The organism is Cytobacillus sp. FSL W8-0315 (genome assembly GCF_038002905.1).
Taxonomy (GTDB): Bacteria; Bacillota; Bacilli; order Bacillales; family Cytobacillaceae; genus Cytobacillus; species Cytobacillus pseudoceanisediminis.
The window spans coordinates 3,226,218-3,341,560 of the sequence record NZ_JBBOOC010000001.1; the positions used below are offsets into that span (position 1 = coordinate 3,226,218).

At 42.7% G+C, this 115,343-nt stretch carries 110 protein-coding genes and 2 other RNA genes (2 of these 112 cut by a window edge); 93 read left to right on the forward strand and 19 right to left on the reverse strand.

The genetic code is table 11. From position 1 onward, the window contains the following. From MKY20_RS16480 to MKY20_RS16500, 5 genes are all read left to right on the forward strand, one after another. On the forward strand, positions 1-152 hold the final stretch of the coding sequence (locus tag MKY20_RS16480) for a glycerophosphodiester phosphodiesterase (RefSeq protein ID WP_372675461.1). The gene continues 688 nt to the left of window position 1, outside the view; the window shows 152 of its 840 coding nt (coding positions 689-840); its start codon lies beyond the left edge, outside the window; its stop codon occupies positions 150-152. 366 nt (positions 153-518) lie between these two features. Next, positions 519-1,781, forward strand: a complete 1,263-nt coding sequence (locus MKY20_RS16485; protein WP_009334312.1) for an L-lactate MFS transporter — start codon at positions 519-521, stop codon at positions 1,779-1,781. A gap of 260 nt (positions 1,782-2,041) precedes the next feature. After that, positions 2,042-4,402: an FdhF/YdeP family oxidoreductase gene (locus tag MKY20_RS16490; protein ID WP_251267184.1), complete on the forward strand. Its 2,361-nt coding sequence runs from the start codon at positions 2,042-2,044 to the stop codon at positions 4,400-4,402. 1,167 nt (positions 4,403-5,569) lie between these two features. Continuing rightward, on the forward strand, positions 5,570-6,451 hold the full coding sequence (locus tag MKY20_RS16495; RefSeq protein WP_251267186.1) for a LysM peptidoglycan-binding domain-containing protein: 882 nt from the start codon (positions 5,570-5,572) through the stop codon (positions 6,449-6,451). 162 nt (positions 6,452-6,613) lie between these two features. Next, entirely contained in the window at positions 6,614-7,048 is a 435-nt protein-coding gene (locus MKY20_RS16500) for a hypothetical protein (protein WP_251267187.1), read from the forward strand. A 45-nt stretch (positions 7,049-7,093) separates the two neighbouring features. Here MKY20_RS16500 and MKY20_RS16505 read toward each other — a convergent pair whose 3' ends face one another. Beyond that, positions 7,094-7,570 carry a CBO0543 family protein gene (locus MKY20_RS16505; RefSeq protein ID WP_009334316.1) on the reverse strand — a complete coding sequence of 159 codons (477 nt, stop codon included), beginning with the start codon at positions 7,568-7,570 and terminating at the stop codon, positions 7,094-7,096. A 191-nt stretch (positions 7,571-7,761) separates the two neighbouring features. Here MKY20_RS16505 and ssrS (MKY20_RS16510) point away from each other — a divergent pair. Further along, positions 7,762-7,957: non-coding RNA, 6S RNA (ssrS, locus tag MKY20_RS16510), on the forward strand. 93 nt (positions 7,958-8,050) lie between these two features. Beyond that, positions 8,051-8,761 carry a polysaccharide deacetylase family protein gene (locus MKY20_RS16515; RefSeq protein WP_071160136.1) on the forward strand — a complete coding sequence of 237 codons (711 nt, stop codon included), beginning with the start codon at positions 8,051-8,053 and terminating at the stop codon, positions 8,759-8,761. Positions 8,762-8,791: 30 nt separating this feature from the next. Here MKY20_RS16515 and MKY20_RS16520 read toward each other — a convergent pair whose 3' ends face one another. Next, positions 8,792-9,067: a YqhV family protein gene (locus MKY20_RS16520; protein ID WP_009334318.1), complete on the reverse strand. Its 276-nt coding sequence runs from the start codon at positions 9,065-9,067 to the stop codon at positions 8,792-8,794. Between the two features lie 344 nt (positions 9,068-9,411). Here MKY20_RS16520 and MKY20_RS16525 point away from each other — a divergent pair, with 344 nt between their 5' ends. Together MKY20_RS16525 and MKY20_RS16530 are read left to right on the forward strand one after the other, a co-directional pair. Further along, a complete protein-coding gene (locus MKY20_RS16525) occupies positions 9,412-10,110 on the forward strand; it encodes a class I SAM-dependent methyltransferase (protein WP_251267189.1) in 699 nt (232 codons plus the stop codon). A gap of 24 nt (positions 10,111-10,134) precedes the next feature. Continuing rightward, the gene (locus tag MKY20_RS16530; RefSeq protein WP_071160140.1) at positions 10,135-10,656 is read left to right on the forward strand and encodes a GrpB family protein; all 522 of its coding nucleotides are present in this window, start codon (positions 10,135-10,137) and stop codon (positions 10,654-10,656) included. Positions 10,657-11,069: 413 nt separating this feature from the next. Here the strand turns inward: MKY20_RS16530 and MKY20_RS16535 are convergent, their stop codons facing one another. Further along, complete coding sequence (locus MKY20_RS16535; RefSeq protein WP_251267191.1) at positions 11,070-11,801, reverse strand: GntR family transcriptional regulator; 732 nt, start codon at positions 11,799-11,801, stop codon at positions 11,070-11,072. Positions 11,802-12,086: 285 nt separating this feature from the next. Here MKY20_RS16535 and MKY20_RS16540 point away from each other — a divergent pair, with 285 nt between their 5' ends. The 5 genes from MKY20_RS16540 (at position 12,087) to chbG (ending at position 16,360) form a co-directional block, all read left to right on the forward strand. Beyond that, complete coding sequence (locus MKY20_RS16540) at positions 12,087-12,392, forward strand: PTS sugar transporter subunit IIB (protein WP_009334322.1); 306 nt, start codon at positions 12,087-12,089, stop codon at positions 12,390-12,392. Between the two features lie 2 nt (positions 12,393-12,394). Further along, positions 12,395-13,729 (forward strand): PTS sugar transporter subunit IIC, encoded by a 1,335-nt coding sequence (locus tag MKY20_RS16545; protein ID WP_019381346.1) that lies wholly within the window; start codon positions 12,395-12,397, stop codon positions 13,727-13,729. 12 nt (positions 13,730-13,741) lie between these two features. Next, positions 13,742-14,056: a PTS lactose/cellobiose transporter subunit IIA gene (locus MKY20_RS16550; RefSeq protein ID WP_009334324.1), complete on the forward strand. Its 315-nt coding sequence runs from the start codon at positions 13,742-13,744 to the stop codon at positions 14,054-14,056. Between the two features lie 13 nt (positions 14,057-14,069). Next, positions 14,070-15,392 carry a 6-phospho-beta-glucosidase gene (locus MKY20_RS16555; protein WP_251174501.1) on the forward strand — a complete coding sequence of 441 codons (1,323 nt, stop codon included), beginning with the start codon at positions 14,070-14,072 and terminating at the stop codon, positions 15,390-15,392. Between the two features lie 269 nt (positions 15,393-15,661). Further along, on the forward strand, positions 15,662-16,360 hold the full coding sequence (gene chbG / locus MKY20_RS16560; protein ID WP_251267193.1) for a chitin disaccharide deacetylase: 699 nt from the start codon (positions 15,662-15,664) through the stop codon (positions 16,358-16,360). Between the two features lie 39 nt (positions 16,361-16,399). Here chbG and nagE read toward each other — a convergent pair whose 3' ends face one another. Then, the gene (nagE, locus tag MKY20_RS16565; protein ID WP_009334327.1) at positions 16,400-17,776 is read right to left on the reverse strand and encodes an N-acetylglucosamine-specific PTS transporter subunit IIBC; all 1,377 of its coding nucleotides are present in this window, start codon (positions 17,774-17,776) and stop codon (positions 16,400-16,402) included. Positions 17,777-18,066: 290 nt separating this feature from the next. Here nagE and nagB point away from each other — a divergent pair, with 290 nt between their 5' ends. Genes nagB through MKY20_RS16580 form a run of 3 tightly spaced genes read left to right on the forward strand, consistent with a single transcriptional unit; the run spans position 18,067 to position 19,767 of the window. Beyond that, positions 18,067-18,804: a glucosamine-6-phosphate deaminase gene (gene nagB / locus MKY20_RS16570; RefSeq protein WP_026041826.1), complete on the forward strand. Its 738-nt coding sequence runs from the start codon at positions 18,067-18,069 to the stop codon at positions 18,802-18,804. Positions 18,805-18,818: 14 nt separating this feature from the next. Further along, the gene (locus tag MKY20_RS16575; protein WP_009334329.1) at positions 18,819-19,556 is read left to right on the forward strand and encodes an SIS domain-containing protein; all 738 of its coding nucleotides are present in this window, start codon (positions 18,819-18,821) and stop codon (positions 19,554-19,556) included. A gap of 4 nt (positions 19,557-19,560) precedes the next feature. Continuing rightward, positions 19,561-19,767, forward strand: a complete 207-nt coding sequence (locus MKY20_RS16580) for an aspartyl-phosphate phosphatase Spo0E family protein (protein ID WP_009334330.1) — start codon at positions 19,561-19,563, stop codon at positions 19,765-19,767. Positions 19,768-19,866: 99 nt separating this feature from the next. Here the strand turns inward: MKY20_RS16580 and MKY20_RS16585 are convergent, their stop codons facing one another. The 4 genes from MKY20_RS16585 to MKY20_RS16600 all read right to left on the reverse strand — a co-directional run bounded on the left by MKY20_RS16585 (position 19,867) and on the right by MKY20_RS16600 (position 24,350). Next, complete coding sequence (locus MKY20_RS16585) at positions 19,867-21,807, reverse strand: ABC transporter permease (protein ID WP_019383150.1); 1,941 nt, start codon at positions 21,805-21,807, stop codon at positions 19,867-19,869. Further along, positions 21,797-22,558: an ABC transporter ATP-binding protein gene (locus MKY20_RS16590; RefSeq protein WP_251267194.1), complete on the reverse strand. Its 762-nt coding sequence runs from the start codon at positions 22,556-22,558 to the stop codon at positions 21,797-21,799. The genes MKY20_RS16585 and MKY20_RS16590 overlap by 11 nt, the downstream gene beginning before the upstream one ends. Before the next feature lie 99 nt (positions 22,559-22,657). Continuing rightward, positions 22,658-23,662, reverse strand: coding sequence for a sensor histidine kinase (locus MKY20_RS16595; protein ID WP_251267196.1), 1,005 nt, complete (start codon positions 23,660-23,662; stop codon positions 22,658-22,660). Further along, on the reverse strand, positions 23,655-24,350 hold the full coding sequence (locus tag MKY20_RS16600) for a response regulator transcription factor (protein WP_009334335.1): 696 nt from the start codon (positions 24,348-24,350) through the stop codon (positions 23,655-23,657). Before MKY20_RS16600 ends, MKY20_RS16595 begins: the two co-directional genes overlap by 8 nt. A 111-nt stretch (positions 24,351-24,461) precedes the next feature. Between MKY20_RS16600 and MKY20_RS16605 the strand changes: the two genes are divergently transcribed. Both MKY20_RS16605 and MKY20_RS16610 read left to right on the forward strand, forming a co-directional pair. After that, entirely contained in the window at positions 24,462-25,178 is a 717-nt protein-coding gene (locus tag MKY20_RS16605) for a sulfite exporter TauE/SafE family protein (RefSeq protein ID WP_251267197.1), read from the forward strand. Between the two features lie 80 nt (positions 25,179-25,258). Continuing rightward, positions 25,259-25,726, forward strand: coding sequence for a hypothetical protein (locus tag MKY20_RS16610; RefSeq protein WP_019383146.1), 468 nt, complete (start codon positions 25,259-25,261; stop codon positions 25,724-25,726). Between the two features lie 50 nt (positions 25,727-25,776). Here MKY20_RS16610 and MKY20_RS16615 read toward each other — a convergent pair whose 3' ends face one another. Then, positions 25,777-27,558, reverse strand: coding sequence for a M4 family metallopeptidase (locus MKY20_RS16615; RefSeq protein ID WP_251267198.1), 1,782 nt, complete (start codon positions 27,556-27,558; stop codon positions 25,777-25,779). Positions 27,559-27,785: 227 nt separating this feature from the next. On the opposite strand from MKY20_RS16615, the gene MKY20_RS16620 reads away from it, so the two are divergent. The 3 genes from MKY20_RS16620 to MKY20_RS16630 all read left to right on the forward strand — a co-directional run bounded on the left by MKY20_RS16620 (position 27,786) and on the right by MKY20_RS16630 (position 29,683). Continuing rightward, entirely contained in the window at positions 27,786-28,499 is a 714-nt protein-coding gene (locus MKY20_RS16620; RefSeq protein ID WP_251267199.1) for a DUF4047 domain-containing protein, read from the forward strand. Next, a complete protein-coding gene (sipW, locus tag MKY20_RS16625) occupies positions 28,471-29,007 on the forward strand; it encodes a signal peptidase I SipW (protein WP_009334341.1) in 537 nt (178 codons plus the stop codon). Before MKY20_RS16620 ends, sipW begins: the two co-directional genes overlap by 29 nt. A 76-nt stretch (positions 29,008-29,083) precedes the next feature. Further along, positions 29,084-29,683 (forward strand): TasA family protein, encoded by a 600-nt coding sequence (locus MKY20_RS16630; protein WP_251157520.1) that lies wholly within the window; start codon positions 29,084-29,086, stop codon positions 29,681-29,683. A gap of 43 nt (positions 29,684-29,726) precedes the next feature. On the opposite strand, the gene MKY20_RS16635 is transcribed toward MKY20_RS16630, so the two are convergent. Next, entirely contained in the window at positions 29,727-30,986 is a 1,260-nt protein-coding gene (locus MKY20_RS16635) for a helix-turn-helix domain-containing protein (protein WP_341002019.1), read from the reverse strand. A gap of 244 nt (positions 30,987-31,230) precedes the next feature. After that, the gene (locus tag MKY20_RS16640) at positions 31,231-32,475 is read right to left on the reverse strand and encodes a helix-turn-helix domain-containing protein (RefSeq protein ID WP_341002021.1); all 1,245 of its coding nucleotides are present in this window, start codon (positions 32,473-32,475) and stop codon (positions 31,231-31,233) included. 386 nt (positions 32,476-32,861) lie between these two features. Here MKY20_RS16640 and MKY20_RS16645 point away from each other — a divergent pair, with 386 nt between their 5' ends. Beyond that, positions 32,862-36,377: a S8 family serine peptidase gene (locus MKY20_RS16645; protein WP_251264536.1), complete on the forward strand. Its 3,516-nt coding sequence runs from the start codon at positions 32,862-32,864 to the stop codon at positions 36,375-36,377. A gap of 63 nt (positions 36,378-36,440) precedes the next feature. On the opposite strand, the gene MKY20_RS16650 is transcribed toward MKY20_RS16645, so the two are convergent. Both MKY20_RS16650 and MKY20_RS16655 read right to left on the reverse strand, forming a co-directional pair. After that, positions 36,441-37,643 (reverse strand): MFS transporter, encoded by a 1,203-nt coding sequence (locus tag MKY20_RS16650; protein WP_009334348.1) that lies wholly within the window; start codon positions 37,641-37,643, stop codon positions 36,441-36,443. A gap of 1 nt (position 37,644) precedes the next feature. Continuing rightward, positions 37,645-38,040 carry a MarR family winged helix-turn-helix transcriptional regulator gene (locus MKY20_RS16655; protein ID WP_009334349.1) on the reverse strand — a complete coding sequence of 132 codons (396 nt, stop codon included), beginning with the start codon at positions 38,038-38,040 and terminating at the stop codon, positions 37,645-37,647. 383 nt (positions 38,041-38,423) lie between these two features. Here MKY20_RS16655 and MKY20_RS16660 point away from each other — a divergent pair, with 383 nt between their 5' ends. The 4 genes from MKY20_RS16660 to MKY20_RS16675 all read left to right on the forward strand — a co-directional run bounded on the left by MKY20_RS16660 (position 38,424) and on the right by MKY20_RS16675 (position 41,580). After that, positions 38,424-39,143, forward strand: a complete 720-nt coding sequence (locus tag MKY20_RS16660) for a GTP pyrophosphokinase (RefSeq protein WP_019383137.1) — start codon at positions 38,424-38,426, stop codon at positions 39,141-39,143. A gap of 14 nt (positions 39,144-39,157) precedes the next feature. Beyond that, on the forward strand, positions 39,158-39,583 hold the full coding sequence (locus tag MKY20_RS16665) for a DUF5392 family protein (protein WP_009334352.1): 426 nt from the start codon (positions 39,158-39,160) through the stop codon (positions 39,581-39,583). Between the two features lie 13 nt (positions 39,584-39,596). After that, the gene (locus MKY20_RS16670; RefSeq protein WP_009334353.1) at positions 39,597-40,205 is read left to right on the forward strand and encodes a TetR/AcrR family transcriptional regulator; all 609 of its coding nucleotides are present in this window, start codon (positions 39,597-39,599) and stop codon (positions 40,203-40,205) included. A 106-nt stretch (positions 40,206-40,311) separates the two neighbouring features. Continuing rightward, positions 40,312-41,580: an L-lactate MFS transporter gene (locus tag MKY20_RS16675; RefSeq protein ID WP_341002025.1), complete on the forward strand. Its 1,269-nt coding sequence runs from the start codon at positions 40,312-40,314 to the stop codon at positions 41,578-41,580. 420 nt (positions 41,581-42,000) lie between these two features. On the opposite strand, the gene MKY20_RS16680 is transcribed toward MKY20_RS16675, so the two are convergent. Then, positions 42,001-42,417, reverse strand: coding sequence for a hypothetical protein (locus MKY20_RS16680; protein ID WP_009334355.1), 417 nt, complete (start codon positions 42,415-42,417; stop codon positions 42,001-42,003). A gap of 141 nt (positions 42,418-42,558) precedes the next feature. Here MKY20_RS16680 and ssrS (MKY20_RS16685) point away from each other — a divergent pair. The 5 genes from ssrS (MKY20_RS16685) (at position 42,559) to MKY20_RS16705 (ending at position 45,733) form a co-directional block, all read left to right on the forward strand. Beyond that, a non-coding RNA gene (gene ssrS / locus MKY20_RS16685) (6S RNA) lies at positions 42,559-42,755 on the forward strand. A gap of 105 nt (positions 42,756-42,860) precedes the next feature. After that, complete coding sequence (locus MKY20_RS16690) at positions 42,861-43,001, forward strand: hypothetical protein (protein ID WP_019383132.1); 141 nt, start codon at positions 42,861-42,863, stop codon at positions 42,999-43,001. Positions 43,002-43,105: 104 nt separating this feature from the next. After that, entirely contained in the window at positions 43,106-44,083 is a 978-nt protein-coding gene (locus MKY20_RS16695; protein ID WP_341002026.1) for a ring-cleaving dioxygenase, read from the forward strand. A gap of 107 nt (positions 44,084-44,190) precedes the next feature. After that, positions 44,191-45,429 (forward strand): MFS transporter, encoded by a 1,239-nt coding sequence (locus MKY20_RS16700; protein ID WP_009334357.1) that lies wholly within the window; start codon positions 44,191-44,193, stop codon positions 45,427-45,429. Between the two features lie 49 nt (positions 45,430-45,478). Further along, complete coding sequence (locus tag MKY20_RS16705; protein WP_341002028.1) at positions 45,479-45,733, forward strand: SRPBCC domain-containing protein; 255 nt, start codon at positions 45,479-45,481, stop codon at positions 45,731-45,733. A 178-nt stretch (positions 45,734-45,911) separates the two neighbouring features. Here the strand turns inward: MKY20_RS16705 and MKY20_RS16710 are convergent, their stop codons facing one another. Continuing rightward, positions 45,912-46,787: an AraC family transcriptional regulator gene (locus MKY20_RS16710; RefSeq protein ID WP_217024612.1), complete on the reverse strand. Its 876-nt coding sequence runs from the start codon at positions 46,785-46,787 to the stop codon at positions 45,912-45,914. Between the two features lie 308 nt (positions 46,788-47,095). After that, positions 47,096-48,745, reverse strand: coding sequence for a M14 family metallopeptidase (locus tag MKY20_RS16715; protein WP_251264533.1), 1,650 nt, complete (start codon positions 48,743-48,745; stop codon positions 47,096-47,098). A gap of 341 nt (positions 48,746-49,086) precedes the next feature. Between MKY20_RS16715 and MKY20_RS16720 the strand changes: the two genes are divergently transcribed. The 12 genes from MKY20_RS16720 to MKY20_RS16775 all read left to right on the forward strand — a co-directional run bounded on the left by MKY20_RS16720 (position 49,087) and on the right by MKY20_RS16775 (position 61,276). After that, entirely contained in the window at positions 49,087-50,295 is a 1,209-nt protein-coding gene (locus tag MKY20_RS16720; protein WP_251174522.1) for an acyl-CoA dehydrogenase, read from the forward strand. 17 nt (positions 50,296-50,312) lie between these two features. Further along, positions 50,313-51,086: an SDR family oxidoreductase gene (locus MKY20_RS16725; protein WP_252246466.1), complete on the forward strand. Its 774-nt coding sequence runs from the start codon at positions 50,313-50,315 to the stop codon at positions 51,084-51,086. A 27-nt stretch (positions 51,087-51,113) separates the two neighbouring features. Next, positions 51,114-52,727, forward strand: coding sequence for a long-chain-fatty-acid--CoA ligase (locus tag MKY20_RS16730; protein ID WP_341002033.1), 1,614 nt, complete (start codon positions 51,114-51,116; stop codon positions 52,725-52,727). A 51-nt stretch (positions 52,728-52,778) separates the two neighbouring features. Then, the gene (locus tag MKY20_RS16735) at positions 52,779-53,342 is read left to right on the forward strand and encodes a TetR/AcrR family transcriptional regulator (RefSeq protein ID WP_251174525.1); all 564 of its coding nucleotides are present in this window, start codon (positions 52,779-52,781) and stop codon (positions 53,340-53,342) included. A 304-nt stretch (positions 53,343-53,646) separates the two neighbouring features. Continuing rightward, a complete protein-coding gene (locus MKY20_RS16740) occupies positions 53,647-54,531 on the forward strand; it encodes a 3-hydroxyacyl-CoA dehydrogenase family protein (RefSeq protein ID WP_251174526.1) in 885 nt (294 codons plus the stop codon). Between the two features lie 11 nt (positions 54,532-54,542). Then, the gene (locus tag MKY20_RS16745) at positions 54,543-54,944 is read left to right on the forward strand and encodes an acyl-CoA thioesterase (RefSeq protein WP_251174527.1); all 402 of its coding nucleotides are present in this window, start codon (positions 54,543-54,545) and stop codon (positions 54,942-54,944) included. 41 nt (positions 54,945-54,985) lie between these two features. Then, a complete protein-coding gene (locus tag MKY20_RS16750; RefSeq protein ID WP_009334366.1) occupies positions 54,986-56,059 on the forward strand; it encodes a phosphotransferase family protein in 1,074 nt (357 codons plus the stop codon). A gap of 1 nt (position 56,060) precedes the next feature. After that, on the forward strand, positions 56,061-56,807 hold the full coding sequence (locus MKY20_RS16755; RefSeq protein WP_009334367.1) for a 2-phosphosulfolactate phosphatase: 747 nt from the start codon (positions 56,061-56,063) through the stop codon (positions 56,805-56,807). Then, positions 56,808-58,583, forward strand: coding sequence for an acyl-CoA dehydrogenase family protein (locus tag MKY20_RS16760; RefSeq protein WP_217024626.1), 1,776 nt, complete (start codon positions 56,808-56,810; stop codon positions 58,581-58,583). Positions 58,584-58,607: 24 nt separating this feature from the next. Continuing rightward, the gene (locus tag MKY20_RS16765; RefSeq protein WP_341002039.1) at positions 58,608-59,585 is read left to right on the forward strand and encodes a quinone oxidoreductase family protein; all 978 of its coding nucleotides are present in this window, start codon (positions 58,608-58,610) and stop codon (positions 59,583-59,585) included. A 119-nt stretch (positions 59,586-59,704) separates the two neighbouring features. Continuing rightward, on the forward strand, positions 59,705-60,478 hold the full coding sequence (locus tag MKY20_RS16770; protein WP_341002041.1) for a class I SAM-dependent methyltransferase: 774 nt from the start codon (positions 59,705-59,707) through the stop codon (positions 60,476-60,478). Between the two features lie 12 nt (positions 60,479-60,490). Continuing rightward, positions 60,491-61,276 carry an SDR family oxidoreductase gene (locus MKY20_RS16775; protein ID WP_071156091.1) on the forward strand — a complete coding sequence of 262 codons (786 nt, stop codon included), beginning with the start codon at positions 60,491-60,493 and terminating at the stop codon, positions 61,274-61,276. Between the two features lie 323 nt (positions 61,277-61,599). Here the strand turns inward: MKY20_RS16775 and MKY20_RS16780 are convergent, their stop codons facing one another. Next, a complete protein-coding gene (locus tag MKY20_RS16780) occupies positions 61,600-62,775 on the reverse strand; it encodes an MFS transporter (protein WP_009334372.1) in 1,176 nt (391 codons plus the stop codon). 109 nt (positions 62,776-62,884) lie between these two features. Here MKY20_RS16780 and MKY20_RS16785 point away from each other — a divergent pair, with 109 nt between their 5' ends. From MKY20_RS16785 to MKY20_RS17015, 47 genes are all read left to right on the forward strand, one after another. After that, a complete protein-coding gene (locus tag MKY20_RS16785; RefSeq protein WP_009334373.1) occupies positions 62,885-63,925 on the forward strand; it encodes a DmpA family aminopeptidase in 1,041 nt (346 codons plus the stop codon). 214 nt (positions 63,926-64,139) lie between these two features. Further along, a complete protein-coding gene (locus MKY20_RS16790) occupies positions 64,140-65,498 on the forward strand; it encodes an ethanolamine ammonia-lyase subunit EutB (RefSeq protein ID WP_009334374.1) in 1,359 nt (452 codons plus the stop codon). 16 nt (positions 65,499-65,514) lie between these two features. Continuing rightward, positions 65,515-66,381: an ethanolamine ammonia-lyase subunit EutC gene (eutC, locus tag MKY20_RS16795; RefSeq protein WP_258753432.1), complete on the forward strand. Its 867-nt coding sequence runs from the start codon at positions 65,515-65,517 to the stop codon at positions 66,379-66,381. A gap of 180 nt (positions 66,382-66,561) precedes the next feature. Continuing rightward, a complete protein-coding gene (locus MKY20_RS16800) occupies positions 66,562-67,986 on the forward strand; it encodes a sensor histidine kinase (RefSeq protein WP_019383124.1) in 1,425 nt (474 codons plus the stop codon). A 2-nt stretch (positions 67,987-67,988) separates the two neighbouring features. After that, a complete protein-coding gene (locus tag MKY20_RS16805; RefSeq protein WP_009334377.1) occupies positions 67,989-68,561 on the forward strand; it encodes an ANTAR domain-containing response regulator in 573 nt (190 codons plus the stop codon). A 178-nt stretch (positions 68,562-68,739) separates the two neighbouring features. Further along, complete coding sequence (gene eutH, locus MKY20_RS16810) at positions 68,740-69,999, forward strand: ethanolamine utilization protein EutH (RefSeq protein ID WP_019383123.1); 1,260 nt, start codon at positions 68,740-68,742, stop codon at positions 69,997-69,999. A gap of 28 nt (positions 70,000-70,027) precedes the next feature. Further along, positions 70,028-70,369 carry an ethanolamine utilization microcompartment protein EutS gene (gene eutS / locus MKY20_RS16815; RefSeq protein WP_009334379.1) on the forward strand — a complete coding sequence of 114 codons (342 nt, stop codon included), beginning with the start codon at positions 70,028-70,030 and terminating at the stop codon, positions 70,367-70,369. 15 nt (positions 70,370-70,384) lie between these two features. Next, entirely contained in the window at positions 70,385-70,885 is a 501-nt protein-coding gene (locus MKY20_RS16820) for a EutP/PduV family microcompartment system protein (protein WP_009334380.1), read from the forward strand. Positions 70,886-71,046: 161 nt separating this feature from the next. Next, entirely contained in the window at positions 71,047-72,495 is a 1,449-nt protein-coding gene (locus MKY20_RS16825) for an ethanolamine ammonia-lyase reactivating factor EutA (RefSeq protein WP_009334381.1), read from the forward strand. 17 nt (positions 72,496-72,512) lie between these two features. Further along, the gene (locus tag MKY20_RS16830; RefSeq protein ID WP_009334382.1) at positions 72,513-73,877 is read left to right on the forward strand and encodes an ethanolamine ammonia-lyase subunit EutB; all 1,365 of its coding nucleotides are present in this window, start codon (positions 72,513-72,515) and stop codon (positions 73,875-73,877) included. Positions 73,878-73,889: 12 nt separating this feature from the next. Further along, entirely contained in the window at positions 73,890-74,906 is a 1,017-nt protein-coding gene (eutC, locus tag MKY20_RS16835) for an ethanolamine ammonia-lyase subunit EutC (RefSeq protein WP_251264523.1), read from the forward strand. Positions 74,907-74,918: 12 nt separating this feature from the next. After that, positions 74,919-75,572 carry an ethanolamine utilization microcompartment protein EutL gene (gene eutL / locus MKY20_RS16840; RefSeq protein ID WP_009334384.1) on the forward strand — a complete coding sequence of 218 codons (654 nt, stop codon included), beginning with the start codon at positions 74,919-74,921 and terminating at the stop codon, positions 75,570-75,572. A gap of 34 nt (positions 75,573-75,606) precedes the next feature. Further along, entirely contained in the window at positions 75,607-77,136 is a 1,530-nt protein-coding gene (locus tag MKY20_RS16845; RefSeq protein ID WP_083390445.1) for an acetaldehyde dehydrogenase (acetylating), read from the forward strand. 16 nt (positions 77,137-77,152) lie between these two features. Then, positions 77,153-77,446: a BMC domain-containing protein gene (locus MKY20_RS16850; protein WP_009334386.1), complete on the forward strand. Its 294-nt coding sequence runs from the start codon at positions 77,153-77,155 to the stop codon at positions 77,444-77,446. A gap of 31 nt (positions 77,447-77,477) precedes the next feature. Beyond that, positions 77,478-78,131 (forward strand): phosphate propanoyltransferase, encoded by a 654-nt coding sequence (locus tag MKY20_RS16855; RefSeq protein WP_071156073.1) that lies wholly within the window; start codon positions 77,478-77,480, stop codon positions 78,129-78,131. After that, on the forward strand, positions 78,128-78,802 hold the full coding sequence (locus MKY20_RS16860) for a hypothetical protein (protein ID WP_071156071.1): 675 nt from the start codon (positions 78,128-78,130) through the stop codon (positions 78,800-78,802). The genes MKY20_RS16855 and MKY20_RS16860 overlap by 4 nt, the downstream gene beginning before the upstream one ends. Beyond that, positions 78,784-79,056 (forward strand): EutN/CcmL family microcompartment protein, encoded by a 273-nt coding sequence (locus MKY20_RS16865; protein WP_019383115.1) that lies wholly within the window; start codon positions 78,784-78,786, stop codon positions 79,054-79,056. Before MKY20_RS16860 ends, MKY20_RS16865 begins: the two co-directional genes overlap by 19 nt. Before the next feature lies 1 nt (position 79,057). Further along, a complete protein-coding gene (locus tag MKY20_RS16870; protein WP_009334390.1) occupies positions 79,058-79,444 on the forward strand; it encodes a BMC domain-containing protein in 387 nt (128 codons plus the stop codon). Positions 79,445-79,480: 36 nt separating this feature from the next. After that, on the forward strand, positions 79,481-80,431 hold the full coding sequence (mdh, locus tag MKY20_RS16875) for a malate dehydrogenase (protein WP_258753433.1): 951 nt from the start codon (positions 79,481-79,483) through the stop codon (positions 80,429-80,431). A gap of 192 nt (positions 80,432-80,623) precedes the next feature. After that, positions 80,624-80,815: an IDEAL domain-containing protein gene (locus tag MKY20_RS16880; protein ID WP_009334392.1), complete on the forward strand. Its 192-nt coding sequence runs from the start codon at positions 80,624-80,626 to the stop codon at positions 80,813-80,815. A 1,156-nt stretch (positions 80,816-81,971) separates the two neighbouring features. Continuing rightward, positions 81,972-83,138 (forward strand): pyridoxal-phosphate-dependent aminotransferase family protein, encoded by a 1,167-nt coding sequence (locus MKY20_RS16885; protein WP_251267207.1) that lies wholly within the window; start codon positions 81,972-81,974, stop codon positions 83,136-83,138. A gap of 29 nt (positions 83,139-83,167) precedes the next feature. After that, a complete protein-coding gene (locus MKY20_RS16890) occupies positions 83,168-83,866 on the forward strand; it encodes a hypothetical protein (RefSeq protein WP_251267208.1) in 699 nt (232 codons plus the stop codon). Between the two features lie 122 nt (positions 83,867-83,988). Next, a complete protein-coding gene (locus MKY20_RS16895; RefSeq protein WP_019383110.1) occupies positions 83,989-85,884 on the forward strand; it encodes a sigma-54-dependent Fis family transcriptional regulator in 1,896 nt (631 codons plus the stop codon). 12 nt (positions 85,885-85,896) lie between these two features. Next, positions 85,897-87,333 (forward strand): FAD-binding oxidoreductase, encoded by a 1,437-nt coding sequence (locus tag MKY20_RS16900; protein WP_341002053.1) that lies wholly within the window; start codon positions 85,897-85,899, stop codon positions 87,331-87,333. Positions 87,334-87,349: 16 nt separating this feature from the next. Further along, positions 87,350-88,684, forward strand: a complete 1,335-nt coding sequence (locus MKY20_RS16905) for a (Fe-S)-binding protein (RefSeq protein ID WP_341002054.1) — start codon at positions 87,350-87,352, stop codon at positions 88,682-88,684. A 360-nt stretch (positions 88,685-89,044) separates the two neighbouring features. Further along, positions 89,045-90,034: a tripartite tricarboxylate transporter substrate binding protein gene (locus tag MKY20_RS16910; protein ID WP_019383107.1), complete on the forward strand. Its 990-nt coding sequence runs from the start codon at positions 89,045-89,047 to the stop codon at positions 90,032-90,034. Between the two features lie 264 nt (positions 90,035-90,298). Then, positions 90,299-90,952 carry a GntR family transcriptional regulator gene (locus MKY20_RS16915; RefSeq protein ID WP_258753436.1) on the forward strand — a complete coding sequence of 218 codons (654 nt, stop codon included), beginning with the start codon at positions 90,299-90,301 and terminating at the stop codon, positions 90,950-90,952. A gap of 157 nt (positions 90,953-91,109) precedes the next feature. Next, complete coding sequence (locus MKY20_RS16920; RefSeq protein WP_019383105.1) at positions 91,110-92,330, forward strand: CaiB/BaiF CoA transferase family protein; 1,221 nt, start codon at positions 91,110-91,112, stop codon at positions 92,328-92,330. Between the two features lie 19 nt (positions 92,331-92,349). Further along, entirely contained in the window at positions 92,350-93,171 is an 822-nt protein-coding gene (locus tag MKY20_RS16925) for an enoyl-CoA hydratase-related protein (protein WP_009334401.1), read from the forward strand. 86 nt (positions 93,172-93,257) lie between these two features. Beyond that, positions 93,258-93,764, forward strand: a complete 507-nt coding sequence (locus tag MKY20_RS16930; protein WP_258753437.1) for a tripartite tricarboxylate transporter TctB family protein — start codon at positions 93,258-93,260, stop codon at positions 93,762-93,764. Positions 93,765-93,794: 30 nt separating this feature from the next. Next, positions 93,795-95,306 carry a tripartite tricarboxylate transporter permease gene (locus MKY20_RS16935; protein WP_009334403.1) on the forward strand — a complete coding sequence of 504 codons (1,512 nt, stop codon included), beginning with the start codon at positions 93,795-93,797 and terminating at the stop codon, positions 95,304-95,306. Positions 95,307-95,324: 18 nt separating this feature from the next. Next, positions 95,325-95,867, forward strand: a complete 543-nt coding sequence (locus tag MKY20_RS16940; RefSeq protein WP_009334404.1) for a gamma carbonic anhydrase family protein — start codon at positions 95,325-95,327, stop codon at positions 95,865-95,867. A gap of 121 nt (positions 95,868-95,988) precedes the next feature. After that, positions 95,989-96,822: an ABC transporter ATP-binding protein gene (locus MKY20_RS16945; RefSeq protein WP_009334405.1), complete on the forward strand. Its 834-nt coding sequence runs from the start codon at positions 95,989-95,991 to the stop codon at positions 96,820-96,822. Between the two features lie 96 nt (positions 96,823-96,918). After that, positions 96,919-97,905 carry a Gfo/Idh/MocA family protein gene (locus MKY20_RS16950; protein ID WP_009334406.1) on the forward strand — a complete coding sequence of 329 codons (987 nt, stop codon included), beginning with the start codon at positions 96,919-96,921 and terminating at the stop codon, positions 97,903-97,905. Positions 97,906-98,166: 261 nt separating this feature from the next. Then, complete coding sequence (locus MKY20_RS16955; RefSeq protein WP_009334407.1) at positions 98,167-99,231, forward strand: M14 family zinc carboxypeptidase; 1,065 nt, start codon at positions 98,167-98,169, stop codon at positions 99,229-99,231. Between the two features lie 706 nt (positions 99,232-99,937). After that, entirely contained in the window at positions 99,938-100,060 is a 123-nt protein-coding gene (locus tag MKY20_RS16960; RefSeq protein ID WP_372675480.1) for a YezD family protein, read from the forward strand. A gap of 104 nt (positions 100,061-100,164) precedes the next feature. Further along, the gene (locus MKY20_RS16965; RefSeq protein WP_009334408.1) at positions 100,165-100,881 is read left to right on the forward strand and encodes a phosphoadenylyl-sulfate reductase; all 717 of its coding nucleotides are present in this window, start codon (positions 100,165-100,167) and stop codon (positions 100,879-100,881) included. Positions 100,882-100,896: 15 nt separating this feature from the next. After that, positions 100,897-101,961, forward strand: a complete 1,065-nt coding sequence (locus MKY20_RS16970) for an inorganic phosphate transporter (RefSeq protein ID WP_341002061.1) — start codon at positions 100,897-100,899, stop codon at positions 101,959-101,961. Positions 101,962-101,987: 26 nt separating this feature from the next. Then, positions 101,988-103,133, forward strand: coding sequence for a sulfate adenylyltransferase (sat, locus tag MKY20_RS16975; RefSeq protein ID WP_217024695.1), 1,146 nt, complete (start codon positions 101,988-101,990; stop codon positions 103,131-103,133). Between the two features lie 12 nt (positions 103,134-103,145). Next, positions 103,146-103,745 carry an adenylyl-sulfate kinase gene (cysC, locus tag MKY20_RS16980; RefSeq protein ID WP_009334411.1) on the forward strand — a complete coding sequence of 200 codons (600 nt, stop codon included), beginning with the start codon at positions 103,146-103,148 and terminating at the stop codon, positions 103,743-103,745. A 161-nt stretch (positions 103,746-103,906) separates the two neighbouring features. Next, positions 103,907-104,683 carry a uroporphyrinogen-III C-methyltransferase gene (cobA, locus tag MKY20_RS16985; RefSeq protein ID WP_071156033.1) on the forward strand — a complete coding sequence of 259 codons (777 nt, stop codon included), beginning with the start codon at positions 103,907-103,909 and terminating at the stop codon, positions 104,681-104,683. Between the two features lie 29 nt (positions 104,684-104,712). Next, positions 104,713-105,486, forward strand: a complete 774-nt coding sequence (locus MKY20_RS16990) for a sirohydrochlorin chelatase (RefSeq protein ID WP_341003386.1) — start codon at positions 104,713-104,715, stop codon at positions 105,484-105,486. After that, positions 105,467-106,075 (forward strand): precorrin-2 dehydrogenase/sirohydrochlorin ferrochelatase family protein, encoded by a 609-nt coding sequence (locus MKY20_RS16995; protein ID WP_251156398.1) that lies wholly within the window; start codon positions 105,467-105,469, stop codon positions 106,073-106,075. Before MKY20_RS16990 ends, MKY20_RS16995 begins: the two co-directional genes overlap by 20 nt. 105 nt (positions 106,076-106,180) lie before the next feature. Further along, entirely contained in the window at positions 106,181-107,281 is a 1,101-nt protein-coding gene (locus MKY20_RS17000) for a CdaR family transcriptional regulator (RefSeq protein ID WP_341002065.1), read from the forward strand. A 106-nt stretch (positions 107,282-107,387) separates the two neighbouring features. Further along, positions 107,388-108,671, forward strand: coding sequence for a GntP family permease (locus tag MKY20_RS17005; protein ID WP_251156396.1), 1,284 nt, complete (start codon positions 107,388-107,390; stop codon positions 108,669-108,671). Positions 108,672-108,692: 21 nt separating this feature from the next. Beyond that, positions 108,693-109,832: a glycerate kinase gene (locus MKY20_RS17010; protein ID WP_009334417.1), complete on the forward strand. Its 1,140-nt coding sequence runs from the start codon at positions 108,693-108,695 to the stop codon at positions 109,830-109,832. A 126-nt stretch (positions 109,833-109,958) separates the two neighbouring features. Beyond that, positions 109,959-110,936, forward strand: coding sequence for a quinone oxidoreductase family protein (locus MKY20_RS17015; RefSeq protein WP_341002066.1), 978 nt, complete (start codon positions 109,959-109,961; stop codon positions 110,934-110,936). 55 nt (positions 110,937-110,991) lie between these two features. Here MKY20_RS17015 and MKY20_RS17020 read toward each other — a convergent pair whose 3' ends face one another. Both MKY20_RS17020 and MKY20_RS17025 read right to left on the reverse strand, forming a co-directional pair. Beyond that, the gene (locus MKY20_RS17020; RefSeq protein WP_019382743.1) at positions 110,992-112,014 is read right to left on the reverse strand and encodes a DUF1646 family protein; all 1,023 of its coding nucleotides are present in this window, start codon (positions 112,012-112,014) and stop codon (positions 110,992-110,994) included. A gap of 320 nt (positions 112,015-112,334) precedes the next feature. Beyond that, positions 112,335-112,499 carry a hypothetical protein gene (locus tag MKY20_RS17025; protein ID WP_217024701.1) on the reverse strand — a complete coding sequence of 55 codons (165 nt, stop codon included), beginning with the start codon at positions 112,497-112,499 and terminating at the stop codon, positions 112,335-112,337. Between the two features lie 245 nt (positions 112,500-112,744). Here MKY20_RS17025 and MKY20_RS17030 point away from each other — a divergent pair, with 245 nt between their 5' ends. After that, a complete protein-coding gene (locus MKY20_RS17030; protein ID WP_341002067.1) occupies positions 112,745-113,905 on the forward strand; it encodes an MFS transporter in 1,161 nt (386 codons plus the stop codon). 220 nt (positions 113,906-114,125) lie between these two features. Continuing rightward, positions 114,126-115,343: the 5' portion of a methyl-accepting chemotaxis protein gene (locus MKY20_RS17035; RefSeq protein WP_251174544.1), read on the forward strand. It continues 36 nt past the right edge of the window; the window shows 1,218 of its 1,254 coding nt (coding positions 1-1,218); it begins with the start codon at positions 114,126-114,128; its stop codon lies off the right edge, out of view.

Genomic DNA, 115,343 nt, shown 5'->3' on the forward strand with positions numbered 1-115,343 from the left:
AATATGTGCAAAAGGTTGTGAACAGCGGCCTTGAACTGCACCCGTATACTGTCAACGACAAGGAAAGAATGAAGCAGCTGATTAATTGGGGAGTAACCGGCATGTTCACAAACCATCCGGATCTGCTGCATGATGTAAAAAAAGGGAGGTAAATAGAAAGAACTCCGGGAATCGTTTCCGGAGTTTTTTTGTATAATAACCAACACTGCCATAGTGAAAAATTGCTAAAAAGGGCTTGAACATGTTATTTCAAAGTGATATGATTTTTAATAGTTCAAAAATCTGTCACATTTTGATTTGAGATAGCGAACCTGTCGTCGGTTAAAATGTCATCAGATTCCATTTTGATTAACAGTTGGTCCTTTAGGCAGCGAATCCTGCTTGATACTAACCGTCAATCCTGCTTCCGCATACCCAAAATCGGGAATGCGGGAGAGATTGACGGTTTTTTTATTTCAAGAAACAATCCTGTAACCGCTTTAAAAAGCAGGATACGAGCATTATGAGGGGGAAAAAGTGTGAAAAAGACAAAAAATCGGTGGCTGATTGCCGCCTCGGCCGTAGGGATTCATATCTCAATCGGTTCGGTTTACGCTTGGAGCAACTTTACCAATCCATTGATTGAGCAGTTTGGCTGGACATCAAAGGAGGTACAGCTGACCTTCAGTTTGGCGATTCTATTTTTGGGGTTGTCAGCCGCATTCCTTGGCCACTTTGTTGAAAAGCATGGTCCCAAAAAGGCTGGCCTTCTGGCAGCAGGATTCTTTGGAGCCGGCATGCTTGGTGCCGGTTTGGCAGTAAATATGGGATCATTGCCATTTTTGTACATAACCTACGGTGTTCTTGGGGGTATTGGTTTGGGAGTCGGCTATATTGCACCGGTCTCTACACTGGTAAAATGGTTCCCGGACCGCCGCGGATTCGCAACCGGCCTTGCCATCATGGGATTTGGCTTCGCTGCAGCGGTAGCGAGCCCGGTCATGGATGGACTGATTAAATCTGTTGGGACAGCTAACACGTTCTTTATTTTAGGAGCAGCTTACTTAATCATCATGACATTATCATCTTTATATTTAGAAAGACCGCCTGCCGATTGGGCACCTGAAGGCATGAAAGAAAAAGCTGCAGCCGGAAAAATCAAAATCAAACAGGATTTGGCACAGTTAACGGCGAATGAAGCAGTAAAGACATCCCGGTTTTATTATTTATGGATCATGCTATTCATTAATGTAACTTGTGGTATTGCGATTCTGTCAGCTGCAAAGCCGCTGGCACAGGAAAGCATAGGCCTGACAACGGCAGAAGCAGCCACGCTTGTCGGCGTACTCGGCATCTTTAATGGACTTGGCCGTCTGGCATGGGCATCCATTTCTGATTATATCGGTCGCCCAAACACGTATACGATTTTCTTTGTATCACAGATTGCCCTATTCCTACTGCTGCCGATAACAAAAGAAGCCATTCTTTTCCAGATTATGCTGGCCATTGTGTACACCATGTATGGCGGCGGATTCTCATCCATCCCGGCATTTATCGGTGACGTTTTCGGAACAAAGCAGCTTGGCGCCATTCACGGCTACATTCTTACAGCATGGGCTGCCGCAGGACTTGCAGGTCCAATGTTCGCAGCGTGGATGAAGGACTCAACAGGAAGCTATGCTTCAAGTTTAACTAGCTTTGCAGGACTTTTTGTGATTGCACTCATTGTGTCAATCCTGATCCGTTTTGATATTAAAAAATTGCGCAAGCAAAATGAAGCAAGTGAGCGTATGGCAGGTTAAATTTAATAAAAACAGCATGGAAAAGCATTCAGCCCCGCTTCCGCTTTTCCATTGGTATGGCACTTGGCAGCGAACCTGCTAAAGACTAACCGCCGCAGAAATCAGCAACTATTAATTAGAGGCTTTTTGCGGTGGTTTTTTATGAAAAAAGGGCAAATTTATTCCATTTACCCATATACAATAATAAATGCTATTTGAACATTGGAAATTAAGAGATTCAGGATCTCTATTAAATAGAAAAAATCAAGGGAGTGTTTCAGGTGGGAAAAACAAAACATCCAGGACCTCAGAATAAAAAGGCAATGCCGGATCCGAAGCATTGGGTGAGCCCAATTCCATTTGGTCTTGGTAAAATAAAGCCGAAACATATGAGGGATACAGCAAAAATCCTATGGGAAAACAAAGATAATATTGGGTATGCCGCAAATATTTTAACGAAAGGTGTATGTGACGGATGTGCCCTTGGCGTTTCCGGTCTTTATGACCAGACACTTAAGGGGCCGCACGTATGTACAACAAGGTTAAATGTCCTTCGTTTGAATACTGCCGGAGCAATCAAACCGGAAATTCTGCATGCCGATATCGATGAGCTGCGCAAATATGACAGCACCGAGCTTCGTAAATTGGGCCGCATTCCTTATCCAATGATCCGCAGAAAAGGAGAGCGCACATTCTCCCGGATTACTTGGGATGATGCCATGAACATGATTGCTGAAAAAATGAAGGTGCTCGATCCTAAACAGTATGCGTTCTACCTGACTAGCCGGGGAATTACGAATGAATCTTATTATGTGGCCGGCAAAGTTGCCCGCTTCCTTGGAACGAATCACATCGATAATGCGAGCCGCATTTGCCATTCGCCTTCTAAAACCGCTTTAAAGCGTTCCATTGGAGTAGGAGCTTCCACAGCCAACTATCTTGACTGGATCGGAACGGATGTCCTGTTATTCTGGGGCAGTGTGGCATCAAACAGCTCGCCTGTATCATCCAAATATATGCTTGAAGCGAAGAAGAACGGCACAAAAATTATCGTCGTCAATCCATACAGAGAGCCGGCAATGGACAAATACTGGATTCCGTCAAATCCTGAATCTGCTTTGTTCGGCACAAAAATTGCAGATGATTTTTATCAGGTAAATATCGGCGGAGATATTGCCTTTATGCACGGGATTATGAAACACTGGTTTGAAATGGAGAAAGCGGAGCGCGGTTCTGCCATCAATCATAAGTTTGTGAACGAGCATGTAAATGGATATGAAGATTTGAAAAAGAAAGTAAAAGAGCAGTCATGGGAAGAGATTATTAAATCTTCTGGTGTAAGCAAAGAGCGTATCATCGAGCTTGCTGAACTGCTTGCGAACAGCAAAAATGCCGTCTATGCCTGGGCTCTTGGACTGACCATGCATTCCTTTGCGACTGATAACATCTCACAGGTTGCCAATCTTGCGCTGCTTCGCGGTCATCTGGGCCGAAAGCATAATGGGCTTATGCCATTCCGCGGACATTCATCTGTGCAGGGAAGCGGTGAAATGGGGGCAGATCCATTCGTATTGCCTGGCGGTGACTTTTACGGAGACAATTTTACCCGCATTCAAAATCTTTGGGGATTCGAGCTTGAGAAATGGCAGGGTGATATTGTCGGGGTGACACTGGAGAATATCCTGCTTCCAGAAGACCATGAACGGAAAATCAAGCTTTACTATCTTTCAGGCGGCAACTTCCTTGAGACAATGCCAGATCCTGATTTTATTGAAAAAGCTTTATCTGAACTGGATATCCGTGTTCACCAGGATATTATTTTAAATACGTCTACACTGGTTGATGCGAAAGAAGCGGTCATCGTGCTTCCTGCTAAAACCAGGTACGAGCAGGAGGGCGGCGGTACGTCCACTTCAACGGAACGCATGGTGTATTTCAGTCCGGAAATTGAAGGGAATAAAAATAAAATTGAAGAGGCACGCGAGGAGTGGAAGATCTACATTGATCTTGCCAAACGTGTAAAGCCTGAAACTGCTCATCTCGTTGAATTTAAAAATGCACAGCAAATCCGTGATGAAATTGCTGTGGCTAACCCTAGTTATGATGGCATCCAGCATCTGAAAAATGCAGGAGATGTCTTCCAGTGGGGCGGAGCATGGTTATGCGAGGACGGCATCTGCCCTACTCCGGATGGAAAAGGCACACTTATTACTGTGGATATTCCAGACCTTGGAAAGAAGGAAGGGCAATTCATTGTTACGTCACGCCGCGGGAAGCAGTTTAATTCCATGGTCTATAAAGAGGTGGACCCGCTGAATGGAGCCGGACGATATGATGTATTAATGAACGCAGAGGATGGAAAGGACTTAAGCATTGCAGAGGGTGAAGGGATCGTCCTATACAATGGATTCGGTGTATTCCAGGGAAGAGCCAAATTCGTCGACATCGCCCGCGGCAACGTCGAAGTCCACTTTCCGGAAGGAAACTTCCTATTGCCAAGAGGCCGCTACGAAAAATTCGCAGGTATCCCTGACTATAACATCACGGTTACCCTTGAAAAAGCAGACCGCTACAATGCACGCAAAGATGTGAAATATAACGAAAAACACATTGCTGAAGATGAAATAGATGCACCAGCATAAAGGGGAGAGAGATGGCTTAGGGCCATCTCTCTTCTTTGTGTGAAGAGGTGATTTTAAGAGGAGATGGGGATTGAGGGCCAAATTGAATATCTTAATGAAAATGGCAGTTAAACCGAGTGAATAAAGGCGAAAGGGGAAGTGCCTTAGGAAAAATGGTAGTTAATCTGAATGAATAACAACGAAAAGAGAGTTACCTTGAGTAAATGGTAGTTAATCCGGGTGAATAACGACGAAAAGAGAGCTGCCTTAGGAAAAATGGTAGTTAATCCGAGTGAATAAAGCCGAAAAGAGAGCTGTCTTAGGAAAAATGGTAGTTAATCCAGATGAATAACGACCAAAAAGAGAGGCATCAGGAAAAATGGTAGTTAATCCGGGTGAATAACGACGAAAAGAGAGCTGCCATAGAAAAACGGTAGTTAATCCGAATGAATAACGACGAAAGGGAGCTACCATAGGAAAAATGGTAGTTAATCCGAATGAATAACACCGAAAAAAGAGAGGTATCAGGAAAAATGGTAGTTAATCCGGGTGAATAACGACGAAAAGAGAGCTGCCATAAAAAAACGGTAGTTAATCCGAATGAATAACGACGAAAAGGGAGCTACCATAGGAAAAATGGTAGTTAATCCGAATGAATAACACCGAAAAAAGAGAGGTATCAGGAAAAATGGTAGTTAATCCGGGTGAATAACGACGAAAAGAGAGCTGCCATAAAAAAACGGTAGTTAATCCGAATGAATAACGACGAAAAGGGAGCTACCATAGGAAAAATGGTAGTTAATCCGGGTGAATAACACCGAAAAAAGAGAGGCATCAGGAAAAATGGTAGTTAATCCAGATGAATAACGACCAAAAAAGAGAGGCATCAGGAAAAATGGTAGTTAATCCGGGAGAATAACGACGAAAAGAGAGCTGCCATAGGAAAAATGGTAGTTAATCCGAGCGAGTAACGCCTAAAATCGATCGGCCATAGGGAAAATGGTAGTTAATCCGAATGAATAAAGCCGAAAGGAGGCTGCCTTAGAAAAAACGGTAGTTAATCCCAATGATAACGATGAAAAAAATGCAGTTAATCTCTAACCACTAATGCTGCCCATTTTCCAAAATAGGCTCGTCATCCTGCGACATCCATTATTTCCCTTCGTCATATATAGTGAGGTGAAAATAATGAAGAAAATCAAACAGGCAATTGCAGCAGGAGTCATTTCTCTGGCAGTTATTTTTACAGGGGGAGCAGTATTTGCGGACCACAGCGGAGATAAAGAAATAGCTGTCGTGAAAAAAGGGGACACACTATATTCCCTGGCTAAGAAGCATCATATGAGTGTGGCACAAATTTCGGATCTGAATGATTTAAAAGGTACAACAATCTATCCGGGGCAGCGTCTCATTCTATCCGGAGAGGAAGCTGGATATCATAAGATTATTGCCGGTTCTTTCAGCAAAAAAGAGAATGCGGAAAAGCGGGCAGCACTACTAAAGAAAAAAGAGATCCCTGCCGCAATTGGCACCGCTGTCATTGATGGCAAAACCTATTACCGTGTGCAGGCTGGTGCATTTAAAGACAAAAAGAATGCTGTGAAGCAACTGGAGGCAGTCAAAAAGGCAGGAATTAAAGATGCCTTTATTCTTTCGAAAGAAGAACTTCATATTTTTGGCTTAAAACCAGGAGATGCTTTTGATGAGATAGTATCCAGAATGGGCAAGCCAAAAAAGACTGAAACCCAGCTCAATATTAAAAGCCTTTACTATCAGAGTGATGGGGCCGGGCTAAGGGTAACCTTAAATAAGAAAGATGGTACAATAGGCAGTCTTGCTGTATATCCAGAATATTTAAGCCCGCGTATGTTTCCTGCGCTTCCCTTTACCAAGGACGAAGTAGTAAAAATGTACAGTAATTCTGACAAGACAAAAACTGTAACTTGTTACGAATCAGCAAAGTGTGAAGAGTTAACCTACCAGCTTGATCATTTGGAACTCAAAGCCCCGATTGACAGGGATCAAGCCACTGTTCAGTTTCTTGAAATAACCGATCTCAATTATCGATAACCCAATTGGAGGCCTTCTTTAGCCTCCCTTCTTTTTTTTGAAGGAATATTATTCCTTTTGAAGAATACTTATATATCTGGGTATTATTTACCAATTCAGGAGGGAAGGTAATGGAGCAAAAAAAATGGACGGATCGAATACGTCTGGGGCGATAAGCCGGAAGTGCTGCCAGAACAGGCATTTATCTCCCTGACAAGAGGGGAAGGACTAAATCTCATTCAACTGTTTATTAATCAGGTGCTGACATTATTGGTAATGAATCAGATGAGAAAAGCGCCTGGTCTTATTTATGCGGAACTAAATGGAGAACTAAAGAAATGGAAGGGAAACGGGCAGACAATGACGGTTTGGGACGGAAAGCTGATGCCTAAATTTCGAAATCGCAATACACATGCTTTTGCGATGAAATTTTTCACATGGATCATCCATCGGAAAAACACTAAAAACTACTATCTTACATACTCTGCAAATGAGACAATCCCTTCCGTTGCTGAAGTGAAAGATATCTTAAGACAGTTCGGCAAGTTTTATGATGGAGGTGTTCTTGCCAGGAAGGCTTCACCACCCGGCTTTGGGGAAGAAAAGAAGTCTTCATAGATAAAATATAAACACAGTTCCCGATTACTTTTTTGGAGCTGGTGTTTATTGGTTTTCCGAAGATTTACGAATTAATCCCATCAATCCGCGTGTCATTAAAAAAGTTGCCATAATGGTTACAAAGCTATAATAGGAATTCCATGATTTCTTATATCTGATCAGCTGTGTATATTTTTCAAGAAAATGTTCAGCAACTGCGGAAGGAGCACTGAAGATCAGGGACTTTAACAAAATCCCCTTAACTCCATTCTTCATGGTTAGCTGATTAAAATAAACACACGTTATCGGGAATATTATATAGCTGAATAGCACGCTGACATCAAAAGTTTTAAACAGATTTACCGGGTATTTTAGATAGCCTTTACGCACTAACAGATTATCTAAAAAGGTGGCAATATAGCTTTTTAAAAAGAATATGATTAGCCATTCCTTCATTGGGGGCTTTCTAATCAAATTAAAGAAAGACATAATTCCAAATATAAATAACAAACGCAATAGATTTCTTTCGAATTTTCTTCCCAATTGTTAATCCCCCTTTTACACAACCTATAGTCTTCCTTTATTGTTAAGTTGTTTAACCTGCATTATACGATATTTCCAGAGGTTTCGATTGTAAAAACCATTATTTTTGTATAGGGCAGTGTTAGCTGGGGTTTTAAAGAGCAGGAAAACATTTCTATTGAAATCATCACTTAATTATTTTATTATAATAAAACAAGCTGCATTGTACGTAATCATACTAAAGTTTTAACCTTTAAGCTGAAATAGGGAGTTTAACATCGGAACAGGATTGACAAGCCTCTGTCTATATGACAAGGAGGACATGCAGGAATGTTTCTGCGGACACCCACTTTGAGGAGTGGTGGTTTAAAACTTTCTTATAACAGTTACGGCAAGAGCGGCTCCATACTTATATTATCAAACCAGTTTCCAATCGGGGGCTGGTTTTTTTATTATATAGAAATTATAATTACCCTGATACTATAGCTGTCAGGAGGAATTATGAAAAAACTGCTAAAAATCAGCATTTCTATCATTCTGATTTTGGGGATTTGCTTTTTGCTGTTTGAAATTTCCAAGTCAAGGAACTTTCAGTTTTTCGGAGGCCTTGTAAATAAAGCAGAAACAGAGGAAAAAGTGGCAGCATTAACATTTGATGATGGACCAGGCGTCAACACGGAGGAAATATTGGATATTCTGCGGGAAGAAGAAATTAAAGCCACTTTTTACCTAACAGGGCAAGAGATTGAGCAACATATGGACGATGCCAAAAGGATTGCGGGAGAAGGGCATGAAATTGGCAATCATTCATATTCTCATACACGGATGGTTCTAAAATCTCCCACTTTTATTAAAGATGAAATTGAGAAAACAGATGATTTAATCAGGCAGACAGGCTATGAAGGAGAAATTCATTTTCGGCCTCCATACGGAAAAAAACTATTTTTTCTGCCTTACTACTTATCTAAACATGAGCGTAAGACGATCTTATGGAACGTTGAGCCTGAAAGTCATCCGGAAATAGAAGGGGATGCAAATAAAATCACTGAGCATGTGGCTGAGAATATAGAACCAGGCTCCATCATTCTTCTTCATGTCATGTATGAGAGCCGGGAAGAGTCTTTGAAATCTGTTAAGAAAATTATTTCTTCATTAAAAGAGCAGGGTTACCATATGACTACGGTTTCCGAATTGCTGAAACATCAGAAGTAGAGCTGTCCGTATAGCTCTTTTTTTATTGGATTAGTTGCCTTTTACCCCATAAAGAATGCAGCCGACTCCGCAAAGCACCCATAATATCTTGCTTAGTGAAACTTTATCTGCCATTCCAGTTAATCCGATCACTGTCGTCAAGAGAAGCACAGGCGGTCCAATCAGGGCAAGTGAACTATTCACAACCAGCGCTTTTTCGATATCATTCATTTTTATAATCAATAGTGCAACAAAAATTTCAATGCTTCCAGAAATAAGCCGCAGAATCGCCATCCCAAGAATCGCCTTATCAAGAAAAATAAACATCATGTACCTCCTATACCTTCTTGTCAGTCATTATATGTAAGCTGCTCTAAATGAAGGACAGGTTTTGAGAAGAAAGTATTTCATAAATATTACAAAAATGACGAAATAGGAAAGGGGGAAGATCGCCAAATGTGCATAGTGAGCGTTTCCGGGCGTTTTCAAATGTAATAAGCCTTAAGTATTTATTAGACTTTTTGTTTTAAAAATACCCCCTTACAGGATCGCTATTTGGAAAAATAATGAAGGGACAGCAGCTCATTTTTGCATAAATAATGTATTTTTAACGGAGCTGTAATCCTTGAATATGAGGGTTTTAGTAAAATAAAGGAAAGGGGGTCATTGCCATGGATAAAGCGATTTTACATATCGACGATTTACTGGAAATGCTGGATGGATTGTTAAGAGAACCAAAAGCCTTCTGGGAAAAATTTTATGAAGACCGGGACAAAGAGGTTCCATTTTTCATAGCGAAGGGGCCGGATGAAAACCTGTATGAGTATGTTCAAAATGGATTGAGGCCTGGAAAAATCCTTGAGATTGGCTGCGGTCTAGGGAGGAATGCCATTTTTCTGGCGAAGAATGGAGCCCAAGTGGATGCCATTGATTTTTCCGAAAAGGCGATCAAATGGGCCGCTGAAAGAGCAAAAGAAGCACAAGCCGATATAAATTTTAAATGTGTATCTTTTTTTGACTTCCATTTTGAACCTCACACCTATGATTTTATTTATGACAGCGGCATGTTTCATCATCTACCCCCGCATAGAAGGCTGACATATTTGGAAATAATCAAAGCTGCACTGAAGCCGGGCGGAAAGTTCGGACTTGTTTGCTTTAATACTGATGGCGCGCTTCCTACTACGGACTGGGAGGTATATCGCAGCGGCAGCTTAAAGGGAGGCATCGGGTATACGGAAGAACGCTTGAAAGCGATCTTTCACAATGACTTTCATTTCATGGAGATTAGAAAAATGAAAAAGATTCAGCAGCCTAGTAATCTATTTGGAGAAGATTTTTTATGGGCCTGCTTAATGAGGCTAAAATAGAACTTTTCAAATTAGGAGGAAATCATGACAAGGATAGTGGCAGTTACTCCATATAATCCCGATTGGCCAACCTTATTTAAAAACGAGGCAGCACTCCTCAAGAAGATTTTTAAAACAGAGATTCTAGACATTCATCATATAGGCAGCACGTCCATTCTAGGTCTGGCAGCAAAGCCGGTCATTGATATAATGCCAATCGTAAATGATATTGAGAAGGTTGATCGCCTTAATGCTGAAATGATTTCTCTTGGGTATGAACCACGCGGAGAAAACGGACTGCCTGGCCGGCGGTATTTCCAGAAAGGGGGCAATCAGCGGACCCATCATGTCCATATCTACGAAAAAGGGAATCCTGATATCACACGGCATCTTGCATTTCGTGATTATTTAAGATTAAACGGCGAAGAAGCAAAACAATATGGAGCTTTAAAAATGGAGTTAGCGAAACAGTACCCCTTTAACATTGAGGCATACATAAAGGGGAAGGAAGCACTGGTGCGGAAAATTGAGATGAAGGCAATAAAGTGGCATGGGGCATTATGCTAAGTGAATCCATTATTCATCTATCAATTTAAAAAAATGAGGACCTATATCTAATCGGACAGCAAAAAGACTAACGGCTGCTTGCTCTGTCCGAATCAGGCACACATTCGGACAGCAAAGGATAAATCGCAGGTGATGGTGTCCGAATCAGGCAGGCATTCGGACAGCAAAGGCCAAATCGCAGGTGATGGTGCCCGAATCAGGCAGGCATTCGGACAGCAAAGGCCAAATCGCAGGTGATGGTGTCCGAACAAGGCAGGCATTCGGACAGCAAAGGCCAAAGTCCAGATCACGCTGTCCGAACCAGCTACGCATTCAGACAGCAAAATCCAAATCGCAGATCCCGGTTTCTAAATCAGCTGCGCATTCGGCAGCAACAAGTGTATTCCCGTATTTACAGTACCTCCGCCAAACTATTATTCATAATTCCGTTCAATAATAAAATGAGCATAGTCCCCGCGGAACATCGTTTTGGAATACTCGACTAAGCTTCCGTCTTCAATATGGGCATATGTTTCAAGAGCGAAACACGGTGTTTCAGGTTTGATTTTTAACAGGTTACTAATTTCCTCTTCCGGAAGTGAAATTTCTAAATGCTCGATTGTCTTTTTGATTTTCAGGTTGTATTGAGTCTGCAGCAAATTGTATAAGGATTTTTCACAGGCCTGCCGGTTCAAGCTGGGGGTCTTTTTCCATGGCAGAAAGGCTTTTTCATATTGAAGCGGCTCGTCATCCGCATATCTGATCCGTTCGAGTACATTAACGGGATCGCCTTCTGACAGCTCAAAGACATCTGCTAAGAAGGGATCGGCAGGGATGACTTCAAGGTTTATTACTTTTATAAGCGGGTTTTTTCCCTGCATCGCCATTTGCTTTGAAAAGTTTTCGACTGTAGAAGTCAGCCGCTGTTTAACTTTATTGCTTGATACAAATGTGCCTCTGCCTTGCTGGCGATAAATATGGCCTTCTGTGCTAAGCTGCTGGAGTGCTGTTCTAATGGTCGTCCGGCTGACCCCATATTTTTCACAAAACTCCGCTTCTGTCGGCAATTTTGTATCCGGTTTGAATGCTCCATTTCGAATAAGTTCAAGAATACTTTCTTTAACCTTCAAGTGCAGGGCACTATCCTCGGTGAAACCGTCTTTCATCCCCGTTCCTCCTACTCTGTTCTTCTTTCTATTATTCCATAAAACATATTGTCATATCAATTCCAAGTTAATTTGTAATAACAAATTTTAAAAATGTATTGAAAAATTAATCATTTGTCATTACAATTAATTTCAAGCATAGGATATTGAAGGGGGGTGAATGACTTTAAAAAAGGAATATTTTTCGATTGAATTAACTGAATAATCTGTTTTATTGATGGTACTATTAGAATAAGCAATCATTCTATTATTTTGAAATCGCTTACACAGAAAAGGGGGTCAATGATGAATATTTTGTTATGCTGTTCGGCAGGAATGTCTACTAGTCTTCTAGTGACTAAAATGCAGGCAAGCGCTGAAAGCCAGGGAATCGACTGTAAAATTTGGGCTGTCGGCAACGGGGAGGTTAGAAATCATATTGATTCGGCAGATGTACTGCTGCTGGGACCGCAGATCCGGTTTATGACCGAGCAATTGAAGAAGGAGGCAGGCGGCAGGATCCCTGTAGCTCCCATAAACCCCATGCATTATGGCTTATGCAATGGAGAGGAAGTATTGAAGCAAGCTATGTCATTAATAAAGGGTGAATAGTGATGATGACGTTTATTGAGAAATATATCATGCCTTATGCTATGAAATTCGGCAATAACAGGCATTTGCTTGCTATCCGGGATGCCTTGATCGGGATGATTGCCATCACGATGGTAGGATCATTTGCTGTTCTGTTTAATAATTTAGGGGAAATCATTAAGCCATATGGAAGACTCATGGAAAGCATTTTCGGCGAATCCTGGAAAACACTGGGCGGAGATATTTGGTGGGGCACGTTTGCTTTCTTGACCATATTCGCCGTTTTTGGCATATCCCACAGGCTTGCCAAATCCTATGGGGATGATGGATTCGAGGCGATGCTGGTTGCCGCAGCCTGCTTCTTCCTCTTAGTCCCTCAGGTAGGCCAGGTGCCGGATACAGAAGGTGTCTGGGGGTTCATTGGCTATGGATACTTTAATGCTACGGCTTTATTTACAGGGATTGTGGTGGCCCTTCTTGCAACAGAAGTATTTATACGTCTGAGTAGGGTAAAAGCCTTTATTATCAGACTCCCGGATGGAGTACCTCCTGCCGTTGCAGGAGCATTTGCCAAATTGGTGCCGGGCATGCTGACGATTTTCATATTTGGAGTGGCAGGCCTTCTGTTCAGAAAAATGACAAATGGGGAATTCTTAAATGACTGGCTAAATGCAACCCTTGTCGCACCTTTGACAAATGCAGCTGATTCCCTGCCATTTGCGATACTTATTGTCTTTTTGGTTCATGGCTTCTGGGCGGTTGGCCTTCATGGGCCTAATATTCTTGGAGGTGTAACAACGCCTTTATTCACATCTCTCGGGACCAAAAATACAGATTTATATGCTCAGGGTGTGGCAGATCTTGATAAATATGCAATTCTGGCAGGTCCATTCCTGGATGCCTTCGTTTATCTCGGCGGGTCTGGAGCAACGCTTGGCCTTATCATTGCCATGTTTATTGCAGGAAGAAAGAGGCACAAGCAAATGCTGGCATTGGGAACACCGCCTGGAATCTTCCAAATCAATGAGCCATTATTATTTGGCCTTCCGATCGTGTTAAATCCAATCTGGCTAATACCGTTTATTTCGGCACCTGTCATTATGACTGTAGTCGCGTATCTGGCGATTAAATGGGGGCTTGTTTATCCGGTCGTTGTGGCAAGCATTCCCTGGGTGACGCCTGCAGGTATTGGCGGCTATCTTGCTACAGGAGGACATATCTCCGGTGCAGTACTGGCACTTGTGAATTTAGCGATTTCCATTGTCATTTATCTTCCATTCGTATATGTAACAGGGAAAATGGATGAAAAGAAACTGAAGCAGGTGCAGCCAGAACAAACACCAACAATTCAAGGTTAGGCGGGTTAATGAATGGATAAAGAAAAGCTTTATCAAATATCATTTCAGCTTATTTTGCACAGCGGGAATGCCAGAAGTCTGGCAATGGAATCCATCCAGAAAGCAAAGGCCGGAAAGTTCGAAGCAGCGGAAGCAAAAATCCGGGAAGCCGAGGAGGAGTTTGTGCTGGCACACAGACATCAAACTGAGTTAATTCAGGGGGAGGCTTCCGGAGCTCAATTCGATCTGCCGATAATTCTTGTCCATGCACAGGATCATTTGATGAATGCACTGACTATTAAAGACATGGCACAGGAATTTATCGACTTATACAAGAAACTTGACTAAGAGAGGTAAACGAATGGCACAGCAACCAGATAGTATAAAAATAGCCGTAATAGGCGGAGGTTCAAGCTATACACCTGAATTGATTGAAGGCTTTATCAAAAGACATCAGGAATTGCCTGTCAGGGAAATTTGGCTTGTAGATGTGGAGGAAGGAAGAAAAAAGCTCGAGATTGTCGGGCAATTAGCGAAGCGGATGGTTGAAAAAGCAGGGGTTCCCATACAGATTGAGCTTACTTTAGATAGAAAAAAAGCACTGATGAATGCCGATTTTGTTACAACCCAATTCCGTGTCGGGCTATTGGATGCAAGAGCAAAGGACGAGAGAATTCCGCTGAAATATGGAGTGCTGGGCCAGGAAACCAATGGCCCGGGAGGATTTTTTAAGGCACTCAGAACCATTCCAGTCATTATGGAGATCTGCCGTGAAATAGAAGAATTGTGCCCAAACGCATGGCTTATCAATTTTACCAATCCGGCAGGAATGATCACAGAAGCAGTCCTGCGATACAGCAAAATCAAAAAAGTGGTTGGTTTATGCAATGTACCCATTGGGATGGAGATGGGGGCAGCCCAATTAATGAATGTGGATCACAGCAGAGTAAGAATTGACTTTGCGGGTCTCAACCACCTTGTATACGGTCTTGACGTCTATGTCGATGGAGTGAGCGTCAAGGAAGATCTGCTGAAAAAGCTTACGGACAAAGAACAATCGATCACGATGAAAAACATCCATGCGATGGGATGGGAACCGGAATTTTTGCAGGCATTGAATGTGCTTCCTTGTCCTTACCACAATTATTACTATAAAACACGTGAAATGGTGGAAGAAGAAGTAAAGGCAGCATCTGAAGGCGGAACTCGGGCTGAAGTGGTTAAAAAGCTGGAGGAAGAGCTCTTCCTGTTATATCAGAATCCAGATCTTGCTGAAAAGCCGCCGCAGCTGGAAAAAAGGGGTGGGGCTTACTACAGTGATGCAGCATGCAGGCTGATTCATTCCATCTATACTGATAAACGGGATATACAGCCGGTTAACACCCGAAATAATGGCGCCATTGCAGGCATTCCGTCTGAATCAGCTGTTGAGGTCAGCTGCATGATAACGAAAGACGGGCCAAAGCCGTTAGCGGTCGGAGAACTCCCAGTTTCAGTAAGGGGACTGGTTCAATCAATTAAATCCTTTGAAAGGGTGACCATAGAAGCCGCCCTGACTGGTGATTACAATACTGCTCTTCTAGCGCTGACAATCAATCCGCTGGTGGGTTCCGACAGGATAGCTAAAAAGATACTGGATGAAATGCTCGAAGCCCATCGTACCTACTTGCCGCAATTTCAATAAATTAGACGCAATCAGGTCCAGAGAGCGCAAAAATGCAAGGGTCAGACGCAAATGACATAAATATCGGCGCAAAAAAGAAACAGAACAGCGCAATTAAAGCAAATCAAGTCGCAATCAGATCCCGAAAGCGCAAAAATGCAAGGGTCAGACGCAAACGACTTAAATATCGGCGCAATAAAAAAAGAGAACAGCGCAATTAAAGTGAAAATTGGCAGGGCAGCAGATCGTTTCATGCTGCCTTGCAGCTATGTAACCGGAGGAGAATAACCATGATTAAGCTCATCGTCAATGCTGATGATTTCGGCTATAGTCCCGGAGTTAACTATGGAATTTTGCACAGCCATCTATTTGGAATTGTCAATTCCGCCACCATGATGATGAACATGCCCGGAACCGGGCAAGCCCTGGCAATGGCCAGACAATACCCGGGTTTACGAACTGGCGTCCATTTAGTCCTGACATGCGGGAAGCCGTTATTATCCCATTTAAGAACTTTAACGACTAATGATGGAAACTTCAGATCACAGGCAGATTTGGACGGAATATCCGCACTTGAGCTCGAGCTTGAATGGTCTGCACAAATTGACCGTTTTATCGGGGCTGGTATTGTGCCTTCCCATTTGGATAGCCATCATCACGTTCATACACGCGAAGAGTTTCTCCCAGTGATTCAAAGCCTTTCCAATAAATACGATCTCCCTTTCAGAGTCAATGGCGACTTTCCGCTTGAAGGAGTCAAAAGTTATTCTAACAGATGCTTATTCGATTTTTACGGAGATAGCATTCAGGAAGATTATTTCAGCATGCTGGCAGAAAAGGCGGAAGACGGGGAAACAGTGGAAGTCATGTGCCATCCGGCATTCGCAGATCAATTGCTAATGGAGGGGTCATCTTATAATTTAATGCGGTTAAAAGAGCTGGAAATACTGTGCTCCACAAAGCTTCCACCAGATATAAAGCTGCTATAAGAAAAACAGTGTCCGGCAAGGGACACTGTTTTTTAGTCATTACTTCTTAATTTTCTTCATTTCATCTGCTACAAATTCCACATCTGTACCAACAATGATCTGAAGGTTTGTCTTGCTTAATTTCATGATTCCTTTTGCGCCATGTGCTTTCAGTGCACTTTCCTTAACCTTTTCCATATCAGCAATATTTAAGCGGAGGCGTGTTGCACAGTTATCAATGGAAGTGATGTTGTCAGCTCCGCCAATATCTTTGATAAAATGGCTGGCCATAACTTCATACTTATTATTGCCCTGACTGGCAGGTGCCTCTTCTTCTTCAACTACATCTGTTTCATCTTCACGGCCAGGCGTTTTCAGGTTAAACGCTTTTATTAAGGCATAGAAGATAACGAAGTAAACAATGGCGTAGATGACGCCAATTCCTAAAAGCAGCAGCGGCTTTTCAGCGATATTAAAGTTCAGCGCATAATCGAGTGCGCCTGCTGAGAATGTGAAACCATCGCGGATTCCCAATAGAGACGTAACCCACATGGAAACCCCGGTTAAGATGGCGTGAACTCCATATAGAAGCGGTGCAATAAACATAAATGAGAACTCGATTGGCTCTGTAATACCAGTCAGGAATGAAGTTAGTGCAAGACCAATGAACATTCCTGATACAGCTTTCCTATTTTCAGGCTTAGCTGTTGCAATGATTGCAAATGCTGCAGCTGGAAGACCGAACATCATAACAGGGAAGAATCCAGTCATGTAAGCGCCTGCTGACGGGTCTCCGGCGAAGAAGCGGGCAATATCTCCATTAACTCCTTCAAATTCGCCGAACTGGAACCAGAATAAACTGTTCAATACGTGGTGAAGACCCAATGGAATTAGCAGGCGGTTTAAGAATCCAAATAGACCTGACCCTAAAGCACCGAGACCAATGATCCAGTTGCCCAATGAATCGATTGCGCCCTGGATTGGAGGCCAGGCAAAACCTGCAATGGCAGCCAGCAGAATCATCGTTACGGAAGTAATAATCGGAACGAAGCGTCGGCCGCTGAAGAATCCAAGCCAATCCGGAAGTTTGATATCATGGAAGCGGTTATATAATAATCCAGCAATAATACCGGCAATAATACCGCCCAGTACTCCCATATTTATATTTTCATCGATGGCAATTGCTCCTTCTGTTAATACAAGAAAACCGATGGCGCCTGAAAGGGCAGCTGCTCCATTACTGTCTTTCGCGAATCCCATGGCAACCCCGATGGCAAAAATAAGTGCGAGGTTGGCGAAAATGGCATTGCCGGCATTTGCGATAAACGGAATGCCCAATAAATCATCTTGTCCAAAGCGGAGCAAAAGACCTGCGGCAGGCAGGACGGCAATCGGAAGCATTAATGCTTTACCAATTCTTTGTAAGAATCCTAACATATAGATCTCTCCTTAATAAAAAATAATGAATAAGAAAGCGTTTTACTAAACTGTCGTAATCATACCAAAATATAAATATAGTTGTCTATACCATTTTAAAATAAAAAATTCTTAAGATCAGGATTTGCGTTCTTATGTTAAGACTTTTCTAACAATGAAATTGGTATAGACAACTATACTTTGGGGTGATACGATATTTATTATAAATGGGTTTATTTAATTACTATATTTTGCATTTAAAAGTGCAAATATATTCTTATTCAGCTTTTTAAGCAAGGAGGAAACTCATGATGGAGATTATTAAAGTAAACAGCTATGAAGAAATGAGTAAAACCGCAGCAGATTATATCATCAGGAAGATACGCCAGCATCCTGAAGCAACACTGGGATTGGCAACCGGAAGCACTCCTGTGGGAACTTATAAAAGGTTGATTGAAGATCACCAGGGCAACAAAACAACATATAAAAAAGTGACAACTTTTAATCTGGATGAGTATATCGGTCTTTCAGGGGAAAATCCGCAAAGCTACCGTTATTTTATGGATTCAGTATTGTTTAATCATCTGGACATCCAGAAGGAAAATACTTTTGTCCCTAATGGTACTGCTGAAGATTTGGGAGAAGAATGCCGTAATTATGAAAGTAAGCTGAAAAACCATGGCGGCATTGATCTGCAAATTTTGGGAATCGGCAATAATGGACATATTGGCTTCAATGAGCCTGGAACGTCTTTTTCATCTAAAACTCATATTGTTGATTTAGCAGATTCTACAATTAAAGCCAATGCCAGGTTTTTTCATACGATCGAAGAGGTGCCGACCCAAGCCATTACAATGGGAATCTCAACGATCATGCAGAGCAGGGAGATCCTTCTTCTCGCTTCAGGTGAAGCAAAAGCAGATGCCATTCAAAAGCTTCTTGGAAATGGAGTTAATGAACATTTCCCGGCATCCATCTTAAAAAATCATCCAAACGTGAAAGTGATTGCCGATGAAGCGGCTCTAAGCGCATCAAAAGTCTCGGTATAAATGGGGTTGTAGCAATGCTTGCGAAATATCTGAATGAAGTAAAAGAATTATTGACCCTTGTGGAAAAAGAAGAAGGTCAAAAAATGAAAAATGCCGCCCGTGCATTGGCTGAGTGTATTCAAAACAATGGGATTATTCATGTATTTGGATGCGGACACTCTCATATGCTCGGGGAAGAGCTGTTTTACCGGGCAGGTGGGCTGGCCCCGATTAAGCCTATTTTTGTAGAGGATTTAATGCTTCATAAAGGAGCGGTCCGTTCCTCTTTAATGGAAAAACAAAATGATCTTGCCGGAAGCTTTATGGAAAATGCTGATATCCGGCCTGGTGATGTGGTCATTGTAGCATCAACATCAGGACGGAATCCAGTCCCAGTCGATGTAGCTGAAATCTCAAAAGAGAGTGGAGCATTCGTCATTGGGATCACATCCCCGCGTTATGCGAATACACAGTCCTCCCGGCACAAAGACGGAAAATACCTGTATTCATCTGTGGATTTAACAATTGACAATCATATAGAACCAGGGGACGCAATGATGGAGCATTCAGCTTTGGGGATCCGGTTTGGCTCCGCTTCATCTATTATTGGCTTTGCAATTGTAAACAGCCTGATGGCGGAAGCAGTGGAAGTGATGATTAAAAACGGTTATGAACCGCCTATCTTTAAAAGCGGCAATGTAGACGGAGCAGAACAGCATAACCGCGAGCTGGTTAAAAAGTATAAATCCCGAATTCCACTGCTGGAAGGATAAAAAAATGGAATTGATAAAGGCAATCGAACAGACCAGACAAGCTATGATTGATTGCATTTATTCAAGGGGACTAACTGATGAAAAGACCTTGAAATTAAGCCGGGAACTGGATAAGTTAATTGTTGAATCACAGCTAATCAAAAGTTATAAAATGAGACAATTTGCAAATAAATGCGAAGAAATTGCAAACAAATCGGAAATTAGGAAATAACCTTAGAAAACCTGCAAAAAAACAGCTGGAACTTGCAAACAAACTCTGCAAAACTGCAAATAAAACCGCTCAGGCCAGCATACCTGAGCGGTTTTTCTATTATAGTGCATCTTTTATCACTTTTTTCGAATAGATTACAGACAAAATTCCGAAAATCGAATAAAGCACTGTGTAAAGCACCATAACCAGGATCATCGGCATCCAAAGCTCGCTTCCGAAGAAGAACCAGCCGGATTGTACGGCAAAGTAGCTGTGCAGAAGGCCGACGATAAGCGGAATTCCAAAGTTGAAAGCCATTTTGGATTGAATTCCGCGCAGCAGGTCTCCCTGTGTAAAGCCAAGTTTCCGCAGGATTGTATAGTTTGGTTTTTCATCCTCACTCTGATCCATTTGTTTGAAATATAGAATACAGCCTGAAGTGACCAAAAAGGTTAAACCGAGAAACCCGACAATAAACATGATCAGTCCCATGTTCATTTTTTGCCTTGTGCTCATCTCTTGCTGGGAATCGGCTCTGCCGCTGAATTCCATTTCTTTGAAGAGTGTATTGGCTTTTTCAATATCGCTGTCACTCTTCATATCCACTCCGATGAAAAGCGAATCTTCATCCTGGAGTTCAGGATTTAGATCAGCTTTCAGGTCTTCATATACCTTCTCATCCACAATAGCAACAGGCAGCCCGCCTGATGTAAAATAAAACGGGAGAACAAAATCTTTTTTTAACCCTAAATATTTTTGTTTAATCGTGTTTGTTTTTCCCATGAACTCAAGTTCTCCTGAGTCCTTGAGCGTCATAAATTTCTGCAGTGCATCATTATATCCTGTCAGTACGGTTTCTTTTGGAGAAAGCTTAATGCCATCTATGGATGTTTCGCTTACAACAGGCAAGATCATGTTTGGTGAATCAAAATTCATTTCTTCCAGATTAACATCCAGAATGTCCTCCATATTAGCATCTACATGCAATAACTCAATACTTTTTTCCTTATATTCTAATCCCTCTTTTTGAAGGCTCCCGGTAAACTTCCCTGCATCTTCCTTGTCAGTGAACGAAAAGTGGGAGGGGAGGCTATCCTGGGCTGATTTTTCCGCTGAGTAGTAAGAAATATAGCTTAATGACAGCAGCCCGATCGCAAGGGCGGACACAGTTGTAATAATCGTTAAAAGCAGTGCACTCGACTTCATGCGGAACATGATGGAGGACAATGAAAGCACTTCGTTTACATTCAGGTATCCATCTTTCCTTTTGCGGATCAGGCTGGCGATAAAGCTTACCGATCCTTTATAGAAAAGGTAGGTTCCAATGATAACGGAAGCAAGAATAACCACCATCGCGAGGAACAGCTCGTTCATGGATGTGAAATCCCCGCCGAATAAAAGGGAAGAGATATAATAGCCGGCAATGATCAAGGCTAAACCAAGCACGCCCAATATCATTTCCAAAATGGACAGCTTTTTGACTTTTCCTTCTGCAATCGAAACCACCCTGAATAAAGATAGAATGGTTTGCCTTTTGATAAAAACAAAGTTCATCAGCATGATGAAAATATAAATAACCGTAAAGACGATGACAGTCTGCAAAAGCGCCTCACTTGAAAAGTGCAATGATGCAATTCCTTCAACACCTGTCAATTTAAAAAGGACCATCAGTATTAATTTCGAAACCGAAAAACCGATAAAGATTCCAATGATCAAAGAACCAAAATACAGCAGGAGATTTTCCAGGCTAAGGAGCCTGAAAATTTCATTTTTTGTCATTCCTATCAGCTGAAAAAGCCCGATTTCTTTGCTTCGCCTTTTGATAAAAATAGTGTTGGCGTACAGAAGAAAGATGGAAACGATCGCCACGAGCAGAATAGAGGCTGTTTTGATTGCTGCTGCACCTTTAATCGAGCCTTTTGCTTCGGACATCGATGGGTCATATTGAAGGGTGACAAAGGCGAAATAAAGCGCGACACTGAAAATGAGGGCGAATACATAAAGATAATAATTTTTCAGATTCTTTTTCAAATTGCGGAGGATGATGGTATTAATGCTCATGCTGCACACCGCCCAAAACGCCCTGTGTTTTCATGATATCTTTGAAAAAAGCCTGTCTTGATTGATCACCCTTATTCAGCTGAGTATAAATCTGGCCATCCTTGATGAAAATAACCCGGCTGCAGAAGCTTGCCGCCACAGGATCATGGGTGACCATGATAATCGTTGCTTTCCTTTTCTGATTTAAATCACTTAACTTATTCAGTAAGTCTGATGCTGATTTCGAATCCAGCGCACCTGTCGGCTCATCCGCGAAAATGATGCTTGGTTCATGAATGAAAGCACGGGCTGCGGAAGTCCGCTGCTTTTGCCCGCCGGAAATTTCATTAGGGTATTTATCCTTTAACTCGAATATTCCGAGCTCACTCGCAACCGCTGCAAACTTTTCATCTGCTTCTTTTTTTGGTGTTTTGCTGACGGAAAGGGGGAGAAGGATATTTTCCTTCACTGTCAATGTATCCAGGAGATTATATTCCTGAAAAATAAACCCGAGGTGCTTCTTGCGGAACTGTGCGAGCTGCTTTTCCTTCATTCTTGTCATTTCCTTTTCTTCAATCTTGATTTCTCCGCCGCTAACACTGTCAATAGACGAGAGTACATTGAGAAGAGTGGTCTTCCCAGAACCTGAAGCGCCCATAATGCTTACAAATTCACCCGTTTCAATTTTTATATCAATTCCTTTTAATACTTCCTGCCTATTAAATTTATTGCCGTAGCTTTTATGAATTTTTTTGGCTTCTAGTACAAACATGTGTAACCATCCTTTCTTTGATAGCTTTATTATAGAAGGTAACGTATATGTAATTCCTTCGATTGAACGAACAAACAGCAAAAGCATGTGACATTTTTGTCACATGCCTGTTATGCTGACGAAATCATTGCGCGTAGGGAAGACTAGTGTCATGATTGTGCCTTTGCCTAAACAAGACTCTACATGGATTTTTATTTTTAGCTGGTCTGCGGCTTTTTTGGCTAAATATAACCCCATGCCTGTTGCTGCGTTTTCATGATGATTTGCAGTGGAGGTGAACCCCTTCTCAAAGATTCGAGGCAAATCCCTCTGATCGATGCCTCTGCCAAAATCCTGAATCCTCAAGGATATTTTACTGTCTTGCAGGAAACTCGAAATCAAAATGTCTGTTTCCTCACTATACTTCACAGCGTTGGTTAAAAGCTGGCGTATGATAAAACTGAACCATTTTGCGTCGCTTAGAGCTTCTGTTTCTTCCATTTCCATATCAAAGCCAATGCCTTTTTGCATGCACCAGGACTGCAGAGATTTGATTTCGCTGAATAGGATGTCTTCGAGATGAATCATTTCAATATATAAGTCATTTTCCATTGAAAGAATCCGCTTTTGATGCAGCTGCTGATCAAGAAGAAGGTGGATGCGCAGCCATTCATACGTTAGGGCGGATTTCAGATTCTGATCCCCAATCCGGTCAATCATGAGATGCATGGCAGTCAAGGGTGTTTTTACTTCATGAATCCAGGACAGCAGTTCATCTTTTTCCTGCTCGAGAAGTGTCCAGTTCTGGGTGAACTCCTTTTTAAACCGTTCGGTTTGGCTAACCAGGCCCGACTCCATTATTTTTTCAAATGGGCTTTCAGGCTCCGGTATGCTCGATAAATCTAAATTATTTTCCCGCTCGGCTACTTCTCTGTAAAATCGTGTTTCTTTCTGATAACGGAGAAAGATGAATCCAGTGAAAATGATTGCAGATAAAAAGGTGTAATAAAGGAAGGGCTTAAAGGATATGGCCGAGTCCATATATACTACAAAGGCGGCAAGCACCTGAAGGAAACCGAACAGCAGGATCCAGCTTAACCTTTCTCTGATATAGTTCCTAAACATGCGAGGCATCCTCTTCAATTGCCATATATCCCTGGCCGACCTTTGTTTCGATCTTTGCGCCAAGCCCGATGTCATCAAGCTTCTTCCTTAGTCTGTTAATATTGACCGTAAGAGTATTGTCACTAATGAATCGTTTGTCATCCCATAGGCTATTAATGATATCGTCCCTGCTGACAATTTGATTTTTTCTTTCTATCAAAAGCTTTAATATGTAAATTTCATTTTTCGTTAATTCTATGCAGCCACTCTCATTTGTAACGGTATTCTTTTCGAAATCAACCGCCGCATCGCACCAGGTCTTTAGGTTATTCTGAACGGCACTATAGTTATAGACGCGTCTGAGGATTGCCTGTATTTTGGCAATCAGGACTTCAAAGTGGAAGGGCTTTTGGACGAAATCGTCAGCGCCAAGCTGCATGGACATGACCATATCTGTTGGATGATCCCGGGATGACAGGAAAATAATCGGCACATTCGAATGTGATCGAATCATCCGGCACCAATGAAACCCGTCGAACTTCGGAAGCTGGATATCGATAATGACCAAATCAGGCTGAATGCCGGCAAACTCCTTCATGACTCCACTGAAGTCCTGAATTCCATGGACTTCATAAGACCACTGGGAGAGGCGGTCTTTGATTTCAGAAAAAAGGGAGGCATCATCCTCAATTAATAGCACTTTAAACAATCAACTCACCACACTTTTGCATATTCCTTCCATTATTGTATAGGAAAAGCCCAAAGTGCGCCAGATTGTTTCCAGGCTGTGTTAAAATAGGGTAAAAAGCAGGTTTTGTGCATGGAAATCTTTCCTTTCATCTTTATTATTTTAATTGCATCCATTTTACAGACAAGCACGGGATTTGGTTTCTCGATCCTGTCCACACCGTTTTTGCTGCTTCTTTTTGAACCTAGAGAAGCCATTCAAATTAATTTGATTTTATCTTTAATGATTTCTGCCGCATTATTTTCAAAAATCAAGAAGGATACAGACTTTGGAGTTTTGAAAAGGTTTGCAATTGGAAGTGCAGCCGGGCTGCCTATCGGAATTTCCATTTTTTTATTTTTGGACATTTCCAGGCTGAAGTTAGCTGTCAGTTTCATTATTTTGCTTTTAACGATCCTTTTGATGACGAATTTCCGTGTGAAAGAAACAAGCCGCAGGGATTATTCAGTTGGCGGATTGTCAGGAATAATGACAACCAGCATTGGCATGCCCGGCCCGCCGCTCCTGTTGTATTTTTCAGGAACTGATACCCAAAAAGAGCGGCTTAGGGGAACTACCTTGGCTTTTTACTTGTTTATCTACTCCGCAAGTCTGGTATTTCAGATAATCTTTGCAGGGACCAATAAGACGATTTGGCTTTCAAGTTTGTATGCTTTGCCGCTGGTGCTGCTGGGTCTATACTTGGGACAAATTTTATTTATTAAAATCAATCAGCGTTTTTTCAAGGTTTTTACATACAGTATCTTGATTTTCACAGGGATTTACCTGCTGGTTGAGAGTGTGAGGTAGGAAGCCGGCATGAAAAGAAAGGCGGAGCTAATAAAATAGTGCTAATTAGAATTAAGCAAATCACGAAAAGGGGTCTGTTCTTGAGTAAAAAACTGATCTTTTGGATCCTGTCCTTCCTGTTTTCATTCTTTGGTTTTTACCTGATAGAACACCTTTTTACGGTAAATCCGCATGTGACTTCCGGCAATGGAAATTTAGGCATCCTCGTAATCTTTCTTTTTACACCTGTTTTTATTTCCAGCTGGGTCTATACTTTTAAGCTTGTAAAAACAAAGATGGTGAAAGATGGTAAAATAACTGTAGGAATTCTGCTTTTTTCACTTGCCGGCTGTGTTTTGCTGATGATTGAAATGAATGATTACACAAGTGAGCTGATCACTGCTCTAGGCGGGACGCCGGATAACCCGGATTCAAGAATTTACCGTTTTGGCTGGTTCAATCAATACACAAATAGTCTTTACTTTAATGTTTATACCTTTTTCTTATCCCATATCGTAACCGTCATTTTAGGCATCCTTTCAGCTATAAGAAGGACAAAAATATATTAAAAAACTCGCCGAAGCGTGGCGAGTTTCTCTTTATTTTTTAGAAGGCAGTTTTATTGGACGCCAACAGCATCATATGCTGCCATGACTGCGTTTACCTCAGCGGAAGGCTGTCCGTTTCGATCCGGATGCAGGTCTCTTGCTGCCTGGATGGCTGCCTGGCGCATTTGGCTGAAGTCGGAGCTTGCTGTCAGATAATGGGAAAGTGCTCTGTAGAAAATCTTCTCGGCTTTTGTTTTTCCGATGCCTGTAACCGAAACACCGTAATGAGTGCCTCCATCTGTGATCAGGTGGGCTGCTTTGTTGTTGATGCTGCTGTTGATATGGACACCGCCTTTATCAAGTTCTCCAATATAACGTTTGCTGTAATGATCAGGGTAGTAGCCTGATTCTGTATAGCCGCCGATATAGACCGAACCTGGATCACTCATGGAACGGAGACCGTCACCTGGTGTAGTTGGCGTCCAAATATCCTCGCCCAATAACCATAGGTCTTCACCTGTTTTATTTTCAGCAAAAGCCCCTAAAATATCTGCAATGGATTCATTGATCGCACCGGATTCATTTTCATAAATTAAATCGGCTGTATTGGTGATCACTCCATGTGTCATTTCATGCCCGATTACATCCAGGCCCCCGGACAGGGAAATCATCCTGGTTCCGTCTCCATCTCCGTATAGCATTTGCTTGCCATTCCATGCAGCATTATTCCACTTCGAACCGATATGGACAGTTGAAACTAATTTCATTCCTTCGCCATCAAGGGAATCCCGGCCATGTACCTTTTTATAATAATCATAAACTTTTCCTGCGTTCACATGGGCAGACACCGCAGAAGGATCATAGAAGAAGTTGTTTCTGCTTTCCACCTCGAATCCGGTCATTCCAAGCAGGGCTGAAAGGATTATAAACGCGTTTTCAGGCATGCGGTTCGCTTTAAATGTATGGACACCTTCAGATCTTGTCCCATCGAATAAATAGTGCGTTCCTGTTTCCGGGTCTTTAACCGCCTGGAATGATTGAAGTGTCCCGAAAATATCCATTCCTCTTGCTTGAACAGGTTCTGAAACAGTCGGAAGTGCTTTCGGTTCAGGCTGGGAAGAAGCAGTCTGCTGTGCCTCAGGTTGTTCAGGTAAAGATGGTGTCAGTTCCGTGATGGCATTATAGCTATGAATGATGTTTCCAGTTACAGCATCTACAAAATAATGCCAATACCCTGGTGCCGGCGCTGAGGTGGAAGCTGTTACATAATAAGCCAGATGCTTTTGCCCGTTATGCGGATAAATAACAAGTTCTCCTTCTATACCATCATAACTCTTCACTTCTCCGATCTTATCTTCAATGCTTTCCTTTGCCTTTTCCAATGCTTCATCTTCGCCCAGTTTCGACTCTGTAGGAATAATGGAACGTGCCAGATTTGGTGTAACTTTACCGAAGAAGGCTGTCACATTGTTTTTGTCGTCCAAAGCAATGGTCTGCTGTGCTCCGTATACTGGTATTCCGTTGTATTGCTCTACTGTTCTGAAATGGTGTGTGTTTGTCTGCTTATCATCGAATTGATCAATGATTTTGAATTGATCCTTGGCCTCGTAGCCGGCGTTTTTGAATAAGTTCGCCTTGGATTGAAGGAATGCATATACAGCTTCTTCCTTGCTCAGTCCTTCAGGAGCTTGCCAGGTCCCAATTATGTAGGAAGGCGTCTTTAATTCCTGATGATACTTAACGATTTCTTCATTTGCCAGCACATTTTTTGCGGGCAGTGATAGTCCCGAGATGGAAAACGAAGCTGCCAGAACTGCAGGGAGTACTTTCTTTTTTAGCTTATTTCTTTTCAAACTGATCACCTCTTAGTTTGGATTGGTATTTCAAGGTCAATTATTCTGAAATTTCCACGAATGGTCAATTGGGTTATAGGGATCAGTGATATGCCTGTCTTTTATGAATTCGGAAATCAAAATAGCCTGTATTTTGCCTTGGAATACCGCAAAATAACCCAATTTACTTTGCACATGACCTCTCGTATGCTTGTTCCACAGACACCTTTTCGGGAGGAGAGCGGGGGATGAAGAAGGGATTGAATAAACTCATTTTGCCGTGTCTTTGCTGCCTGAGTTTTTATACAGGCACTCAGCTTGTCGGGAAAACAGAAGCTGCCTTTACAAGCCAGGCAGAGGCAAAGCCTATTATAATTTCCACTGCTTTTGTTTTCCCATCATATATTCACGGGCTTGAAGAGGAAGCCAGGATAAACAGTGAACAAATACTAAAAGAACACGCCGGTTTAGAAACATTTGTGAAGAACGGGCTGTTAAATGAGACCGCAGATCCGTCCTCCGAATTTTTGAGAAAAAAAGAACAGATAACAGCCAGCTTGAAGAAACTTCATAGAATAAGAGCTGAACTGGAAAAACTGTTTCTAAAAGCAGAAAAAAAGGAAGGATATGAGTTTGTAAGTAAGGGTTTCATTAAAGTAGACAAACTCCTTCTGCGAATAAATGATTCTCTTAACCTTCAGGAGCTGGAACAGCTTTTTTATCAAAAATGGCAGGAGCAAAAGAAAAAGCAGCAGGGAGAGGACATTAAGACAAACGAATTGGAAACGGATGAAAAATTAGAAATGCCTATCAGGGAGCAGGAAAATCAGATGATTGAACACAAAGAGCCAGCTGAGGAACAAGCGAATCCAGCGGAAGAACAGACTGTCAGCAAGGACAAAACACAGAAGGATGAAGAGGAGGAAATAGCCAATGAAGAGAGCCTTGAAAATACTGAGTAAATGTATCAGTGCAGCAGGATTGATGCTCCTGTGTCTGCTTGCTGTTTGGGTGATATCCTCAAAAGCATCCGGAGGAGAACCGTCCCTTAAAGGTTATCAGGCAAAAGCTGTTTTATCGGGATCCATGGAACCGACTTTCATGACAGGGTCCATCATTGTAGTGAAACAGCCGGACAGAAATTTAAAAAAGGAAGATATTATTACATTTAAATCAGGAGATAAATTAATTACCCATAGAATTGTCGAAGTAAAGAAAACGAAAGCCGGGGTTTTATATCAAACAAAAGGCGACAACAATGACGCTCCGGATATGGAATATGTCCAGCCTAAAAATATAGCCGGTAAATATGTAGGTTTTACCATCCCATATGCAGGCTATGCGGCTGAGTTTGCAGCATCCAAAGAAGGTTCCGCACTCCTGCTGTTTATCCCGGGACTGCTCCTGCTGCTATCTGCTGCGAGGACAATTTTTCTGGCTCTTAAAGAATACGAAACTAAAAACGCTTAATACTCCGGTTATGCCTCTTATTTGCCACAGGTAATAAGAGTTAAATAAATTTATAAGATCCAAAGGAGGAAGAAACATGGGATTTGCAAAAAAGGTAAGTAAAGGACTTTTGACAGCTGCTTTAGGTTTTTCATTAATGGGTGGGGGTACATACGCTTACTTCAGCGATACGGAGATTACGAATAACACGTTTGCAGCAGGTACCCTGGATTTGGCGGTAAACCCTGAAACAATCGTCAATATTGGCGATTTAAAACCAGGTGATGAAGTTTCACGTGAATTTACCATCACAAATAGCGGCACTCTTGATATTTCCAAGATATTGCTGCATACAAACTACCAGGTAGAAGATGCAAAATTAAATGGAGCTGCAAATGCAGATGATTTCGGGAAGCATATAAAAGTGACCATCCTATATAATCAGGCCAACGCAACCGTACAGGTTGCAGAGACGACTTTGCATGAACTGCAATCACAAACTCCAGATTTAACAGCCATTGATAACTTTGTAGGCGGGGGAACAGCGCCGGATGGCCTGGCCCCTGGGGAAACCGATAAAATTATTGTGCTGTTCGAATTTGTCGATAACGGAGGGGATCAAAACGAATTCCAGGGAGATGCGCTGCAGGTGGAATGGAAATTCAATGCAGAACAGGCTGAAGGAACAGTAAAATAGAAATGGACGGAAAATCCCTTGAAAGAATATTCAAGGGATTTTTTTACACATTAATTAATTCATTGCCTTCAAGCAGCCGGTTCAGATGAATGGCTTTTTCATGATGACCTGTCTCGATGTAATATTCATAAAGCTTTTTGCCATACCTGCGCATAAGAATCATATGCTTAATTTTAACAAATTCAGGGAAAACCTTTTCTTCCAAATACTTAAAATATTTCTCGCGCTGATGATAAAGCTGATACTTAGAAAGTTTAAATAACGACAAGTATAAAGTGCTTTTAAGCTCCTTTGAAACCTGAATCCCTTCGCATGCTTTTTTAAGGAGAGCTGTTTTGCCGGATAATTTGCCTTCTACACAGGAATTAAGGTAAGAGTATAATCGCTGAAGATAAATGATTGTATTCCTGTCAGCTAAACGCAAAGCCTGTTTATAGCAATCCTTTGCCTTAGCATATTGTTCCCTGTTAAAATACTCAAATCCTAAATTATTGTATAGGAGCCCTTTATAGTCATGATATCCAATTCGTTCACAGTCCCAGATTAAATGATGATAACGTTCTGCCAGTTTATCCATGTCGGTTAAGATATCACTGCTGATCTGCAGGAGGATAATGGATTCAGCTTTTATCGCCATCGTATAGTTATTCGTGTTTTTGAAGTGCTGCAAAGATTTTTCTGCAAACATGTAAGCCATGATTTTTGAGTCAATATAATGATAGGCAATTGCCAAGTGATAAAAGTATTCTTCATTGCCATATTCATTTATATCGATATTTTTTAAGACCTGAAGTGCCTTTTGCTGATTCGTGCAATCAGGTTTTATTGCTTGATTAATATAATACATCCCTTGAACATGGAAAAATAAATTTCTCTCAAAAAGGGAGAGGTGATGAAACTCATGGCTAATTTGCTTAATAATCCGGGATACATCCTCTAACTCCTGATGCAGCAAATGGTATCTTGCCTTTAAAAGCAGATAGTGGGCTGCATATTTAGAAGACTGAATAAAAGGTGTACTTTCCAGTTCATTTTTTATTTCCTCAGCCCTGGCTAATCTATACATAATGATGGCTTTATGCCATTCCTGCAGGCGCTTATCCAAATCCCGAAAATATTCAACTTCCTTTTGAATGTCAATATTTAGAACCGCAGAGAAAAGTGAAATAATTTCCGGTGAATAGGCTGTTTTCCCTCTTTCGATTTTGCTTACATGGGTAGGAGTACAAATCCCTTCTCCTAACATAGCTTGTGTAAGACCAGACTTTTCCCGGTAGAATTTAATAATTTCCCCCTCCAGCATGTGATCCTCTCCTTATCTATTAATAATAGGTGAATTATGCCAGGCAGCTGTTCTTAAATACTTAATTATCTTTTATCTAATATTTTCCTTTTTGGGGGAATTTTTAGGGGCATAAGACATAGCGCCTTTTGGGGAGACGAACCATGGATTAGTCCAAAAGGCGGACTGGGAGAGAGCGGAAAAAAAAGTACAAACAGAAAAGTCTTCTATGGGATTATAGAAGACTTTCCTCACTCAATTATATTTAATGAACGTGGGGTTCAAAGTATTTGGCTGCAAGCGCGCTTGCTTTTTCATGCTGTGACGACGTCCTATAATAATGAAACAGTTCTTTTTCATAGAGAGAGATTAATGTGCTATTCCCTAATTCATGAAGGTGGGGAAGGAATGTATTTTCTAAAAAGAGATAGTAATCATTTATGTCTTTATCTTCTAAAAGGATATCGAGCATATAAAAAACATATTGATAGGTTTTATTTTGAAATTGTTCAGCCAGTCTGTGGCCATCGTCCAGCAAGGATCTGAGATTTTGTTTCTTATAATGATCCAGATTAAGGCAGCTATGAACATACCCTCTAATAGCGCTTAATTTTAAAGGTGGGTTTGGATTAACCTCGGATTGTTCCAATAGCTTTTTGTAAACCTCGCTCGCTTCTGAATAAAAGCCTTTTGCAAAGTATTCAACGGCAAGATTATGCCAAAGGTTCATTTCCCTGGCTTCTTCTTTATGAGCCCGGCAGGATTTGATTAATGTATGATACTGCTTAACGGTTTCTTCAAATTGGCAAAGGTCGTATGTACCCATTTGTATCAGTAAAACGGTTTCTGTATCAAGAATTCTTTTAAAATTATTGGTTTCCCGAAAATAGGATAGTGCAAGAGTACCATAGTGATAGGCTTTTACCCTATCATTCATCAAATGAGAAGAGGTAGCGAGGTGAAAATAATATTCATGGTTATTATATTCTTTAGGGTTAATATTCTTTAAATGGGCAATGGCTTCTTTGCAATTATGTAAGTTTAGAAAATAAATGCTCCATGTATGCTCGAGAAGATTCCGTTCAAAACGGTCAAGGGTGACCCAGGCTTTTTGGCAGCTGTCTAAAAGCGATTTGCCTTTTTCCTGCTCTCCTTGCATCAGGTGATAACGAGCCAAAAGGATTGAATGAAAATATTTTGTTTCCGAAAAATGCAGGTAAGGATTTTGGGCTAGTTCCTCTTTAATTAATTCTATATCTTCTTTTTGCTGTTTAACCATGGCCTCCAGCCACTCATGAAGTTTTGTCTCCAGCATATTAAACTTTTGAAGCTCTATAATAAGATCTATATTCAGCCGTTTACAGATCAAATTAGTAATTTCTGACGAATATTGTGTATGGCCCCGCTCTATTTTACTGATATGAGTCACAGAACAAATCCCTTCGCCCAGCTGCGTTTGGGTCAATCCAGCACGTTCCCGGTAATATTTTATAATTAAACCTTCCTTCAAAACAGCATCCCCCCTGTGTTTGTGGCTATAATCGTAGCATACCTTATCGGCTAGAAACAGATAGCCAGGAAATGTCAGATGTCTGTTTTTCCCAAGGGTTAGTGGAATATTATTCCTAAGAGGTATTTTAAGATTTCAATTTGGGGTAATTAAGAAAGCCTTTTTTACCAGAAGGTGAGAAGGTTAATAGAAAATAGATACAGAAATGCGCCTTTTATACTGTTTAAATAGAAAGAGATTCTTCGATCTGGATATAAAGTTCTGAAATTAAACGGATCCCTCTTTTTAGATTCCCCCAATTTACTTCTCTCAGACCCGGCACTACAATAAATTTTAAGAAAAGTTAAAAAATATTGAATTTTTCCAGGGGAAAGGGCGGGAGAGAAATGAAATTGAAAAAAGGGGTACCCTATAAAGTGCTGGCTTCTGCATTGGCAGCAGCAATGCTTTTCGGGGGAACAGTCTCAGCACAAGGAGCTCAAGAAGATCAGATCCAGGCTCCAAGTGTCGAAGACATTGTTAAGCAGGGACAGAAAATATTTTTGGACCACCAATATCAGACCAAAGCAAATGCAGTGGACAAGCTGGGATATAAGGATCTGAATGAAAAAGGGTTAACGAAGCCATATAAGCCAAATGAAATTTTACGTGTAATTGTTGAGGTCGAACAGCCAGCAGGTACTGAAAAAACGAAACAAAGCAAAAAAAGTAAAATGAAGGCAAAACAAGACGAGGTTATTTCTAAGCTTACAAAGAAAAAATCTATCAAGAAAGTGAAGCATCGCTTTTTTGAAGGGTTTAATGGTTTCAGTCTGGAAACTGAGTTTCGTAATTTAAAAGAAATTCAGGAGCTTCATGGTGTCACGAACGTGCATATTGCGAGAACATTTCAGCCATCCATGAGTGCCAGCAAGGAGCTAGTGCAGGCGCAAAAAGTCTGGGAGCAGCATGGCTATGAAGGAGAAGGGCTGCTTGTTGCTGTAGTTGACTCCGGATTGGACTATACGCACCAGGATATGACAATGACGGATGAAGGGAAAGACAAGCAGAAATGGTCTGAGGGAGAAATCAACGCAAAACTCGCTGAAACGGGTATTAATGACATCTGGTATAGTGACAAAGTGCCGACAGGCTATGACTGGGCCGATGAAGATACGGATGTCATTCCCCGCGGACAATATGGAAGTCCGCATGGCATGCACGTTGCAGGTACTGTAGGTGCCAATGGCGATGAAGAAAATGATGGGGTTAAGGGGATTGCTCCTGGTGTACAGTTATTAGCTGAAAAAGTATTTTCTGATAATGGCGGAGGAGCTTATGAAGATGATATTATTGCTGGAATTGAACACGCTGTGGCAATGGGGGCTGACGTCATTAACATGAGCCTTGGATCAGATGCCGGCTTTGTTGGAGAAGAAAATGATCCGATCCAAAAGTCAATCCGGGAAGCAACTGAACGGGGCACTCTCGTGGTAGCAGCTGGAGGCAACTCATCTTACAGCACAAAAAATAATATTATGGAGGCCTCTGCCAAGCCGTATGCAGAAAATCCGGATATCGGAACAGCAGGAGAACCTTCTGTCAGCCCATTTGCGCTATCAGTAGCATCCTATGAAAATACTAAATTGCATATGAATGCACTTAGTGATGAAAACGGATTGCAGCTTCCATACCAGGATCAGACCCATGTAAACTTCAAGCTTTCAAAAGTTCTATCATCTGGAGAAAGCTATGAAATGGTATATGTAGGGGAAGGGAAGACGGCTGATTTTGCCGGGAAAGATGTTGCCGGCAAGATAGTCGTAGCAAAACCAAATCAAAAATATGGTTTATATTCATATGTACAATCTGAAGCCAGAAAAAATGGTGCCAAGGCGGTTATCCTTGTACCGCCTCATGACGAAGCTGATTATCCTTTCTTGTATTTTAGCCCCTACTTAACTCCTGCAGCAACAACCAGCAAGGAGGTTGGGAACGCCTTAATTTCGCAGCTGTCCAAGGGACAAACAGTGAAGATGAAGATGAGAAAAGGTGTTTGGGTGGATAATGCTGAAAAAGATAACATGTCAGACTTTTCATCTTTTGGAACGCCGCACACACTTGACTTCAAACCTGAACTATCAGCACCTGGCGGTGGGATTTATTCCACTGTTCCCGGCAATGAATATGAAATAATGAGCGGTACGTCCATGGCAGCACCTCATGTCGCAGGCGGATCAGCTCTGCTGCTTCAGGCTTTATATGAAAAAGGATTGCCGCAATCCAAAGAAACGGCATTAAAAGCGAAAATCGCCTTAATGAATACGTCAAAAATCATTCAGGATCCGCGGGCAAACAACCAGGTCCCTTACTCACCACGCATACAGGGATCCGGTTTGATGCAAATACAAAATGCGATCAAAACACCTGTACTTGTCACAAATAAAAATGCTCCTTTGGAACAGGCAGGGGCGGTTGCTCTAAAAGAAATGACCGGAAACAAAACACAATTCAAACTGAATGTGGAAGCATTTCAGGATGCAGGCGTGAAAGATTTGGAATATAAAGTGTTCGTTGATGTTTTAACAGACGAAACTGAAACAAAAGAGTTTGACTTGGATAATGACGGTAAATTGGATACCAAAGAATATTTAACGATGACCAGCAAGCGGATTTCAGGTGCTTCTGCCATCGTAAATGGTGAAAAAGTGACCGGCAAAGAAGGAAAATCGCTTAAAATTAAGCCAGGACAAAATAAGAGTTTGGATGTACAGATTCAATTGCCGGATAGCGTAAAAAAGGGCACATTTATCGAAGGATATGTCCGCCTTGTGCCAACAGGTAAAAACAGTGATGCCGCTGTGCCGCTGACAATTCCATATATGGGCTACTTTGGTCAATGGGACAAGCCGCAAAACCTCGACCCTGCTGCTTGGGAGAAAGATGCTTTCTTAGGATATACAGTCTTATGGAACGATGAAGGGGCACAGTTCCCGATGGGATATGATCCGAATACCGGAACATTTAATATGGATCGTATTGTCATTTCTCCCAATGCTATTTTGCCGGGTGTTTTCCCATCCTTTACAGCTCTCCGCAACTTACAAAAAACCGAAATGTTCGTTGAGAATGATAAAGGTGAAATGATCAATTATTTAGGCGACTTCAGTGAATATACCGGCAAGCCATGGAAGTTCCGAAAAAATATTATGGCATTCGGGGATTATTTAATTAACGGATATTTATGGGATGTTAAGAATCAAGATGGGCAATTCGTTGAAGATGGAACCTATCAGTATGTAATCAAAACAACACTTGATTACAAGGATGCCAAACCTCAGGAAGTAAGGCTACCGGTTCAAGTAGACTCAGTCGCGCCATTAGTCTCGGATATTCAGGTACAGCAAAAGGACGGCCAATATGAGATTTCCTTTAAGTCAGAAGATAACGAAGGGGGAAGCGGCTATAATGGCGCAATCATCTGGTATAACGGGAAGTATATGCCGCTCGAACCTGGAAAAACTTCAGCCCTTGTAAAAGAGGAACCGAAGAGCGTTGTCGTATTAGGTATCGACCATGCATTTAACCAGAGCTATGCTGTATGGGGGGATCCTTCCTATATTAATGAAGGAATGCTCGTAAGCTACTTCAGTGTATATCCTAATAAAAATGTGAATGCAAACACGCCTGCCGGCATCAATGCATTCGCAAACAACCGCGTAAACTGGAGAGTGAACATTAAAGATGAAGCAGGAAAAACCGTTGACACAATTAATGTGGAAAACGAACATGAAATTCACTTGAAGTGGACTCCAGATGCAGATCTTCCGAATGGGACTTATACCATTAGTGCGGATGTATCAAGTAAGCAGGGCTTTACAGTGACTACGAGTCCTAAAACGGTTACAGTAGTTCAGAACTAAAACATCAAAAGCCATGGACGGTTTAGAGGTCCATGGCTGTTCCAATTTTGCAATGCCTCAGGTTCAAGCTGAAACAGATGTGTTCAATTTTTTTAGGGCAGCAGATTCCTTCTTCCCATGGAGGAAAAAATATAAAATGGCTGATAATAAAACAAAGATTGCCATCATTCCATAGAGCTTGCCATAGCCTGTAATCGGAATCATGAATCCCAGCAAATAGGGACCAAATCCCAAGCCTGCATCCAGAAAGATAAAGAACGTTGACGTCGCCAATCCCATCCGATGAGCGGGTGTCAGCTTGACGGCCACTGCCTGGGTGCAGGACTGCATGTTGCCAAAGCCCAGCCCAATTAGCGCTCCAGCCAAAAGCAAGGTAAAACTGCTGTTTGCTGTGCTAAGCACAAACATGCCTGCCGCAAATAAGATAAAAGCGGGGTACATAACATAATTTGCGCCTTTAAGATCCATCAGGCGCCCGGTAAATGGACGTGAAATCAGGACAGCGGCCGAGTAGATGAGAAAGAAAAAGCTCGCAGCCTTAACTAAATCGACTTCGATCGCATAAAAATTGATAAAAGAGAGGACCCCGGAATAACCGAATGCGATTGCCAGTGTGATGAACGCAATCGGGACTGCTTTTGGCTCGATAAAGCTGGAAATTTGGAAGCCCTGCTTTTTCACACCTGAGGTTTCTATTGCAGGAACGTATAAAAAGAAGGATGTAATCAGAGCAATGATGCCAATGGCCAGACAGAAGACAAAAATCATTTGGAAAGAAACTTTTTGCATCATCAACAAGCCGATAAATGGCCCAACAGCTGTTGCCAGTGTTGTGCTCATGCTGAAGTAGCCAATTCCTTCCCCTTTGCGGGCTGCCGGAATAATTTGTGCAGCGATGGTCCCTGTCGCCGTACTCGCCACACCTAAAGCTATTCCGTGTATAAATCTGGTAAATAGTAAAAAAGCAATTCCGAGGTTAAAGAAATATAAAAGTGTCGTCAGGGTAAATAAGACCAACCCGATATAAAGTGTCTTCTTTCGCCCAATGTTATCAATGGCTCGCCCAATATAAAGCCTGCCAATGAGAGTTCCAATAATAAAGATGCCCGTTACAAGCCCGGCCTGGCTAGTTGAGGCACTATAGTAATCCACTGCAAAGACAGCAATGGTCACCATCAGCAAATAGAAAATCAATGTTAAGAAAAAATTAACGGATGAAACGATAATAAAATCCTTTGTCCAAAGCTTCGGTCTAGGCTGATTCAATTTATAACTCTCCCTGCATTAAATTTTTGCGGATTTCGCTCATCAGACGAATCCCTTCGAGCTGTTCCTCCTCTGAAATTCCTCTTAGAATTTCCTGTTCAAATTCATCAATAGCTGCGCGGACTTCCTGATAAATCTTCCTGCCAGTATCGGTCAGCTGCATTCTTTTTTCCCGTTTGTCTTTAGTCGGAACAGGTTCTAAATAGCCCATCTCCTCCAATTTTGCAATCGTCCTTGTCACTGTTGGTTTTTCAACACCAAGGTAATGTGAAAGTTCCACCAATGTAACTGAAGCATCATTATTCAAGTAATACATGATGGACCATTGAGCCCTGTATAAATGATGCTTGCTTAACGCATGGTTCAGCCTATTCTCAAATGGACGATACAATAGCACAAGCTGATGAAAAAACTTCTGAAATGTTTCGATCTGAAAAACCTCCCAATTTAGTTACTTTGAGTAATAGTTATCTAGAGTAACTAATTATTCATTATACAGCTCTAATCGTTAACATGTAAATAGGCAAGATAAAGCTGCTATCCATTAGATCAAAAGAAGGCAAATTTGTGACATTGTGTCATATTCAGTTGACGTGTGACACGATGTCATATACAATTCAATTGAAAGGATGACACAGTGTCACATCGAGGTGAAAGCATTGTCTAAAATTCAATTGCTTATTTCTAAATTGCAGAAACAGGGAGTAAATGCGGCAATCTGCAAAAAGCCGTCCAGTTTTATGCCACCAAAAAATAAGGCAAAAATTCAAAGGAGTCCCTATGGTCACAAATACGCCTGAACAAATTACATTAAAGGAGCTTAGGACAGATTTAGTGCGTTTTATGATGTCCCACAAGTTCGCATTGGAAGAAATAAATACGAAAATAAATATCCTTAAAGAAGAATTTCAGTATGTCCATGACTATAATCCGATCGAGCATGTAAAATCTCGAATAAAATCTCCAGAAAGTATATTTAAAAAGCTGCAAAGAAAAAAATTGGAGATTTCCTTAGACTCCATTAAGCAAAATATTAGGGATATTGCGGGCGTCCGTATTACATGTTCCTTTATATCAGACATTTATAAAATCAAAGCCATGCTTGAAGGCCAGAAAGATATAACTGTGATCGAATGCAAGGATTATATTCAGCATCCAAAGCCAAATGGCTACCAGAGCCTTCATCTGATTGTCCAGATCCCCATTTTTATGTCTGACAGGGAAGAACTGGTTCCTGTAGAGATTCAAATCCGGACGATAGCCATGGACTTCTGGGCGAGCCTCGAGCACAAGATTTACTACAAGTACAATAAAGAAATTCCGCAAAGAATAGTGAATGAACTGAAAGAGGCAGCTGACACGGCTTCACACCTCGATCGGAAAATGGAAAACATCCATGAGGAAGTGATTGGCCTCAAACAGCTGGAAGATGATGAAGCCATGATTTTTCCGCCTGAAAGCCTGCAATTTCTGCTGGCCAATAAAGGAATTAAAACTTAAAGGAGACGAAATAGATGCAAGTGTGGACAGATATGCCAAATTTCGTAAAAAGAGAACTGGAACAGCTAGAAGAAAAAATATCCCCCATTATGAAAAAAGCATCCAGATATATTTTTTGGTCAACACCCTTGATTATTCTGTCATTAATCAATCTCATGACCTTGTTTTTCACCGTTCAGGATGAGAAAACATCGCCGTTAACCATCCTGATTTACGCCATAATTGGTGCGCTAGGTTTCGCGCTTTCTAAAGAAGGGAAACATCAGCAGCTGGAAATTCAAAAACTGAGCTCACAGTACATTAAAGCACGAATTACTAAAAGCCAATGGGCTTCTGACCCTATTAAAACGAGATATCAAGCATTAATCAATGAGAATCCCAAAAAGGCAGTCCCTTATTTTATCCAATTTTTAAAGGAGGAAAAAGGAGACTGGCAGTAAGGAGGAACCGGACTTGCCAAAAATTACTTTTTTCAATTTACCTGAAGACAAACGGGAAAACTTAGTCCATGCGGCCAAAAAGGAATTTGCCCGCGTCCCGCTTTATCAGGCATCCATATCCAATATCATAAAAGATGCCAAAATCCCCCGCGGCAGCTTTTATCAGTATTTTGATGACAAAGAAGATGCGTTTTTCTACTTATTGAATAGCCATGTTTCTGCTTATAAGCTACACTTTCTTGAAATGCTGCGCAAAAATAATGGCGATATTTTTGATGCGATGATCGACTTTTATACAACCATCATTACAGAGGAAAAAGAAAATCTGCAGTTTCTGAGGAACTTATTTCTTAATATGACGCATCGAATCGAAAATGTTATGGCAAGAAGCTTCGGTGAAAATGACCTGAATGAGGATTTCAAGAAAATCAGCAATCTGATTAATAAGGAGCGGCTGAATATACAGGACGAGCATGAAATTTTTCATATGATGCAGATCATTTCCTCTGTCACATTCCACAATATCGTGAAAAAATTTGCGGGAGAACTGCCATTCGAGGAAGCTGTAAATAATTACAGAACAGAAATCTATTTATTAAAAAAAGGGTTTGTCTCAGGATGATTTTCGGAAAGCCTGTCTCTAAAAGGATTAGAGGCAGGCTTTTTTGGGAAGGTAAAAAATAGCATGGAGCTTATAAATAAAACAATATTCAGGAAAGGGGTTATTTATGGCGAACAAGAATAGATGGCTGATTGCCCTTTCAGCTGTCGCCATTCATTTATCAATTGGTTCGGTGTATGCGTACAGTGTTTATCAAAACCCATTGAAAGAAACGCTTGGCTGGGAAAAAACCGACGTCTCACTGGCATTTACCATTGCGATTTTTATCCTTGGGATTGCGGCAGCTTTTTTTGGCCGGTTTGTGGAAAAGCGGGGACCAAGAGTTTCAGCCATGATTGCCGCAGTCTTCTTTGGAATTGGGATTATTGGGTCCGGATTCGCCATACAATTGGAGAACTATGTCCTATTCCTCATTTTCTTCGGTGTCATTGGGGGACTGGGCCTCGGCTTCGGCTATATTGCACCTGTCTCCACATTGGTTAAGTGGTTTCCTGACAGAAGGGGACTTGCCACAGGAATGGCAGTTATGGGCTTTGGTGCAGGGGCCCTGATCACAAGCCCCATTGCAAGCAGATTAATGATTGCAACTTCGATTCCGACAACCTTCTATGTCCTGGGAATCAGTTATTTTATTCTAATGATTTTGGGAGCGCTTTATATTGTAAAACCGCCTGAAGGATGGGCACCTGAAGGAATGGAGGAGAACAGGGAAGAGCGGCCGGTAAAGGCAGATCTGGCACAGCTGACTGCCAATGAAGCGATTAAGACGAAGCGTTTCTGGTTTCTATGGATTATGATGTTCATCAATATTTCTGCAGGCATCATGATTCTCTCAGTTGCCGCACCAATGGCCCAGGAAATCACTGGGGCAAGCGCGATCACGGCTGCAGGCATCGTCGGCATAATGGGCCTCTTTAATGGAGGGGGAAGAATTGGCTGGGCATCTGCATCGGATTACCTTGGAAGAGGAAATACATATATGACCTTCTTCCTGATACAGGTTGCTGCATTCTTCATTCTTCCATTCATCACAAACTCTTTTATCTTCTCTGTATTCCTTTATATCATTGTTTCATGCTATGGAGGCGGGTTTGCATCCCTTCCGGCCTTTATTGGAGACCTGTTTGGAACCAAACAGCTTGGCGCGATTCATGGTTATCTGCTTACCTCGTGGTCCATCGCGGGAGTAGTCGGCCCAATGCTCGTATCCAGCATATATGAAAATACGCAAAGCTATACGATTACTTTCTATGTGTTTGGCACCATGCTTGCCATCGGCTTCATCGTCTCACTGCTGATGAAGCGGGACATCAAGAAAATCAGAACTGCAAAGATGCAAAAAAGAGCAAGCGGGCAGCTGTCACTAAATAATTGAAGGAGTAGCACCGATTTCCTTTCATAAAGGAAAAGGTAAAGTATCTGCGTCTATTCTGAAGCCTATTCTTGAGATGTATTAAAAAGGTAATTGCTAATAATGGTGGATGGATTGCAAATTGGCTGGACTTGCCAAGGGGACGGCTTAAGATCCCCTGCTTGTTGCAGAGCAAAAAAAGCAGTTGTTATAGAAGGGCCTATGACTTCCTAATAAGGAGAGCAAGAGAAAATGGTCGCCATGGAAGGCCCATGAAGCCGAAAAATGAGAAGTAGTGGGGAAAACGGTCGCCATGGAGCGCTCATGAAGCCCAAAAATGAGAGGTAGCGGAGAAAACGATCGCCATTGAGCGCTCATGAAGCCGAAAATTGAGAGGAAGCAGAGAAAATGGTCGCCGTGATGGTCTCATGGCAGACCTGCTCTCTACTTTTTAATCAGGAGCTCTTTTAATGTTTGAGACTTTTCTTTCCCTAAGGTTCCTAAAGCATTCTTGTCTCTGTCAAAAATCACTGCAGATCCTTCTTCTTTGTTGAACCATATTAAATACTCAGTTAAACTTTCTGGCATATTTTTATCGTATGTAAAGAATAAAGTGGCTATAGCATCTTCATTTTCATCCATTTGGGGCTTTATGTTTTCCTCCCATTCAATTTCCCCAATTATATCTCTTATGGTTTTAATCTTTTCTTTTTCTGTTATTATGATTTCTTCATCACTGTTTCCACTTGTAAAATCAACTCTAGTCAGCTGGCTCAGGTCAAGCTCATTTGGGACATCCTTTGAACATCCGATAAGAAGAAAGATGGCAATTGCGGATACCAGGCTATGGAGTTTTTTCATATAGAATCCCCCGATCGTTTCATTAGTGTAAAATATTCAACAAACAACTTTAAACCCCTGTTAAAGAACTCAAATTATTGTTTATAACAAATGAATGAGCATGCCCATTGAAAAATCCGCCAGAATCCGTTAATATATTAATACAAGCTGCATTGTTCGTAATCATAATAAAGTTTTAACCTTTAAGCTGTAATAGGGAGTTTTACATTGAAACGGGAATGACAGGCCTCCGTCTATACGACAAGGAGGACAGGCAGGAATGTTTCTGCGAACACCCACTTTGAGGAGTGGTGGTTTAAAACTTTCTTATCATTATTTACGGCAATGGCGGCTGTACATACGTAAACTGAATCAGTTCCCAAGGGGAGCTGGTTTTTTTGTGTTTAGAAATCAAAATTCTGGTTAAACCAAGATAAACGACATATTTAACAGGAGATGTAAAAATGAAAGAAATTACGGAAAAGAGATTTTGCGAAGTCTGCGGAAAAGAAACTGTCCACATCGCCAGGGAAGATGCACTGGAAATTGAATACATCTGTAAGGAATGCCATCATGAGGAAGACATCATAAAATCCTTTTTTTAAAGCCCCGGTGATATTGACACCATCAGTAAGCCGTGATAAAGTAAAATTATCTCGAATTAAAGATATTTTATTTTAAGATAAATAACAACGGGGAGGAAGTTCACTTGAATCATTTAAAAGGTATTCACCATGTTACAGCCATTACAAGCAGTGCGGAAACAAATTATGAGTTTTTCACTTATACATTAGGAATGCGTTTAGTAAAGAAGACCGTAAATCAGGATGACATTCAAACGTACCATTTATTTTTTGCGGATGATACAGGAAGTCCGGGAACGGATATGACATTTTTTGATTTTCCTGGTATTCCACAGGGATCTCACGGAACGGATGAAATATCGAAAACTTCATTCCGGGTTCCGACAGATGAAGCACTCAATTATTGGGTAAAGCGGTTTGACCGCTTAGAGGTTCCACATTCAGGCATCAAAGAGCAGTTCGGCAAAAAAACCCTGTCATTCACGGATTTTGATGATCAGAAATACCAATTGATCTCGGATGAGGACAATAAAGGAGTACCATCAGGCACACCTTGGCAGAACGGGCCCGTTCCGCTAGAATATGCGATCACTGGTCTGGGACCGCTTTTTGTAAGAGTAGCTCAATTTGATTACTTTAAGGAAATGATGGAAAAGGTGCTGCATTTTAAGGAAATTGCTCAAGAAGGAGATTTCCATTTATTCGAAGTGGGTGAAGGGGGAAATGGGGCACAGGTGGTAGTGGAATATAACCCGTCTCTTCCCCAGGCGCGCCAGGGCTATGGAACAGTCCATCACGCAGCATTCCGCGTGGAAGATAAGTCTGTTCTCGAGGAATGGGATCAGCATTTGAGAGGCTTTGGCTTCCAGACTTCAGGATTTGTGGATCGCTTCTTCTTCGGTTCTTTATATTCCCGGGTTGCTCCGCAGATTTTATTTGAATTCGCGACGGATGGCCCTGGATTCATGGGTGACGAGCCATATGAAACACTTGGGGAAAAATTGTCCCTGCCGCCATTCCTGGAGCCGAAAAGGGACCAAATCGAAAGCTATGTCCGTCCGATCGATACAGTAAGAAGCACAAAGAATCTTGTAAAAGAATAATTAGGCCAAAGGCACCTGTCGTTCCATTGCTTTAACGCAGTGGAGGACAGTTGCCTTTTTTTAGCGTATAATGGAGGGTATTCTTTAGAAAATAGGAGCAGAGGGCAGTGGAGAAACATAAAAGCAAATACAGGTGGCTTGTCTTTGGAGCGGTTTTATTTACATACTTTTTAATCGTGAGCCAAAGGACAGCTCCCGGTTTAATTACTGATCAATTAATGAAGGAATTCGGCGTGACAGCTGCGGCCATTGGGCTCCTGACGAGCATCCAATTTTTCGCCTATGCCAGCCTGCAGGTTCCCATTGGAATATTATCCGACCGTTTTGGTCCTAATGTGTTTTTAATCTCCGGGACTCTTCTTAACGGAATCGGGACTTTATTATTCAGTTTTGCTGCGAATGAATACATCCTTTTCGCGGCAAGAATGCTAGTCGGAATAGGTGATGCGACAATCTGGATTAACGTTGTCATCATTTTAGGCAGATGGTTTAAGGTAAATGAATTTGTAAAATTGCTTGGTTTTGCGGGCATGTCGGGGAGCTTTGGATTTTTGCTCGCGACTGTGCCATTTTCCATTTGGATTTCCATATGGGGCTGGCGCATTCCGTTTTTGGCAGTGGGCATTATTTTGACCATCCTCTCCTTATTGCTGTATTTCATTTTAATTTTGCAGCCTTCCCGGATGGGCATAGAACCTAAGAAAACAAAAGGTAAAAAGGAGCCAGCAGAGAAAACAGCAAACATATTAAAGAGAATTTTTTCTGACCGTCAGGCATGGGCCACGTTTTTGTGTCACTTTGGCGTGGTTGGTACTTATGTTGGCTTCATCGGTTCATGGGCAGTGCCATATGGAATGGAAATGTATGATTTGACCCGTTCCGAATCCAGCCAGCTAGTCATGATTGGACTGATTGGGGCAATTATTGGTGCTCCGTTAATGAGCTTCATATCAGGACGGATGGGCAGCATCAAACGCCCTTATCTTTTTGCCCACATAATCGTCGTTCTCGGTTGGGCAGTTTTTCTTGTATTCCAGGGCAAACCTCCATATCTGCTCCTGATTGTTCTTTTCCTGATCATGGGTTATGGGAATGGTGCAAGTACACTGACTTTTGCGATTGTCAGAAAATCATTTGACATTAGAGATGTAGGTGTCGTTTCAGGTTTTGCCAACACCGGCGGCTTTCTGAGCGCAGTTTTGCTGCCATTTATTTTCGGAAAAGTTTTGGATACATTTGAAGCAGGATACCAGTATGGATTTATTATTCCGGTCATCTTTTCATTGATTGGATTGATGGGTGCAGGGTTAATAAAGGAAAAAGGACGCCAATTGGTTAAAGGTTAATTTTATGCAGTATTTTGAGGACAAATCATGCAAAAAAGGAGACGAGAGTATGAAAGCTTTATTAAAAAAAGAAACAAATGGCTATACTGCTGTCTTTGAACGAAACCTGAAACATCCCAGGGAAGAAATCTGGGCGATGCTTACTGACAATAATCAGCTGAAAAAATGGTTTCCGGAGCTGCAGGCTGAGGAATTAAAGAATGGTGGAAAATTCAAATTTGATATGGGTGATGGCAGCCGGAAAGACGAATGGAAAAATTGGTATGAAGAATATAAAGCAGCAACTGAGGCCATAAAGCACTAATACAGAAAAAGGCTGATAAATAATCCAAAGTAGTTCAGATAATGTGTAGCAAATCCGAAAACACAGGGTAAATAACAGTTGAGATAAAAAAAGGGTGGGGTCAACATTAAAGGAAACCCCAACCTTTTTTATTTTAATGTGAGATATTCGAAAAACATTTCTGTAAATAGAATAATCATCAAGGTGTATCGTTAACTTTTTTCTTTACTGCCATCCAAACCTCGCTATATACATTTTCCGATGTACCGTTGTACTTTGTAAATGAAATCCCAGGTAGTTCTGCTGGTTCATAATCTGATGAAGGCAGCCATTCAGAATAAATTTTTGCGGTAGTTTCTTGAAGTGTAGAAGGAAATGGTCCTTGGTTAGGGAAAATGGCCCATAAACTTTCTTCAATAGTAATTAGCTCTAAATGATCGAATGGATTTTCTTTTGTAGTTGCAAATCCTATCATATGTGTTAAATACCCTTTTTCTTCTAAAAAACCATCATCAAAATCATACGATACATTCAACACTTGATGAGGATATAAATCCGCTAATTGATGCATTTGATTTCTTTGTTGTTCGGTAATTGTCTTCGCTAGTTCTATGATAGCATTATTTTCACCTTCGAATTGAATAGGCACCCTTTTCGATACACCAACAATATTAAACATCTCTTTCTTTTCAATCTTGAATTCCATTGAAATTCCTCCTCTTATATCAATAAAGAATGAGAATTTGGGAAATGATTTTTGAATTTTGTTTTTAGTTACTTCTGAAGGCAAGAATCCGCTCCATTCACGAAAGGCTCTTGAAAAACCTTCAATGGATTGATAACCATATTTGCAGGCAATATCTGTTACTTTTGCTCCGTTAATCAGTTCAACATTTGCAACTGATAATCTCCTATTTTTGATGTACTCATTCAATGACATTCCAGCCATATATGAAAACATTCTTTTGAAATGATAATCAGATAGCCCTACAATTTTTGATATTTGCTTTCCGGAAATTTCTTCGGTTAAATGTGTCTCAATATAATCCATCAAATGATTGAATTCTTGTAACATTCATTTCCCCCCTTCACAAATATATAATAACGATAAAAATCATAATTCACTCGATATTTTCTATACGGAATATATCGGAACGCATTTCCGTTAAATATAAAGTTACAATCCGGCTTCGTTAGTAAAAGTGCATTTTTTTATATAATTTCATTATTTACATTGCTATTTAAATATATTTCCTTATAAAAGTTGATGTACCAATGAAAAAAGCATATCAATTACAAATTGATATGCTAATTTATATACTATTTACAAAGTTTCTTCACACAAACAGAACTAATTATCATGATGCGTCAGTCATTTTTCTTTTATTTCATAAACGGTTTCATGTTTGATTTCTTCGGATCAATGGTGAAGCGGTAAATCGGCAATTCCTGCCCAACTTCAGAAAGGACGTAGCCGAAGGTCGTATAACTGTCTACTGATTCAGGCTCAAGCGACAGGGAAAGCAGATTTGTTTGAGGCTGTGCGGTCAGAAATACATAAGTTCCTTTCGGGAAGGTGATGTCCTTCTTAGTCACCTCAGTCTCAACCTCAACAAGCTCCCTTTGTTCATAATTCCCTGCCGGTTCCTTAGAAGTTACTGTAAAGGCTTCAGCTGGAAGGCTGACATTTTTCGGAAGTCTAAAGCCCTTTAAACCTTGATCCATTAATTTTTCAGCGATTTCCTCATGACCTGGCTTTATTAAATAGGCGGTAGGTCTATCCCTTTCCAATGTTGGTTCTGCATCAGTAGCACTTAAGTATTTAACTGGGATATCCTGAACAGTGCCCGTTGCTATGTCTACCATTTCCAGTGTTTCATTCTCCAGTTCTTTATTTTCGCTATCAATGATTATTGGATCATTGTCATTTGGCATTAAGCCTTTTTTAATAAGATTAAGTCTTTCTAATGCTACTAGATTTTTAATTTGTCTTGCATGATTGGCCGTTTGCTTAAGAATGCTTTCATGAGTGGCAATTTGGGCGTTCACTCTGCGCGCAAAATCTTCACGGCCGATGCCAATGCCTCTGCTTTCTACGAGGAAGGAGAATGCTGGCTGAAGTCCGAATGAATTCCGGCCAATTCTTGGCTCAGTGGAACCCTCGATAATTTCAATTTCACCTTGGTCATCCAGGCCTGCTGTATAGTAAATTTCTGCGGAAATACCATTATTCTCAAGCTCTTCCATGGCAGGCTCGACAAATAAACTGTCAGATGCTTGACGGATTTTTTCAGGGATATTGAGGTTCCGGCCAGACTGGATCAGAATATCGTGGTACTTCAAAGCGCCCTGTTCACCAACTTGATTAAAAGCACTGCTGTAAACAGAATATTCATGAGCATCAATCACCACTTCAGGTGAATATTTATTGAATTCTTCATGAATGGCCTGTACTTCTGGAGATTCAAGTTTTATATGATCACGGTTTCCATCCAGCCCATCGGCCAGCTGTCTTTTAAAATCATAAGAGCCATCAGGATTTACCCTTGGAATAACGATCACATTGATATCGTCCAAAATCTCCTTGCCCAATTCACCGGCAAGTCTGTTGGCCAAGGCCAGGATAGATTCACCGCTGGCAGGCTCGTTGCCATGGATCTGGCTCTGAACCCATACAATCGGCTTTTTTGATAAATAGCCCGACCTAATATGCTTATCCTTTGTGAAATAAAGGGCAGGTATTTCACGGCCTTCTTGAGAGGTTCCGATTGTTTTAACAGTTAGGTAAGGACTTTTAGCTTTGAGCTGTTTTATGTAGGCCATCATTTCTTCTTGAGAAGTAAAAGCATCACCGTCCCTTGAAAAGGCAGGAGTGTTGTCTATCACCTCAATTTCAGGAAAGAGGTGTCTTACTTGTTCAGGCTGGCTGTATGATTTCCCGTAATAGGGAGTTTCTGCCTGAACTGCAGGTGCAGCCAATAATGCAGCAGACAGGAGTACAGGAATAGTGCGTTTTTTTACTAGTTTTTTCATCGGCTAATTTCCTCCTCTTCTAATTTCAAATCAATAATAGATGAAGAATGTTTTAAGTGCCAAAAAATTTCGAATAGTATAAATTGAGGAGTTTAATGGATGAATTGTTTAAAAAGAAGGAATTGTAGGTGCTTAGTTCTAATATTATTCGGAAAACGAAATAGAATGGCAGGTAACTAGCGAAAATTCCCTAGCTTTTACTCGATAAAAACAGTGCTTTGGCTGGGAGTGGAAAACAATAAAATTATAAATTTTCTGAAAATAAGTTGAATTTTTTCCGAGATTGTTTATACTAAACTTGTAACATACCGACCGGTCAGTAAGTGAAGGAGGGATGGAATTTGGATTTTTCTTACTCATCAAAAGTACAGGAGCTCATAAGAAAATTAAATGTGTTTATGGAAGAAAACGTTTATCCGAACGAAACTCTGTATGAACAGCAATTGAATGAACAGGAAAGCCGCTGGAATGCTATTCCGCCCATTATGGAAGAGTTGAAACGCAAGGCGAAAGATGCTGGGCTATGGAACCTATTTTTACCGGAAAGCGAGTATGGGGCTGGTCTCACGAACGTGGACTATGCTCCACTTTGCGAAATTATGGGGCGTTCCATGATTGCACCGGAGATTTTCAATTGCAATGCACCTGATACCGGAAACATGGAAGTGCTCGCAAGATATGGCACCGATCAGCAAAAGAGTGATTGGCTGCAGCCTCTTTTAGAAGGGGAAATACGATCTTGTTTTTCAATGACAGAGCCGGATGTTGCCTCTTCTGATGCTACAAATATTGAAGCACGGATTGAAAGGCAAGGTACGGAGTATGTCATTAATGGTCGGAAGTGGTGGTCCTCAGGGGCGGGAGATCCGAGATGCAGGATAGCGATCGTCATGGGAAAAACCGATCCAGCAGCCAGCCGACATGAACAGCAATCTATGATTCTTGTTCCACTTGATACGCCAGGAGTAAAAATAGAGAGGATGCTTCCGGTGTTTGGCTATGATCACGCTCCCCATGGTCATGCTGAAATTACATACGACAATGTCAGAGTTCCCGCTGAAAATATGATTTGGGGTGAAGGGAAAGGATTTGCCATTGCGCAGGGAAGGCTTGGCCCAGGACGCATCCATCATTGCATGAGGCTAATAGGGGCAGCAGAGCGTGCTCTTGAAGAATTATGTAAGCGTGTACAAAATCGCGTCGCCTTTGGAAAACCGCTCTCTAATCAGGGAGTCATCCAGGAATGGATTGCGGATTCCCGAATTGAAATTGAGCAGGCAAGACTATTAACGCTTAAAGCGGCCCATATGATGGATACAGCCGGAAATAAAGCGGCGAAAACAGAGATTGCTATGATCAAAGTCGTGGCTCCATCCATGGCACTTAAGGTAATTGACCGGGCGATTCAGGCTTTTGGCGCAGCAGGAGTCTCTGACGATGTTCCGCTTGCGGCCTTGTGGGCAAATGCCAGGACGTTGAGGCTGGCAGACGGGCCAGATGAGGTCCATCGGGCACAGATTGCTAAACTTGAGTTGAAAAAATACCAATAGGGAAAGCGGGGAGCCATATGAACGTAATGGATTTATTTGACCTAACCGGGAAAACGGCACTGATTACTGGAGGAGGCCGAGGGCTCGGTGCCCAGATTGCGGAAGGCTATGCCGAGGCAGGGGCGAATATCGTTCTTTGTTCAAGAAAGGTGGAGACATGTCAGGAAACAGCTGATCGTCTCGCGAAACTTGGCGTGAAAACGTTAGCTCTTTCCTGTGACATAAGCAAACCCGAGGACGTCCATAAAGTGGTCGATAGAACGGTTAAGGAATTTGGAACCATTGATATTCTTGTCAATAACAGCGGTGCCACCTGGGGAGCACCTGCCGAAGAAATGCCGCTTGAAGCCTGGCATAAAGTTATCAATGTGAATGTCACAGGGACGTTTTTAATGAGCCAGGCTGCAGGTAAGATTATGATTGAGCAAAAGTCCGGAAAAATCATTAATATTGCTTCTGTTGCCGGACTTGGCGGTACTGATCCCCGGGTGATGGATACGATCGGATATAACACAAGCAAAGGCGCTGTTATTACGATGACAAAGGATCTGGCTGTAAAATGGGGCAGGTATGGCATCAATGTGAATGCCATAGCCCCAGGGTTTTTCCCTACTAAAATGTCAGCAGCGATTATTGAGCATGGGAAAAATCCAATTCTGGAGGCGACACCTCTCAGACGCTTTGGTTCTGCTGACGATTTGAAAGGCGCCGCTTTGTTCCTGGCTTCCAATGCTTCAAATTATGTGACGGGAGACGTATTAATTGTCGATGGCGGAACACATGCAATGTAAAAACGGCAAATTTTGGAGGGATTAATAATGAGCGAGAAGAAAACCTGGCATGCCCACTATCCTGAATCAATTGCAGCCGATGTTAGCATTCCCAGCAAGTCGATGCCTGAGATGCTGCAGGAAGTGACAGCGATGTATCCGCAGAATACAGCTTTATCTTTTTATGGCCGAAAAATGATTTATGCGGAACTTCAAAAAGCCGTCTATGGATTTGCTGCATCACTGCAGAAAAATGGTGTCCAAAAAGGCGGCCGTGTTGCCATCATGCTGCCCAATTGCCCGCAATATGTAATTGCGTATTATGGCACCCTTGCAGCGGGAGCGATCGTTACTCAAGTAAACCCGATGCTGGTTGAGCGCGAGATAGAGTATATTATGAATGATTCGGGTGCTGAGACACTTATCGTCTTTGATGCGTTATATCCACGCGTAAAAGGAGTACAGAGCAAAACGAAATTAAGAAATATAATTGTTGTCAGTCTCCAGCAATCAAATGCAGATTTTTCTCCTGATAAAACCTTTGAAGGTTTTTTACATGAAGGCAAAGGACAATTCACCCCGGTAAACATTGAGCCTGAACAGGAAATAGCCGTCCTTCAATATACGGGCGGTACAACCGGCCGATCTAAAGGAGCCATGCTGACACATTACAATGTTCTCGCAAATGTGGTTCAGTCCTATGAATTTTTTAAAGAAAGAACCAAAATAGGCGGGGAAAAATTCTTAACCGTCATTCCGCTGTTCCACGTTTTTGGAATGACTGCCTGCATGAACTTTGCCATTTATACCGCCAATGAATCTATTTTATTGCCTCGCTTTGATTTGGAGGAAGTGCTTAATACGATTAAAAATGAGCAGCCTTCTGTATTTCCGGGTGTTCCAACCATGTATGTGGCTATCACCAATCATCCGCGTGCAGAGGAATATGGCATTGACAGCATTGAAACCTGCAATAGCGGAAGCGCGCCAATGCCTGTCGAACTGCTTCGCGATTTTGAACAAAAGACAGGAGCCAAAATACTCGAAGGCTATGGTTTATCCGAAGCTTCCCCAGTAACCCACTGCAATCCTCCTTTTTCAGAACGAAAGCCTGGAAGTGTCGGAATTGGTTTTCCTTCAACTGATTATAAAGTAGTCGATTTGGCCACAGGAACAGAAGAAGTTCCGAATGGAGAACTCGGAGAGGTCATCATCAAGGGACCGCAGATCATGAGAGGATATTGGAATATGCCTGAGGAGACGGCCGTCACATTACGGGATGGATGGCTCTACACAGGTGATATTGCAAGAATGGATGATGACGGTTTCCTTTATATTGTCGACCGTAAAAAAGACCTGATTATTGCAAGCGGATATAATATATATCCTCGCGATATCGAGGAAGTGCTCTATGAGCATCCTGCAGTTCAGGAGGCAGTAGTCATTGGTGTCCCGGATGCGTACCGGGGTGAAACAGTAAAAGCTTTCATCGTACTGAAAGCTGGCAAATCGTCGAGCGAAAAAGATATCATTTCATTTTGCAAGCAGAACCTGGCTGCCTATAAAATTCCATCGGCCGTAGAATTCCGCCAGGAGCTTCCAAAGACAAATGTCGGAAAAATCCTTCGCCGGGCTTTGCGGGATGAGGTCCGGAGCCACTGATTTTTATGATATAATTCTGTCGATATTTTCTAACAGAAGCGGGGACTAACATTGAAAGAAAAAATTACTGAAAAGAGCATCCGGCTATTTGATCAGAAAGGCTTCAGCGAGACATCAATTCAGGATATTGTCGACAGTATTGGTGTGACGAAAGGGACGTTTTATTACTATTTTTCCAGCAAAGAAGAACTTTTGATGGACATCCATCTTCGCTACATTGATGACATGCTGGACAATCAGCACGAAATCCTCGGGGATGATTCAAAATCCAGCAAAGAAAAACTCTTTGCGATTGTTCAAATGCTGCTCAGCAATATCAAAACACAGGGAGCCAGCGCGAAAGTCTTTTTTAGAGAAATGCGCAACCTCAGTGACGAAAGTTTATCGGAAATCATTCCGAAAAGAGATCAGTTCAGGCTGAATATCGAAAAATTAATAGAAGAAGGCAAACAGAACGGAGAGTTCCGTGCGAATCTCAACTCTCCGATTATTGCCTTTGGCATCCTGGGCGTCACTAACTGGAGCTATCAGTGGTTCAATCCGGATGGATCTATATCTGACCGGGAAGTGGCGGAGATATTTACGGAAATGATCTTAAAGGGGATCGAGATGTAAATCGAAATTCTTTTAAAGTAGGGAAAATAAAGATAATTCTTTGTCTCTATTTTTTAGTAGGTAACAACATAGGACGGGAACTATATTTTAAGATACTGAGTTGATTGTAGCGGAAGACACTTGACTCCTGCGGGAGGAGAGGGAGCGGGAGACCCCACAGGCGAAGCCGAGGAGGCTCCCGTTCCTCCCCGCGGAAAGCAAGTGACTGCAGCGGAAATCAACGGGCAGTATAAATAAGCTATAACAATCTATTAAAACATAATTTTTAAGACATACCAACTGGTCAGTATAAGGAGGAGAAAAGATGAATGTAAATGATATTAAGCAAATTACGGTTATCGGTGCCGGGCAGATGGGCCACCAGATCGGAATGCTTTGTGCGCTTGGAGGATTTGAAACAATTATTCAGGATTTGAACGAAAACGCATTGCAGGATGCTGAGGCAAAGCTTCAAACGATTATGTCTAAATGGGTCTCCAAGGGGAAACTTGCCGAAGATGCTAAAGCTTCTGCATTTAATAGGCTGCGCTTTTCCACCAGCCTTGAAGAAAGTGTAAGGAATTCCGGCTTGATTATTGAAGCAGTAACCGAAAAACTTGATGTAAAAAAGGAGGTCTTCAGCAAGCTGGAGCAGTATGCTGATCCACATGCCATTTTTGCGACCAATAGTTCAACAATCGTGAATAGTCTAATAGCTGGTAAAACGGAGCGGCCAGAAAAAGTTGTTAATATGCATTTCTTCTTCCCGCCTCTCGTTATGGATTGTGTGGAAGTAGTAATGAGTGAACAGACATCTGAAGAAACCGCCCAAATAGCTATGGAAGTCTGTAAAAAAATCAATAGGACAGCCGTCCTTTTGAAAAAGGAAATTTCCGGATTCGTAGCAAACCGCATTCTCGGTGCGCTCCAAAAAGAGGCAGTGGCTCTGTTTGAACAGGGAATTGCAGACTATAAAGATATTGATGTCATCTGCCGGAAAGCATTGAATCACCCAATTGGCCCTTTTGAGCTTATGGATTTATCCGGACTCGATGTCGCCTATTATGTAATGGATCAGCGTTATCGGGAGACGGGAGATCCTGCCGATAAACCGTTTGCCTGTGTTGCTGAAAAAGTGGAAAAGGGAGAATTAGGCAGAAAGACAGGCAAGGGGTGGTACGAATATCATTCGAGTAAGATTAAGAGTTAAGGGGTGGCACCATGCACGAAATGCAGGTAACAGTGAGGTTTTGCGAGACTGATGCACTTGGCCATATCAACAATACCAGTTATTTTATATATCTTGAAGAAGCGCGTGTAAAGTATTTCGAGACACTCGGCTACAGCATGGATGTGAAAAATTGGAGCTTTATCCTGGCCTCCACTAAGTGCGACTTTCTAAGCCAGGGGTATTTTAACCAAATCCTTACGGTAAAAACGTGGGTATCAAGAATCGGCAGGAAAAGCTTTCAGCTGAACCATGAAATTGTCTGTAGCCAGACGGGCGGTCTCATTGCCAAAGGGAGCGCCATCATCGTCTATTTTGATTTCAGCAAACAGGAGAGTGCTGTCATACCTGATCTTCTTCGCGAAGGTCTTAACCAAAATTCAAGGGGAACTTAAACTTAAAGAAACTGAATTTTCGTTTAAAAAGGAGGAGTTACATGCCCCAGCAAATGAGCCAGGATACCATTCCTGTGAGAAAAGGGGAACAATTAAATACAGCTGCACTGGAAAAATTCCTGCGGAGCGAGATTGGGAACCTTCCAAATGAACCACTCGAGATTCTGCAGTTTTCCACTGGCCACTCCAACCTGACATATCAGCTGAAAATGGGAGAATGGAAAGCTGTGCTCCGCAGGCCTCCGCTTGGACCTGTTGCACCGAAAGCTCACGACATGGAGAGGGAATTCAGAGTGATTTCTGAGATCAGCCCCTTTTTCAAGGAAGCTCCGAAGCCGCTTCTTTTCACAGATAATAAAGAAATTGCCGGTGCAGCTTTTTTCATTATGGAAAGAAGGCATGGAATTGTTTTAGATACCTCATTCCCTGAAGGAGTTGCACCAGACGAGGGAGTTTGCAGAGGGCTGTCTCAAATTATGGTTGATAAACTTGCCGAACTTCATTCAATTAACTATAAAAGGACAGGTTTAGCTGAAATCAGCAATCCTGATGGATTTATGGAAAGGCAGGTGCATGGCTGGATTGGCCGGTATGAACGGGCCAAGACGGAGGAAGTTTCTGAGGCGGATACATTGAAAAAGTGGCTGACCAATCATATCCCAGTAAGTCCGGAACCTTCCATCATCCATTATGATTACAAACTGAACAATGCAATGTTTAATGAAAATTTGACAGAAATGGCAGGCCTGTTTGACTGGGAGATGGCAACTGTTGGCGATCCGCTGGCAGACCTTGGTGCAGCGATGAGCTATTGGATTCAGGGGGATGATCCAGATCTGCTGAAGTTTGGCTTAGGCAAACCGCCAGTAACTGTTCTAAACGGCTTTTACTCGCGCAGAGAATTTATGGAGGCATATGCTAAAAAGACTGGCCGAGATCTCAGCAGCATGAATTTTTATTTAACATTTGCTTACTTCAAGCTCGCCGTCATTTGCCAGCAAATCTATTATCGCTACAAGAAAGGCCAAACAGGCGATGCTCGTTTTTCACAATTCCATACATTTGTTAAAGTGCTCCTGAAACATGCTGTAAAGGCTGCAAACGAGAAAAACTGAGATGAAAAAAGTTCATGTGATTTTAAAGAAAGAGGATATTTCAGAAGAGAAATTAAGAGAAAGCAGTAAAGTGGCTGTCGTTTTGGATATTCTTCTCGCGACCACGACGATTACTGCAGCTCTTTCAGAAGGAGCTGCAGAAGTCATCCCTGTATTGGATGTTACGGAAGGGATGACTGTTACAGCAGGCATGAAGCCGGAGACATTTGTCCTTGCCGGCGAGATTCATGGGAAGCCGATTGAAGGATGCGTGTATCCCATTCCGAGCCGCATCCGTGAAGTGATAGATGGCAGGAAACTGATCCTGACAACAACAAATGGAACGGTAGCTTTAAGAAAATCAGCCTGTGCCTCAAAAGTCTATATCAGCTCGCTATTAAACAATCGGGCAGTTGCAGAATCCGTAAAGGGAGAAGCTGAGACAGTCATCGTTGTATGCTCAGGAAATTCGGGGGAACTCAGTTTGGAGGACTTTTACGGTGCAGGGCACTTTATCGATTGCTTAACCGATCATGATCAATGGAATATGACTGATTCTGCAAAAGCTGCTTTGCATTTTTACCGGGGTGCATCAGGAAGCGCATTTGACATTCTGTCATCATCCAGGGTAGGCAGGCTTTTTGCCCGGCACGGGCTGGCAGAAGATTTAGAGTTCGCATCACAGATTGACATGGAAGCGATTGTTCCCATTCTGAAAAATGGCAGAGCGGTTCCATCAGACCGCTTTAGAAGGAGAGTGAATCCGTAAATGGAAGAAGTAAAAACAGCTAATCGCGGTGCGGGTTTTTTGTTCACAAAGCTTAATCCTGAAACACTTTACACACCAGAAGATTTTACAGATGAGCATATCTTGATTGGCAGAACCGCTAAACAATTTGCTGAAAAAATGGTACAGCCTGAAAAGGACCGGATTGAAAACCAGGACTTTGAGCTGGTTACGGATTTGCTGAGGAAGGCGGGGGGACTTGGCTTGCTTGCACATAGCATCCCTGAAAAATACGGCGGTCTGGGCCTGGATAAAATCAGTAAGGGGATTGTCGGTGAAAGCATTGCCTCAACAGGCGGTTATGGGGTAGCCCACTCCAACCATACCTGTATTGCGACCCTCCCTATTACTTACTTTGGGACACCGGAGCAGAAAGAAAAATATTTGCCGAAGCTTGCTTCTGGGGAGTACATTGGGGCTTACTGCCTGACAGAACCGAACGCAGGTTCAGATGCACTTTCCTCCCAGACAACAGCTGTTCTGAATCAGGAAGGAACACATTATATCTTAAATGGCACCAAAATTTATATTACTAACGCTGTATTTTCAGATACGTTTATTGTTTACGCTAAAGTGGATGGCCAGCATTTTACCGCGTTTATCGTTGAGCGCGATACACCAGGGCTTTCCCTTGGTCCGGAAGAAAATAAGATGGGCATCAAAGGATCTTCAACAAGATCGGTCATTTTTGAAGATTGTCCTGTGCCAGCCAATCAGTTGCTTGGCGAAGTGGGCAAAGGCCATATTATTGCTCTGAACGTCCTGAATCTGGGCCGCTTCAATTTAGGTTCTGCCTGCATGGGGGCATCCAAAACCGGATTGAAGAAAGCTATACAATTCACAGGGGAAAGAAAGCAATTTGGAAAATCCATTGCTGATTTTCCAGCTACCAAGGAAAAAATCGCAAAAATGGCAGGTAGAATTTACGCTGCTGAATCACTGCAGTATCGTACTGCAAACCTGCTGGAAGAATCATTAGCAGACTTATACGATTCATCTGATTTAAAACTTATTGGAAAAAGAATGAGCGAATATGCCACAGAATGTGCGATCTGCAAGGTGTTTGGATCGGAAACGCTCGACTATGCGGCAGATGAAGTACTGCAGCTTCATGGCGGAGCAGGATTCATCAAGGAATACGGAGTGGAACAAATGTATCGTGATTCCCGCATTAACCGTATTTTTGAGGGAACAAATGAGATTAATAGACTGCTGATTCCTACACACCTTTTCCGTAAAGCATTGAAGGGTGATATCGATTTAGCCGCAAGAGTGGAGGAGGCTGTTGTTCAGTTGAGCAAACCTGAACCAATCGGCCAGGGCATTTTTGAGAAAGAAAGAGCAGCGGTTGATACGATGAGAAACCTATTCCTGTTAAACGCCGGACTCGCTTACGAAGCATTTGGCAGCTCACTTGCTCATGAACAGGAAGCACTTATGAAGCTCGCCGATCTGGCCATTGCCCTTTATGCTTCAGAATCGGCTGTCTATCGTACTTATAAAGCTATTCAGGAAAATGGTGAAGAAAAAGAAGAATTGAAGATTCTTCAGACAAGAACGTTTATCGAAGGTGCGATATGGGATGCAGAAAGACTATCCCGTCAGCTTGTGTCAGAATTGGCTTCTGAAGGGAAAAGAGATCAGTTGATCGGATTAGTTATCCGAGAATGCGGCAGGTTCAGTTCCTTTGGGAAGGAAAGTGCGAGAAACAGAAGGATCGCTGAGCTTGTATATGATAAAGGCGAGTATCGCTGCTAGATATATAGAGAAGGAGTGTTTTAAATGAAAGCCATCCAATTCAAAGAGTATGGAGGACCTGAAGTCCTTAACTTAATCGAGGTTGACCGGCCTCAGCCGACAGGACGTGAAGTATTAATTGAGGTTCATGCCATTGGGGTGAACTATGCAGATACCGCAAGAAGAGAAGGGCAATACGTCGTGCCGACACCTCTGCCGTTCATTCCTGGTGCTGAAGTGGCAGGTGTTGTCGCTGCAGCAGGTGAAGATGCGAAAATTCCTGTTGGCACAAGAGTGGTTACGTTAATTGAATCAGGCGGCTACTCGGAGTATGTATTAGCTGATGAAAGAGGGCTGATTCCCCTGCCGGAAGGATTGGATTTCAACCTGGCTGCTGCTCTGCCTCTGCAGGGCTTGAGTGCCTATCATATACTAAAAACGATGGGCAGACTTGAAGCGGGTGAAAGCGTCCTTGTCCATGCAGCGGCAGGCGGTGTAGGAACACTTGCTGTTCAGCTCGCAAAATTATTCGGTGCAGGGACCATCATTGCCACAGCCAGCAGCGATGAAAAACTTCAGCTTGCGAAAGAAATGGGTGCGGATGTTCTCGTAAACTACACAAAAGAAGGCTGGGAAAATGAAGTGCTGGAAGCAACAGGCGGAAAAGGTGTGAATGTTGCACTCGAAATGGCAGGCGGGGAAATTTTTAATAAAACTCTGAAATGCCTTGCCACCTTTGGCCGCCTTGTCATATATGGTGTGGCAAGCGGGGAGCAAAGCCGGTTTTATCCTTCATCCCTAATGGGTCGGAACCAATCAGTCATCGGATTTTTCCTTCCGCAGATTATGAGAAAACCTGAACTGCTGCAGCCGAGCATGAAGGAATTATTGACATATGCAGCTGCAGGAAAGCTGAAGCTGACAATTGGGGAAATCCATCCTCTTGAGGATGCTGCCAAGGTACATGAGCGGATGCAGTCGAGGCAAACAAAAGGAAAGCTTATTCTTGTACCTGCAAGATAATCGGAAGCCTGCCATTTACCATGTGGCAGGCTCTTTTTCTATTAAACTGACAGGAATATAGGGATTTATATAGAACATAAATAGTAGAGCTGATCCTATTTTTGATGAGGGTGATTTATATGGAAAAGGACGAGGTAAAGAAAAAGGTACAAAATACTTTCGGTAAAAATGCAGAAAAATATGTGACAAGCAAAATTCATGGAGATGCGGCTGAGCTTAATCAGCTCGTTCAAACTCTGAATCCGCAGAAAGATTGGGTGGTGCTGGATATCGCCACAGGAGGAGGGCATGTGGCCAAAAGTCTGGCACCTTTTGTTTCCCAGGTCTTCGCTGCTGATTTGACAAAAGAAATGCTGGCCAATACTGCACGCCATCTGGAAAGCTTTAAAAATATCTGGTATGTCCTCGCGGATGCTGAAGATTTGCCATTTCTGGATAAGTACTTTGATGCCGTAACCTGCCGGATAGCCCCCCATCATTTTCCCAATCCGGAAAAGTTCATTTCGGAAGCCGGGAGGGTATTAAAACCAGGCGGTCATTTCCTGTTGATCGATAACGTATCACCTGAAGAAAAAGAGCTGGCTGGCTTTATGAACACTGTTGAGAAATTGCGGGATGACAGTCATTGCCGGTGTTTGTCGACAGGAGAGTGGAGAAAGCTATTTGCTGCTTCAGGGCTGCATGAAACGAACTCGAAGAGCAGAAAGAAAATATTTGAATTCCCGTCCTGGGTAAGGCGGACAGCCGAAAGTGACGAACAGATTAAGTCAGTCGAAGATTATATTTTGCAGGCTGATCGAACTGCTGCAGATTACTTTCAAATCGAATTTCATGATGGCAGGGTGCGATCCTTTAAAGTGGATGAATGGATGGCACTTTGCGTGAAACAATAGGAGGAAATGGTGATGGATTTAAACCTGAAAAATAAAAAAGCGCTAGTAGTGGCTTCAAGCCAGGGACTAGGTAAAGCAATTGCGGCACAGCTTGCACAGGAAGGCGCCAATGTGATGATTACAAGCAGGGATGAAGCAAAACTGCAAGCTGTTCAAAAGGAATTCCGTGACCAATATAATGTTGATGTTGAGTATCACCGTGCAGATGTTACCAATCCGGAAGATATCAAACAGTTAGTCAAATATACAGCTGAAACACTTGGCGGAATCGATATTTTGATCAATAATGCCGGGGGACCTCCCGGTGGAACGTTTGAATCCCTGACAGATGAAGATTGGGAAAAAGCGTTTCAATTAAATCTATTAAGCCATGTAAGGCTGATCCGGGAGGCGCTTCCCGAATTAAAGAAAAATGGCGGCAGGATTATTAATATTGCTTCTTCAAGCATTAAACAGCCGATACCAGGCCTTCTGCTTTCGAATACATTCCGTTTGGGCATTGTCGGAATGACCAAAACACTCTCTGAGGAATTGGCAGCTTATAATATCTTAATCAATACAGTAGCTCCGGGAAGGATTGCGACAGACAGGGTTGATTATCTGGATCAGCATAACGCGGACCGGCAAAACATCTCCAAAGAAGAAGTTACAGAAAGAGCCAAAAGCAATATCCCGCTGCGCAGATATGGAACCCCGGCAGAGTTTGCGAACGTCGTAACTTTCCTGGCTTCCGACGCAAGCAGCTATGTGACGGGAAGCTCCATTTTGGTCGATGGCGGGATGGTGAAAGCATTATAGCAGGTTTTTTTGTTCGTGCAGCTAGTGTGAGAGTCCGAACCTGGACTAACTTCGGACAGAGAAATCGAAAAACCTGTTGTGGGAGTCCAAACCTGGGCCAACTTCGGACAGAGAAGTCGAAAAACCCGGTGTGGGAGTCCGAACCCGGGCCAACTTCGGACAGAGAAATCGAAAAACCCGGAGTGAGAGTCCGAACCCGGTACAACTTCGGACAGAGAAATCGAAAAACCTGGTGTGAGAGTCCAAACCCGGTGCACCTGCTGGAAAACTCAGCATAATAAAAAGACGATTTTCCGCATCTCTTAGGAAAATCGTCTTTCTCATTAACCTCGTTTTGTAATCAGTATCCAGATATATAATAGTATGGAGATCCCTACCGAACCGGCTGCTGTCATATAAATGCTGCTGTAGCCGAACAAATGGGCGATTTGGCCAAAGACCATTGCACCTATCCCAACTCCAAGATCAAAAAAGGAGAAGAATGTTGCATTAGCCATCCCGCGCCGATTGGCAGGCGCTTCTTTTACAGACCAGGCCTGAAGGGCAGGCTGGACTGATCCGAACCCTAGACCATAAAAAATGGCCGCTATATACATGATCATGCTGTTAGGCAGCCATGCCAGCAGGAACATGGCTGCTAAAATCAGCACCGCACCAGGTAAAAACACAGCCTGATGCCCCCGTTGATCATATAATCTGCCGGCAAACGTCCGGGAAATCATTAAGGCAATCGCAAACAGCAGGAAATACCAGTGTATTCCGCCTATGCCTTTTTGGGCAGAGTATATTGGAAGAAACGAAGCGATGCCGCCGAAGGTAACGGTAATGAAAAATAAAAGAAATGATGGCCTTAAGGCACTTTTTTCATAGATATCCCATCGCTTAAGGGGAACACTTTGTTTTTCAGCCTGCTTGTAGTTGATTCTAGATGACAATACCAGTGCGGCTAAACCCAGCAGGGCACAAATTAAAAATAAGAGTTTGAAAGATATAACTCCGGCAAGCGCCAGTCCCAAGGTGGGGCCGAAAGCCAGGGCTATGTTCCCGGAAAGACCGAAGTAGCCCATCCCTTCCCCGCGCCGCTTAGCAGGTATCAAATCGGTGGCAATCGTTCCGGAGGCTGTAGTTGAAAAACCCCATCCAAATCCCTGGACAATCCTTAAGACAAATAAGAAGATTAAACTATTAACAAATCCAAATGAACCAACCGAAAGAACAAAAATCGCAAGACCCGTTAAATAGACAAAACGCCTTCCCTTTGTCTCCAGCATATGTCCTGCATAAGGACGCAATAGCAGAGCAGAGAATGTAAAGATGCCGACTACAATCCCGATCAGCTGGTCATTCCCTCCCAATTTTTCAACAAAAAGAGGGATCGTGGGCAATGTCATTTGAAATCCGAGAAAAATAAAAAAGTTGGACATCAATATGAGCACAAAATCTCTAGACCAAATCTTCTCAGAGCCTGCATTCTGTTTTTTTGCTATAGTTTGAGCCATATAAATCCTCCCAAAAACGATGTGAAATGATTAGGAAATCTAAATATTTTTCTATTATAAATGAAAACAAATGGAAATTCTAATGAATGCCACTTTAAGGAGGAGTCAAATGAAGATTAGAGAAAGAGGAGTAACGATTGGAAAACTGCAGCCTGGCAAAAAGAATTGCATTACAGATGTAGAAGGGGTCATGGTAGGCCAAATCACTCTGGACTATCCTCTCAATGATAATGACCAATATGTCTGTACTGGTGTAACCGCAGTTTTGCCTCATGGCAGAAATTTATTCCGTGAAAAGGTCCCGGCAGCGAGCTATGTCATCAATGGCTTTGGAAAAACGACTGGTCTGGTTCAGGTTGAAGAATTGGGCATGATTGAATCTCCCATTATGCTGACAAACACATTTGGAGTTCCGGCGGTTACACATGGAACCCTGGAACACATGTTACGAACCACTCCTGAAATTGGAGACACAACTGGAACGGTCAATATTGTCGTTGGTGAATGCAATGATGGGTATCTAAATTCCATTCGTGCACTTCCTGTGAAACCGGAACATGCAATAGCAGCCATTGAAAATGCCAATTCGGAAAGAACGGAGGAAGGTGCGGTCGGAGCAGGAAAAGGCATGGTATGTTTCGGATATAAAGGCGGAGTAGGGGCGTCATCGCGGGTCATAAGCGAAGAACAAAGCTCAAAAGACTACATAATCGGGTGCCTGGTGGTCACCAATTTTGGCAATAAAGATGAATTTCCATTCAGGAAATACGGCCTGTCAGAAATTCCGCAGGAAACCAAGGAAACGCCCGATGGCTCGATTATGATCATCCTTGCCACGGACGCACCAGTCAGTGACAGGCAGCTGAAAAGGCTTGCCAAGAGATGCGGTATTGGCCTCGGCCGGACAGGAAGTCATTACAGCAACGGCAGCGGGGATATTGTCATTGCTTTTTCAACTGCCAGAACCATTTCTCACCAGAGCACTGAACACGTTGAATTTGCCCATTTGATCAGAGACGACCATCCGCTTATGAACAAGCTTTTCCAAGGTGCTGCCGAATCCGCGGAGGAAGCAATTCTCAATTCCTTATCCCAGGCAGAAACGACGAAAGGGAGGCAGGAAAGAGTGGTCGAGGGTATGTTTTCATAAGACATTTATCTACATTCTAAAAAGTCTATCTTTTCAGTTAATTACTTGATATAATGATGGATAAGTGAAAATACCAGGTGAGGGCGCCTTAATAGGTAAGCTGTTTTATGGCTTATTCTGTTAAGGCGCCTTTTTGTATGGAGTGAATGTAACCGCTTACTGTAATAAGCTGAGTTGGTGCATACCACTCCCTATAATCGAAGGGAGGCAATTTATGTTTACTTGTACACTAAAGAATGAAACCTATCAATTCCGTTCAATTTCAGATGTTTTGGCAAAAGCCGGTGAGGAGAAATCAGGGGATAAAATGGCAGGCATTGCTGCCAGATCTTCTCTTGAACGAATGGCAGCCAAAGTGGTGTTAAGTGAAATAACACTAAAGGAAATATATGAAAATCCGGTTATTGCATATGAAAAGGATGAAGTAACCCGCATCATATATGATGATCTTAATCTTTTTATTTATAAGGATATCGCAAACTGGTCTGTTGGAGAATTAAGGAATTATATTTTATCCCACCATACCAGTACGTCGGATTTGTTCAGAATCAGCAGGGGTCTGACGAGCGAAATGATTTCTGCTGCAGCAAAGCTGATGTCGAGCATTGACCTTGTAATGGCATCGCAGAAAATCAGGCCAACTGCGCATTGCAACACAACAATTGGCGAGTCTGGACGCCTGGCATTCCGCTGCCAGCCTAATCATCCCATTGATAATCCCGAGGGTATTCTTGCATCAATGAAAGAAGGTCTGTCCTATGGTTCGGGTGATGCTGTCATAGGTGTGAACCCCAACAATGACTCTATCGAATCAGTCTCGAGAATTTTACATATGACTCATGATTTTATTCAAAAGTGGGATATCCCGACGCAGAACTGTGTTCTTGCCCATATTACAACCCAAATGCATGCCCTCAAAAAAGGTGCCCCTATAGCTCTTATGTTCCAAAGCCTTGCTGGTACACAGGCGGCAAATGATGATTTTGGAGTTTCAAAGGAAATTCTTGATGAAGCCTTTCAGCTGATGGCCACACAAGGGACATCAACTGGTCCGAATCAGCTATACTTCGAAACTGGCCAGGGATCGGAGGTATCGCTTGATGCCCATCTTGGCATAGATATGCAGACACTCGAAGCCCGTACCTATGGATACGCCCGGCATTGGAAACCGTTCATGGTTAATAATGTATCCGGTTTTATCGGGCCTGAGACGATTTATGACGGCAAACAAGTGATTCGTGCAGATCTCGAGGACCTTTTTATGGGGAAAATGCATGGACTTCCAATGGGGATAGCCCCTACATATACAAACCATATGCAGGCAGATCAAAATGATCAGGAAATCGCTGGTATGCTGACTGCTCTTGCCGGTGCGAATTTTTATATGGGCGTGCCTGGCGGAGACGACGTTATGCTAAGCTATCAGGATACCAGCTATCATGATGATGCAAGCTTAAGAGAAATGCTTGGGCTCCGCCCTCTTCGCGAATTTGAGATATGGCTTGAGAAAATGGGAATTATGGAAAATGGCAAACTAACCGAACGAGCGGGAGATTTATCAATTTTTAAGTAGGAAGGGGGAATCAGTAATGGATATTCAGACAATCGTGAAGCAGGTAATGGAAGAACTCCAAAAAGGAGGGCAAATAAAAAACAGTCCTATTGTAAAAGAACCTGCAGAAACAAAGGAATCAAAGGGCCGCAATATAAATTATGAAAAGAGTAGCCAAGTAGGTGTAGAACAGCCAGCCAATCGGGAAGAGATCGAGAGGGTGCAATCCATTACGCCTGCCAGGATTGGGATTGGACATACTGGAACACGAATGAAAACAAAGAATTACCTGGAATTCAGGATAGATCACGCAGCAGCCCAGGACGCAGTGTTTAAAGACGTTTCTGAGGATTTGCTAACGGAGTTAAAGCTGCCTGTGCTCTTTTCAAAATCTGAAACGATGGACCAATACTTAATGGACCTGGACAGCGGGAGGCAACTCAATGAAACATCCAGAAAATGGGCTGCAGAAAATCTTTCGAAAAATAAACAGGTGCAAATCATTGTATCCGATGGACTGAGTTCAACAGGTGTTGAGGCAAATATAAGAGATCTGCTGCCAGCGCTTGTCCAGGGGTTAACATCGAAAAAGATTACCATTGGAGATCCTGTTTTTATAAAGCGGAGCAGAGTTTGGATTCAGGATGATTTAGCTTCTATTGTCAATTGTGATTGCATTATTTCACTCATAGGAGAAAGGCCAGGATTGGCAACTGCTAAAAGCATTAGTGCCTACCTGATATACCAGCCCAATGAGGATACTGTCGAAGCAGATCGCACTGTTATCAGCAATATTCATGAGGGAGGGGTCCCCCCTGTTGAGGCGGGTGCCCATCTGGCTGATTTAATAGAGGTTATATTAAAGCATAAAGCGAGCGGTGTAAAATTAGCACAGCTTAAGTAGTATAGGAAGGCAGCAGGATTACATTTTTTCCAGCTGCCTTTTCCATTATCCAGGATAATTCCATAACTGTACCAAATTTCCTATTAAACAATTGAAAACGATGTTGACATTCTTCGGCATTCCCTTTAATATTTTTATATATTCTGACATTTTTAAATACTTATTGGGAGATCTCCGTCTATGCCAAACTTCTCAGTCGAAGAGCTATGCACTCTTCATACAAGTCTTTCAAAAATGGATGTCGAAAGAATTAAAGAGGTCTCTGCCAATCTCTCATTAATCGCCGATCTGAACCAGGCAAACGTTTTTGTTGATTGTCCTACTAAAGAAGGTAAACATGCGATAGTAGTAGCTGAAGCCGCCCCAAATACTGCTAAATCCGTTTATCAGAAGCCTGTCGCAGGAAAGTTCGCCTATGAAGCTTTTGAACCCGCCGTTTTATATACCCTGAGGACAGGGAAAAATATGTTTCTCAATCGCGCCTTGACACAGGAGGGCAAGACGGTGGAACAAAGCGTGGTGCCGATTAAAGGCTCAGAGGACCGTGTCATCGGGGCACTGATTATGGAGAAGGACATCAGTGAGAAGCTGCAGCGGCAGCTCAAATTGGAAGCGTTATCAGAAGCGACTGAAACCTTGAGCGGTATACTCATTGGAATGGCAGAAGACCGGCCGATCATCCCAGAGGTAATTGAGGAATCACTATTCTTTATTGACCATGAAAATAAGGTTGTTTATAACAATCCTTCAGCAACTAATCTCATACACGAAATTGGCAAGGAAAATTGCAGGCCCGGCGTCCCGCTGATTGATTGTTTTCCCTGTATTCAAGAAATTCTTAACGAGCCGGAAGAGCTCCTTGTAAAAGAAATGAAAATGATGAATAAGGTATTCCGTGTTAAGAAAATAAGTCTTGATCTTGCCGGTAAGTCGGATGGAACCTTCATCATACTTAAAGACCTGACAGAGCTCAGGGAAAAGGAACGGGAGATTGCTGTTAAATCTGTGGCCATACGGGAAATCCATCACCGTGTTAAAAATAACCTGCAGACTGTTGCCAGCCTTTTGAGGCTCCAGATGAGAAGGGGTGTGCCGGAAGAAAGCAAGGTGCATTTCGTGGAAAGTCTGAACCGCATCTCGAGTATTGCTTCGGTGTATGAAATTATTCTCTCGAGCTCAAGTGTAGATGAAGTAGATATATACAGCCTAATAGAGAAAGTTGGCAATATGCTGGTCCATGAAGCAAAACACGAGCAGAAAAAGATACATATTCAGTATAGGGGACCAAAGCTTTTAATCGACTCTGAAAAAGCTGTATCCCTGTCTCTGGTCATCAATGAACTTATACAGAATTGTGTAAAGCACGCATTTAAACATATGCATGAAGGAATAGTCGAGGTCTGTTTCGAGTATTCGAATGATGAAATTAAGGTTGAAGTCATCGATAACGGTGAAGGGTATTCCCCGGAAGCAAAACCTTCTCTAGGCTTAGATATTGTGAAAATGATGATCGAGCACGACTTATCCGGTCATTTTTTAATCGAACGGGCTGAAACAGGGACTATTGCAGCTGTGCAATTTCCCTTTGAAAGGAAGGCGGAATAGCTGTGAAAAAAAGAATAATGGTTGTGGAGGATGAATCGATTGTCCGCATGGACTTAAGCTTGATGCTACAGGACGCTGGATATGAAGTAGTTGCTGAGGCAGGCGATGGTGAAAGAGCGGTCGAGCTTGCTCTTTCATTAAAGCCTGATTTAATCCTGATGGATATCAAGATGCCTAATCTGAATGGACTAAAAGCAAGTGAAATCATTTCCAATAAAATCAATACACCCATCCTGATCCTAACAGCATACAGTCAGCGGGAATATATTGATAAAGCCAAACAGGCAAATATACTCGGCTACCTTGTTAAGCCTGTTAATGAAGCCAGTCTGATTCCAGCTGTTGAAATTGCGCTCAGGCAGGCTGAGAATGCAAATGCATTCCGGGAACAGGTGGAATCCATGAATCAAAAATTAAATGAAAGAAAAATAGTTGAAAAAGCAAAAGGCATTTTAATGCAAAAGTTTAACATGCATGAAGAAGATGCTTTTAAGAAAATGCGAAAGATCAGCATGAACAAACAGGTTACACTGGAAAATGTGGCAAAGCGTATCATAGTAAAATATAACGCTTAATATCTTTTACAAGTGGATAGAACAGGCAAAGGTGCCATGCGTCTGCAAAAGCTGACGTGCGGCACCTTTTTGTCTTTTTACCTATTTTTTTACTATCAAACTGCTGTTTATCCTATGTTCTTGTAAAGAAGCTGCAGGATTCCGTTAACATATAAAACTTTTTAGGGAGGGATTTATGATGGAAATGGTAGGTAAAATCGTTATTTACATTATCATGGCCTGTGCTGTGGCTGGAGCTTTTGCAGCCATCCGCAACAGTGATGAGGGGTTAGGCAAGCAATTTATGGAGGGGCTTCATGCTGTTGGCCACATTTTTGTACCGGCTGCCGGGATAATGGCTTCCATTCCATATTTATCGTGGTTTATCGATAAGGTCTGCGGTCCATTTTTTGCTGCGATCGGGGCAGATCCTGCAATAGCTGCAACTGCCATATTGGCAACCGATATGGGCGGCTACCAGTTAGCTGAAGTGTTAAAGCAAACACAGGAAGGCTGGATCATGGCGATGATTGTCGGTTTTATGGCGGGGGCAACCATTGTTTTCTCCATACCGATGGGCCTGGCTATGCTTGATAAGAGAGACCATAAATATATGGCTCTCGGGGTGATGTCAGGCGTTCTGACCATTCCAATCGGTGCTTTCATTTCAAGTGTGATTATTGCGGTTTCCAGCTCAAGTTTCAGGGATTTCATTTCCACCTCCGGCGAGGCGAAATATCAGTTCGCGCTTGGTTTGGGACAAATCTTATTGAATTTAAGTCCGCTTTTAATCTTTGTTGTCCTGATTGCACTGGGGTTATATTTCCTGCCGGATTTAATGATCAACGGGTTCATGTGGTTTGGACGTATTTTAGATGCGGGAATTAAGCTGGTTTTGGTATTTTCCATCGTGGAAATTTTTACTGGATTATTCACAACAGTATTTGGAGGATGGGGCTTCCACCCAATAATGGCGGATTCGGAGGATCAGTTCCGGGCGCTTGAGACTGCCGGCTATATTGGAATCATGCTTGCCGGTGCATTTCCGATGGTTTATCTTCTTCAAAAGTATGCCGGCGGCCCGCTGGAGGCACTTGGCAGTAAAGTGGGATTAAGCAAGGAAGGCAGTGCAGGGATAGTTGCCACAATCGCGAACATCCTTGCGATGTTTAAATTGGTCAGAACAATGCCACCTAAAGATAAAGTCATTAATATTTCCTTTGCAGTCTGTGCCGCCTTTTTACTTGGTGACCATTTATCCTTTACAGCAAATTTCCAGCCAACATTAATCCTTCCGATTATAGCCGGTAAAATTTCTGCTGGAATCATCGGAATTGGTTTAGCATACTGGCTGTCTGTACCTAAGGCTTTGGAATTGGAGAAAAAAGACCGTGAATCTGGCATTATCGGAAAAGATGAATATTTAACGAAAGAAGAAAAGGTTAAAAAAGCAATATAAGCAGGAGTCACCTGGGAGGGCCTAAGCAATGAATGAAGAAAAAAAACGATTTATTCAAGAATTTGTGCCGGGAAAACAAGTAACACTCAGCCACTTAATCGCAAATCCCGATCCGGATATGTTTGAAAAACTGGGGATCCAGCAGGCAGGAGCGTTAGGTATTTTAACACTGACACCAAGTGAAACGGTTATTATTGCAGGAGATCTGGCGACCAAAGCGGCAGACGTGCAGATCGGGTTCCTGGACCGATTCACAGGCAGCCTTGTAATTGTAGGAACCGTATCAGCTGTGCAAATGGCCATGGAGGAAATCAACCGCTTTTTATCTGAAACACTGAGGTACACTCCTTCGGAAATAACTAAATCATAAGGAGCTGTATATAGAATGTCCAAAATGAACAGAGCGATGCTGATCGGTTCCATCGGGGCTGGAAAGTCGACTTTAACAAATGCTCTTCTTGGCCGCAAAGCGGTAGCGGTTAAAACACAGGCCCTGAACTATTATGACTGGATTGTGGATACGCCGGGCGAATATACAGAGAATCCATTTTTCTATAAAAATATCATGGCTACGGCACTCGAAGTGACCCATGTACTATATTTGCAGGATTCTACAAAGCGGAAAACCATTTTTCCGCCAGGTTTTAGCAATGGGTTTAATAAGCTGCCAATTGGAGTCGTGACAAAATGCGATTCTGATCAAGCGGATGTAAACTCAGCAATCAGCCAGCTTAGAAATGCAGTTCCCAAAGGGCCTATTGTCATTACCTCCTCTATTTCCGGAAAAGGAATAGATGAAATACGGTGCCTCGTGAAATGCCATTCTCTTCAGGAAATGCAGGATTATGCAGATTCATTGCCGGATGATGTCGTAATTTTCAGATGAAACCCTTTACAAAACGAAGATAATAGAATATATTTTAAATATACAAAAAAATAGATCAGGCAAAGGCGCCTTGTATGAACAACCAATTAATGGTTGCTCATATGCGGTGCCTTTTTTTATTTCCTGCATAATTGTTAAATTGCTACAGTAAGGCGGGGATCATGTTGAAGCGTTACGATGCACAAAAAGAGAATATAATCAGCGCAGGAATCGACATCGGAACGAGTACGACCAAACTCGTCATCAGCAGATTTTCTCTCATGAATATGGCTGGCGGAACCCATATGCCGCGAATCGAAATTATCGAAAAGGAAGTGCTTTACCGGAGCCCGATTTACCGGACTCCTCTTCTAACCGCTTCATCAATAGATATTGAAGCTGTAGAGAGGCTTGTCAGAGATGAGTATACTACTGCGGGAATCCGGCCGGCTGATATTAAAACAGGGGCTGTCATTATTACAGGAGAAACGGCAACAAAACAGAATGCCGAAGAAATGGTCCATTACCTATCTGACCATGCAGGAGATTTCCTTGTCGCCACTGCCGGTCCTGATTTAGAAGGAATCATTGCTGCAAAAGGTTCAGGAGCTTATGAATTATCCAAAAGGACTGGAAAAACTGTGGCTAATATTGATATTGGCGGAGGCACTGCCAATGCTGCAGTTTATCGTTCAGGAAGGCTGTGCGGAACATGCACCCTGCATATCGGCGGCCGGCTGATTGAATTTACAGACGGCAAAATAAATAGTATTTCTCCTCCTGTTCAACAAATCCTTCGGCAATGGGGAGCTGATTTAAAAAGAGGGGACAGCAGAAGTCACCCTATCATCGGAAAACTGACAGACTACATGGCAGAAGCAATTGCCCGAATGCTAAGGAAGGATCTTCTAAAGGATGATTTGCCTTTGCTTCTGGGACATGATCCAAATTGGACAGAGGAGATAGATTACATCATGTTTTCAGGCGGGATCGGTGAATGCTTGTACCACTTTGAGAATGCTGATTCCTCTCCTGCCCAGTACGACGATATTGGAAAACAGCTGGCACAGTCATTGCAAAATTGCCGTGAGCTGGCCTCCTTTAAATGGGTGGAACCGGATGAAACGGTCAGGGCAACAGTTCTCGGGGCAGGTACACAAACGACAGAAATCAGCGGTGCGACCATCCATGCTGAAGGCAATGAACTGCCAATTCGCAATTTGCCCGTCTATCAGATCCGGTTTGATTACAATTTGGAAAAAGGTCTCCATAAGATTCAAGAAGCAGTAAAAAAGGCGGTGGAAATTTATGACCCTCAGAAGGAGGGACAAAATTTCGCCCTGTATTTAACGGCTCTGCCATATTTGGGCTTTCGTGATATTCAGGAGTTATCTTCAGTCTTGCTGAAATCCTTAGAAGCAAAGCCGATTCCGGAACAGCCGCTTGTTGTCGTATTAGAAAGCGACCATGCTAAAGTCCTTGGCCAGACGATTAAAGTTCAGGAAACAAGGCAAAGTATCGTATGCATCGACCAGATTAAGGTAGAGCATGGAGATTACATAGATATCGGCCACCTGCTTCAAACCAATGTAGTACCTGTTGTCATTAAAACATTGACATTCCATCGGTAAGAAAGGGGGGATTATTTATGAAGCTGCAAACGAGTCATTTAGGAAATGTGTATCAATTCGAAAATCTAAAAGATCTATTTGCAAAAGCAAATGAAGAAAAATCAGGGGACCGCCTCGCGGGAATCGCAGCGGAAACCGTCCAGGAAAGAATCGCCGCCAAATTGGTTCTAAGTCATTTAACCCTATCTGATATCCGAGAAAATCCTATGCTTTCGCCTGAAGAGGATGAGGTTTCGAGAATTATAGAAAGCGGGATGAATGAACCCGTCTATCAGAGCATAAAAAATTGGTCAGTTGCTGAACTTCGTGAATATATCCTGGACGATGACACTACAGGAGAAGATTTAAAAAGAATCGGCAGGGGATTGAACAGTGAGATGATCGCCGCCGCTGCAAAAATCATGTCTAATCTTGATCTTGTTCACGCGGCAAACAAAATCGAAATACTATCCAAATGCAATATAACGATTGGATATAAAGGAACATTGGCTTCCCGTCTGCAGCCTAATCATCCAACCGATAATGTGGATGGCATGATCGCATCCCTCAAAGAAGGTTTATCCTACGGCATAGGGGATGCAGTGATTGGAATTAATCCAGTGGATGATTCGGTTGAGAGTGTAAAAAGATTGCTCCATGCCACACATGCTTTTATCAAGGACTGGGGAATACCAACACAAAACTGTGTGCTTGCACATGTAACAGCTCAAATGAAGGCTATAGAACAGGGAGCACCTGCAGATATGATCTTCCAAAGCATAGCCGGAACAGAGGCTGCCAACCGATCATTCGGAATTACTGCCTCACTTCTTGAGGAAGCAAATGACATGGCAAGAACTCTCGGCACCGGCACCGGGCCACAGCGTTTATATTTTGAAACGGGCCAAGGTTCAGAGCTTTCCGCTGAAGCGCATTTTGGAATGGATCAAATGACACTGGAATCGAGAAATTACGGCTTTGCCCGGCATTATGACCCTTACATCGTAAATACAGTGGTAGGTTTCATTGGGCCGGAGTATTTGTACAACAATAAGCAAGTCATCAGGGCCGGGCTAGAAGATCATTTTATGGGAAAAATGCATGGCATCCCTATGGGTGTTGATATCTGCTACACGAATCATATTAAGGCCGATCAAAACGATATCGAAGACCTTGGCGTTCTGCTGACAGCAGCTGGAGTGAATTTTATTATTGCTGCCCCAATGGGGGATGATTGCATGCTCAATTATCAATCCATGAGCTATCATGACGTTGCCACGCTTAGGCAGACGATGAATAAGCAGCCATCTCCAATATTCAGGGATTGGCTTGAGAAAATGGGAATCTTCGAAAATGGAAAGCTGAGCAAAATCGCAGGCGATCCAACCATTTTTTCACGATAGGAGTTGAAATGAATGAATCCTGAACTGATTGAAAAAGTAACACGCCTTGTAGTGGAAAAACTTCAATCGCAGCAAACCTCTGATGTGAAAGGGCAAGAAAGCAGCGCAGGAGTAAAATTTTGGCAACATACATCAAACCCCAGCACACAACCATCCAAGATGGCAGTGGAGGTGATCAAGGCTGGAAAAGAGGATACAGACAGTCTAATAAAAATTAAAAGCTATCAGAATACAAATGCTCTTAAAATGACCTCAACAGTTAAAGCGAGTCATGATAAGAACGAAAATTATTCAAAAAAGGCAGGCATTGATCATCCGACAGATCCAGTAGAGCTGGAGGCACTCAAGAGCAAAACACCTGCAAGAATCGGGGTAGGAAGAGCAGGTACAAGACCGAAGACAGACACATGGCTGAAATTCCGCTTTGACCATGCAGCAGCAGTCGATGCTGTCTATGGAGATGTAAATGATGAGCTTATAAACAGTCTTGGACTCTTTAAAGTCAATACGATGGTAAATGAAAAAGAAGTGTACATCCGAAGACCCGATTATGGCAGAAAGCTATCAGAAGAAGCCAAAAAAATCATTCTTGCTAAATGCCAAAAGGGACCGGCTGTTCAAATCATTCTGTCTGACGGGCTTAGCTCAAGTGCGATTGAAGAAAATGCAGAGGATGTATATCTATCCCTTCAGCAATCATTAAAAAGTTTAGGCCTCGATATGGGGACCCCCTTTTATATCGAAAAAGGCCGAGTGGCTGTTATGGATGAAGTAGGCGAGCTCCTGAAGCCCAAAGTAGTTGTTTTATTGATTGGCGAGCGTCCAGGTCTGGTCAGTGCAGAATCACTGAGTGCCTACCTTTGCTATGAACCCCGAAAAGGAACGATCGAAGCTGACCGGATGGTAATTTCCAATATACATAAAGGCGGAATTCCTCCCGCAGAGGCTGGCGCCTATCTCGGAACGGTCATCCAAAAAGTTTTAAAGTATGAAGCAAGTGGTGTATCGCTCGTGAAAAAGCAAGGGTAGGAGGCAGAAAAAATGGGATTAGAACGCATTCACGCTGATATATTGGCTGTTCGGGTGATACCTAACGTGGACCAAGAGCTTGCAAAGCAGTTTCAGCTTAAGCCCCATCACCGAAGCCTGGCGATTTTCACCTCAACAGTCGATGACGTAGGCTATACCGCACTCGATGAAGCTACTAAAAGAGCTGATGTCGAAGTGGTTTATGCCAGGTCCTTTTATGCGGGTGCTGCTCATGCTTCTGGGCCATTATCAGGTGAAATGATTGGAATTTTGGCAGGGCCGTCTCCTGATGAAGTCAAAAGCGGTATGGAGGCTGTCCTCCAGACAGCTGAATCCGATGCTTATTTTGAAGCGCTTGATGAGGAAAAAGCGCATGCCATTTATGCACATGTTGTTTCCAGAACAGGGTCCTATCTGTCAAAGGAAGCAGGCATCAAAATCGGAGAGCCTATAGCGTATTTAATAGCCCCTCCTTTGGAAGCCGTTTATGGACTTGACGCTGCTCTAAAGGCAGCGGATGTTGAAATGGTTAAATTTTTCGGGCCGCCTTCGGAAACCAACTTTGGCGGGGGACTGCTGACCGGCTCTCAATCAGCATGCCAGGCAGCAGCTGATGCTTTCCGGGATGCCATTATGGAAATTTCTCAGAACCCTATAAAATACTAATTCTTTCAAAATATCCTGAAAGGAGCGTGGAATCTTGCAATTTGATCATGATCTTCAATCCATGCAGGAAATGCGGGATGCGGTAAAGCGGGCCAAGGAAGCGCAGTTTAAGTATATGGCCTTTACGCAGGAGCAGGTTGACAAAATCGTCAAAAAAGCCGCTGATGCTGCTTATGCCAAGTCACTTTACCTTGCCCGGATGGCGGTAGAGGAAACAGGGATGGGCATTGTCGAGCACAAAAAAATTAAAAACGAAGTCGGTTCCAAGGCTGTCTATGAGTCTATCAAAGATGAAAAGACAGTAGGCATCATACATGAGGACCGGGTAAATAAAGTATCGGAAATAGCTTATCCTTACGGTGTCATTGCAGGCATCATTCCAACGACTAACCCTACTTCAACAGCCATTTTTAAAGCACTGATTGCTCTAAAAACAAGAAATGCCATTGTCGTGAGCCCACATCCAAGGGCAGTGAAATGTACAGTTGAAGCTTTAAAAATTGTGAATGTAGCAGCCATACAGGCAGGTGCACCCGAAGGGTTGATTGGATGGATCTCAAAGCCTTCAATGAGTGCAACAAATGAATTAATGAAGCATCGCGACATCAATCTCATTTTAGCAACAGGAGGCGGCGGACTGGTCAGGGCTGCATATAGCTCAGGTAAGCCTGCCTATGGAGTAGGGCCTGGAAATGTGCCTTGTTATATTGAAAAAACCGCTAAGGTGGACCAGTCGGTGAGAATGATCATTGACAGTAAATCTTTTGATAATGGAACGATTTGCGCTACTGAACAATCGATTGTCGTCGATCGCAATATCAAAGAAATGACCATGAGAGAACTGAGAAATAATGGGGCTTATCTCTTAAATAACCATGAAAAAGCGGCGTTGGAAAAAGTCATTTCGCCTTCACCGGGAAAGCTGAATCCGGATATCGTCGGTCAAAGTGCTGTTAAAATCGCAGCCATGGCCAGTATCCAAGTCCCTGAAGAAACAAGAGTTTTAATTGCTGAAGAAACTGGAGTAGGCAAAGACATACCATTTTCAATTGAAAAACTATCTCCGGTTTTTGCCCTTTATACAGCGGAAAGCTGCCAGGAGGCAAAAGATATCTGCCTGCAGCTGCTCAATTTGGGCGGAAGAGGGCATAGCCTCTCAATTCATACGAATGACGATGCAGTGGCTAAGGATTTTGCTCTTGAAATGCCAGTTTCAAGAATGATGGTCAACACGCTCTCGTCTATTGGGGCTGTTGGGGCGACAACCGGATTGATGCCTTCTCTGACTCTGGGATGCGGTTCTTTCGGCGGCAACATTACCTCTGATAATGTAACAGCACGCCACCTGATCAATATTAAAAGAATGGCTTATGGTACGAAAGAAATCACCATCCCAAAACCGGCATCATCATCTTCTAAAGCTGAAAAAGAACTAGCCGGCAGCCCGGATGTTGATCATATTGTTAATCAAGTTCTCAAGCAAGTATCGCCAGATGGCGAAGTGGATGCAAAGATGATTGCCGACATGGTCAATCAAGTGATGAAAAAATATCAAACTAACTAATTAGGAGGAAATAAAAATGGCTAGAGAATTAACTGCATTAGGCATGATCGAAACTAAAGGGCTGGTTGCTTCAGTGGAAGCTGCAGATGCTATGGTGAAGGCTGCGAATGTTCATTTAGTTGGAAAGGTACATGTAGGGGGCGGTATTGTAACGGTGCTTGTGCGCGGTGATGTAGGTGCTGTCAAAGCGGCAACGGATGCGGGAGCTGCAGCAGCACAGCGTGTTGGAGAATTGAAATCTGTTCATGTCATTCCTCGTCCTCATAATGAATTGGAGAGCATTCTTCCAAAAATTGATGCTGAGCTTTAATACAAGATTACTAAGTTAGGAGCTTAAATCCATGAACGAGCAAGCCATTCAATCGATTGTAGAGGAAATCGTCTCAAGGCTAAAAGATTCCTCAGGAAAAGATCATTCAATTCCAATGGCTGTCTCTGCCCGGCACTGTCATTTAAGTCAAAGAGATTTGGAGATTCTTTTTGGAACAGGCTATCAGCTTACCGAAAAAGCTGATTTATCTCAGCCTGGCCAATTTGCTGCTAACGAAACTATAACCATCGCAGGACCAAGAGGAAGCCTTGAAAAGGTGCGCATTCTTGGTCCTGCCCGCAATATGACCCAGGTAGAGGTCAGCCGTACTGATTCGATCAAACTGGGGTTGAAACCCCCGCTCCGCGAATCCGGGAAAATAGAAGGATCTTCACCTGTAACTCTGATAGGACCCAAGGGCAGCATTTATAAAAAAGAAGGTCTTATTATCGCGCAGGCACACATTCATATGGCTCCGGAAGATGCTGAAACTTTCGGCGTGAAAAATGGGGAATACGTTAAAGTTGAGGCAGAGGGAGAACGTCCAATATCCTTTGGAAATGTGTTAATTAGAATCTCACCCCGGTATAGACTTGAAATGCATATTGATACTGATGAAGCCAATGCAGGACTGATTACCGGTAAAACAGCTGGCAGGTTAGTAAGGCAAGAGGAAAGATTATGATTGACCGGCATTTAATTGAACAAATAGTTGAAGAAGTGGTAAAAAATTTATTTGGTGCCAAATCTGCTCCAAATTCTAAATCTAAACATAATATCCTCGCAGTTGGAGATTTAGGGAAAGTCGATCCAAATATATTAGAAGTGTTAGAGGAAAACTGGAATGTCCTTCCTTATGACTTTAGCGAAGAAGCTGAGCTGCATAATGTTATGAGGGTTATTTTTCTTGATGCTTCCCAGGACTTGTTTGTGAAAGGGGCACTGGGCATTTGCGATACACCGGAAAGCGAGCTTCTCTCAGCCTGTATTATTGACTATGTCCCTGTTACCTTAATTCCGAAAACAAAACTTTATAAAATCCTGAATGGAGAGAAAAAAACAAACGGGGAGTATTCTTTAAGCTTAATGGAGTATAAGGAAAAGCTGTTAAAGTTCGGGGTTGAAATCAATAGCCTGGAAGATTTTGCAGCGCCAAAGCCTATCAGCGCAGATCAGCCTCTCTCAAAGAAGCTGATCACACAAAGAGATGTTCAAGAATGCAAAATGAATGAAATCCTCGCAGATAAACAGACCATTATAACACCTTTAGCACGCGATACAGCACGGGAATTGGGAAAAAGCATCATTGTAATGGATACAAAAGGGGCTGAAAACACATGGAAATGGGAACGGTAATCGGCAATGTATGGGCCACAAGAAAAGAAGATAATTTAACGGGCCTGAAATTTTTGGTTGTCGAGCCTCATGGTCTTTCAGCAGCAAAATCATTCGTTGCGGTTGACCGTATTGGGGCAGGAGTCGGTGATCAAGTTCTCGTTACGCGTGGAAGTTCGGCTTCAAATATGTCCGGAGATATAAGATTGCCAATTGATGCATTGATTATTGGAATTATCGATTCTGTAGACGTTGAAAAGAAAGAGGTGAAATAGGATGGCAAGAGCACTAGGCATGATTGAAACAAGAGGGCTTATTGGGTCCATTGAAGCAGCAGATGCCATGCTGAAAGCTGCTGATGTTACTTTGGTGAAGCAGGAAAAAGTGGACGCCGCTTTAGTAACGGTTTTGGTTCAGGGGGACGTAAGTGCTGTTCAGGCTGCTGTGGATGCAGGTAAGGAAGCAGCAGCCAGAGTGGGTGAACTCGTGTCAGCGCATGTTATACCTCATCCTGATGAAGATATCAAAAAAGCTTTATTAGATGACAGGAAACCAAAGGAAATGAAACAAGAGCCAGCTCCTGAAGCACCCCCCGTAAAAAAGGGAGCCAGCAAAAAGAAACAGATATCTGCGGCGGAACTGGATAGCGTTGAAGATAATTAAAGTACTCCACTAGTACGATGAAATGGAGGAACAGCCATGACTTTTAAGAGAAGAAAGATTGCCGTAATCGGGTCAGGCTTTACGGGTGCGACAGCAGCATTGATGCTGGCCCAAAAAGAATTGGGAGACATAATCTTAGTTGACATACCTTCACAGACGAACCCAACAAAAGGCAAGGCCCTGGATATGCTTGAAGCTGGACCGATTCAGCGCTTCAATGCCAGCATAACCGGCACTTCAAGCTATGAAGACATTCAAGATGCCGATTTAGTATTGATTACTGCCGGAATGCCAAGAAAACCAGGAATGAGCCGGGACGATCTTGTAGCTGTAAATGAAAAGATTATGATCGAAGTTTCTCAAAATATAAAAACATACGCCCCGGAAAGCTATATTATTGTATTAAGCAATCCTGTCGATGCAATGACCTTTGTCTGCTATAAAACTACTGGTTTTCCGAAAAATAGGGTAATCGGCCAATCGGGAGTATTAGATACAGCCCGATTTAATACGTTTGTGGCTCAAGAGCTGGGAGTTTCCATTGAAGATATTTCAGGTTTTGTCCTGGGCGGTCATGGAGATGATATGGTTCCGCTGGTCAGATATTCGTATGCTGGCGGCATTCCACTGGAGAAAATACTCCCTGCCGACCGAATCAAAGCGATTGTGGAAAGAACCAGAAAAGGCGGAGGAGAAATTGTAAATCTGCTTGGCCATGGAAGTGCCTATTATGCTCCTGCAGCTTCAATGGTTGAAATGGCAGAATCGATTCTGAAAGATAAAAAACGAATCCTTCCTTCAATTGCCTATTTGGAAGGTGAGTATGGATACAGTAACATCTATCTGGGAGTGCCTACAATCCTGGGCGGAAATGGAATAGAAAGTGTCATTGAAATTCCATTGACTGCCGATGAGAAAAAAGCTCTTGATCAATCTGTTAAGTCAGTACAAAATGTAATGAGCATACTTGAAACAGCCAAAGCGTAAGAGGGCTGACTTGTGAGGAAATTATTTTTTCTCACGAGTTAGCTTTTTTTTATTTTGTTTAAACTGTTCACTAACCGGGTACATTGTATTTAACAAGCTTAGCAGCTGCTGACAAAATTTCCAGTAAATAATGATTTGAATAATCTGAAAACTTCTGTTACAATAGAAAAAAGGTCAAGGGGTTGATTTTAAATGGAAAAACGTCTACTTAACTCGCCGCAACAGTCTGAGGAAAACGTGTCAGTGTTAGCAGAACAAGTCCTAAATCAAGCTCTTAAGGAATACCGAAAAGAAAAGCTTCGCGAAAAAATTGATGAAGCATTGACTAGCCGAAACAAGGAAGAATTCATCCGCTTAACAGATGAATTAAAGAAGATTTCTTAGAAAGCCCACAATTAATAATGTTAAAAAGGCAGCCTGTTCGAAAGAATGGGGCTGCCTTTTGTTGTTTAATATATTTTTATAAATGATTGCGAAAGCTAATTTTAAACAATGAAAAGCTTCAGCATAATTGCTTACAAAATCCAGAACAGGAAGGAAACAATAGCAGTCAAAAACACTAACCAAGGCTTAAAAAAAGAGCAGTAAAGAAAAATGGTGGTTAATCTGATGGATTAACGACGAAATTGAGTGGAGTAAGGCGAAAATGGTAGTTAATCCGATGGAATAACGACGAAATTGAGAGCAGTAAAGCGAAAATGGTAGTAAATCACATGGATTAACGACGAAATTGAGTGGAGTAAGGCGAAAATGGTAGTTAATCACATGGAATAAAGACGAAATTGAGTGGAGTAAAGCGATATGGTAGTTAATCTGATGGAATAATGACGAAATTGAGTGGAGTAAGGCGAAAATGGTAGTTAATCTGATAGAATAACGACGAAATTGAGTGGAGTAAAGCGATATGGTAGTTAATCGCGTGGATTTACGACGAAATTGAGTGGTGTAAGGCGAAAATGGTAGTTAATCACATGGAATAACGACGAAATTGAGTGGTGTAAGGCGAAAATGGTAGTTAATCTGATGGAATAACGACGAAATTGAGTGCAGTAAAGCGAAAATGGTAGTTAATCGCGTGGATTTACGACGAAATTGAGTGGAGTAAGGCGGAAATGGTAGTTAATCACATGGATTAACGACGAAATTGAGTGGAGTAAGGACAAAATGCTAGTTAATCCAATGGATTTACGCCGAAAAAGAGAGTAGTAAAGCAAAAATGGTAGTTAATAGGTAATTCAACACCTAAATAGAATATAGATAAAAATCCCGTTGTTATAACCGCTGTCAATAATCCGAAAATCAGGAATCCTCAAAAAATCATCGTCATAACGGTACCACCATCCCAAAATAAGAACCCAATTCGAAAATTTCTAACACCACCAGCTGTTTCACCAAACTGTTCCACATCGTTCCAAAATGAAACGCTGAAACACTCCTCTAACAAACAAACCTTTGTAAGAAAGACATTCAACCTTGGCACGGAAATTGCAACAATACTCATTAGCAAGATATAAATCAGAAACGATAAGGGGAGGAAGCTATGTTTGAAGAAAAATTGGATTTAAGATTGCCGGGGCCGGTTCAGGTTCCGAAAGAAATACAGCGTGCCATGCTAAGAAGTTTCGATCACCCCATGATGGATTACCGGAATCCAGCCTTCCAGGATGTACTTCAGGAAACGACTGAAAAGTCCAAAACGATATTCCAGACTGAAAACCTGGTGATTCCGCTTACCTCAAGCGGAGCTTCCGCCCTTGAAACAGCAATTATTAATACGGTTGGCCCCAATGATACGATCATCCTTTGCGTTGTTGGCTATTTTGGTGAGTACCTTCAGGGAATTACAGACCACATTGGCTGCAAAACCGTCCGGGTCGATGCGGAATGGGGAAATATTGTCGATCCTGAGGATGTGAGAAAAGCATTAAAGGAAAATCCTGAGGCAAGAGCTGTTTTTGCGACACATTGTGAAACATCCACCTCTGCAATCAACAACATAAAAGAGATTGCAGCAGTTGTAAAAGAAACAGATGCCATATTCCTCGTTGATGCTGTCAGCTCGATAGTCGGCACACCCCTATATATGGACGAATGGGGCATTGATATAGTGGCAACTGGAGGACAGAAAGCTTTAATGCTGCCTCCAGGACTTGCATTGATTACTTTGAGTGAAAAAGCATGGAATACTGTAAATGATCATCAGTGCCCATCCTTCTATTTTGACCTTAAACTTTATAAAAAAGGCCTGGAATCAGGAACTGGAACACCTTATACCCCAAATATATCACTTGTATGCGGGCTGCTTGAGGCCTGCAATATGATAGAAAGAAGCGGAGGAATAGAAGCTGAATATAAAAGGCATGCTGCACTTCGGGATATGACAAGGGCAGGGGTAAGGGCTTTAGGTCTTGAATTGCTGGTGGATGACTCGGCTGCCAGTCCAACCCTGACAGCCGTAAAATTAAATAATGCCGATGAATTCAGAAAGATGATGCGGGAAGAATTCCATATCGCATTGGGAGGCGGTCTTGGAAAGGTGAAGAATCAGATTTTGCGTCTCGGCCATATGGGATATACGGATGCGGCAGATATGCTGAAGATGTTTGCTGCAATGGAGCTTGCTTTATTGAAGAGCGGATACGAAGTGGAGTTAGGTGCAGGAGTTTCCGCCGCACAGCGGCATTGGCTCGAAAATCCATACTGTTAAATTTCTGGTCCTAAGGAGACGTGAGCCGGGTGAATATATTTGAAAAACGACTCGCTGAACTGGCAAATCTCCCATCAGTTACTCCAGGGGATCAGATCAATGTGATCCCAGATTTCCTATTCGTCAGCGGCCAAAATTACCTTAATGTTATCAAAGGATTTATCAGACAAGGGTACAAAAACGTTAAAAATCCGGCCAAGATTCTTTTTTCTTATGGAGATGCAGAAGATGAAGTCATCCGTAAGTTCTGTTTAGGAAAAGGAATAAGACTAATAGATTGTGATTTGGCCCAATATTTCCGTTCAGAAAATATTCCTCTGAATGGAATGCTTATTGCAGGAATAGATGAGGATATTAAGTGTCTTGGAGGAAGGGGGGCCATTCCCATTGTTATCTCGCCGGATTCAATGGCGGCTTGCCTGGCATCCGGATCATTTAGTATGTTCATACCTGAAACGACTTATATTGAAATCAACGGAGCCTTAACTGGAAAAGGAAACGGAAAAATGCTCTGCACCCATCTGCTGGACATTTTTGAGGACAGTTTAATAGGAAATGCAGTGATTATAGGAGGTACGGTTTTTGAACAGCTGAATGATAAGGACCTTAAGGATCTCTCTTATTTTTTTCAGCTTTCCGGCACAGCAGCGGGGATGTGTTCACCAGATGGCCCGTTTGGCCAGGTTGAAGGCGTGATTAAAATAAAATCAGAAACTATTATGATTTAATTTATCAAACAAATAGACTGATTATTATGAAAACTTACCGAAATTTTCCTTGGCATCTGATAAGATTAACTTAATATAATTATAAAACTTGTCCAAGAGAAAAAGGAAAATGAGGTGAAGCAATGTCCGAAATTGCCATTTTAACCCCAATTGACGCGCTTATACAGGTTTCAAAGGAAGCAGCGAAAAAAACAGGAGAAGATGTCGCGATAAGAAAGGTAAGTTTCCGGAATGCTATTGCAGCTGCTAAAGAATTTGAAAAAGCCGGCACAGAAGTAATCATTAGCAGAGGAACCCTGGGATTAAAGCTCATTGAGTCCGATCTTGGCATACCCGTCGTGCAGATTCCCATAACCGGATATGATCTGCTCCGAACCATCAAAGAAGCGCAAAAGCTCGGACAGAAGATTGGAATAGCCGACACCCGGGATGTTTTGCAGGGGATCCAAACAATTGAATCCGTGCTGGGGTTATCGATTGAAAAGCATTGCGTAATTGTACCTGAGGAAGCTGAAGCAGCTGTCGAGGCTCTCAGCAAAAAAGAGATAGATGTCCTGATTGGGAAAAGTATTTTTACGAACAAAGTCAAAAATAATTCGATAAAAACAGTGATATTAACGTCTGGAGTGGAATCGGTCATCCAGGCCATTCATGAAGCAAGAAGCCTGATTGAAGTAAGGCGCACAGAATTGAAACGAACCAAGGAACTCCAGGCAATTCTTGATTTTATTGCTGATGGTGTAATTGCTGTGGATGAAAAAGGGGTTATTACAGTATGCAATCCTTCCGTTTACAGTATCTTGAACCTGCCTTATGATTCTGTAATCGGTAAGCAGATTGATGATATCCTCGTTAATTCACAAATGAAAAAGGTTCTTTCGACTGGTAAGGAAGAACTGAACCGCATTCAGGATGCCAATGGTGTAAAAGTGGTTGCAAATCGAATACCCATCAGGCACGAGCAAAAGGTGTTTGGAGCTGTCTGTACGTTTCAGGAGGTTCATAGACTTCAGCAGCAGGAGCAGGAAATCCGTAAAAAGCTCCTTCACCGCGGCCATGTCACAAAATACAGTTTAAATAATATTGTCGGGGAAAGTGAGATGTATCAGAAAGCGATCGAAAAGGTGAAGAAATATTCTCAGGTGGATTCTACTATTCTCCTGACGGGTGAAACAGGTGTGGGAAAAGAGGTATTCGCCCATTTAATCCATAGCTTCAGTAAGCGAACGGAAGGGCCATTCGTTGCAGTGAATTGTGCGGCTATCCCTGAAAACCTGCTGGAAAGCGAATTATTCGGCTACGTCGAAGGAGCCTTTACGGGAGCGAAAAAGGGAGGAAAAACCGGCTTATTTGAATTGGCTCATCAGGGAACCATCTTCCTTGATGAAATTGGCGAACTCGCTGAATCCCTCCAGGCCCAGCTCCTCAGGGTTTTGCAGGAAGGGGAAGTGATGCGGCTAGGGGATGAAAGAGTGATCCCCATTAATATTCGGGTAATCGCTGCCTCGAACCGTGATTTTGAGAAGATGGTCGAAGATGGGAGCTTCCGGGCTGATTTGTATTATCGCCTCAATATTCTTGATATCCCAATTCCGTCCTTGCGTGAAAGGATACTTGATATTCCATTGTTATGCGATTTTTTCATAAAAGAATTGGAACCGGGCATTCGGAGAAATATTAAGGGCTTCACTGCTGAAGCTATGAAAATTATGCAAAGCTATCATTGGCCGGGTAATATACGCCAGCTCAGGAACATTGTTGAAAGAGCGATGATTCTTTCCCCTGAGAAATTGATTGATTCAGAAACTGTTTTAGCTGCAGGCGGGAAAGACTTTTCCAAATTGCATGTGCTGAAACAACACAGCATTAATGAAGTAGATGAAGAAACGAAGCTTCAAAACTATGAGAAAGAGTATATACTGAACGTGCTGAAGCAGGTAAACGGCAATAAAACAGAAGCCGCAAAGATTCTGGGGATCGGCAGGACGACCCTCTGGCGAAAAATAAATAGTTTGTAAGGAGGAGAAAGAATGAATGAAACAATGACACCGCCTCCGCTGGATGAAAACGTGATATCCCGATTAAGAAATATCTTCGGAGACGACCGGCTATTAACCAATTGCACTGATATGATGACCTACTCCTATGATGCATCCTTTGAAACACAGCTCCGTCCGAAACTGCCTCAAGTGGCCGTTATTGCTCTGTCAACTGAAGAGGTCAGTGAATGTGTCCGGCTGGCCAACGAATTTAAAATACCGTTATACCCGAGAGGGGCAGCCACCGGGCAAACAGGCGGAGCCGTCCCGGTTAAAGGCGGCATTATGCTGGATTTATCGAAAATGAACCGAATCCTGGAGATTGATCACAGGAATATGCAGGCAGTGATTGAGCCGGGAGTCATCCAAAATGATTTAAATGAGGCTTTGAAGTCTTATGGACTAAGATTCCCTCCTGACCCGGGAAGCGCAAATATGTGCACAGTGGGAGGAATGGTTTCCAACAATTCAAGCGGGCTGAGGGCAGTCAAATACGGTGTTACCCGCCATTATGTCCTGGGAATGGAAGTCGTACTGCCCACCGGTGACATCATTGTGACTGGCGGAGCAAAATCGAAGGCGCTTAAATCGGTCTCCGGCTACGACCTTGCCCATTTAATGATTGGTTCAGAAGGCACTCTTGGAATTGTAACGCGCCTTCGTCTGAAATTATTGCCGCTCCCTGTCACACGAGGTATTGTTTTATGCTCATTTGAAAGATTGGAAGATGCGGGAGAGGCGGTTAACGCTGTTTTTTCTTCAGGCCTGCAGCCATCAGCCATCGAAATCATGGACTTCAATTGTACGAAGGCTGTCAACATGATGAAGCCTGAGCTGAATCTTCCCCTGGATAATGAAGCTATTCTTGTTTTTGAAGTGGATGGTGCCAAAGAGGAGGTAACCTCCCAGGTGAACCGGCTCAGGAAGGTAGTCGAAAAATTTACGAATTATATAAAGTTCAGCGATGAGCCGGATGAGTGTGAAAAGCTCTGGCAGGCAAGGAAGCTTGTTGGTGCTGCGGTTGGACTTTTAAAGCCGGGCGGTTTCCGGGTGTATGGCGGCGAAGACATCTGTGTGCCAATTTCGAGACTCCCTGAAACACTCCGGGAGATTCATAATATCGCAGAACGATATGGCATCATCTGCGGAATATACGGTCATGTTGGTGATGGAAATATGCATACCGGACCGGTAGTGAACATGAATAATGAAATTGAAATGGAAAATGTGCAGAAAATGATCGACGATATTCATGAACTGGCAATCAAAATGGAAGGAACGACGACAGCCGAGCATGGAGTTGGAATTGTCCGTGCCAAATATATGGATGTAGAGCATGGTCCTGCCATGGAAGTGATGCGGGCCATTAAAAGGACGCTTGATCCAAATAATATTTTAAATCCAGGCAAGATGGCATTGCCTTACTAGGTTGGAGGTGAATGTAATGAAATTGCTGACGGCGAAGGAATCCATGCAAACATGCGTGCGCTGCGGTGCCTGCCGCAATGTTTGTCCTACCTTAGATATCACAGGCAGGGAAGCTGATGGTCCCAGGGGTAGAGTATTGATGGCAAGAAGTCTGATTGAGGGCAATATCCCCGTAAATCAGGAAATCAAAGATCAGCTTGATCGCTGCCTGCTTTGCTCAGCCTGTGTGGATGCATGCCCTATTGATGTTCAGGTCCCTGATATCGTCATGCTCGCCAAGGAGCGAATAGCAGCAGCGGCTGAAGCACCTGTACAAACAGATATTAAAAAACCTGCATATCCGCTAAGGACTTTTAAAGATTACTTCTTTGACCATTTTCTTGCCAACCAAAAAAGGCTTAATACTGTTGGCAATCTTCTGTGGTTTTATCAAAAAAGCGGGCTTCAGTATATAACTAGAGGACTGGGCATTTTGAAATTCTTCCCAGAGCAGATGAGGCAAATGGAAAGAATCACGCCTTCCATTTTACCGCCTTCAGGGAGGAAACATCATGCTGAGTTTACTCCGAGGGCTGATGAAAAAAAGGCAGCAAGGGGCCGGGTAGCCTTTTTCCATGGCTGCATCATGGATGTCATGTTCAGAGAAACAAACGATAATTCCATTAAACTGCTGTCGAAGACTGGATTTGATGTGGTAACCCCTAAAGCGCAGATGTGCTGTGGAGCACTCCACCATCATAGCGGAAAAAAAGACAGGGCCATTGAAATGGCCAAAGCGAATATTCAGGCTTTTGAAAAAGCAAATGTGGATTATATTATTACCAATGCCGGAGGATGCGGTGCTGCACTTGCGGAATATGCAGATTTATTCCGGGGGGATCAACATTGGCTGGAGAGGGCTAAAGTATTTTCTGCCAAAATAAGGGATATCAGTGAGATCATATATGAAAAAGGAGAAATGCCTGAAACTGCCGGCAGAGGTGAAAGAGTAACCTATCAGCCTTCCTGCCATCTGCAATATGTAATGAAGGTGAAGGATGCTCCAGCTAAATTGGTGAAGGAAATTCCAAACTCGGAATATGTGGATCTCCCTGAAAAGAAATATTGCTGCGGGTCTGCCGGAATTTATAATTTATTGCAGCCAAAACTTGCGAATGAAATACTGGATAAGAAAATGTCCAGAGTCAAAGAAACTGAATCAGCTGTTCTAATAACAGCCAATCCAGGCTGTTTCCTCCAAATGAAACTGGGGGTTCATCGTGAAGGAATGGAGGATCAGATTGAAACAAAGCATGTTGCCGACTATCTGATGGAGTCAATTGAAAGGGCAGAATCTGCAGGAAAACAATAAAAGTTTCAAATTGAAACAGAAGAGTGGACAATTTGTTTCAAAAGAGAACAAAAATGATTGATAAGTGTATTGGAAGGAATTCAGAATTTAAATTCATTAAAAGTGTTAATGTCCCATTTAATTTGAAACCGCTTACGATTTTGGTTCCCGGTAAAAAAGTTAATCGAGTTATTTGCTTTTCGGCACAAAAATTGCATTGAAGTTTAATGAAACATGACATAAACAGGGAGGTGACGATCCAGATCGAGGAATAGGTCCATGTCTGATTAAGTAATCTTCATTCTAAGTTGTTTTATAGGAAATAATACGCTTTTGATTTACAGAAATTTAAAACTTTTCTTAATATGGGGGAAAATTAACATGAAATTAAAGAGGATTTCGTTTTTGTCTCTGGCAATTGCATTGGTATTCTTTTTGCAGGCATGTAATTCTTCACCTCAGGGAGCAAGCTCGGAGGAAAAGAAAAGCAGCGGCAACTTTCCCGAGCGGCAGATTGAAATTATTGTTGGCTTTGGCGCGGGCGGCGGGAGTGACAATTTTGCCAGGGCCATTGCAAAAGAACTTAAAGATATTCTTGGTGTAAACATAAATGTTGTGAATATGCCTGGTGCGGCGGGGATTAATTCGGCTGACCATGTGGCAAGGCAGCCGGCTGATGGTTATACCATCTGGTCTGCAACATCCAATCATCCCGTAAATATTGCAGCAGGAGTGGAAAAAAATGATTTGAGCAAATTAACTTCTGTCGGAAGGGTCCAAAATGATACCATGACCCTCCAAGTAAAAAGCGATGGCAAGTTCAAGGATATTGATGATCTTATCGCAAAGGCAAAGGAAAAACCTGGTGAGATCACAATTGGCGGTACAGGTTCAGCCGGCTTTGATGAACTGGTAGTCAAACAGTTTGAAAAAGCCACTGGAACAAAGTTTAATTATATCTCATTTGAAGGTTCTGGAGAGATGACAGCAGCACTGCTCGGGGGACATATCGATGTCATTGCAGAGGAGCCTGGACCATCGATTGCGCAGCTGGAAAGCGGAGATATTAAGATGCTGATTGCCTTTACTGAAGAGAAAATGGAAGGTTTTGAGGACGTTCCGATATCAACTGAAATGGGGATAGATGTAACAGACGGCCAGGGCAGAGGCTTCATGGTCCATAAGGATACGCCGCCTGAAATCATTTCAGCGCTTGAAAAAGCCCTTGAGGAAGCGAAAAATCGCCCGGACTATAAAGAGTATGAAAAAGCCAATTACTTGCACCTTCGGGATGGCTGGCTAAATTCAGAAGAGTATAATGCCGAATTTGAAAAGCTAATCGACACTTACGGTTCTCTATTAAAAGAATGATTGAATAAAATTGCCGAAAGGCAGAATATCTGCCTTTTTGTCTCCTGCAAGCTTCATGATAGATTTTCATAGATTTGCTCGATAGGCTGCTGAAGATTTTTGTCGAAGTAAAACTAGTTTTATATAATCTTGAGAGATTTTGTTCAGGTTATTGACTGCCATTCCGACTGGCAGATATGATCGCCCTTGAAGCTGTATCCAGGATACAGCACACAGTATACAGCAACAGGCAGAGATAATTCATTTAAAGGAGGATAGACAAAGATGGTGCAGGGCCTGAAATTTACGCAGCCGCTTTATCAGCAAATCTATGACATTATAAAAAAATCCATTTTGTCAGGACAATTAAAGCCTGGTGAGAAGGTCAATGTTTCCCATCTGGCGGAAAAATATAATATAAGCCGGACCCCGTTAAGAGAAGCACTGCGCCAGCTGCAAATAGAAGGACTGCTGGTTCAGGATCAGCTGGGGCTATCTATTGTAAAACTGGATGAAACTGATTTTAAGGATTTATATGAAACTCGCATTATGCTGGAACCTCAAATAATGGGACTTGTTTTGAAAGCGATTACAGAAGAGCAGCTGAATTGCATTGAAGAAATTCTTGAAAGAGCTGAAGATGCCTTTTTGGAAGGAAACCATCTACTTTTACTTGAATGGAATGCTAAGTTTCATGATCGGCTCTTGGATGCAAGCCCAAACAGGCGGGCAGTGCACTTGCTTAAGCAAGTACGTTCATTTCTTTTGCTATACCGGGCCAATATCCTAAAAAACAACGAGCATAATAGAGAAATTCTTAAGGAACATAGCCAAATCCTTCATGCTCTTAAAGCCCGGGACGAGATAGCTGTCTACCAATCTGCAGCGAATCATCTGCGCAACGATCTGGAACGCGGAATGAATATGATCTGCGAATAAAAAAAGAGCATCTCCACTCGCCAAAATAGAAATGCTCCATTCTCATGAAAATCGATTTTATTATAACATGCACAGATTATGAATGTATAGAAATGAACAGCTGCCGGTCACATCGGGCTCACTTCTGAGACAATATTTTCAAAATGGGGTGTTCTGAGTGGGACCATTACAAGGAATGAAAGTCCTTGATGCATCGCAAATCATGGCTGGTCCGTATTGCACTATGGTCCTTGCGGATCTCGGTGCGGAAGTCATGAAAGTGGAGAAAGTGAATGGCGGAGACGATTCCCGCCAAATGGGCCCTTATGTAAACGGGGAATCTACCTGCTTTTTTCAGATAAACCGAAATAAAAAAAGCATAGCATTAAACCTTAAAACAAATGAAGGAAAAGAAATTTTCTATCAATTGGCTAAAGAAGCAGATGTTGTTGTTGAAAATTACCGCCCGGGAGTAACAAAATCACTTGGCATTGACTTTGAAAGCCTAAAGAAGATTAATCCTGGGCTAGTCTACTGTTCTATTTCAGGTTATGGCCAGACTGGCCCTTATTCCCATAAGGGCGGGTTCGATCTGGTAGCCCAGGGGATGACAGGGCTTATGAGCATGACCGGAGAAAAAGGAATGCGGCCAATGAAATCAGGCATCGCCGTTTATGATATCGGGGCAGGCATAACTGCAGCCTATTCGATATTGGCAGCTTTTATCCATAAGATGAAGACAGGGGAAGGACAGCATGTGGATATTGCCCTGGCTGAGATCGGGCTTCCATGGTTTACGTGGGAGGCAGGGGCCTATTTTGCAGAAGGAACGATACCGGAAGCAACCGGCTGGAGGCACCGTGTGTCTGCTCCATACCAGGCGGTTAAAACAAAATCGGGTTATATGATGCTTGGATGTGCCAATCAAAGGACATGGGAAAGATTTTGCGAAGATGTTGCCGAAAAGCCTGAATGGCTGACAGATCCGCGCTATAAAACCAATTTATTGAGAAACAAACATGTGAGTGAACTGGAAGAAGATATTGAGGCTGTATTAATGCATCAAGATACCAGACATTGGATTGATCTCTGTGAAAAAGCAGGGGTGCCTGCGGGACCAATCAACAACTTTGCAGAGGCGGTTCAGGATCCGCATTATGAAGCAAGAGGCATGATTCAGGAAGTGGAGCATCCATTAATCGGAAAAATGAAGATGATTGGCATTCCCGCAAAATTTTCAAAAACTCCAGGTGAGGTGAAAACCCCCTCTCCTCTCTTCGGACAGGACACGATTGAAGTGTTGAATGGTTTGGGCTATGACGAAGATTCCATAAGAAATTTAACAAAATCAGGAGCTGTGAAGACCTTGGAAGAAAAGCCCATCCTGAATAAAAAATAACAGAAAGGTCGTTAGTGATATGTCTAAGAATCTGGAAGCATTCAGCAGGGAGAAGACGTACAGTGAACCGGTTTATCTTCAGGTTGAAGGAGAAATTGCATTCATATGCTTCAACCGGCCGGATAAAAGGAATGCCCTCAGTTATGAAATCTGGTTAAGGATTCCGCAGCTTATTGAGGAATGCGAAAATGATGCCAATGTAAAAGTAATCATTTTTAAAGGGACTGGATCTGCTGCTTTTTCGGCAGGCGCAGATATCAGCGAATTTAAGACATTAAGGTATACAGCAGAAGGCGCTGAAAAGTATAACAAGGCTACGATGATAGCAGAAAAGTCAATCATGAATGCATCTAAGCCAACGATTGCCATGATACAGGGCTTTTGTGTTGGCGGCGGATGTGAAATTGCGGTTGCCTGTGATTTTAGATTCTCTGATGAACAGGGCAATTTCGGCATTACTCCAGCAAAGCTTGGCCTAGTATACAATACACCGGGAACCAAAAATGTTGTAGATCTTGTCGGCCCGGCGAAAGCCAAGGATATTCTTTACACAGGAAGGCTCCTGGATGCCGGGGAAGCGTATCGGATTGGTCTCATCGATCGGATATATCCTGCAGAAGCCATTAAAGAGGAAACGGTCAGATATGCAGAGTTAATTTGCAGAAATGCTCAGCTGTCAGTCAGGGGTTCAAAAAAAATCATTAATGAAGTGCTTGCCGGGGCCATTGAAGATTCACCTGAAACAGCCGAGCTTGTGATTGAATCGTTTCTTTCAGAGGATTATCGGGAAGGCGTGCGTTCATTTTTGGAAAAACGGAAGCCTGACTTTAAATATTCTTAAGTGGATAGGAAATAAAGTGTGATTAAAATGGCAGGGAGGCTCACAGCCTCCTCCAATTAACTTACTGAATTTTGGGGGGCTAAGAGATGAAGCTGGAACGAAATCTTTCGATTATCATGATAGTCTTTTCGTCTTTTTTTCTGGTTATGTCACTCCAGGTGGAAAATAGGACAGGGAATATCATTTCTGCAGGAACATGGCCGGCAGCTTTAATGATCCTGATGCTAATTCTATCAGTTATCCTGCTGATGAGGGCTCTAAAGGTGAAAAATGTTGAGAATATAAAGGGAGATGACATTGATTCAGCAGATGCAGATAATGAGGAGCAGCTCGCTCATCCGAAAAAGTTCTTCCTCTTGTTTGCAGTTCTTGCCACCTATATTTTTATTCTTGGCTATGTTGGTTTTATTGCTGCAACGATTCTGGGGATTTTTGTGATGGCGCTTTTGTTCGGTATGAAAAGCTATATTCGGGCTCTGCTGACAGGTATTCTGGCAACTGCCGGTTCTATCGTGCTGTTTCCCATTTTATTGAATCTGCCTTTCCCGCGGGGAACAGGGATTTTTTATTCACTTAGCTTGCTGTTTTATTAATAGCCAACTTTAATAAAAGAGGTGAACTTAATGATAGAAGGACTTTTAGGCGGTTTTGGGAATCTTTTTCAGCCTTTTAATTTTTTCATTCTTATGGTCGGTGTCCTGCTTGGTTTCATTGGAGGAGGGATACCGGGTATAAGCGGAACCATGCTGGTCATTATTCTTCTTCCTGTCAGTTATGCAATGGATCCGGCTGCAGCATTTTTGCTGCTGACCTCCATTTATGCCACATCTGTTTTTTCAGGGTCTATAAGCGCTATTCTGTTTAGAACCCCAGGCACACCTGAAGCGGTAGCAACCGTTTTCGACGGGTATCCCATGGCGAAGAAGGGTGAAGGGGGGAAAGCCCTCGGCATTTCCATCTTCAGTTCCGCCACAGGGGGTGTTTTTGGAACGCTGGTATTAATCTTTTTGACGCCGCTTCTCGCCTCTTTTGCGCTTAGATTTTCGTCCCCGGAGTATTTTGCGCTTGCTCTAATGGGTCTGACGGTAGTAGCTTCCTTGAGTGCAGGCAACCTGGTTAAAGGATTCATTGGTGTTTCCTTCGGTTTGTTTATTGCCACTATTGGCATCGATACAATGACTGGTGTGCCAAGATTTACATTCGGTTCAGGCCAGTTAATGTCGGGTATTGACTTCATTCCTGTTCTGATTGGATTATTCGCTATATCAGAGGTGCTGAGAAGAGTTCAGCAGGTCCACAAGGTGAATGCAAAGCAAAAAGTGAGTTCCGAACTTCCAAACTGGAATGTCATGAAACGAATTTCTGGCGTCATTGGACGTTCCTCCTTATTAGGTGTATTTATTGGAATCCTTCCGGGAATAGGTGCAACTACTGCAGCCATGCTCAGCTACAGTGAAGCTGCCAGGTGGTCAAAAAGATCAAAGGAATTTGGAACCGGAATTCCAGAAGGGGTAGCTGCACCAGAGTCTGCCAATAATGCAGCAGCAATGGGTGCCATGGTTCCTTTGCTTTCCCTGGGAATTCCGGGAAGCGCCACAACCGCCATACTGCTTGGCGCCTTTATTCTGCATGGAATCCAGCCGGGGCCTTTGATGTTTACAACACAGGGTTCCCTCATTTATACCATCCTGATGGGTCTTCTTGTTGCCAACTTGCTGATTTTAGTCATTGCCAAGCCGTTTATTTCGGTATTCTCTAAAATTTTGCAAGTGCCCTACACAATCATTGGACCACTTATCGTTCTCTTTTGTATTGTTGGCACTTTCGCAGTCAGGAATTCGATTTTTGATGTGGCTATGATGCTGGTATTCGGAATTATCGGCTACTATCTGGAAAATGCCAAATTTCCGCTGGCACCTATCGTGCTTGGCGTTGTGCTCGGTCCCATTGCTGAAGACCAGTTCAGAAGGGCCATGCAGATGTCGAACAATGATATTTCCATCTTCTTCACAAGGCCGATTGCCTTAACCTTCATTGTATTATCCATCATCAGTATATTGTATCCATTCATTAATAAGTGGATTAAGAAGCGCAAAAACAATGCGAGCGATTCAGATCAAACTGTAGCTTCATAAGAAGGAGGCGTTCCGGAATTGATCTTAGATTTTGAAGGACTGAAGCCAGACGTTCATGAAACCGTCTATTTGGCACCTAACACCTATATCATCGGCAATGTAAAACTGGAGGCTGATGTGTCCGTTTGGTTCAATTCTGTCCTGCGCGGGGACAATGATTCCATCAGAATCGGAAGGGGCACCAATATTCAGGAGGGAACGATGATTCATGTCGATGAAGGTTACCCTGTGAGCATTGGACAGAATGTCACAATCGGCCATAATTGTGTGATTCATGGATGTACCATTGAAGATGGTGCCCTGATCGGCATGGGAGCGATTATACTTAACGGTGCCATCATTAAGAATGGTGCAGTCATTGCGGCAGGAGCAGTAGTAGGGGAAAATAAAGTGATTGAGAAAAACTTCCTTGCAGCAGGTGTTCCTGCGAAAGCCTTAAAGCCGGTGAAGGAGGAACTGCAGGAGCGTATCATAGCAGGGGCAGAATTTTATCAAAAAAACGCTGTAAAGTTTCGCCGGGCTGGTATTGCTTCCGGGATGATTGATGCAGAAAATAAGTAATTTTTAAAAGGATGAGCTGAGACACAGGATTTCCAGCAGGTGCTATGGAAGTCTTTACTGTCTTCAGCTCTATTTAGTTTTAAGGTTTTTGGGCCGTTATAAAAGGATAAGGAGGATATGAATGAGTTATGTGAAGAGCAGCAGTATTATTTCACTGGATGAGATAAGCTGGAAAAGAAACGGAAAGCAGATACTGAACAAAGTTTCATGGCATGTCAGAAAAGGAGAACATTGGGCCTTATTAGGCTTGAATGGATCAGGGAAAACAACGATTCTGAAGATGATTACCGGCTATCTGTGGCCAAATGGCGGGCAAGTTTCAGTATTAGGAAATCTTTATGGCAAGACAAATATACCGGAGCTTAGAAAATCCATCGGCTGGGTTAGCACATCCCTGGACGATAAATTTCAATTCCGTCCATCAGAAACTGCCCTGGAAATTGTCTTGAGCGGGAGATTTGCCTCTATAGGCCTTTATCAAGAAATAACACTGCAGGACCTGGAAAAAGCAAAGGACTTAATGCATCAGTTCAATATTAGCCATGTCCAGGATCAAAACCTCACATCCCTCTCACAGGGTGAAAAACGAAAAGCCATGATTGCAAGAGCCTTAATGGCTTCACCAAGGCTGCTTATTCTCGATGAACCATGCAATGGGCTTGATATCTATTCGCAGGAAGAATTGCTTCGCTCGATTGAGAAAATGGCTGCTCATCAAGATGGTCCCACAATAATTTATGTTACCCATCATATCGAGGAAATTGTTCCTTCGATAACCCATGCCATGCTGCTGAAGAAAGGAAACGTCATTTCTCAAGGCAAAAAAAGAGACACGCTGACAGATTCGCTCCTTGAAGAAACATTCCGTGTACCAATAACAGTAGATTGGGAAAATGGGCGTCCTTGGGTACGGGTAAAAGCCGCATCCCAGTTTACCGAGGCTGGACACCGATGAAAACTATTTGCCTGGAAGAATGGCAAACGGTTGATTTTTAGCAAATTGTCCTTCATTATATGAAGATATCTTATACATAAAAATGGAGGAATAGAATTGGTTCGTTTCGGTATAGTAGGCACTAATTGGATTACAGAAAGATTTTTAAAAGCGGCACTGCAGGTTGAAGATTTTCAGCTGACAGCTGTTTATTCACGAACAGAAGAGAAAGCAAAAGAATTTGCAGCCAAGTACGGTGTGGAGAGGACTTTTACTGATTTAAAGACGATGGCCGCAAGCGGCGAAATCGACGCGGTCTATATTGCGAGCCCGAATTCCCTGCATGCTGAGCAGTCCATCCTATTTATGAAAAATAATGTTCATGTCTTATGCGAAAAGCCGGTTGCTTCAAATACAAAGGAACTTAAATCTATGATAGCTGCTGCCAGGGAAAACAATGTTCTTCTCATGGAAGCCCTAAAGTCTGCCTTTATGCCTAATTTTTTGGCTGTAAAAGAAAATCTTCATAAAATCGGACAGGTGCGCAGGTATTTTGCAAGCTATTGCCAATACTCTTCACGTTATGATGCATACAGGCAGGGAACTGTGCTGAATGCATTCAATCCGGATTTTTCTAATGGTTCACTAATGGACATCGGGATTTACTGTGTGTATCCACTTGTAGCTTTATTCGGTAAACCTGTGGAGATTAAAGCAGCAGGCTATGTGCTGGAATCTGGAGTCGACGGGGAAGGAAGCATGGTCCTTAAATACCCTGACATGGATGCGGTCATCATGTACAGTAAAATAACCGATTCCAGTCTGCCTGCAGAAATTCAAGGGGAAGAGGGAAATATCGTTATAGATAGAATAAGTTCACCTGAAAAGGTTGAATTGCATTATCGGAATGGAGAGAGGGAGGACCTCACTCAGGACCAATTAAGTGATTCTATGTATTACGAAACTAAGGAATTCATCCGTTTGGTTCAGGCTGGAAAGACTGAATCTGATATCAACTCCTACGCTAACTCGATGATAACAATGGAGGTTATTGAAGAAGCTCGGAGGCAAATTGGTGTAGTCTACCCGGCAGACCTGAATTAGAACGAAGGATCGGACATTTTATGTTCGGTCCTTTTTAGTTCTTTTTACACCTGAAAAAAAGGGATTTTTTGTAATCCAGTCTCTCAAATGGTAATTTTGGATTAATTTTACACGATAATTTGTTAGTAAACTCCTCATTTTATACTTATTTCGGAATGCGAAATTTGTCAAAAGAATAGGCATCATACTCTATTATCACTCTTAAATTAGTTCACTAGAATTAATAGTGAAAGATAACTATTAATTTGGGGGTATGTATTTATGACTTTGAAGAAAAAAGTTCTTTCTGTATCACTATCCGGTTTAATGGCTTTAGGTGCAGTTACAGCAGTGGGGATGCCTGCAGGTGCCGTTGGAAATGGTCCAGGCGCAGGCAATGGATCCATTCAGACTTCCATTCTGCATACATATGATAGTTTAACAGAATATTTGAAGACGCAGGATGCCAAGCAGGAGGCCATGCAGCTTGAAGTAATCGGCCAGACAGTAAAGGGCCGTGATATTTACATGGCAAAATACATATCCAATCCTGAAAATCCGACCATTCTTTTTCTGACTCAGCAGCACGGGAATGAGCAGCTGACAACTGAAGGAGCGTTGGAGTTTATTAAGCACCTTGGCACCGGCAAGTCAGGCGGAGTCCTTAAAGATGTCAATATTCTTGTGATACCTATGCTGAACGCGGATGGAGCAATGGGAGATGTGAACTTCTCACTTGACGATTATCTTGCCGATGGCGATCGCCATTTAACCCGCTATAATGCAAATCGTGTGGACTTGAACCGGGAACATGATAAAGAGACAAGCGAAATGGAGCCTGAGGCACGTGTACTCCATGAAAACGTGTTCCAAAAATACAAAATTGATTACATGATCGATCTTCATCATCAGGGTACCTTAAGTGAAACAGAAGGAAAGCTGGTATCGGGATCCATTCTTTATCCAACTAACAGCAACGTAAAACCTGAGGTTCTTGAAAAATCCAAAAAGCTGGGTTCAGTAGTGTTTAATGCACTTCACCATACAGGCTGGGGCCATATTGGAAAATATGTCGGCGGAACAGGTGAAAACATTGGCCGAAACGGGGCTGCTGTCCGTTACGACATTTCTACCCTGCTTTTTGAAATGCGCGGAATGTCCGACCACAACTATGAGCCTTATGCCCTTGGACAAAAGAGCAACGGTTATCTCATCAAGCAAACAATCACGACACTCGATGCGGCAGTAAAAGCCATAGCAGATGGTTCAATCAATTCTGCTGACACAAGCTTCTGGGATACTTTGCCTGAACAGACAACAAGACAAAGTGAAGAAGCTGATGAGTAAAAGTGATTCACCTCCGGCCATTGCCGGGGGTGTTTTTTATGCAAAAACCAGCCTAAGGGAAGCCTTAATGAGCTGAATGGCGTATCTCTGGTTAAAGCAATAGCAACCAGCGTCAACCTAAAGCATCTTTATCAAAAGTAAAAAATATGCGTCAACCCTCAGGATATACACAACATTTTGGACAAAGTCCAAAAGAAACTGGGTCAATCTTCAAGTTATAGCCGCTTCTCCAGCAAAAGTTATAAAATGATGCACCATCCCCATAATAGATATCACATCTCAAACAAGAACCAAAATAACTAGCGTCAATCGCTAAGTTCGATGCAGCTTCTCCAGCAAAAGTTCAAAGAAACTGCATCAATCCCCATAATAGATACTACATCTCAAACAAGAACCAAAAGATCCTGCATAATAGCCATTTCAAAACGAATATCTCAAATACCAAGGGTGATTCAGCGTGGATAGTTCCATAAAGACCTGGTACTTTACCAAAAAATCAAGTAAGTTTAACAGTTTTCAGTGAAGAAAAGCCCATTTATCAGATTTTTATAATTTTATTTAAATAAGTTGTTGACAATTCCTATGGGTATGGTAGGATTAATCTCAACATCACCAAAAATAAACTAATAAACTTATAATTTCCTAGACTAAATAAAGGAGGCGAGCCTCACTGAAACAGGCTGACTGGGAAGAGTTATCTGCTCACTTGAAGCAGATGCTAGGGAGCATTAAATTCGGATCGATCACATTGGTCGTCCAGGATGGCAAAGTCATACAACTTGAGAAGAACGAAAAGGTTCGTCTTCAACCAAATAAGCGCGCTGACTAGACAAACTAGAGGCTGTTTTTCCTCCTGAAGGATTTTTTCAGGCGGGAAGACTGCCTTTTTTGGTTGAGAAAAAATTTTCAAGAAAGTGAAAGGAGTACTGCAAGATGAGCACTGCAGTGACATATGAAAATTGGAATCAGATCTCTGATGCATTCCGAATTGATGATAAATCAAAAGGCGCCCGAGATGTATTGGAATGGGCCTATAAAAATTATCCTGACGACAAGATTGTCTATGCATCGAGTTTCGGGGCAGAAGCCATTGTGCTGATTGACTTAATACACGAAATCAAACCTGATGCACATATTGTCTTTTTGGATACAGGGCTCCACTTCCTTGAAACCTATGAAGTCATTGATAAAATCGAGGCCCGTTTCCCAACGCTTCGGATTGAGCGGAAAGAGCCCAAGCTGACACTGGACCAGCAGGCTGCAGAATATGGTTCAGCCCTTTGGAAAAGGGAGCCCAATTCATGCTGCCAGATCCGCAAAGTGATTCCATTAAGAGAAGCATTAACACCAAAGCAGGCCTGGATTTCTGGCCTTCGGAGGGAGCAGTCGCCGACAAGAGCGAATACTCAATTCCTTAACAGGGATGAAAAGTTCAAGAATATCAAAATCTGCCCGCTGATTCACTGGACATGGGATGAAGTTTGGGGCTATATCAGGGAAAAAAACCTGCCATACAACACCCTGCATGACAATGGATATCCAAGCATCGGTTGTTTTCCCTGTACACAGGCAGTCGATGAAAATGGCGATTCCCGTGCCGGACGATGGTCCGGGACTGGCAAAACGGAATGTGGCCTTCACACGAGCTAGAGGGAGGATGATACCATGCTTACGATTATAGCGGTCACAGTCGGTTTATTTTTCGCCATGAATATCGGGGCAAGCGGAGCAGCAGCATCCATGGGGATCGCGTATGGTTCAGGTGTCCTAAAAAACCGCATTTTAGCTCTTGTTCTTTGCGGATTGGCCGTTTTCTTCGGAGCATGGCTTGGCGGAGGAGAAGTGGTAAAAACAATGGGAAGCGGTATTGTCCCTAAAGAAACCTTCACAGTTGCCATCGCGCTGATTGTGATTGCATCTGCCGCATTATCGCTGTTTCTTGCAAATGTTTTCGGCATCCCGCTGTCTACCAGTGAGGTGACAGTCGGTTCTGTTGTTGGTGCTGGAATCGTCTACCAATCCGTATTTGCCGGAAAGCTTGCCTGGATCGTCATGTTCTGGCTGATTACTCCATTTGCTGCTTTTTTAATTGCCATAGCGGCAGCCGCATTTTTAAAGAGAAACTTTGTACAGAACCTGATTAAAAAGCCTAAGGCTGCTCCGATTTTAGCCATGCTCGTCATTTTTATGGGCGTGTTTGAAGCATTCTCGGCAGGCATGAATAATGTTGCCAATGCAGTCGGCCCGCTTGTTGGTGCAGGCATTATGAGCACTGGCAGCGGAATCCTCTGGGGAGGGCTGTTTGTTGCTTTAGGAGCCATTTTACTGGGGAAAAATGTCCTCGAAACAAATGGCAAAAAAATTACAAAAATCCGTCTTGAAGAAGGCTGCGTCATTTCAGGAACAGGAGCAGGAATTGTTACGATCGCTTCCGTTTTTGGAATCCCTGTCCCTTTAACGCAAATCACCACTTCCTCCATCATCGGAATCGGATTTGTAAATCAGGGACGATCAGTCTTCAAGAAGGACATCGTCATTCAGCTATTAGTTGTATGGGTTGTTTCACCGGTATTATCGATGGTCCTATCCTATACGCTCATCCAGCTGCTCATTGAACAAAATGTATATCCGGTGATTGCTATGGCCGGTGTTCTAATCTCCGTATTCGGAGTGAAATTCTTAATGAATCAGGCACCAGCTGCTGCAAGTCCGATTACTGAAAAAAAGTAAATCCGAAAAAGAAAGGTTGATGAAGAATGGCTCTGCCGAAACCTCATGGAGGAAAATTAATTCAAAACTATAATCCAAATTATGACCTGACAGGAATTGAAAAAGAAATTTTAATAGACGCCATAGCACTGAGTGATCTGGAACTTATAGGTGTTGGCTTATTCAGTCCTCTGACAGGTTTCCTTGGAAAAGCAGACTATGAATCTGTTGTTGAAAAAATGAGATTAGCAGACGGAACCATTTGGTCCATTCCGGTTACACTGCCGGTTTCAGCGGAAAAAGCCAAAGAGCTCACAGCCGGTGAAAAGTTTAAGCTGGTAAACGAAGGTGAAGTGTACGGAGTCATCACTGTATCAGAATGGTATGAGCCTGACTTAACCAAGGAAGCGAGTGAAGTCTACAAGACGGAAGAGCTGGCACACCCAGGAGTGAAAAGGCTTTTTGAACGCGGTCCGGTTTATGCTGCAGGCGAGGTAACGCTGATTAAAAAACCTGGTAAAGGCGTAGCGGAGGATGTATGGTTTGAGCCTAAAGAAACAAGGGCACTATTTGAAGAAAAAGGCTGGAAAACAGTGGTTGGCTTCCAGACAAGGAACCCTGTACACCGGGCACACGAATACATCCAAAAAGCTGCTTTGGAAACGGTGGATGGACTGTTTTTGAACCCGCTTGTAGGGGAAACAAAATCAGATGATATCCCTGCTGATGTCCGTCTTAAGAGCTACCGGGTCCTATTGGAAAATTACTATCCAAAAGAGCGCACCCAGCTGGCTGTCTATCCCGCAGCAATGAGATATGCGGGGCCGCGTGAAGCAATCTTCCATGCCGTTGCAAGGAAAAACTTCGGCTGCACACACTTCATCGTCGGCAGAGACCATGCCGGTGTCGGCAATTATTATGGCACATATGAAGCGCAGCATATTTTCAGCCATTTTACAGAAGAGGAGCTTGGCATCAAACCGCTGTTCTTTGAGCACAGCTTTTACTGCAATAAGTGCGAAGGCATGGCATCTGATAAAACCTGCCCTCACAGCAAAGAAGACCGTGTCATTCTATCCGGCACAAAGGTAAGGGAAATGCTCCGGAACGGGGAGCTGCCGCCTTCCACTTTCAGCCGCAAAGAGGTAGTCGAAGTATTAATTGAAGGCATGAGAGAAATAGAAACGGTATAAGGGGCGGATATAATGACAAAGGCAACAAACATCACCTGGCATGACTCTGCGATTACGAAGGAAGACAGGCGGGCTCAGAACGGCCATGGAAGTGTGGTCCTGTGGTTTACCGGGCTATCAGGCTCAGGCAAATCAACAATTGCAAATGCTGTATCCCACGAACTGTTTCGCCAGGGAATCAATGAATATGTACTGGATGGCGACAATGTCAGACACGGCTTAAATAAAGATCTTGGCTTTTCAGAAGCCGACAGAAATGAAAATATCAGGCGTATTGGGGAAGTCGCGAAGCTGTTTGTGGACAGCGGCAAGATCGTCACAACTGCCTTTATCTCTCCATTCCGTTCGGACAGAGAAACGGTTAGGGCGCTGTTTGAAGAAGGAGAATTTATTGAAGTCTTCATCGACTGTCCGCTCGAAGAATGTGAACGGCGGGACCCAAAGAAATTATATGCCAAAGCACGGCGCGGGGAAATAAAGAATTTTACAGGAATTGATTCCCCGTATGAAGCACCTGAAAACCCTGAAATCACGGTCCGATCTGACCAGTACACAGTAGAAGAAGCAGTCGGGCAGATATTAACACATTTGCGTGAGAAGAATATCCTATAAAAACCGGGAGTCTCTTTTTAATAGGAGACTCCTTTTCTGAAAAATAATTCCTACTATTTCACCCCGAAAAATGGTATTATAGAAAACAACTAGATTATTAGCTTAGGAAAAGCATTAAAAGGCATATATTATAAGATATTACAGAAAGGGCGGTCATGAGAATGACGGGAAAAGTTTTTTTAGTAGGTGCCGGCCCGGGAGATCCTGAACTTATGACTGTTAAGGGAATGCGCTGCCTGCAGGAGGCAGATGTCATTCTATATGATCGTCTAGTGAACCGGGAGCTGTTAAATCATGCAAAAAAAGAAGCGCAGCTCGTCTATTGCGGCAAGCTTCCCAATCATCACGTCATGAAGCAGGAAACCATCAATCACCTGCTTGTTAAATATGCAAAAAAAGGTTTGCTGGTTTGCCGGCTAAAAGGCGGTGATCCATTTGTTTTCGGCAGGGGCGGGGAAGAGGCAGAAGAGTGTGCCAATAATGATGTGCCATTTGAAATTGTACCTGGAGTGACTGCAGGAATCGCGGCATCTGCTTATGCGGGAATTCCTGTAACACACCGTACCTTAAGCAAAAGTTTCGCTTTTGTCACCGGACATCAGGCCGGAAACGAAGAAGCTGAACACCAGTGGGCCCACCTAGCACATGCAGTTGACACGATTTGTGTGTATATGGGTGTTTCCCACTTGCCTAATATTGTTAAAAATCTCATTCATAACGGAAAATCCACTCAAACACCAATTGCACTCGTACACTGGGGAACTCTTTCAAATCAGCGGACAGTTACGGGCACGCTTGCCAATATCGAGAGCAAAGTAAAAGAAGCAAAAATTTCGAATCCAAGCATGATTGTCATTGGGGAAGTTGTAAAAATGCATCATAAAATTAATTGGTTCGAAGAGGAAATTGCGCCTCATCTGCCTGTGGTGCATGGATAGGTTACGATTAAGCAGTATGAAGAAAGTCCATCAAGGAAAGGAGGCCCCAAATGAAAGCTGTCCTATACATCGGCCATGGCACACGTTCTAAAAAAGGCGCTGCCGAAGCATCTTTTTTTATCAGGAGTGTCATGAAAAAGGTAGACGCTCCTATACAAAAGCTTTGTTTCCTTGAATTAACAGAGCCAGACATTGAGGCTGGATTTGAATACTGTGTCCATGAGGGAGCGGAAGAAATTGTCATTGTGCCTCTATTTTTGCTGGCTGCGGGTCATATTAAGCAGGATATCCCTGAAGCGCTTGCCCCTTTAATAAAAAAGCATCCGGCCATAACTGTAAGGATGGCGGATCCGTTTGGAGTCCAGGACAGCATTCTTGACGCAATTGCAGAACTTGCGGCAGATGAAGCACAGCCAATCCGTTCTAATGATTCGCTTTTAATTGTAGGGAGAGGAAGCAGTGACCCTTCAATTCTTCAATCCTTTAACTCAATCAAAAGGGGAATCAGCCGGCGGCTTGGTATAAGGAATGTGCAAGTCTGCTATTTGGCAGCTGCTGCGCCGTCCTTCAAGGATGGACTTGATTCCATTTGCAATGAGGCCAGAGGGAGGATTATCGTCATTCCTTATCTATTATTCTCGGGGCTTTTATTAAGTGAGGTAGTAAGAGAGGTCAATAAGAAAATAAAAGCAGGATCCTCTGTGAACCTTACTGATACTTTAGGAAAACATGTGGCAATCCAGAATCTAGTCGCTGAAAAAGCGAATGGAGAGGTGAATGTGAATGCAGCCGTTATTCATTAATTTAACCAACAAGAAGATCGTTATTGCAGGCGGCGGCAGAATTGCCTTTCGAAAAGCGAAAACACTTGATGGAGAACGGGCCAATATCACTTTTGTTGCTCCTGATTTTACCGACGATATCATTTGTCTTGCCCATCAAAGAGGGTATGAGCTCATTCAGCGGGAGGCGCATCCTGAAGATTTTAAAGATGCTTTTTTATCGATTCTGGCCACAAATATTCGTGAAACCAACCAGCAGCTGGCGAGGTCGCTTGATTTATATCAGCTTGTCTGTGTTGTCGATGAAGCAGGAGAAGGAAATGCAATCTTTCCGGCAGCTGTAAGGCGCGGTCCGCTGCAAATCGCAATCACCTCGAATGGCGCAAGCCCCAAGCTGACCCGGATGCTAAAAAAACAGCTGGATGAACAATTTGATGAAAGCTGGACGGGATATTCAGAATTTCTGGCAAAATGCCGTGAACATATTAAAAAACTTTCTATTCATTCAGCTGAGAAAAATGAGCTTCTCGCCGAATTGCTGGATGACCGCTATCGCCTGTCGGAGGATGAGCGGGAAAGTAAATGGGCATATCTGTCCTCATTAAAATAATCAACTCCTCAACCGTGTCCTGACACACGGTTTTTTTATTTTGTTTTATTGTGCAAATCTACTATGGTACATTGATAGTAACGAAGCAGGAAGGCGGCGGGGAATGTGCATTTTTTATCTTATGAACTCGCTCAGGGAATAGTGGAGCGGACTATGAAAATTCTGAAAAAAAACATAAATGTTATGAATGAAGAAGGGGTTATTATCGGTTCTGGTGAAAAGGAAAGGATCAATCAGGTTCATGATGGAGCTCTGCTGGTCCTAAAAAAAGGGGAAAGTGTGGAGATTGATGAAAGAAGTGCCGCCAAGCTTAAAGGGGCCAAGCCTGGAATCAATCTGCCGATCCGTTTTCATAATCACATTATTGGTGTTGTCGGTATAACGGGGGAGCCTGAGCAAATCAGGAATTTCGCAGAGCTTGTTAAAATGGCAGCAGAACTGGTTTTGGAGCAATCGTTTCTTTTGGAGAGAGTACAATGGAAACAGCGGCTCCAAAGTGAGATAGTGAACCTCCTTATTTCTGAAGAACCATTGAATGAAGCGTGGTTAGAAGAGAGGGCCGGCTTCCTGGGATATGACCTGAAAATCCCGAGAACCGTGATTGTGCTCAAGCTGCACGAAGACCTTGGAACCATGAATCAAAAGCTGATCAATGACATCCATTTTGAATTGGGAAAACAGGATTTAACAGGGGTTACGTTCAATAATGAAATTGTCATATTGAAAGCAGGGGAGCCCACGGAACAAATCGCTGCTTTAAAGAGGATCGCCGGCCTTTCAAAGAGGAAGGCGGCAGTTGCTATTGGAAACACATCGGAGAACATAAGCGGCTTGAAGTCCTCCTATCGGCATGCGCAGCAGCTGACTGTCCTTGGTCCAAAGATTCATCGTGACGCCGATTATTACAGTTATGAAACGTACTGGCTGGATATTAAGCTATCCATGCTCGCCCAAAAGGAAGAACATACATTTTCTTTCTATGACCGGCTCCTTGCTCAGGATAAAAAAGGGGAACTGGCACATACGCTTGATGTTTTCATAAAAGAAGGAGGCGATCTTGGCAAAATAGCGGATCACTTATTTATCCACCGCAACACCCTGAGATACCGTCTGGATAAGATAACAGAACTTACGGGAAAAGACCCGCGTAATGTAAAGATGCTATTCGAACTTTATGTGGCAAAATTAGTAAACGACTTAAATTAATTGTGCGATTGCACAATTAATAGAGAAATCTATCCGTTTTTTTCATCATCATTCACGATGTAATAGAAAAGGCAAACGCTTACAATAGATTTATAAGCTAATCATCATGGGAGGGCTAAATGTGGATGTAACTGTAAGCGCTTTAGGAGCAATAACTGCCTTAGTCATTGCCATACTATTAATCTTGAAAAAAGTTCCGCCTGCTTATGGAATGGTTGCAGGTGCTTTAATAGGCGGTTTAGTCGGCGGAGCAGATATTGCAAGCACTGTTAATTTAATGATGGAAGGAGCAAAAGGCATCATACCGGCGGTGCTCAGAATCCTGGCTGCGGGTATATTGGCAGGAGTACTGATAGAATCTGGCGCAGCTTCCTCGATTGCCGAAACAATAGTTAAAAAATTGGGAGAAACCCGAGCGCTGCTAGCCTTAGCAGTGGCAACAATGATCCTGACAACGGTCGGTGTATTTGTTGATGTGGCAGTCATTACCGTATCACCTATTGCCTTAGCTATCGCGAAACGGGCAAAACTTTCCAAAACAGCCATTTTGCTGGCGATGATTGGTGGAGGGAAAGCAGGGAACATCATGTCACCCAACCCAAATGCCATTGCAGCTTCAGACGCATTCGGTGTTCCGCTTACTTCGGTTATGGCTGCTGGAATCATCCCGGCCATATTCGGACTTGCTGTTACGTATTTCATTGCAAAGAAACTTGTAAATAAGGGTTCAGCTATCTCAGATGGGGAAGTGGAAGTGAACAGTAATACAAAGCTTCCATTATTTATCACTGCCATGATTGCGCCGCTGGTTACGATTGTTTTGTTGGCGCTTCGCCCATTATTTGATATCAATATTGATCCGATGGTGGCACTTCCAGCCGGGGGAATTATCGGAGCCATTGCGATGAAGAAGACAAGAAAAATCAATGAGTATGCTATTTCAGGTTTAAACAAGATGTCAGGCGTTGCCATTATGCTTCTTGGAACAGGAACCCTGGCTGGAATCATAGCAAACTCAAGCTTAAAAGATGTGATCATTAATGGATTAACCTCTTCAGGTCTTCCAGCCTATCTGCTGGCGCCTGTCTCTGGTATTTTCATGTCAGCTGCTACAGCATCCACAACTGCAGGTACAGCAGTGGCAAGCGGTGTGTTTGGCAGTACCATTTTAGGATTGGGAGTATCAGCGCTTGCAGGCGCTGCCATGATCCATGCAGGTGCAACCGTACTGGATCATTTGCCGCACGGAAGCTTTTTCCACGCAACGGCAGGAAGTGTCAATATGGATATTAAAGAACGCCTGAAGCTGATGCCATATGAATCGCTTATCGGTTTAACTCTTGCAGTCATTTCTACACTTATATTTGGAGTCTTTAAGCTTTTTGGCTAATAGAAAGGGAGAGGATCAAATATGAAAATCGTGATTGCCCCGGATTCATTTAAGGAAAGTTTATCGGCACTTGAGGCTGCGAATGCCATTGAAAGAGGTTTTAAATTCATATTTCCCGAAGCTGATTATAAAAAAATGCCGATGGCTGACGGCGGAGAAGGAACAGTCCAATCGCTTGTTGATGCAACGGAAGGTTCGATCATAGAGCGAACTGTTACAGGACCTCTCGGGGAACCTGTTAAAGCATTCTTTGGATTAATGGGGGATGGAAAGACAGCAGTCATTGAAATGGCAGCTGCGTCAGGCTTGCATTTGGTTCCTTCAGAAAAACGGAACCCCTTAATTACTTCAACCAGGGGAACAGGAGAGTTAATCACAGCTGCATTGGACTTAGGAGTTCAGCACATTATTATTGGAATTGGCGGTAGTGCTACCAATGATGCAGGAGCTGGAATGATTCAAGCCTTAGGCGGTAAACTCCTTGACAAAACCGGCAGTGAAATCGGACAAGGCGGAGGGTCGCTTGTGCAGCTGGAAGCAATAGACATGTCAGGCCTTGATTCAAGGCTCCGAGATGTCCATTTCGAAGTGGCCTGTGACGTTGATAACCCTTTAACCGGTCCAAGAGGTGCCTCGGCTATCTTTGGCCCTCAAAAAGGAGCGACACCTGAGATGGTCGAGCTGCTGGATCAGAATTTAGGGCATTTCGCAGATGTGGTCGAAAACACCCTTGGCAAATCATTTCGCCATATTGAGGGAGCAGGCGCTGCCGGAGGAATAGGAGGAAGTTTGCTTGCCCTTTTAAATGCAGACTTAAAAAAAGGGATTGAAATCGTCCTTCATGCCGTAGACTTTGAAAATGAGGTAAAGGATGCGGACCTTGTCATTACTGGAGAAGGAAAAATTGACAGCCAAACCATATATGGAAAAACGCCAATCGGTGTGGCTAGAGCGGCTAAGAAACATGGGATACCGGTAATCGGTCTTGCAGGTTCTTTATCTGACGACAGCGATATTGTTCATGAACACGGAATCGATGCTCTATTCAGCATTGTTCCAGGTGTTGTAACCCTTCCTGAAGCTTTGGAAAAGGCAGCAATATATATGGAAAGAACAGCGAGAAACATAGCTGCCAGTATGAAAATGAATGGGTCATTATAATGAGAGGCTGCGAAATGCAGCTTCTTTTTTATAGCCTTAATTCGGGTAGTCAGATTTAGCAAAAAGAGGCTTCTTCTTCGCAAATATCGAATATGTTAAAGGATTACATAAATGGAGGCCAATCATATGAAAGCAATTGCAGTCACACATTACGGTAGTCCGGACGTACTAATTTACACAGAAATGGAAATTCCAAAAATAAAGCGGGATCAAGTATTGATTAAAGTGGAAAATGCAAGCGTCAATTTTGCGGATGTGAAAGCGAGAATTGGGCAGGGAGGAACTGGCCGATTTCCGTTTATTCCCGGCCTTGATGCAGCAGGGGTAGTAGTGGAAATAGGGAGTGAAATTACAAAATTCAAAATTGGAGATCGCGTCGCAGCGTTCCCTTCTGAAGGATCTTATGTTGAGTACGCTGCAGCTGAAGAAAACCTGACGTTTGCAGTGCCGGATGAAGTAGCGTTGGATAAGGCTGCAGCATCCCTGACTGTTTCTTTCTTATCTTATAAATTGCTTGCAGATATTGCAAGAATCCAAAATGGGGAAACCGTTCTGGTTCATTCAGCAGCAGGTGGGGTAGGCACTACTGCAATCCAAATGGCAAAGATATTAGGAGCAGATCTGGTTATCGGAACTGTTGGCAATGAAACGAAAGTGCCTGCTGCTGTGGAAGCAGGTTCTGATCATGTCATTGTATACGAAGAGATTGATTTTGCAGAAAGGGTAATTGAAATAACCGGTGGAAAAGGTGCGGATATTATCCTGGATACCCTTGCCGGCAGCATAACGCAGAAAAGTTTCAGTTGTCTGGCTGAATATGGCCGACTTATCCAATTCGGCAATTCGAGCGGCAAACCAGGGATCATAAACACGAATGACCTGCATAAGAGCTGCCGTTCTGCCTTGGGCTACAGCCTCGGGACAACAAGAAAGAAGCGTCCGGAATCACTCAGGGAAACAGCACAAAAAGTCATGCAGTTTTTAAAAGAAGAGAGACTGCATATTAGAATTGGGAACAGGTTTCCTTTGGAAGAAGCAGCTGAAGCCCATAAACTGATCGAAAGCCGAATGAGTACCGGAAAAATATTGTTGGATATACAATAATAATATTATGTGAACAAGATTGAAAGGGAAATTGAAACGGGCCGCCAATCCCCTTTCAATTTCCCGTGACCAATATAAGCACAAAATAACCAATCATCGTGACCAACCCAAAAGGAACACCAAATACTGCCCACTCTTTACTCGTAATCTGCAGTTTACCCGCAGCAATAATATTGGGAATATTGCCTGGAATAAGCATTCCTCCGCTGATCAGCAGTCCAAGGAGGATGGATTGAACTGTAAAATGGTCCATTGATGGGCTAATTTCAGCAGCTGCAAGTGTTGCATTATCCAGTACGGCAGAGATCATATTGATCCAATATAATAAAAGCGGATTTAAACCTATTAAAAAGTGATTGATTAACGGTTCAAACCCGGCCCCAAGCATTGTCAGGCCCATGACAAAGAAATATATTTTCAAAGCCCTGACAAAGATTTCTTCATAGTTTTCACTAGCAGGCTTTTTAGTAAAGGACGCTTTCCCTGAAACAGGAGGCTTAACAGCAAGTGCGGCCATAATTCCGAAAAATAGGAGGGCAATGGTAATTTGCGGTCCAACCAATTCCATCAAAAAGAAGAAGTCTTCTTTCATTTTACTGATTGCAATGGTGGAAAGCGGCTCGCCAATCGGCGTCAAGGCTGCACCCAGGCCAATCGAAAAACAGGCGAGTACGGTCAGCCTGATTTCAGAGCTTCTTTCCAGCCGAAGCGCACTGACGATTAATACAAGAACTAACGCAGCGATAATAGCTGTAATAACACTTGAAATTAACCCAAGAAAAATCACAGTCAAAGCTGCAAATAATCGAAAAGGCATAATCCGGCTTACGGATAGGATGCTTCTTTCCAAATTTGCCTGAAACCATTTAAACAGCAGACCTGCAATAAAGACAGCAAGCGTAATTTTTACTGGTTCCTGTGCTGCTTTTACAAAAAGTCCGCTATTTAGAACCCCGCTAGCCAGTGCAGCTGAAAGCCCCATCACAAACAAAAACATCTCCAGATTTTTTTCCACGAACTCAGAAAGAAATGGCATGACAAGAACAATAATGAAAATAACCACTAACAAATAAATCATAAATCCTGCTCCATTTGGTTATTTTCCAAGTTAAACACAAGGAATACTACATGCATATGCTGCGAATCGGACAAACTTGCCAAAAGAAAAGCGGAAGCGCCTTGCCCACGAATGAACGCAGTCTAAGAACGCCGCGTCCTGTGGCAACGTCTGCATGACCCCCATCCTCCCAAAAGCTGCCGCTTTTGGTCGTGCGATGATTATGCTGACGAAGCCTTCCTTGTCCTGGGGGCATCACCTCGAGGGGGTAGGCTGCTTGCGCTAGACAGTTATCAAAGTACAAAAATAAATCCCTGCAGGAGACCCGCAGGGATTTTCACTTAGTTATAGTCATTTAATACTGTTCCGGAAAGATCAAATTCAGGTTCGATGCTTTTTATGGTATTTGTGTCAGCAGGAGTTGTACCGGCAGGCTGTATTTCGTCAACAGCAGATGATACTAGAGGGGATAAACTGCGCTCTTTCTTTGCTTGATTGTCCAACAAATGAATCAACTCCTTTACAGTATTTGTTATTTACATTCCTATTTAATTGTTATATTCAAACATGTAATTTATGGAAGTTGTTTTAGTAAGGTATTTATATTTTATCCCAATAAAGAAAATATATTTACAAAGCAGCATTTATTATTTTTAGATTATTCTATCCTTTGAGCTTAATCTATTTGGTATGTTAAGATGTTATTTTATTAAAATTTTTGAACAGCTTGATACTAGAGAGGAAGTTCAGCTTGGATAAACGCATCTATTTATTAGCAATCATATCGTTTGTTGTTGGAATGGTGGAATTGATTATAGGCGGGCTGCTGGATCTTGTAGCATCAGATCTGGGTGTCAGTTTGGGGCAGGCAGGTCTGTTAATTACTGTATTCTCGCTCGCCTTTGCCATCGCTGCGCCCGTCCTGCTTACGATTACGGTTAAAATAGAACGCAGCCGTTTAATGATGATATCATTGGCTGTATTTTTGGCCGGTAATATTGTTGCCGTACTTAGCCCCCTTTACAGTGTATTATTAATTGGCCGGGTTTTAGCGGCAGCAAGCGGCTCACTGCTTATCGCATTATGTATGACAATGGCTTCCTACATAGTCACAGAAGAATATCGTGCACGTGCCATCGGCATCGTCTTTATGGGAATCAGTGCATCCCTTGTGCTGGGTGTGCCCATTGGCTTGATGCTTGGAAATGTTTTTGGCTGGCGCGCTCCGTTTGTTCTCATATCTGCACTGACAGTCATATCAATGGCAGGCGTTCATTTCTTTATGGGCAAAGTTGCTCCAAAGCCCGCTGTTCCAATAGGCATCCAGCTTAAAACCCTGAAAAGCCGCAAAATCGCTCTAACACAGATAACATCGTTCCTGTTAATGACTGGCCATTTAACTTTTTACGGTTACCTTACTCCATTCCTGAAGATGAAAATGGGGCTTGACGGCAATTGGGTCAGCATTGTTTACCTGATTTTCGGAATTGCGGCTGTCATCGGAGGAGGAATCGGCGGCCTCCTGGCAGACCGTTTTGGTGCAAAATCTGTCATTTTGACGCTTCTTGCCATGTTTGGGATTACCCTTTTCTCATTGCCGTTTGCCGCTTTTTCTCTGCCCGTTTTCCTGATTACGGTAGTCATTTGGAGTATGCTCAGCTGGGCGGTAACACCGGCCATACACAGCTATTTAATTGAAGTGACACCCGAAACTTCTGATATCCAGCAAACATTGAACAACTCCGCAGTTCATATGGGAATGGCATTCGGAAGCATGATCGGCGGCATCATGATCGAGACAACCTCAGTAGAATATAATGCGGCTGCAGGCAGTATTTTTATTATTATTGCTCTTGGCACTGCAGTTCTTTCCATGGCTAAAAAAGAAAGAAGGACTGCTGAAGCTGAATAGATATGAGTAAAATGCCAGCTTCTTGGAAGGCTGGCATTTCTATTTGCGGAAAACTGACGAACTATTTCAATTATTTTAAAAATAATCCTTCGAAATATATTGATATATTTTCCTTTCATCCACTATAATCAAATTGTCAGGTGGTAAAAGAAGATAGTTAAGGAGGAATTTGTAAATCATTTTTTTATAATAATAAATGATAGAAAAAGGGGTCCGTTTCATGAGTCAACTTAGCTATATGCTCCGTACTTTAATCGTTATTATCCCGACTGTATTGATCATAAGCGTTGCAGTATGCGTTGGTAATGGATTGAAAGGCAATGCGTTTTGGATCACCATTGCTTTTATTATGATTCTCGGTTCTCTTGCTGGAATATTATCCGCATTTATGAACTACCGAAAGTTTATTGCACCCATCAGCAAAATTAATGCCTTTATCGATGAACTTGCAGATGGAAATATGTCCACAAGACTTGACGAAAAATCAGTGGGACAGCTTGGATCGATTGCTTCAGCTTTGAATCATACTGCAGCTGCCTGGCAGGAAGTACTGAATAAAGTGGTAATAGCTTCTAACGAAGTCACACAATATGCACAGCAGCTATCATCAGGTGCCCAGCAGACAAATATGGCAACAAGCCACATAGCTGAGGTCATTGAAGAAGTAGCAGCAGGTGCCGATAATCAGGTCAAGGGGGTCGGAACTGCTTCCCATGTCATCATGCAGATGTCCGAAAGCCTGACACAGGTTGCGGCAAATTCAGAACAGGTTACAGAGCAAATCAACGATTCACTGGAAAAGGCAAATCATGGTTCTGCATCCATTTCAACAGCAGCATGCCAAATGAACTCCATTCATGTAAATGTACAGGATTTATCCAAAGTAGTAAAAGGCCTTGGCCAGCGGTCACAGGAGATCGGAAAGATTATCGAAGTGATTACAGGCATTGCCGCTCAAACAAATCTTCTGGCTTTAAATGCTGCTATTGAAGCGGCCCGCGCAGGAGAGCAGGGAAAAGGCTTTGCCGTTGTAGCAAACGAGGTTAGAAACCTCGCTGAAAAGTCTGCAGAATCCACCCTGCAAATCAGCCAGCTGATATCAAAAATCCAGGAAGAAACCAATCAGGTTGTCCAGACAATGGACTTGGTTAACCATGAAGTAACTGAAGGAATGGAAGTCATGAAGGATGCAGGTGATTCTTTCGCACAAATCCAGCAGTCAGTCAGCACGGTGACGAATCAAATGGAGGAAGTCGCTTCAGCCATTCAGCAAATGTCTGTCGGTTCGCAGAAAATGGTTCAGTCCATGGACGAAATTTCCCATGTGGCAAATGAATCAGCCATGGCCACACAAAGTGTACTTGCTTCAACGGAAGAACAGGCTGCATCAATGGAGGAAATTTCACTCTCTGCTGACCAGCTTACGAGCATGGCGGAG

What these genes read in the sequence shown, in the direction of transcription:
- MKY20_RS16995 (WP_251156398.1), top strand. Translation starts at nt 105,467, where the DNA reads ATGCAGCCGTTATTCATTAATTTAACCAACAAGAAGATCGTTATTGCA.
- MKY20_RS16730 (WP_341002033.1), top strand. Translation starts at nt 51,114, where the DNA reads ATGAGCGAGAAGAAAACCTGGCATGCCCACTATCCTGAATCAATTGCA.
- MKY20_RS16860 (WP_071156071.1), top strand. Translation starts at nt 78,128, where the DNA reads ATGATTGACCGGCATTTAATTGAACAAATAGTTGAAGAAGTGGTAAAA.
- MKY20_RS16915 (WP_258753436.1), top strand. Translation starts at nt 90,299, where the DNA reads ATGGTGCAGGGCCTGAAATTTACGCAGCCGCTTTATCAGCAAATCTAT.
- MKY20_RS16545 (WP_019381346.1), top strand. Translation starts at nt 12,395, where the DNA reads ATGATGACGTTTATTGAGAAATATATCATGCCTTATGCTATGAAATTC.
- MKY20_RS16710 (WP_217024612.1), bottom strand. Translation starts at nt 46,787, where the DNA reads ATGTTACAAGAATTCAATCATTTGATGGATTATATTGAGACACATTTA.
- MKY20_RS16635 (WP_341002019.1), bottom strand. Translation starts at nt 30,986, where the DNA reads ATGCTGGAGGGGGAAATTATTAAATTCTACCGGGAAAAGTCTGGTCTT.
- MKY20_RS16535 (WP_251267191.1), bottom strand. Translation starts at nt 11,801, where the DNA reads ATGAAAGACGGTTTCACCGAGGATAGTGCCCTGCACTTGAAGGTTAAA.
- MKY20_RS16520 (WP_009334318.1), bottom strand. Translation starts at nt 9,067, where the DNA reads ATGTTTATTTTTCTTGATAAGGCGATTCTTGGGATGGCGATTCTGCGG.
- MKY20_RS16740 (WP_251174526.1), top strand. Translation starts at nt 53,647, where the DNA reads ATGAATGTAAATGATATTAAGCAAATTACGGTTATCGGTGCCGGGCAG.
- MKY20_RS16585 (WP_019383150.1), bottom strand. Translation starts at nt 21,807, where the DNA reads ATGAGCATTAATACCATCATCCTCCGCAATTTGAAAAAGAATCTGAAA.
- MKY20_RS16870 (WP_009334390.1), top strand. Translation starts at nt 79,058, where the DNA reads ATGGCAAGAGCACTAGGCATGATTGAAACAAGAGGGCTTATTGGGTCC.
- MKY20_RS16575 (WP_009334329.1), top strand. Translation starts at nt 18,819, where the DNA reads ATGCTTGCGAAATATCTGAATGAAGTAAAAGAATTATTGACCCTTGTG.
- MKY20_RS16865 (WP_019383115.1), top strand. Translation starts at nt 78,784, where the DNA reads ATGGAAATGGGAACGGTAATCGGCAATGTATGGGCCACAAGAAAAGAA.
- MKY20_RS16900 (WP_341002053.1), top strand. Translation starts at nt 85,897, where the DNA reads ATGAATGAAACAATGACACCGCCTCCGCTGGATGAAAACGTGATATCC.
- MKY20_RS16955 (WP_009334407.1), top strand. Translation starts at nt 98,167, where the DNA reads ATGACTTTGAAGAAAAAAGTTCTTTCTGTATCACTATCCGGTTTAATG.
- MKY20_RS16965 (WP_009334408.1), top strand. Translation starts at nt 100,165, where the DNA reads ATGAGCACTGCAGTGACATATGAAAATTGGAATCAGATCTCTGATGCA.
- eutH (WP_019383123.1), top strand. Translation starts at nt 68,740, where the DNA reads ATGGAAATGGTAGGTAAAATCGTTATTTACATTATCATGGCCTGTGCT.
- nagE (WP_009334327.1), bottom strand. Translation starts at nt 17,776, where the DNA reads ATGTTAGGATTCTTACAAAGAATTGGTAAAGCATTAATGCTTCCGATT.
- eutC (WP_251264523.1), top strand. Translation starts at nt 73,890, where the DNA reads ATGAATCCTGAACTGATTGAAAAAGTAACACGCCTTGTAGTGGAAAAA.
- MKY20_RS17020 (WP_019382743.1), bottom strand. Translation starts at nt 112,014, where the DNA reads ATGATTTATTTGTTAGTGGTTATTTTCATTATTGTTCTTGTCATGCCA.
- MKY20_RS16580 (WP_009334330.1), top strand. Translation starts at nt 19,561, where the DNA reads ATGGAATTGATAAAGGCAATCGAACAGACCAGACAAGCTATGATTGAT.
- MKY20_RS16590 (WP_251267194.1), bottom strand. Translation starts at nt 22,558, where the DNA reads ATGTTTGTACTAGAAGCCAAAAAAATTCATAAAAGCTACGGCAATAAA.
- MKY20_RS16675 (WP_341002025.1), top strand. Translation starts at nt 40,312, where the DNA reads ATGGCGAACAAGAATAGATGGCTGATTGCCCTTTCAGCTGTCGCCATT.
- eutS (WP_009334379.1), top strand. Translation starts at nt 70,028, where the DNA reads ATGAATGAAGAAAAAAAACGATTTATTCAAGAATTTGTGCCGGGAAAA.
- MKY20_RS16910 (WP_019383107.1), top strand. Translation starts at nt 89,045, where the DNA reads ATGAAATTAAAGAGGATTTCGTTTTTGTCTCTGGCAATTGCATTGGTA.
- sipW (WP_009334341.1), top strand. Translation starts at nt 28,471, where the DNA reads ATGAAGAGAGCCTTGAAAATACTGAGTAAATGTATCAGTGCAGCAGGA.
- MKY20_RS16605 (WP_251267197.1), top strand. Translation starts at nt 24,462, where the DNA reads ATGGAAATCTTTCCTTTCATCTTTATTATTTTAATTGCATCCATTTTA.
- MKY20_RS16755 (WP_009334367.1), top strand. Translation starts at nt 56,061, where the DNA reads ATGAAAAAAGTTCATGTGATTTTAAAGAAAGAGGATATTTCAGAAGAG.
- cysC (WP_009334411.1), top strand. Translation starts at nt 103,146, where the DNA reads ATGACAAAGGCAACAAACATCACCTGGCATGACTCTGCGATTACGAAG.
- chbG (WP_251267193.1), top strand. Translation starts at nt 15,662, where the DNA reads ATGATTAAGCTCATCGTCAATGCTGATGATTTCGGCTATAGTCCCGGA.
- MKY20_RS16540 (WP_009334322.1), top strand. Translation starts at nt 12,087, where the DNA reads ATGAATATTTTGTTATGCTGTTCGGCAGGAATGTCTACTAGTCTTCTA.
- MKY20_RS16850 (WP_009334386.1), top strand. Translation starts at nt 77,153, where the DNA reads ATGGCTAGAGAATTAACTGCATTAGGCATGATCGAAACTAAAGGGCTG.
- MKY20_RS16530 (WP_071160140.1), top strand. Translation starts at nt 10,135, where the DNA reads ATGACAAGGATAGTGGCAGTTACTCCATATAATCCCGATTGGCCAACC.
- sat (WP_217024695.1), top strand. Translation starts at nt 101,988, where the DNA reads ATGGCTCTGCCGAAACCTCATGGAGGAAAATTAATTCAAAACTATAAT.
- MKY20_RS16930 (WP_258753437.1), top strand. Translation starts at nt 93,258, where the DNA reads ATGAAGCTGGAACGAAATCTTTCGATTATCATGATAGTCTTTTCGTCT.
- MKY20_RS16690 (WP_019383132.1), top strand. Translation starts at nt 42,861, where the DNA reads ATGAAAGAAATTACGGAAAAGAGATTTTGCGAAGTCTGCGGAAAAGAA.
- MKY20_RS16880 (WP_009334392.1), top strand. Translation starts at nt 80,624, where the DNA reads ATGGAAAAACGTCTACTTAACTCGCCGCAACAGTCTGAGGAAAACGTG.
- MKY20_RS16680 (WP_009334355.1), bottom strand. Translation starts at nt 42,417, where the DNA reads ATGAAAAAACTCCATAGCCTGGTATCCGCAATTGCCATCTTTCTTCTT.
- MKY20_RS16895 (WP_019383110.1), top strand. Translation starts at nt 83,989, where the DNA reads ATGTCCGAAATTGCCATTTTAACCCCAATTGACGCGCTTATACAGGTT.
- MKY20_RS16555 (WP_251174501.1), top strand. Translation starts at nt 14,070, where the DNA reads ATGGCACAGCAACCAGATAGTATAAAAATAGCCGTAATAGGCGGAGGT.
- cobA (WP_071156033.1), top strand. Translation starts at nt 103,907, where the DNA reads ATGACGGGAAAAGTTTTTTTAGTAGGTGCCGGCCCGGGAGATCCTGAA.
- MKY20_RS16775 (WP_071156091.1), top strand. Translation starts at nt 60,491, where the DNA reads ATGGATTTAAACCTGAAAAATAAAAAAGCGCTAGTAGTGGCTTCAAGC.
- MKY20_RS16660 (WP_019383137.1), top strand. Translation starts at nt 38,424, where the DNA reads ATGGTCACAAATACGCCTGAACAAATTACATTAAAGGAGCTTAGGACA.
- MKY20_RS16630 (WP_251157520.1), top strand. Translation starts at nt 29,084, where the DNA reads ATGGGATTTGCAAAAAAGGTAAGTAAAGGACTTTTGACAGCTGCTTTA.
- MKY20_RS16595 (WP_251267196.1), bottom strand. Translation starts at nt 23,662, where the DNA reads ATGTTTAGGAACTATATCAGAGAAAGGTTAAGCTGGATCCTGCTGTTC.
- MKY20_RS16785 (WP_009334373.1), top strand. Translation starts at nt 62,885, where the DNA reads ATGAAGATTAGAGAAAGAGGAGTAACGATTGGAAAACTGCAGCCTGGC.
- MKY20_RS16790 (WP_009334374.1), top strand. Translation starts at nt 64,140, where the DNA reads ATGTTTACTTGTACACTAAAGAATGAAACCTATCAATTCCGTTCAATT.
- MKY20_RS16550 (WP_009334324.1), top strand. Translation starts at nt 13,742, where the DNA reads ATGGATAAAGAAAAGCTTTATCAAATATCATTTCAGCTTATTTTGCAC.
- MKY20_RS16820 (WP_009334380.1), top strand. Translation starts at nt 70,385, where the DNA reads ATGTCCAAAATGAACAGAGCGATGCTGATCGGTTCCATCGGGGCTGGA.
- MKY20_RS16495 (WP_251267186.1), top strand. Translation starts at nt 5,570, where the DNA reads ATGAAGAAAATCAAACAGGCAATTGCAGCAGGAGTCATTTCTCTGGCA.
- MKY20_RS17010 (WP_009334417.1), top strand. Translation starts at nt 108,693, where the DNA reads ATGAAAATCGTGATTGCCCCGGATTCATTTAAGGAAAGTTTATCGGCA.
- MKY20_RS16825 (WP_009334381.1), top strand. Translation starts at nt 71,047, where the DNA reads ATGTTGAAGCGTTACGATGCACAAAAAGAGAATATAATCAGCGCAGGA.
- MKY20_RS16770 (WP_341002041.1), top strand. Translation starts at nt 59,705, where the DNA reads ATGGAAAAGGACGAGGTAAAGAAAAAGGTACAAAATACTTTCGGTAAA.
- eutL (WP_009334384.1), top strand. Translation starts at nt 74,919, where the DNA reads ATGGGATTAGAACGCATTCACGCTGATATATTGGCTGTTCGGGTGATA.
- MKY20_RS16945 (WP_009334405.1), top strand. Translation starts at nt 95,989, where the DNA reads ATGAGTTATGTGAAGAGCAGCAGTATTATTTCACTGGATGAGATAAGC.
- MKY20_RS16745 (WP_251174527.1), top strand. Translation starts at nt 54,543, where the DNA reads ATGCACGAAATGCAGGTAACAGTGAGGTTTTGCGAGACTGATGCACTT.
- MKY20_RS16780 (WP_009334372.1), bottom strand. Translation starts at nt 62,775, where the DNA reads ATGGCTCAAACTATAGCAAAAAAACAGAATGCAGGCTCTGAGAAGATT.
- MKY20_RS16855 (WP_071156073.1), top strand. Translation starts at nt 77,478, where the DNA reads ATGAACGAGCAAGCCATTCAATCGATTGTAGAGGAAATCGTCTCAAGG.
- nagB (WP_026041826.1), top strand. Translation starts at nt 18,067, where the DNA reads ATGGAGATTATTAAAGTAAACAGCTATGAAGAAATGAGTAAAACCGCA.
- MKY20_RS16935 (WP_009334403.1), top strand. Translation starts at nt 93,795, where the DNA reads ATGATAGAAGGACTTTTAGGCGGTTTTGGGAATCTTTTTCAGCCTTTT.
- MKY20_RS16665 (WP_009334352.1), top strand. Translation starts at nt 39,158, where the DNA reads ATGCAAGTGTGGACAGATATGCCAAATTTCGTAAAAAGAGAACTGGAA.
- mdh (WP_258753433.1), top strand. Translation starts at nt 79,481, where the DNA reads ATGACTTTTAAGAGAAGAAAGATTGCCGTAATCGGGTCAGGCTTTACG.
- MKY20_RS16800 (WP_019383124.1), top strand. Translation starts at nt 66,562, where the DNA reads ATGCCAAACTTCTCAGTCGAAGAGCTATGCACTCTTCATACAAGTCTT.
- MKY20_RS16725 (WP_252246466.1), top strand. Translation starts at nt 50,313, where the DNA reads ATGAACGTAATGGATTTATTTGACCTAACCGGGAAAACGGCACTGATT.
- MKY20_RS16970 (WP_341002061.1), top strand. Translation starts at nt 100,897, where the DNA reads ATGCTTACGATTATAGCGGTCACAGTCGGTTTATTTTTCGCCATGAAT.
- MKY20_RS16515 (WP_071160136.1), top strand. Translation starts at nt 8,051, where the DNA reads ATGAAAAAACTGCTAAAAATCAGCATTTCTATCATTCTGATTTTGGGG.
- eutC (WP_258753432.1), top strand. Translation starts at nt 65,515, where the DNA reads ATGGATATTCAGACAATCGTGAAGCAGGTAATGGAAGAACTCCAAAAA.
- MKY20_RS16925 (WP_009334401.1), top strand. Translation starts at nt 92,350, where the DNA reads ATGTCTAAGAATCTGGAAGCATTCAGCAGGGAGAAGACGTACAGTGAA.
- MKY20_RS17005 (WP_251156396.1), top strand. Translation starts at nt 107,388, where the DNA reads ATGGGAGGGCTAAATGTGGATGTAACTGTAAGCGCTTTAGGAGCAATA.
- MKY20_RS16525 (WP_251267189.1), top strand. Translation starts at nt 9,412, where the DNA reads ATGGATAAAGCGATTTTACATATCGACGATTTACTGGAAATGCTGGAT.
- MKY20_RS16765 (WP_341002039.1), top strand. Translation starts at nt 58,608, where the DNA reads ATGAAAGCCATCCAATTCAAAGAGTATGGAGGACCTGAAGTCCTTAAC.
- MKY20_RS17015 (WP_341002066.1), top strand. Translation starts at nt 109,959, where the DNA reads ATGAAAGCAATTGCAGTCACACATTACGGTAGTCCGGACGTACTAATT.
- MKY20_RS16830 (WP_009334382.1), top strand. Translation starts at nt 72,513, where the DNA reads ATGAAGCTGCAAACGAGTCATTTAGGAAATGTGTATCAATTCGAAAAT.
- MKY20_RS16715 (WP_251264533.1), bottom strand. Translation starts at nt 48,745, where the DNA reads ATGAAAAAACTAGTAAAAAAACGCACTATTCCTGTACTCCTGTCTGCT.
- MKY20_RS16885 (WP_251267207.1), top strand. Translation starts at nt 81,972, where the DNA reads ATGTTTGAAGAAAAATTGGATTTAAGATTGCCGGGGCCGGTTCAGGTT.
- MKY20_RS16620 (WP_251267199.1), top strand. Translation starts at nt 27,786, where the DNA reads ATGAAGAAGGGATTGAATAAACTCATTTTGCCGTGTCTTTGCTGCCTG.
- MKY20_RS16750 (WP_009334366.1), top strand. Translation starts at nt 54,986, where the DNA reads ATGCCCCAGCAAATGAGCCAGGATACCATTCCTGTGAGAAAAGGGGAA.
- MKY20_RS16760 (WP_217024626.1), top strand. Translation starts at nt 56,808, where the DNA reads ATGGAAGAAGTAAAAACAGCTAATCGCGGTGCGGGTTTTTTGTTCACA.
- MKY20_RS16705 (WP_341002028.1), top strand. Translation starts at nt 45,479, where the DNA reads ATGAAAGCTTTATTAAAAAAAGAAACAAATGGCTATACTGCTGTCTTT.
- MKY20_RS16645 (WP_251264536.1), top strand. Translation starts at nt 32,862, where the DNA reads ATGAAATTGAAAAAAGGGGTACCCTATAAAGTGCTGGCTTCTGCATTG.
- MKY20_RS16905 (WP_341002054.1), top strand. Translation starts at nt 87,350, where the DNA reads ATGAAATTGCTGACGGCGAAGGAATCCATGCAAACATGCGTGCGCTGC.